Genomic DNA, 115343 nt, shown 5'->3' on the forward strand with positions numbered 1-115343 from the left:
ACGTTGAAATGTCAGTAGAATTAATCCACCCAATCGCAATGGACCCAGGTCTACGTTTTGCGATCCGTGAAGGTGGTCGTACTGTAGGTGCTGGTGTTGTTGCGAAAGTAACTGCATAATCACTTTCAGTGAAAAAAAGCGCTCTTTTTAGAGCGCTTTTTTTATACTTAATTGTCTAACAATCACTATAAAGGCTGGCCCTAACTGATATTTCAATGTCCTTATTTCCCCTTAATCCTTTTTATTAAATTTGTATGATAAGAATCAAGAAAACGAACAATAAAGTTTGAGTAACTAGGGTTACTTACTAAGGAGCTTTGGGTATGAATGCTAAAGTGAATATTACGAATCGTGCAGGTGCAAGCTTTCCAGTACGTCGTATGAATTTTGACTTTAATGATGTACCAGAATATTGGATGAATGGTTCTGCTGGACTCACACACTTTATGACTGCATTGTCAGCACTGTTTCCCGCTGGTGAGAAATTCTTTATAGATAGTGTAAGAGCAGTACGTTATCACCCAGCTATTAAAGATGATGAAGCGCTCCAAAAAGAAATTAGTGCTTTCATTGGGCAAGAAGCAATGCATACTCAAGAGCATGTAAACTTCAATGCTTCTGCTCAAAAGTTTGGTCATGATGTAGAAACGTTAGAGAAATTTACCGATACGGCAATTCAAACAGCCATTAAAACTTTTGTAAAAATTGTCAAACCTTTCGGTATGACAAAAGAAATGGTTGACTTGACTGCTACAACGGCTCTTGAGCATTTTACCGCTACTATTGCGTCGCAATTATTGGTCAATAAGCACATTCAAGAGCTTATGACAGATGAGACAATGTCAACAATGTGGTATTGGCATGCGATTGAAGAAAATGAGCATAAAGCCGTAGCTTATGACGTGTACGAAGGTGTGTTTGGTAAAGGCATAAAAGCTTATGCGTTACGAACCAGTTCTTTAGTGTTTGCTATGACTTTAATCTTTTTGATTCAGTCATCCTTTGTGCTTCGTTTATTAAAGCAAGATAACAAGTTGAATTTAGATGAACTATCAGTAATTTATAAATACGGATATAGCCCATCTAAAGGTATTATTAGTGGTATGGCTAAAGAAATGTTAGCTTACTTTAAACCTGGCTTTCATCCAAATGATCTAGATACCGTTGGTCTATTGAAAACATGGAAAGCAAAATTAGGTTTATAGATTTAATTCATGATTTATAAAGGGCCGATAGTGGCCCTTTTTTATTTTTATATAATTATTTTAAAGAGATCGTGGAGCAGATATTGCACCTTTATGTGTCTATGAATGACCTCATCTGATATTTCTCTGTCCTCATCTGCACTTAATTGGTACATTGAAAGACGTATGATTATAAATATTAAGAAAATAAATAAAGTTATATGTGAATTAGCTATTCACTTAAAAGGAGTCTGAGATGAATGCTAAGGTAAATATTTCCAATCGTGCTGGCGCTAGTTTCCCTGTGCGTCGTATGGATTTTGAATTTGCTCAGGTCCCACGTTATTGGGCAAATTATGATGCAGCATTAACACATTTTATGACAGCATTATCGGCCCTTTTTCCAGAAGGTGAGCAGTTCTTTGTAAATAGTACGCGTGCCGTTCGAAATGATCCAAAGCTCGCTGATCCAGATCTTCAAAAAGAAATTAGTGCTTTTATTGGTCAAGAAGCGATGCACTCCAAAGAGCATTTAGCATTTAATGCTTCAGCACAGGCTTATGGTTATGATGTGCGCCATATGGAAAAGCAAACAGGAAAAGTCATTAAGATGGGTACAGCTGTTGTAACCAAATTAATGAAACCTTTTGGCTATACCAAAGAAATGATTGATTTGACTGGAACCTGTGCTCTAGAGCATTTCACATCGACCATTGCAGCTGAACTTTTACAAAACCCTGAAATTCAGGCCATGTTCCAAGACGACACTATGTATCATTTGTGGATGTGGCATGCAGTTGAAGAAAATGAACATAAAGCTGTCGCATTTGATGTGTATACCAGCATGTATGGACAAGGTCCGAAAGCTTATTTTATGCGTTCAACAGCCTTGATTATTGCAATGGCATTAATCTTCGCAACTCAGTCTTATTTTACTGCTAAGTTACTTAAAACTGATGATAAATTAACTTGGAAAGATACGAAGTACATGCTTAAGTTCATGTATGGTCGTAAAGGTTTTATGACTCGTCAAATTCCAGAGTTACTTGATTTTTTAAGACCAAAATTTCATCCAAATGATTCGGATACCACAGCATTGCTAGCAACTTGGCGTGAAAAATTAGGTCTTTAAAAAATACTGAAAAAAGGGCAATTCAATTGTCCTTTTTTTCGCTCGTTTTTTCTTGGGAAGTTTTTATAATACGCACTACTTTAGAATCTTCATTGCGTTGAAACTCATGATTCGTATTATGCAAAACACTGATGTGGATATTGTCGTTCAAATTGAAAAATCAGTTCAGACCCATCCGTGGTCAAGACAGCAATTTATTGAATCTTTGAACTCTTATCAATGTACAGTGATTGAGTCACAAAACAGAGTGGTTGGGTTTTGTATTTTACAGCCTGTTTTAGATGAAGCTAATTTGTTACTCATGGCAGTTGATCCTAAAATGCAAGGGCAGGGTTTAGGATATGAGTTATTAAGTGCATCAATTGAAAAATTGGAAAATCAGCCAGTACAAATCTTTTTAGAAGTTCGTGAAAGTAATAAAGCCGCTATTGGTTTATATGAAAAAACAGGCTTTCACCAAATTGATCTGCGTCGCAATTATTATCCTACCCAAGATGGTGGTCGCGAACATGCGGTCATTATGGTAAAAACCTGTACAGATGATTTCGCATCTTTATTTAATGATTAAATTATTCCATTCAGAAGGTAACGTGGTCATAAGAGACGTACCTAGTTGTTGAATTTCCTCTGGTGATAATGATCTGTTTAAACGGCGCCAGTGCCCATCGAGCAGAAGTTCTAAAGGTGTATATTGCGATTTATAGTTCATTTTGGCTGAATGAGGCACCCAATAGCCTAAGTAGAGATATTCTAAACCGAGCGATTTCACATATTCAATTTGGTTAAGAATAGAGTAAACACCCAGTGATCTGCGATGCTCATCGGGATCAAAGAATGTATAGACAGCCGATAGTCCATCATCCATTAAATCACAAGTAGAAACGCTAATGAGCCGATTGTCTTTCCAAAGCTCAAGAAAAAAACTATCTGTGCAGCTATGTACTAAAAACTTTTCAAACTGATCTAAGCTCGGCGGAAACATATCACCATCTGCATGGCGTTCATTAATATAGCGTTCGTATAAATCATAATGAATTTGAGCTGCTTGTCGCGTAGGCAGAACAGTCATGGTGAGATCTTGATTTCGTTTCCATGCTTTTTTTTGCATGCTGTTCATTTGAAAATCGGCAACTGGAACACGACAAGACAGACATTGTCTACATAAGTGACATTCAGGGCGATAAACAAAGTCGCCACTACGGCGAAAGCCTAAACGAGAAAGTTCTGAAAGAGTGACCACATCAATTCGATGGATGGGATCTAAAAACACCATGCGTGCTGATTTATTTTCTAGATAGCTACAATCATGAGGTGGAGTAATATAATACTGCAGATCATTTAAAAGGGACTTCGGGTGATATGATTTCATGATTGGTCCCTCCTGTTATCATTCCATTAATTTTGCATCTAATGCTATTGTTTTACTTGAAAATACACGTTCTTGATACTTTTTCCAATTGATAGAGGGGTGAATAATTACATCTTGTAACGATTTTAAGTAGTCTTGACGAGAAAGTGTACTGGCTCCCAGACTAATTAAGTGACTGTTTACGAGTTGGCAGTCTATCCATGGTAGCTGATTTTCTTGTCCAATGAGCATTAATGTATAAAAAGCCATTTTTGAAACATCGGTTTCGTTGCTAAACATTGACTCACCAAAACACCCTTTACCAATCGTAACACCATATAAACCTCCTACAAGCTCCTCTTGTTGCCATACTTCAATACTGTAACCATAACCAGCATTAAACATCTCACAGTAGCCTTGAATAATATCTTCACTAATCCAGGTTTCGTCTGCATAACTTCTTGGCAAAGAGCAAGAGCGAATAACTTGTTCAAAGGCATGATTAACCGTAATTGCATAGTCATGTTTTTTCATATTTCTCAGTAATGACTTGCTAGGCTTGTAGTTTTGAGGGTAGATCACGCAACGGGGTTCTGGACTCCACCAACAAATAGGCTCATCTTCATTAAACCAAGGAAAAAGACCATGGGTGTAAGCTTCAAATAGTGTAGAAGGGGAGAGGTCTGCTCCAATACAAATTAAACCATGCCCATCTGGATCGGCCTCAATGGGATCAGGAAAAATGAATTGAGAAAGTGGAAGTGTATTCATAGAAACAAAATAAGATGAGCTTTAAGGTTATGCTATAAAAATTAATATATGTCAGCTAGTCATTATTCTAAAAAAACAGCCGTTATAAGAACGGCTGTTTTTTAAACTCTAGAAATCTATTAATTAAAGATTATCTAGATATTTTTCAGCATCTAGAGCCGCCATACAGCCAGACCCAGCAGAAGTAATCGCTTGGCGATAAATGCTGTCAGCGACATCACCAGCAGCAAAAACACCAGCTACAGAAGTCGCTGTTGCATTACCAGAGGTACCGCTTTGCACTTGGATGTAGCCATCACGTAGGTTTAACTGGCCTTCAAACATTCCAGTGTTTGGCTTGTGACCAATTGCTACGAACAGACCATGAACCTCTACGTCTTGCTTAGAATCATCTTGAGTTGATTTAAGGCGAACACTGGTTACGCCAGTATTGTCACCCAATACTTCTTCAACTTCGTGGTTCCAGATAATGCTGATTTTGCCTTCTTTTTCTTTGGCAAATAAATGATCTTGCAAAATCTTTTCAGAACGTAAAGTATCACGGCGATGTACTAACGTTACATGTGAAGCAATATTTGATAAATAAAGTGCTTCTTCAACAGCAGTGTTACCACCACCAACAACCATTACTTTTTGGTTTTTGTAGAAGAAACCATCACATGTTGCACATGCGCTTACACCTTGACCCATAAAGTTTTGTTCAGACTCTAGACCAAGATATTGAGCTGTAGCACCAGTTGCAATAATTAAAGCGTCACATGTGTACTCTTCCATGTCACCTTTTAAAACAAAAGGACGTACACTTAAGTCCACTTCGTTAATATGGTCATAGACGAGTTCTGTACCAAAGCGTTCAGCATGTGCTTGCATACGATCCATTAATGCAGGACCTGTTAAACCTTCAGGATCGCCCGGCCAGTTGTCAACTTCGGTTGTTGTTGTAAGTTGCCCACCTAGTTGTAAACCTGCAATTAAAGTAGGTTTAAGGTTTGCACGCGCTGCATATACTGCTGCACTATAGCCCGCAGGGCCAGAACCGAGAATAATTAACCGAGAATGACGAGCACTCATTGAGGGTATCCTTATTTATTTCGAGAATTTTGAAAATTATACGTGAATTTGCCGATCAATAGCGTTAAATCAATGTGGATAATATTGATCAGGTCAATCGAATTAAGTTATATAACAATATAGAAGTGCCTTATGTTAACAACAACTGTAAAGAATCATGCACCTTTTTTGTAAGAACAGGTGCATAATATAAAGTTCATTCGTTGAAGATCTAAAATATAGTTCTTCACATCTCTAAACCAATAATTAAATGGGTTACAGGACAGTATATGACTGCGGTGTCAAGTGTTTATGCACAGCGCTTATTGATGACATTATTCTTGGTTTCTTTTGGTATTTATATGTTTCTGGCAACAGTAACATATACACCATTTGACCCGGGCTGGATGCATATTTCCAGTGATACTCAGCAAGTATCCAATGCAAGTGGTATTGCTGGCGCATGGATTGCAGATTTGCTGTTTGGTTTTTTAGGATGGGCAAGTTTGCTTATTCCAATTTTCCTTTTCATTGAAGCAATTCAGGTTTGGTGGCCACGTAGTTTCCTAAACCGCCCATTTCGTTATGCTGCACAATTCTTCTTAATTTTAGTTGTATCTAGCTTACTTTATTTACACTGGAATGTGCCGGCAGATACTTTAGATAATGCAGCTGGGGGAATTATTGGTTATGAGTTAGGTCAAAGCCTATCTCAATTGTTAACAATTTACGGTGCAACCTTATTTTTACTGGTTTTCGGGGTCGTGTTGTTTACTCTTGCATTTGGGGTGCAATGGAGTAAAACATGGGTTACGCTCAAAGCGACACCAAGTTATTTACAAGATTTATTTTATAAGAACGTATCTCCGAATGAATCGGATTATGACTTAACAACTCAACCTGCCAACAAAGCAGCCGCGGTTAAAGTTGCTGACAATGTAGAAACGAATGCTAATGCTTCAGATGAGAAAGAAGCATCAGTTCAATCTGAATCAACTCAACCGCAATCTACCACAACGCGACATGATGCGGTTGCTGAGCGCTTATTTGCAGATGTGCTAGCGAAAGAGCAGAGCCGACCTGAACCTGTTGCAGATACACCAGTTGCAAATACTCAGAACTTTGAGCATACGCTTGAACAAGCCCATAAACTTGAACGAGATAGCCAACGTTTAGTTGCGACTGGCGAAGTATGGCGTGCTTTACAGCGTGATGATGCGAGTCATAAGCAAGAAATTGATGCGCTTTTAAGAGCTGCTGATGATTCGACAGAGACAGAGCAAGTTCCTACTCATGAGCAATTTCAGCAAACAATTTCTCAAGTAAATCAAAATCAACCATCATCTAAACAAGACTTACATGGTCTTGATTGGAATGATGATGAGATTTTTGATGAGTTGCTTGCCGCGGTTCCAAACAGTAAAACTGCAACAGATGTGCACACACCGTTTGTTCAAGATCACCCCGTAGAAGCCGAACCAACTTCGCAAACTGTTAATATTGCGAATGAAACATCTTCAAATATTTCAAATTTAAATCAATCACCTAAAAATTTAGCAAACGAACAAGTCTTTGAAGATTTTGATGATTTATTAATAGATGAAGACATTGCCCCAACTGAACCTGTGAGAGCAAGTAGTTATGCGCAATCTTCAGCATTTGTAAAAGCTCCTATTCAAACGACTATTCAGGCCGACAAACTTTCAAAAGAAGAGTTTATTGAAGCTTGGCAGGAGACTGCTGGAAAACCGCAGGAAAATGCTGATTTTGATGAGGACGATTTCGATTTTGATGCACCGTTAACAGATGCATCAGGCCGCCCAATGTCTCGTGCAATGCAAGTTGCTAAGAAGCGTTTGGATTTGCCAACTTTACCGGGTCTTGACCTACTCGATAAGGTCGATCCAAATAAGAAAGTCAACTTTACTGAAGAGCAACTTTCACGTTTGTCTGAATTGCTTGAAATTAAATTGCAAGAATTTAACGTAAAAGCTCAGGTGGTAGAGGCTCAACCAGGGCCAGTTGTAACTCGCTTTGAGTTAGATTTGGCACCCGGTGTTAAAGCTTCTAAGGTCACGAATATCTCACGTGACTTGGCACGTTCAATGTCGATGGCATCCGTACGTGTGGTCGAAGTTATTCCTGGTAAACCATACATTGGTATTGAAGTGCCAAACAGTGCCCGTGAAATGGTACGTTTGATTGAGTTATTGGAAACACCAACATATCGCGACCCAAGTGCATTAATTAGTATGGCGATGGGTAAAGATATTTCAGGTAATCCTGTACTCACTGATTTAGCGAAAGCACCACATATGTTGGTTGCTGGTACGACAGGTTCTGGTAAATCGGTTGCGGTCAACTCGATGATTTTATCGATGTTGCTTAAATATACGCCTGATCAATTACGTTTAATTCTAATCGATCCAAAACAGCTCGAACTTGCAAACTATAATGATATTCCACATTTATTAACTCCAGTCGTTACTGACATGAAAGATGCGGTAAGTGCTTTGAACTGGTGTGTGAATGAAATGGAACGTCGTTATAAGCTTATGTCGTTCTTAAAAATTCGTAAATTAAGTGACTACAACCGTAAAGTTGAAGAAGCGATTGCGAATGGTGAAGACTTAATTGATCCGACTTGGAAGCCAAGCGACTCGGCGACACAAGAACGTGCACCTCGTTTAACGCCATTACCATCTATTGTGATTGTTGCGGATGAGTTCGCCGACATGATTATGCAGGTGGGTAAAAAAGCAGAAGAAATGATTACCCGTTTGGCGCAAAAATCTCGTGCTGCTGGTATTCACCTATTGCTTGCGACTCAACGTCCCTCTGTTGATGTTATTACTGGTTTGATTAAAGCCAATATTCCAACGCGTGTAGCACTACGTGTAAACAGTAAAATTGACTCGCGTACTATTTTGGATGCAGGTGGTGCAGAAGACTTGTTAGGTCACGGTGATATGCTGTTCTTAGGACCAGGTAAAATTGAGCCAGAACGTGTACATGGTGCTTTCATTAGTGATGATGAAGTAAACCGTATTTGTGATGCTTGGCGTGAGCGTGGCGAGCCTGATTATATTGATGAAATCTTGACTCCATTTGATGAAGAGCCTGCATCACGTGGCTTTGAAGAGGGTGAGGGTGGTTCTGACCGAGATGCACTCTATGATCAATGTGTGTCATTCGTATTAGAAACTCGAAAAGCGTCTACATCTTCGCTACAGCGCAAATTTAGCCTTGGTTATAACCGTGCCGCTCGTATCATTGATCAAATGGAAGAGAACGGCATTGTGAGCTCAATGGGCCCTAATGGTAAGCGGGATATTCTAGTTTAATACGTATAATTTAAGCCTCTTCGGAGGCTTTTTTATAACTTAAATAAAGTGAACCTATTTATAAATGACTTAAAGATTTTATCGTCTAGTAAAAAATGCTAATGTATTTTCCCTAAATAAATAACAATGAATTAAATCAGGAGAAAGACATGCTATTAGCTCTGATTACTTTAGCCTTTATTCACTTTTGTGCGCTTATTACTCCCGGGCCTGATTTTTTCCTTGTATCGCAAACCGCCATTAGTCGTTCTCGTAAAGACGCTATGCTAGTCGTTACTGGTATAACGGCGGGTGTTATGTTTTGGGCGTGCTTGGCGCTGATGGGATTAAATCTTATATTTGAGAAAATGGCTTGGTTAAAGCAAGGATTGCTCATTGCTGGTGGTTTATATCTATGTTGGTTGGGTTATCAGATGCTACGTTCGGCTTTTTCAAAAAATCAGCAAGAGAGCAATGTTGCTGTTGAGCTCCCCAAAGCTCCTTACTTATTTTTTATTAAAGGTTTGATAACCAATCTATCAAATCCAAAAGCTGTTATTTATTTTGGTAGTGTTTTCTCTTTATTTTTAGCTAATCCTCAACTTGATCAGGTTCACTGGCTACTCTTTATTATTGTCACAGTCGAGACAATTTTATGGTTCTGCTTTGTGACTTTTATTTTCTCGTTACCAAGTTTTAGAGCAGCTTATCGTAATTTTTCAAAATGGATTGATGGTATTTCGGGTGGTATTTTTACCGTGTTTGGTATTTTCCTGATTGGTAATCGATAAGTCTAGATAAGAAAAAAGCCTCTTTTAGAGGCTTTTTATTTTAAGCAAACTTTGCTAGAACTTCTAAAAATGGTGCTGATTGACGCGGAAACTTAGCAATTACATCATGGATGCGTTGGCCTTCAGGGTCTTTGGCATTAATATCGCGTCCGTCCGCAATAAATTGCTTTAAAAGACGCTCATAGTCTGTTGGGCGCATATGTTTGAATGCATGGTAGAGCACATGAAAATCTGCATTCACACCACTTGGAGGAAGTTGGTTGAGGTAGGCAAAAACACGCTCATCGGACCATTCTTCATTGAAAGTTGCTGGCTGTGATAATGCCATGACAATCTCCTCATTTTAAAAAAGGCAAAATAACTTGCGTTATTTTGCCTTGATTCTGATTTATTGAATAGTCAGAAATAGAATTATCGTTCTTCAGGTAAATTGATATTCATTTCTAACATTTCGATATTAGCTTCAGAACGAACTTGCATTTGGATATGCTGTTCACCTACACCGCTAACATAACGACTAACCACTTGCATGATTTCTTTTTTCATCTGATCAATTTTGTCTTGGCTTAAACGGCGGCCTAAACCTTGTTCAGAAGCAACAATAACTTTCAAACGATCTTTGGCAGTTTGAGCACTTGATGGTTTTTCTTCGCTGCTAAATAATTTACTCCAGAATCCTGCCATATCTACGCTCCAAATAGTCGTGCTAACCAGCCTTTAGGTTGAGCTGTGATGTGTCGATAAGGACGGTCTTCGCCAAGGAAGCGTGCAACCAAATCATCATACCCCTGACCAGCTTTAGTTTCTGAATACAGAATAACTGGCTTACCTTCGTTTGATGCTTGTAATACACTTGGACATTCTGGAATAACACCTAATGTCGGTACGCGTAAAATATCTTTAGAAATATCATCAATTGTCAGCATTTCCTGACGGTCAGCACGTTCCGGGTTAAAACGTGTAATACATAAATGTTTACGTATACGCCCTTCGTTGTGTTCAACTTTCTTGGTTTTGCTATCTAACATACCAATAATACGGTCAGAGTCACGTACTGAAGAGATTTCAGGGTTTGTTACAATGATTGCTTCATCTGCATGATACATGGCTAAAATCGCGCCACGCTCGATCCCTGCAGGTGAGTCACAAATGATGTAATCAAACTCTTGAGATAACTCATCAATAACTCGAGCAACACCTTCGTCGCTCAACGCATCTTTATCACGTGTTTGTGAAGCCGGTAAAATATAAAGGTTTTCGATATCTTTATCGCGAATAAGGGCTTGCTGCAGACGTGCTTCATTATTAATAACATTAACAAAATCATAAACAACACGACGCTCACAACCCATAATCAAATCAAGGTTACGTAAGCCTACATCAAAATCAATCACAACAGTTTTATGACCACGAAGGGCTAAACCTGTTGCAAAAGATGCGCTCGTTGTAGTTTTACCTACACCACCTTTGCCTGATGTTACGACAACAATTTTGGCCACCGAATCCACTCCTATTATGGTCATACACCCTTAAAAGGGCTGTTTTTTGGTGATTTGCTTAATAAATTAAAGTTCTAGAGCTTCAAATTCAAGCTCTTGCTTTTCATTTAAATAAATATGTACTGGTTTTTTTACCACATGTTTAGGGATATCATCTGCGACACAATACGTTCCGGCAATGGAAACGAGCTCAGCCTCTAAAGATTGGCAAAAAATGCGTGCAGCTGCGTGCCCGCCCGCACCAGCAATGACTCTACCACGAACTGTGCCATAAATATGTATATTTCCTGAAGCGATCACCTCGGAACCACTATTCATGCCAGCCTTTAAAATAATATCGCCGTTATCTTGTACAAGGGATTGGCCTGTACGCAAAATTTCATCATGATAAGAGGTAATATGAGCGACCGCTATCTTGTTTAGTGGTTTTTTTGTTTCTGCTGAAGACGAGGCAGGAGCTGTAGCAGTTTTTTCCACAATAGCCACTTGTTCAGCTGTCGCTTTAATGCGTTGTAATGGTTGATCTGCCGGTAAAACAGGGAATTGAATAGCGCGAGCTTCATCTCCTAAAATACCGTCGATTACCGCCATTGGTTGTAAACCCAAGCTCACCAGAAGTTGAATCAATGCAATTAACTCTTGATCAACTGTACTGTCAATAATCACTAAAGTTCCTTGATAGGAACCTTCATTTAAAATATTTGATAATTGCTGGCGGATCACATCATGATCATTGGTATCGAAGGTTATCCTGCTAAAGTTAACCATTCTGCCGGTAATCCGTATATCAGCCATAAGTCTTCCTTCAAGGCGTTAAACGAGCTGTAATATCGTTAAGTTTATTGTAAATAGGGCAAATGCTAGAACAATTCGTGCCAATTCTCTAGCGTGATTCATAAAAAATTAAATAAATGCTTATTCTTTGATTCGATCATACTCCGCAAGGGTTTGTTGCCATTGTTTGACCTTGACTTGTTTACGTACAGACTCCAGTGTCTCGAACACGACAGATTCAACCAATTGCTCAAGCTGACGATTATTAATATTGATTTCACTTACTCTTTGAGAAATTAATTGATAAGTAGGGTTCGGACTATTTGGTGAGCCCTCAATTAAAGGTTCAATTAAACCTGCACTAATATTTTCACCTAATCTTTGACCAATGCTTTGAATTTGCTGTTCAATGCGGCCCCCGACTAAAGGAATTAATCGTAATAATTGAGTTAGCTCAGGCGTATCAATAATGGCTTGATCTACAATTTTGCCCACACCTTTTGTAATGGCAGGCTTTTGTTCTTTTAAAGCGGTGGCTAAAGATTCTTGTAATAATGCAGTTAGAGCAACAGTAAATTGCTCACGATGATGATTAACCAAGTCGTGAATAATCTGTTTATGGCTAGAACTGGTTTCAAGTTCATATCTAATACCATCAATCACGGTAATTACAACGCGGTCAGATAATTCTTCCATTACGACGCGATAATAAAATAGCCCAGTTTTCCGCCAGCTTTCCGGAACAACTGGATAACCCAACTCATGTAAACGGTAAGCAATAATTCCAGCACGGAATAAACGTAAAAAACGAAGTTGAGGAATAATGGCTAAAATTTCATACCAGTGAATAAAAGGGAAAAAGAACCAACGCTTATGGTGCTTGTTGATGATCGCAATAGCCCAGCGTACAAGCAGCTCAATAATTAAAAAACCAATAAACCAAGCTTCTGATGTAATCACCCAAGGATGTAGTGAAGTACGATAAAAGCTGAGTACTTGGGGCAAGTGAATATGTTCGAAGAACCATGCCCCAATACTGCTCATTAAAAAGAAATTAGTCGCAAGACAGAACAAGTTAAAAATGATAATAAACACCATAAAGATGTCGTAGACCAAAAACAGCTTAAATGAAAGGCTGTTTGGGTCTACATGATGGTATTTCGTTTTTTTCCCAGAACTGTTTTGCATAATAACGGGTGCTTTCTTAAATATTTGCAGTGGTATATTGAGACTTCATTTGCTCAATAAGTTGATCTTTTTCGGTCCAAATGTCATGAACCCATTGCTGAAAACGTTCACGATAAGCTGCGTCATCTTCATAGTTGCCGCCAAGTACCCAGTCTGGAATTTCAATTTTACGTAAGTTAACCGCAATTTTAGAAACATCCCCAAGCCAGAAATCGCTATATCCCGGTACGCCATCAGGATAGACGATGGTCATATCAACTAGGGCATCGATTTTGTCACCCAAGATGTTTAATGCAAGCGCCAAGCCACCTGCTTTGGGTTTTAGCAAATGCTTATAAGGGGATTTTTGCTGGTCATGTTTTTCTTGAGTAAAACGAGTACCTTCCAAATAATTTAATAGGGTGAAGGGCTGACTTAAAAGCTGCTCACAAGCTTTACGTGCTTCCATCATGTCACGGTCTTTAAGTTCAGGATTCTTCGCGATCTGTTCTTTAGTGTGACGCTTCATCATTGGGAAGCCTAAAATTTTAAATGCTTGCCCAACAAAAGGAATAAAGATGAGTTCCCATTTAGTAAAGAAACGGGTAAGGGGCATACGGGTTAAACCAAAATATTGATTTACAGTCGTGTCAACCCAACTTTGATGATTACAGGTCATGAGATAACGACCTTGCATATTCAGATCAAGTCCTTCATCAATGGTAATGTCCCATTTTAGATTGGGTAGAACATGGTCAATTAACCAATTATTTACCCCTAACCAGCTATTTGTAATTTGAATATTAGTTTCATCTATTTTTGATGATTTTTTTAAAAGCTTGGTCAGACCTAATACAAGAACAGGAGGACCATGAAAAAAAGTACTTCCTGTAATGACTGTACCTACAGTGAGTCCACGTGTAATTTTTTTTAGCGCAGATTGTTTATTGGGTGCAGTTGACATATAAAAGACCCCGAATGTCTCAAATCCATAGAAAAGTTGTTCAACTATAACTGTCATAATATGAAATACAACGTTATCTTAGACAACAATGAAGAAATTGTGATGAGCTAGCATCTTAAAGTGCATCAAAATATTACAAAAACATAACTAAACTGTTTATTATTAACAAAATATCAATGTTTTATACTTCCTTTTTGTTTCATTATTCATTCAGACAACAAAACACACAAAGTGAGGAGGCATGCAATGCGTGCATTAGTTATTTCAACAGTGGTAGGGGCAGCAGTAGTTCTTTCTGGTTGTCAAACAACTGGTAATAATCTTGGTGGCGTTGAATACGATAAAGCCGCATTAGGTACTTTAATTGGTGCAGCAGCTGGTTATGGTATTTCTAAATCAAATGCAAACTCTAGCCGTCAAAACAACCGTGCTGCGGCAATTGGTGCAGTTCTTGGTGCTGCTGGTGGTGTATATCTTGACCAGAAAGAGAAAAAACTTCGTCAACAAATGGCGGGTACTGGTGTAGACGTTGGCCGTAACCCAGATGGTTCTGTTCAATTGATCATGCCTGGTAGCATTACTTTTGATACAAACAAATCAAACATCAAGCCAAACTTCTACGCAACTTTGAACAAAGTGGCTCAAACTTTGGCTGAAGATAACAAGAGTGCAATTCTTGTAACAGGTTATACTGATAACACTGGTAATGACTCTATCAACATTCCATTATCACAAGCACGCGCTCAATCAGTACGTAGTTATTTAGCTAGCCAAGGTGTATCTGCTAGCCGTATCGACGCGCAAGGTTATGGTTCATCTAACCCGATCGCAGATAACTCAACTGCATCTGGCCGTGAACAAAACCGCCGTGTAGAAATCAGTATTTATGCTAAACAATAAGATCTAGTTTATTGTTTCAAAAACCACCTTCGGGTGGTTTTTTTATGGGTGCAGTACAAGAAATAATCACGACATTCTGCGGCGCATAAATTGCATTATTAGACATCATTTATACATATCCGTAGATTTACTATTGGGATTCTAAAAAAGAGATGACTATAATCATGCTCGAAAAATTAAGAGGTAATACACGATGTCATCTGCCAGTCAATTGAACAACAAGCAAGAAGAAGCCATGAAATATACTCAGGGCCCTTTATTGGTGCTTGCTGGCGCTGGTTCAGGTAAAACATCGGTAATTACGCGTAAAATTGCCTATTTGGTGCAACATTGCCGTATTCCTGCGCATCGTATAACTGCAATGACCTTCACAAACAAAGCTGCACGTGAAATGAAAGAACGTGTGACTAAACTTTTATCACGTGAAGAAGCAAAAGGTTTATCTGTTTCTACCTTCCATACTTTTGGTTTAAATCTTTTACGTTTAGAACTTAAAAATTTACCTTTAAAAGCTAATTTTTCGATTTTGGATGCAGACGACTGTAAACGTATTTTGATGGATCTCATGCATCGCGACAATTTATCGGGTGCAGAGAGTAAAGAATTAATTGCCAAGGCAATGAAGAAAATTTCAGATTGGAAAAACGATCTGATTTTGCCTGAACAAGCGCATTCGACTTGTGAAACACCAGAAGATGTCCAGTTTGCACATCTTTATCAGCTTTATGAACGTAATTTACGTGCCTACAATGCCGTCGATTTTGATGACCTTATTGTTATGCCAACACGCTTATTGCAAGAAAATGCAGAAGTACGTGACAAATGGCAAAATCGTGTCCGTTATTTATTGGTTGATGAATATCAAGATACCAACACAGCTCAGTATATTTTGGTCAAACTGTTAGTCGGGGTAATGGGGCAGTTCACCGCGGTAGGTGATGATGACCAGTCGATTTACGCATGGCGTGGTGCTAAGCCTGAAAATATGGCATTGCTTAAACAAGATTTCCCAAATCTACATATTATTAAGCTTGAACAAAATTACCGTTCGACCAGCCGTATTTTAAAAGCAGCTAACTGTGTGATTCAAAACAACCCACATATTTTTGACAAGAAATTGTGGAGTGATAAAGGGCATGGTGAAGTCATCCGAATCATTACATGTCGTAATGATGACGATGAAGCAGAACGCGTGGTCAAAGACCTACTGACCCACAAGCTCATGAACGGTAAGAACTGGAAAGATTATGCTGTGTTGTATCGCGGAAACTTTCAGGCACGTGTGTTAGAAACCCAGCTTCGTCAAATGCAAATTCCGTATAAACTCTCTGGCGGTACATCGTTCTTCGCCCGTGCAGAAATTAAAGACGTGATGAGTTACTTACGTCTTATTATTAATCCAGAAGATGACAGTGCTTTCTTACGAATTATTAATACGCCTAAACGTGCGATTGGCCCTGTTACTCTAGAGAAACTAGGTTTATTTTCACAAGAAAATAATTTGTCTTTACTCGGTGCTTCTGCTGACCAGCGTTTAAGCATGGTGCTTCCTAAAAAGGCAGAAACACAGCTTCATGAGTTTGCCGACTTTATTGCGACATTTACTCGTGAATTGTTGGAAGATGATGAGCCTGTACCTAAAGTTCGTCAAATGATGAATGAAGCGGGTTATATGGATTACGTTCGCGAACAGTCAGCAACACCTGCACAAGAGAAAAGTAAACTCGATAATATCGAGAACTTATTTACCAGTATTCAAAATCTGATTAATCGTGCTGAAGATGTTGATGAAAAGAATATTGAAAGTGTCATCCGAAAACTAGTTTTGCTCGATCTGTTAGAACAGCAGCAGGAAGAAGAAGATACAGACAAAGTTAACCTTCTTACTTTGCATGCAGCAAAAGGTCTGGAATTCCCATATGTGTACATTATGGGACTTGAAGAAGAACTATTGCCTCACAAGAACTCGATTGCAGCAGAAACCATTGAGGAAGAGCGCCGTCTCATGTACGTGGGAATTACACGTGCACGCCAAGGTTTAACGTTAACTCTAGCGGAACAGCGTAAAAATGGTGGACAGATGAAACAAATGACGCCTAGCCGTTTCCTTGATGAGCTTCCGCAAGATGAGCTTGAGTGGTTAGGGCGTAAAAAGAAAATTGCGGCTAATGTTGACCCTAAAGAACAGGCTCAACAATATCTGGCAAATTTAAAAGCTTTATTAAAGCGTTAATTTTTTTAATTTTTAGGAAATCCCATGAAAGTTCAAGTGAAATTGCTCGATCCGCGTTTAGGTAAAGAATGGCCTTTACCTTCATATGCAACAGCAGGTTCAGCGGGTTTAGATTTACGTGCCTGTTTAGATGAAGCAATTGATATTGAACCAGGACAAACTGTTTTAGTTAAAACAGGTATGGCAATTTATATTCATGATGTAAATTTTGCTGGTTTAATTTTACCGCGTTCAGGTTTAGGTCATAAACACGGTATCGTGCTTGGCAACTTGGTTGGTTTGATTGATTCGGATTATCAAGGTGAATTGATGGTTTCAGTTTGGAACCGTGGTCAAACCACATTCCGTTTAGAACCAGGTGAGCGTTTGGCACAATATGTTTTAGTACCAGTCGTACAAGCCGAATTTGAGCAAGTAGAAGAGTTTGAAGAAACTTTACGTGGCGCTGGTGGCTTTGGCCATACAGGTAAACAATAAGTTTTTTAAATATTAACGAAAATCAAACGCCTGTTGAACAGGCGTTTCTTTTTACATCTTGAATGTTACAAAGGATTATATTACAACACGCTTTACTCATATTCTTTTAACTTTTTTAGCAAACAAACCTTTCAAAAATTTTGAATAATCTATGTTTTTGCGATAGATCGAATTGATCTTTAAATAGAAGATACGCTATGAATGTAAGACACTCATTTCCAAAAAGTATTTTTCGTGCTTACGATATTAGAGGCAAACTTTCTTTCTTAACCACGGACGTTGTCCGTTCAATTGCCTACGGATTGGCACAACAATACAAACAAGCAAAACAAACTCAATTAGTGATTGGCTATGATGCCCGTCTCACAAGTCCAGCCTATGCACACTTAATTGAAGAAATTTTAATAGAACAAGGTTTAAAAGTGACCAACATTGGTTGCTGTTCATCCCCAATGATGTACTACATCGCACGAGATTTTGGTGGTAATGGCATCATGGTGACCGCAAGCCATAATCCAAAATCTGACAATGGTGTTAAGTGGATTTTAAAGGGTGAACCGCCGTCTCCAGAAATGATTCAGCAGGTGGGTGAAGAAGCTCAAACTTATGTACCATCTCATTCAATTTCTGTACTTGAGTTAACCTTACCTCAATTTAAAGCTGAATTTTGCCAACAATACCAACAAGCTATTTTTAAAGATATTCAGTTAAAACGTCGTTTAAAAGTTGTTTTAGATGGTTTGCATGGCTCAGCCGGGCATTGTTCAAAACTAATCTTAGAAAAAATGGGTTGTGAAGTCATTGCTTTACGCACCAATCCAAATGGTGAGTTTCCAGATCACGCACCAGACCCTTCACATGCGGCACATTTAACTCATTTACGTAAAGCCGTGGTCGAGCAGCAGGCGGATATTGGCATCGCTCTTGATGGCGATGGAGACCGTGTTGTTTTAGTCGATGAAAAAGCACAGATATTGACAGCAGACCGCTTATTGTCGCTTTTTGCGCAAATGTGCCTTGAGCAGCACCCAGAGCAAGAAATTGTTTTTGATGTGAAATGTTCACGTATGGTTCAAGAAACCGTCGAGAAACTCGGTGGAAAAGCAAAAATGATCCGCACGGGAAGTAGTTTCCTACGGGCTTATTTATCTCAATCGAATGGCCGTGCCATTTTTGGTGGAGAATATGCAGGTCATTATGTGTTTAATGATGGCCGTGGTTTTGGCTACGACGATGGTTTATATGCTGCATTACGAGTAATGGAGTATTTTACCCAATCTGATGCCGCTACAATTTCTGAATTATTTGCTCCATATCCAGAAAGATGTTGTACAGAAGATACCTATATTGGTACGTATCAGTCTGATCCAAAGTATGTATTACAAGATATTGAGATTTTAAGTCATCGCTTAGGGGCACGTATTAGTAAAATTGATGGCGTACGTCTTGATTTTGATGATGGTTTTGGCATTATTCGAGCATCAAATACTGGTGAATACTTTACAGTACGATTTGATGCGGATAATCCTTTACGATTAAAGGAAATCCAGCAAAAATTTGTAGATATGTTGCAAGAACACTATCCGCAAATTGCACAAGAACTTTCAGAGGCCTAAGTAAGGAGAGGCGTAATGCCACAACATCAGCATATCGGTATCGACAAAGCAAAAATCTTGATTGAAGCTTTGCCGTATATTCAACGCTTTACTGGTAAAACGCTGGTGGTGAAATACGGTGGCAACGCAATGACTGATCCGGAGCTTGAAAGTTCATTTGCCCGAGACATCGTTTTACTTAAAACTGTAGGATTAAATCCGATTGTTGTTCACGGTGGTGGGCCACAAGTGGACTCATTCTTAAAGCAGTTAGGCCGTGAATCTGACCGCATTGACGGTATGCGCGTAACTGATGCTGCAACCATGGAAGTGGTTGAAATGGTGTTGGGCGGCAGTGTAAATAAATCAATCGTTAACCTGATTAATAAACACGGTGGACGTGCGATTGGTTTAACAGGTAAAGACGGTAATTTACTTCGTGCCCGCAAATTGCTCATGGAAAAGCAAGAAGAAGATGGTTCTATCAAACATATCGACTTGGGTATGGTTGGTGAAGTGACTGGCGTTAAAACAGATGTATTGGAAATGTTCACCCAAAGTGACTTTATTCCAGTGATTGCACCGCTAGGTGTAGATGAAGAAGGCAATACTTATAATATTAACGCTGATTTAGTTGCAGGTAAGGTTGCAGAAGCTTTAGGCGCTGAGAAATTAATTTTGCTCACCAATATTAGCGGTGTGCTTGATGAAAATAAAAATCTGTTAACTGGCCTTACGACACAAGAAGTTGATCGCCTCATTGAAACAGGTGTGATCTATGGCGGTATGATTCCTAAGGTAGGCTGTGCGCTTGATGCTGTTAAAGGCGGGGTTGTGAGTGCGCATATTGTTGACGGTCGAGTGCCACATGCCACATTACTTGAGATCTTCACTGATCATGGTGTTGGAACGCTGATTTCTAACCGAACTAAAACAGCTTAAGAAATCCATTATTCTCAATAAAAAGATCACCCTAGGTGGTCTTTTTTTATACCATTTTGATTTGGTCATTTTTTTGTCATGAGCTTTGACTAGTGTAGGGGGTGTCACTAGGAGCGTTCATTATGCTGGAAAAATTTAATCAATATCGCCAAACCTGGACTTTACCTTTAAATCGTCATAAAGCAATAAATCAGACGCAATTTCGTTTTGAGTGGGTTGATAATTTAAAAGAATTACAAGATGTACAACGGTTTCGTGCACAACAATTTAGTCAACAATTCGGAATCAAGTTTGAAGATAACTTAGACCAAGATATTTACGATTTTGGTTGTGAACATGCGGTCTTGCGTGAAAAGTGGACTGGAGAAATTGTAGCGTATACGCGTCTAAAACTATTTCAAGGCCATGAAATAGCACAGAGTTATAGTGCACATGAGTTTGATATTGTTCCTCAATTATCCCATCTTCCAAATGTGTTAGAAATAGGCCGTACTTGTGTACATCCTCGCTTCCGTAATGGTAAAGCGTTATCTATGCTGTGGTTAAACCTTGCACCGAAAGTGCTATGGTCAATGCGTGCTAAATATTTAATGGGCTGTGTCAGCATTCATTTGCAAGATAATTTGGCTAGAGCGTACTACACGCATCGTCAGATTCAGCAGTTACCAGAAAGTAAAACGATTGATATCCGTTCGAAAAAAATCTATGAACCTGAATATCCTGAGTTTAGCTTTCCACAAGATGAACGTATGCCGAAGCTGTTCCAAATGTATCTGAGTATGCAATCAAAACTATCGAAACAGGCTTTTTTTGATGAAGAGTTTAACTGTTTGGATTATTTTGTATTTCTTGAGGTGAATAAAGTCGCGACCTCGTTTGTGATGAATAAAATGGTGCAGCGTTAATCATATTTTCTATTTTGTAATAGCCAGCACATATTGAGATTTGCAAGCACTTTTACTCTCATGCACAATAGAGCATATGGGGTAATTAGAAGTAGTTTAAAAAGCGATATGTGCCAGCTATTAGGAATGAATTGTGCAACACCAACGGATATTACTTTTTCCTTCCGTGGTTTTTCACAACGGGCAGGAATTACCTCAGATCATAGTGATGGATTTGGCATCGCATTTTTTGAAGATAAGGCATGCCGTTTATTCGTTGATAACCAGTCGGCAGTTGAATCTCCAATTGCCGATCTTATCCGTAATTATCCTATTAAATCACGCAATGTGATTGCACACATTCGCAAAGCTACTCAAGGCAAAATCACTTTAGAAAATTCACATCCCTTTATTCGTGAGTTGTGGGGGCGACACTGGATTTTTGCCCATAATGGCGATTTACATGACTTTAATCCGCCGTTAAGTGGACGTTTCACACCAGTAGGTAATACCGATAGCGAGCGTGCATTTTGTTATTTGCTCGATCAACTCGTTGAAGCTTTTGGTTATGAAGAACCAAGTCTTGAACAAATCTTTGAAGTATTAGAAAAGATTTCTCCGCAAATTGCGGAATACGGCACATTTAATTATTGTCTATCTAATGGCAAAGCATTATTTAGTTATGCCATTACTAAATTACATTGGCTCGTTCGTGAATATCCATTTAATCATGCTCATTTAATTGACTTAGATGTCGAAGTCGATTTTAGCCAGGTAACCACTCCAGAAGACCGTGTGGCAGTAATAACAACTGAACCTTTAACACATAATGAAAATTGGACAGCATACCAACCTGGTGAAATGATTTTATTTCAACATGGTAAACCAATTAAAAAAGCTATTACTTTTGTAGAAAGATTAAAGCGCGAACAGGAAAATCCTGAACTTAAACGTATTACGCGTGCAGATCAGTATTAATATAAAATACATTTAAAATATATGAATAAGGATGTTTATATATTTTTATCATTTAATAATAAAATAGTTTGTTCAAAAAATACTTTATTATTTTAGTTGGTTAATTTTAATTTAATATTTAAAAAACAATAACTTGAGTTAAATATAATTTTTATATGCTAAAGCCGACAAATTAGGTTTGTTTTTATTTATATTCTTTAAATATATCATGCAGTTTATGCAACGATCATTAATCATCATTGGGGAGATGTATGAAAATGAAATGGGCTTCAGAATATAATACGGGTATTGATGTTATTGATGAGCAACATAAACGAATACTTGATTATATTAATGAAATTGATGATGTAAAAGATGAAGAGGATAGACGTCGTATTAAAGATGTTCTAGACAATATTATCGATTACACGCAATCACATTTTACTTTCGAAGAAAGTTTGCAAGAGGAAGCTGATTATAAATATCGTGTACCTCATAAACGTGTACATGATTTATTTATTAAAAAAATAGAGTTATATCGTGAACGTTTTGAAATGGGGCACACGATTGAAGCAGAATTACAAGAAATTTTGGCTAAATGGTTAATTAACCATATTCAACATGATGATGCCGATTATGTAGGAGCAGTAAAAGAAAATATGATGGGAATTATTAGAGAAAAAGAAAAGAAAAAAGGGAAAAACTGGTTTGCTCGGTTTTTCTCATAACCTGAAATAAAAATAACTCATAATTTCAGTTAGCGCGGCAAACTATCGATTCGGTAGTTTGCTTTTTTTATTGAGCAAACTTTGATTTTCAAGCATGACACGGGCAAAATATCTCTAGTCTTTTTCAAGGAATGCATAATGCAGGACATACCTATGTCACGATGGTTATCGCCCCTGATGGCGTTTTGCTTATCTTTCATCATTATGGCGACATTGGCACCCACGATGGGCATCCAGATTGATCGTCAACTCGATTTCTGGTTATTGTGGTTAGGCACAATGTTGTTATTGGCACTACCAGTTTGTTATTTGGAAATTGCTTTAGCAAAACGGTCGAAGACTACAGCCTTAAATGCTTTATCAAGTTTAACTCGTGAAGCAGATAGTTCCCCAAAATGGCGTTTGGTTGGCTGGCTTGCAGTTATTTTTATTCCATTTTTAGCAGGTAATGTATTAACTACCGCTGGTAATTTACTGAATACACAACTTAATAATAGTGTTTCAGGACAACTTGTTTTTGCTGGCCTTGCTGTTGTAGCTCTCATTTTATCCTTTATTCCACGTCAAATTTTAATTTTACTGATGACGGTTGGTGTAATTGCTTCTCTTGTTTTAGCTAACACGATGGGAACGACTTTACAGCCTTGGCACTGGACCAATGTTGAGTTTAAAGAATGGGGTAATGCGACTGTACTTGCACTTGTTGCAAGTGGATTGGGCTTAGGGCTTTACTGGCAAAATAGTGTAGGTGCTGTTCAGTCGCAAGAAGGTGCAACGAAAACTGTACTTCCAATTTGGTTAGCTCAGCTCATTGCTGTGATTGCCTTTGGTTTCTTTTCTTTACAAGCACAGCTTCCTGTTTTTACTTGGATCTTTACCGCAGTAATGACAACAGCGTTATTTGTGCAATTGGCTAGAGAGCAGCTTGCTCAGCGTCAGCTTATGCCTATTTTACAGTGGGTGATTATTGTTGTAGCGATTGCTGTTTGGGCTGTGCCTGAGCTTCATAACATCTTTACGCTGATTTTGATGCTTTGGGGATTACTCATTTGCTTGATCTATGCCATTTTTGCTGGCTGGATTATGAAAATTAGCCATTTGCGTAAATCTATGAATTTTAGCAATGAGTTGTTTTATAACTTATGGCGCATTGCGGTACGTATTGTATTGCCGCTTTCAATTGTTATTGCCATGATTGCGGTGATTGGACAAATTATCTGATGGAAAAAGCTCAGCAAGTGTGGGTTGCTTATGCAGCCCCAGAGCAACAGTTTTTAGTTGCTATTCCATTTGAAGCTGGTATGACTGCATTACAAGCAGTTGAGGTGAGTGGTTTGCAGACACATGTCAGTTTGCCTGAGCCATTACAACTTGGCATCTTTGGTGCAAAAGTTGAAGCACATGCGATTTTGCAAGCTGGTGATCGAGTTGAGGTTTATCGATCTTTAACGATTAACCCTAAGGATATACGTCGTAAACGAGCCGAGAAAAACCCTGTGGGGCGATATATTAAAAGTAATCGCTTTAAGCAATAAGCCCCATAAACAAAACCCCTCAAAGTATTTCACTTGAGGGGTTTATTTTTATTAGAAAAAACGATTATAGTGGTGGTGCAGTTAAAATCGCTTCTTTAGAAGCAGGTAAACCTGGTTGCGATTCTGGAATAGTTTCTAAACCTTCAATTTTAGTTACTGTACCAGTGCCATCAAAGTAAATTTTTAAATGCTGACCATGTGCTGCGGGGATTTTTGCTTTTTTAGCATAAGTTCCCGGGATATAGTTGTAAATGTAGTCCCAACGTAGAGGATTGAGGGGATCAGTCACAGTTGGACTACCAAGCAAAAAACGCACTTGCTGGAAATTCATGCCGACTTGTACTTGAGAGGCTTGAGCTTTGGTCAATGGAGTCCCTTGAGGAATATCAACCTTATATACACCAAAGATTGAACAACCGACAAGGAGTGAAGTGACTAATAACGTCAGCACGAGTTTTTGCATTTTGCTACACTATCCCAATAAATTATGATGCATTTGATCAAAGGATAGATCATACTTCATCTAAATTCTATTGCCTATTCCAACTTGAGATTTGTTGAGAGACCTTTTTTCATGCCTATTTCCAATCAAGATTTGCGCAAAGCTGGACTTAAAGTTACCCTTCCTCGAATTAAGATTTTGGAATTATTAGAAAATTCAAAACAACATCATCTTAGCGCTGAAGATATTTACAAGACTTTGTTAGAACAAGGGGAAGATGTCGGCCTTGCGACAGTTTACCGTGTGTTAACACAATTTGAAGCTGCAGGTATCATTCAGCGCCACCATTTCGAAAATAATCATTCTGTTTTCGAAATTATGCAAGAAGATCATCACGATCATTTGGTTTGCCATAATTGCAACAAAGTTATTGAATTTACTAATGATGTTATCGAGAAAGAACAGCATGCTGTAGCTGAGCAACATGGGTTTACCTTAACGGGTCACTCATTAAACCTCTACGGTTACTGTAACGAACCTGAATGTCAGGAAGTACTGCGCAAGAAATAATCGTTTTCACACAAAGAAAACAAATAAAAAAGGAAGGTTACGTTTAACCTTCCTTTTTTTATGAAGAAATTACTGTCTGTCGAAGGTTAAATGCTGATTTGTGCCTGCAATTTGATCAGGACCTTCTTCGGCAAGCTTAATTGTTAAACGCAAATCGTTTGGTGAGTCGGCATGTTTTAATGCATCTTTGTAGGTAATTTGGCCCGACTTATAAAGATCAAACAGTGCTTGGTCAAAAGTTTGCATACCGAGTTCACGTGAGCGTTTCATTAAATCTTTAATTTCATGAATTTCGCCTTTACGAATATAGTCTGAAATTAATGGTGAGTTAATGAGAATCTCGATTGCGGCACGGCGCGAATTACCATCTGGAGTCGGAATAAGTTGCTGTGCAATCATGGCCTTTAAATTAAGCGATAAATCCATGTAGAGCTGGCTATGACGGTCACTTTCAAAGAAGTGAATAATACGGTCAAGTGCTTGGTTGGCGTTGTTCGCATGCATCGTGGCTAAGACCAAGTGACCCGTTTCGGCAAAACCAATCGCATAGTCCATGACTTCACGCGTACGGATCTCACCAATCAAGATTACATCGGGTGCTTGTCGCAAAGTATTCTTTAAAGCTACTTCAAATGAATCAGTATCGATCCCGACTTCACGTTGGGTAATGATGCAGCCCGCATGTTCATGAATAAACTCGATAGGGTCTTCAATGGTAATGATGTGACCTTTAGAGTTATGGTTACGATAGCTAATCATTGAAGCCAATGATGTCGATTTACCTGTACCTGTTGCCCCTACAAAAATAATGATGCCACGTTTGGTCATCGATAAATCTTTTAGTACAGGCGGTAATTGCAAGTCATCAATTGAAGGAATTTTGGTTTCAATTCGACGTAACACCATGCCGGGCATGTCGCGTTGCTGAAAAGCACTCACACGAAAGCGGGCAGTTTTATCACGGTTCATAATGGCAAAGTTACATTCACGAGTCTCAGCAAATTCTTTGCGTTGTTTTTCACTCATGATGGAATGTAATAGTTGCCCAATAATTTCGCCTGAAAGACTATTTTTTGAAATGGGAACAATTTGTCCGTTAATCTTCATCGATGGTGCAACGCCATCTGTAATAAAGAGGTCGGATGATTTTTTTTCAACCATGAGGTTGAGCAGGTCATTAAAATCCATATTTATTCTCTAATTATTTTTATAGGAATGATTCAGGCTGTTTAGCAGCAGTACGTGCGGTTTGTGGACTGATCACACCGCGAGACACCAAATTTTTTAAGCTTTGGTCGAGGGTGGTCATGCCATGATTTGCGCCAGTCTGAATAGCTGAATACATTTGCGCGACTTTGTTTTCACGAATTAAGTTACGAATGGCAGGAATACCAATCATGATTTCATGAGCTGCCACACGGCCGCCGCCATTCTTTTTAAGCAGGGTTTGTGAAATTACAGCCTGCAATGATTCAGAGAGCATGGCACGAACCATGTCTTTTTCTTCGGCTGGGAATACGTCAATTACACGGTCGATGGTTTTCGCAGCAGAAGTGGTATGCAGCGTGCCAAATACCAAATGTCCTGTTTCGGCAGCAGTAAGTGCTAAACGAATAGTCTCAAGGTCACGCATCTCACCGACCAAAATAATATCTGGGTCTTCACGCAGTGCTGAACGTAGTGCCTCATTAAAGCCGTGTGTATCACGATGCACTTCACGTTGGTTAATCAGGCATTTCTTTGACTGATGTACAAATTCGATAGGGTCTTCAACCGTTAAAATATGGTCATAACGGTTTTCGTTGATGTAGTCCATCATGGCTGCAAGTGTGGTCGATTTACCCGAACCTGTTGGGCCTGTCACCAGTACAATGCCGCGTGGATAGTCACAAATGTCTTTAAAGATTTGACCTAGGCCTAAATCTTCCATGGTAAGTACTTTGGACGGAATGGTACGAAACACTGCACCAGCACCACGGTTTTGGTTAAATGCGTTTACACGGAAACGAGCAACGTTGGGTACTTCAAAAGAAAAGTCGGTTTCGAGTTTTTCTTCGTAGTCACGACGCTGTTTATCATTCATGATGTCGTAGACCAGACGATGAACATCTTTATGATCTAGAGCAGGTAAGTTAATGCGACGGACTTCACCATCCACGCGAATCATTGGTGGCATACCAGCAGATAGGTGTAAATCGGACGCGCCATTTTTCACAGAGAAGGCGAGTAGCTCTGTAATATCCATAATTTCCCCAAGTAAATCAAAATATGTCATTATTTTGTAGAATAATATACGGCTTTCACCGAGGCTTACCAACACCTCGCTTTAGGTGAAAAGCAAAAAAGTTTTTTGAAAATGAGAACCTTGTCAATGAATTACCTGCAAGATGCGCGTCAGCACGTATTACAGCAAATCCAAAGTGCTTGTGAACATGCTCAACGTGCGCCTGAAACCGTACAACTTTTAGCCGTATCGAAAACACATCCAAGTGAAAGTTTGCGTGAAATGTATGCAGCAGGGCAAAGAGCATTTGGCGAAAACTATTTGCAAGAAGCTTTAGATAAAGTCGAAGCTTTACAGGATTTAGACATTGAATGGCATTTCATTGGTCATGTTCAACGCAACAAGACGAAGCATTTGGCCGAGAAATTTGATTGGGTACATGGTGTAGATCGTTTAATTATTGCCGAGCGCCTATCTAACCAGCGTGGTGATGATCAATCTGCGCTTAATATTTGTTTGCAAGTGAATATTGATGGGCAAGACAGTAAAGATGGCTGCGCACCAGAAGAAGTTGCCGAGTTGGTTGCTCAAATCAGTCAATTACCAAAAATCAAGTTACGCGGTTTAATGGTCATTCCAGCGCCTGACAATACTGCTGCTTTTGCAGATGCTAAAGCCTTGTTTGATGCTGTGAAAGACCAACATACTCATCCAGAAGATTGGGACACTTTAAGTATGGGAATGTCGAGTGATTTAGATGCAGCAATTGCTGCTGGTTCAACCATGGTTCGTGTGGGAACAGCTTTATTTGGAGCTAGAGACTATTCGCAAAAAGGCTGATGTAAGCTTTATCTTACAGAAATTGCGGCCTTTTGCGGCTATGGCAGAAAACGCTTTTTTCGTACTATGAATTCATCAGGAAACAGGATGTTTCTAAGAATAACAATAAACAGTGATGAATGGATGCATACAGGTGCGACAGGAGTTATACCAACGCAGAATCTAAAAAAGCCCCGACAGGATGTCGGGGCTTTTTAGTTTTAACCTACTACTTCTATGGTACTTGCACCCGCGCCGAGTGGTTTTACCTGAATTTGTACAGGAATACGCTCATGCATTTCTTGAATGTGTGAGATGAGAATGACTTGGCGTCCCTGATTTTGCAATTGGTCTAAAGCATTCATCACCATGTGCAAAGATGAGGCGTCTAAAGTACCAAAGCCTTCATCAATAAACAGCGATTCAATTTTCATTGAGCCCGAGGCCATATTGGCAATCGCTAAAGACAAAGCAAGGGCAGTTAAGAACGACTCGCCGCCAGATAGCGATGCGACAGAGCGAGTTTCGCCGTCCATGTCATGGTCAATAATCGCAAGGCTTAAAGACTGATCTAGACGTTTTAACGTATAACGTTGAGAAAGCATCGCCAGTTGCTGGTTGGCATGTTCCACTAAAATATCTAAGTGATATTGCTGGGCGTAGTCGCGGAACTCTTTACCTTTTGCATCACCAATCAAGCCTGAAATTTTGCTCCAGCGATGTTCTTCTTGCTGAATATTTTGAATTTGCTCAGCGTATTGTTGCTGCTTAGCCAGATTTTGCTGATGGACTTCAAGTTTAAGTTTAAGCCGATCACGTACTTCAAGCTGGGCTTTAAGCTCTGCAATATTGTCTTGAATAAGGCTAACAAGCTTTTCATGTTCAATATCTGGTTGAGTTTGTAAGTGCTCGCTCAATTGCTCTTGCATGGTTTTAAGGGCAGAAGAGGCTTCACTTAATAAACGCTCGGCATGATTAAGACGGTTACGAATATCTTGCTCTTGAGCTGAATTAATTTGCATGAGCGCCGTAAGATCAGTTGCCTGAAAATCAGTGTGGGCTTTTAACCAGTTTTGAATTTGCTCATCAATCTGCTGCTGGTGCCCCGCAGTGTGTTGATGTTGATGCTTAAGCTGATCGAGTGCTTGTTTTTGTTGTTCAAAGTGCTGTCTAGTTTGTTCGAAACGCTGTTTAGCCTCGTGATACGCGGTTTGTTGTTGCTGACGTTTAGCATCGTGTTCAATTAACCATTCATGCGGTTTAATATCAGCGCGGCCTGTCATTTGTTGAATGAGCGACACCGCTTTTTCATTATTTTGCTGACCTTTAAGCGTAATCTCTTTGAGATTTTGATCGATCTCATCAATTTGCTTAGCCATTTGTTCAAAGTTAGCAGTCAACATTTTAAGTTCTTGTTGCTGCTGTTCAAAACGATGTGAAAGTTGTTCTTGTTGCTCAAGTTGCTTAGCACGTGCGTCTAAAATCGACCAAGTCTGCTTAGCCGTTTGGCTACTCGACTGCTGCCATGCGTGCTGTTCAGCTTCCGATAAACACTCGACAATATGTTGAACTTGTTGTTGCCATTGCTGTGCTGTATTAAGCAAACTTTCATTGCGCTGAATTGATTGAACCAGTTGATTGTGCTGTTTAATCGCTTGGGTTAAACGCAAGTTTTCTGAGTCAAATGAACTTATGGCAGTTTGCGCGGCTTGTCTGAGTTCGTTCAGCGTTAGCAAAATCTGCTCAGGAGCTTGATTAAGCTCAATATGTAACTGATTGAGGTTAAACGCTTGCTCAAGTTCTTGTTGCAAGCTTGATTGTTTTGTTTGAAGTTGAGCTAGATATTTCTGAACTTGCTCAAGCTCGGCACGACACTGGGTAAGTGCATGTTGTTGGGTTTGCCACGTATTAAATTTAGTTTGCTCGAGTGCAACAGCTTGCTGCTCTTGTTGTTGCTGCAAATCGAACAAGGCCTTGGAGACTGCACTGTCATCAACACGATAGGGGTGATGTGTGCTTCCGCACACTAGACAAGCTTCGCCTTCTTTAAGATTGGCACGTAACTGCTCAATATTTTCAGTGTGTAGTAAACGCTGCTGTTGCAGGATGTGCTGTAACTTTTCACGTTCAGTTTTTGCTGTTTGGTAGTCTTGTTCAGCTAACTGACAAACGGTTTTAAGCTGCTGCTCTTGGGCTGAGGTCTGCGTTTGTTTTTCAGAGAATTGCTGAAGCTCAGCATATAGCTCATGATAAATTTTAATTTTTTGCTGAATCAGATCTAACTGAGTGATTTGAGCAAGTTTCTGATCTTTATCTTTACGCTGTTGCTCAAGTTTTAACTCAATTTGTTCAACTGTGCCGAGTGAAGCTGTGAGTTGTTCGAGTTCACTTTTAGCTTCCGATAGCTTTTGGCGAGCAAGGGTAGGATTGCCAAGCTGTTGTTCAATTGCTTCGTAATTTTGAATAAATTGCCCGAGCTGATGCAGATGCGCTGAAAGGCCTTTGTCCAATACAGCATATTGCTGAGTCTGAGTAAGCTGCTGTTGTAGGTGAATTTTGTTCTGCTCAAGCTGTGCAATGTGCTGTTGCACACTGTTTTGCTGCTGGTGCAGTGGACTGAGTTTTTGCTCAATTACGTTTCTTTTTTCTTTGCACTTTTTATATTCATCGGCAATAAAAGCACGTTCTTGAATGAACTGTCGAACTTGATTTAAAGCTTGTTGATGCTGTTGCTCAAAATCAAGCGTCTGTTTGAGCTCTTGTTCTGCGAGTTGATACTGTTTTTGTCCGGTTTCAAAAATTTGTACTAAATCATTAAAATTGGTTTGCGCTTGCTGAATTTGCGGCTCAAGTTGTTGTAGGGCTTGTAAATTTTGAGCTTGCTGAAAAACTTGTGGACGTATTTCAGAGAAAACTTCGAGTCGTTTTAATTGCTCACGCTCACCAGCCAATTGTTGATGATGATTTTGCTGTGCTTGAAACTGTTGCTGTTTAGCTTGAACTTCTTGCTCAAGTTTCGCCTTACGCTCAAACCATTGTTGCTGTTTGTCTAAGACATTTTTTTGTTGTTCTAACTTTTGATGGTTTTGTTCTGCCTGCTGATATTGTTCGGTAAATGCAGCAATTTCTTCATCAGACAAAATTTCAATGTGGCCTAAGAACTCTTCAAGCTGTTTACGCTGCTTTGCTATATCTGCGGTTTTACGAAAAGCCAGCTCACCAATTTTGGCGAAAATGCTGGAGTTGGTCAGGTACTCGAGTAACTCACCGCGTTCGCTGTCTCGTGCTTTTAAAAATACAGTGACTTCTGACTGCGCAAGTAATACGGCACGCGTAAATTGTTCAAAAGAAAGCTGGGTAATTTGTTTAACTTTTTCATCAACCGCTTTGGCTTTATCGGCAAGCACGACACCATCGGTCAGGCATTTTAAGTGGCGCTGTACGCTTTGTAATTTACCATTTGGGTTTTCACGTGCCCGCTTAATTTCCCAGCGTGCCAAATAGCGTTTTTGATCTTGTGCAATAAAGCAAAGCTCAGCAAAGCCATGTCCTGTACCACGGCGTAAGACAGTTAAAGGTGAGTTAGTGAGTAACTCAGAACCATCAACATCTTTTAATTTACCGTCACTGTCTTTCAGGCGTGGAACCCGATTAAACAAGGCCAGACACATGGCGTCTAAAATAGTCGATTTACCCGCACCAGTTTTTCCTACAATTGCAATTAAGCCTGCATGGGCGAGAGGTGCGCTTTCGAAATCAATAAAGTGTTCATCAGAAAGAGATGCCAGATTTTTTATTCGAATGGATAAAATTTTCATGACATATCCTTAAGGTGTTGCATCATTTTCAAGATGTTTTTGTGCTTCTTGTACTAGACTTAGAAAATCTTTTAAGACCGCATCATCGGCACTGTAACCTTGTTTTTCCCAGATATTTTGAAAGAGTTTTTCTGGTGTTGGTGGTTCAAGTGCGATTTGCTGAGTAGTATTTGAATCGGTGGTGTCTTTGTTCACATATTGACGTGAAATACGTACTAAACGATAGCGGTCAGGTGGTAGGGCTGCTTCAAACTGCTGACGTAAATTCGGCTGTGGCGGCGTTAAACTATAATATTCAATATCGACATATTCACGGTGGTCAATATTTTCAATCATGCCGTTTGGTAATGCTTTGAGTTGTTGCAAGACCTCATTTAATTCACCACGAATGCGGTGCAACTGTATACAACGCGGAATTTCTACAGCTTCAAATTGCAAACGACTGTCTGTGTCTTGAGTCGGGTCAATTTTGACTTCAACTACTTGGTGCTTATAGTTAATTTCACTAAAAGAAAGCGGAATGGGCGAGCCACTATAACGGATATGCGGCTGACCTACTTTTTGTGGTTTATGTAGATGCCCTAACGCGACATAGTCGACAGCATCTTCAAATAAAGTCGTTGAAAGTGCCTCTTCATTACCAATAATAATGGGGCGTTCAGAGTCGGATGTTTCTCCACCTTGCATGTGGGCATGCGACATCAAAATAAGTGCTTGGTCTGGTGTTTTACGACGTTTGGCTTCGGCAATGAGTTGCTGGTGCAAATAGGCAATCGCGTTTTTGCTATTGGTGGTATATTCGTTAAAACCCGTAATTTCGGCCGAACGTAAAAAAGGCAGGGCAAGGCACCACGCCACAATATCTTGATTTTGGTTATAGATAGGTAAAAGTAGTCGATCGAGATCTAGAGTTTTATCTTCATTCCAGCGAACCACGCCCACGGTTTTTGCGTTATATTTTTCTAAGAGTGGTTCGACCTGTTCAATACGGTAGCCTGAGTCATGGTTACCCGCAATCATGAGCGTTTGCATGTGCGGTGCAATACGATGGGCATCTGCTAAAAATTGGTAGAGTTGCTTTTGTGCTTGAGAACCTGGGTTAATGACATCAAAAATATCGCCAGCGATGAGTAGGGCATGCGGCTGTTTTTCTTGAATTTGAGTGAGTAACCAGCTTAAAAATTGTTGGTGTTCGTAGTGGCGTGAATGATTATAAAAAAACTGCCCCAAATGCCAGTCAGAAGTATGTAGAAAATGTACGGACATAGAAACAGACATCAAGCCAAAATAAACACAGATACGTTAGCATAAATTGGCAGGAGATTTTATCAAGACATTTTAAAGTGCTCGTTATTTAAGCCCATAGTAAAACTTGAATTAAATTTTTCACTTTAAACGCTGCTTTGTTACTATCAGGGCAAACCATGAACTTTGAGAACAAAATGACCATTCACGAATACGAAGTAAAAATACAGTGGGAAGGCAATACGGGTACAGGCACTTCATCTTATCGTTCTTATAAACGCGATTTTAGTATTCAGCATCCGCAAAAGACCACTATTCAAGGTTCATCAGACCCTGCTTATTTGGGCGATGTAACCAAATGGAACCCTGAAGATTTATTGGTCGCGTCAGCTTCTGCTTGTCATAAACTTTGGTATTTACACCTTTGTGCAGTCAACCATATTCATGTGCTAAGTTATGTCGACAAAGCACTTGGTTTTATGGAAGATACAGATCCGGTCAAACGTGGTCACTTTACCCAAATTATTTTAAGACCAGAGATTGTTTTAGAAAAAGGTGCTGACCAAGAGCTTGCTGCAAAACTGCATGAAGAAGCACATCACGAATGTATGATTGCCAATTCGATGAATTTTCCAATTACATGTGAAGCCAGCTTTAGCTTTGCTGAATAAACTATATGAAATAGCCACCGATAAAAAGGCGGTGGCTATACATTAAAAATAAATAAAATCTTTAAGCTGCGTTTTCATCGACTTGAAAAATACCAAAAACGTTGTGGTCTAAATCGACAAAGTAACCATGCCAAGCGCGGCCCGGAATAGCAAATTTATCCATTGCGACAATACCGCCTTGCGCTAAAATTTTTGCAGCCACTTCATCGAAGTTTTCGACCTGAACCGAACAGGTAAATGCATTGGTGCCATATTCCATTGGCGGTGTTTGAGCAGGGCGTTTTAATAGTCCACCCATAATTGAAGGTGTCTCTATGCGGTAATATTCAATCGGTAAGCTTTCATCAAGTTTAAATTGCCAGCCGAACACAGCTTGATAAAACTGCGCATCGCGGGCAGGGTTTGAAGACTGGATTTCAAAATAGGCAATAGTGTTCATATTATTTAAATCATATTTTTATGGTGTAAAAAGTATAAGCATAGCCTTTATAGCTACGAAAGCACTATTGTGTATGGTGAGCGTAAAATAAATGAAAGTGCTAGAAAATAAAAACCGACGATTCGAGTGATGAGAGAATCGTCGGTCAAAAACTTCATCAAGGGTTTTGGCTGCTAACAAAACCTAATCCGAAGGAAGGAAAGAGTCGTAATGAAAGGTCACCGAAACAATTTTGCGGATGCCGTGCAAAGGAAGTATTCGGTTGCTGCGACCTTGTTACCCTATATAACGTCAAGAGATCAGGATTGGTTGACAGAAAAATGAAAAAAAATCGAAAAAAATTTATAATTATTTTTTGAACCCATAAATTAGGCAAAAATATGACCAAATTACGTTCTTACTTTCTCTGGTTTTTTGCTTTATGCATCGTGCTCACCTTAATTGTAGGTGTGGTTGCAGCACTATTACCAGCGAGTGTAGGCGGTATTTTAACAGCCGTTCCATATTTAGGCGCAATGATTTTTGTCTTATTTAAATTTTTAAAGAAAGAACGCCGTGCCCCGACTGTACCAGAAAAAAAGAAATTTACTTTGGGTTTTACCCTGATTTTTTGGGGCTATAACTTATGTGGTGTTTTATTTGGCCTATTTTTATTTGCCAGAAAAGACCCTGAGATTTTGCAAAACTTTATGCTTTACCTAAAACAACCTCAGTTTTTAAGCATTATGGTGATTATGCTTTTAATGTTAGCTATTCCACTTTATTTAATTACCTACTGGTTTTATGGCAAACAAGCACAGCGAATGGCTGACAAAATGTTTAACGTGCAATAGATCACTACGAAAACTCATACGATTAAATATAAATGAGTCTTATACAATTAAATAAAACTTGAATCCTCAGCTTAGGAGGAAATATGAATAAGAATGTATTAATTACAGGTGCAAGTGGTTTTATCGGAACGCATTTAATTAAGTTCCTGCTACAAAAAAATTATAACGTGATTGCTGTGACACGGCAGGCTGGAAAGGCATCTGACCATCCTGCCTTGCAGTGGGTGCAAAAGTTTGAAGATATTTCGACACGTCAAATTGACTATGTGGTGAATTTGGCAGGCGCAAATATTGGTGAGAAACGTTGGACCGAGTCACGTAAAAAACAGCTCATTGAAAGCCGTGTAAATACGACCCGAAAACTGTATGCATGGCTCAAGCAGTCTGAAATTTTTCCGGAAGTAATTGTGTCTGGTTCTGCAATTGGTTATTACGGAATAGATGATCAAGAAAAGTGGGCAGAAGTGTGTACTGAACAAAGCCCGCCACAGCCTATTTTTATGTCCGAGCTTTGCCAAGAGTGGGAGCGAGCAGCTTTAGCAGATTCTCAACAAAATACTAAAATTATTCGCTTAGGTGTGGTGTTTGGGCAGGGCGGTGGCATTTTGCCTAAAATGTTACTTCCGATTCGACTCAATTTAGTCGGTCAAATTGGTCATGGTCGTCAGCCTATGGTTTGGGTACATATTGAAGACGTATTAAACGCAATTGAGTTTATATTTCAGCATCCTCAATCTGCTCAAATTCACAATGTCGTGGCGCCAGAAAATGTGACCCAAAAGGTATTTGTTGAACAAGCTGCTGTGGTACTCAATAAGAAACCACTGTTGTCAGCACCGAGCACGGTTTTCCGCTGTTTGTTGGGCGAACAGTCTCAATTGATCTTAAATGGTCAGTACGTCAAACCCGCAGCCCTGCAAGCAGAAGGATTTGAGTTTACTTATCCTCAATTAAAAATGGCTTTAGAGAATATACTCGCGTCAGGCTAAGATTTTATTTTGCAAACGCTCTGGAGAATATGCTTTGGTATCCACTAATGTCGGTTGACCCAGCATAAGCTGACGGAGCAATTGCGCAGAGCCTGCGCCCATACATAAACCATTTCTAAAGTGACCAAAGTTTGCCCAGAGATTGTCCATTTCAGGCATTTTGCCAATGTACGGAACGCCATTTGGTGAACTTGGTCTGAGGCCTGCCCAGCGCTGTACAATCGGGAAATCGGCCAGTTCAGGCACCATTTCTAAACATGCTTCTAAAATATTGTGCTGCGTAGTTTCATCGGTAGACGTGTCAAAACCACGATGTGCCATGCTAGAACCACACACAATATGACCGTCTATACGTGGAATCAGATACATCACCCGATTCATACACATGGTCGGTAGCCAGTGAGCTGGGGTTTTAAACAACAGCATTTGACCTTGAACAGGTTCGACTGGAATATCGAGTTGTAATTGTGAGTTCCAATAATGGCTCCAAGCTCCAGAAGTTATTACAAAATGATCTGCTGTATGTTTGCGGCCATCTTCGGTTTGGAGCGCTTGTATCACATCACCTTGTTGAATCAGTTTTTTAACAGCAGAGTGCTCAAAAAACTCAACATTTGGATGTTGTTTTAAATAGCTAATCAGTGACTGTAATACGCGTGGGTTGCGAATATTAGACAGTTCAGGAAAATAAATGGCTTCCTGAAACTGATTGGAAATATGCGGGTTGACTTGCTCTAGCTCATCTCGCTGTAAATATTCACAGCGCTGCATTGGTTCTTGATGTTGCTCTGCGTAGGACAAACCAACGTCAAAATCTTCTTCATCAAAAATCAGCATGCCTGTGTCATGTATTTCAAAATCAATCCCTGTAACAGGGTAGAGTTTTTGGTTCCATGCTTGATAAGAGGCTTTACCAAATTGAGCAAGTTGGTTCACTGCATGCACATAGCGCCATGGGTACATCGGAGAGAGAATGCCTCCGCCAGCCCAAGAGGCTGCTTGTCCCGCTTGTTGTTGATCAAAAATGCTGATGGTACAGCCTTGTTCAACCAACTCCAGCGCAGACATTAATCCACTTATGCCCGCGCCAATGATTGCAATATGCATGCAGTGTTATCCTTTCTCTGCGAACTTAGTTCATTTCCTTGAGTTTTTCAGCAGCGGTTTCTGCAAAGTAAGTCCAGATTCCGTCTGCACCAGCGCGGCGGCAGCACATCAGTGATTCTAAAATGACTGAATCTGATAACCAACCATTTTGAATTGCGCCAGCTAACATCGCGTATTCGCCACTCACTTGATAAATGAATGTAGGAACACCAAAGGTATCTTTTACTTCACGTACCACATCTAGATATGGCATGCCTGGTTTTACAATCACCATGTCGGCGCCTTCTTGAATATCAAGCGCGATTTCATGTAACGCTTCGGCACGGTTGGCAAAGTCCATCTGGTAGTTATATTTATTACCACCTTTTAGGTTGGATGCAGAGCCAACGGCATCACGGAACGGGCCATAGAAGCTAGATGCATATTTTGCAGAGTAGGCCATGATGTTGGTATAGATGTGACCATTGGCTTCTAAAGCCTGACGAATTGCGCCAATACGGCCATCCATCATGTCACTTGGAGCAATCACTTCGGCACCTGCTTCTGCGTGACTTAAAGCTTGTTTAATCAAGCATTCTACAGTCTCGTCGTTTAGCACATAGCCAGTTTCATCAATAATGCCGTCTTGACCATGCGTGGTGTATGGGTCGAGTGCACCATCGGTAATTAAAACCATTTCTGGTAATTCTTTTTTAAGCAGACGACATGTGGTTTGTACTAAACCATCTTCATGCCATGCAGCTTCTGCGGTAAGACTTTTATCTTCTTGTGGGGTAACTGGAAAAAGAGCCAGTTTTGATACGCCCAATTCCAGAAGTCTTTCAGCTTTTTTCAGTAACAAATCTGCCGACAAACGCTGAATGTTTGGCATACTTGGAATATCTTGGGTTTGATTTTGTCCCGGTAATACAAATACTGGATAAATCAAGTGATTGGTAGTGAGCTGTGTTTCGCTGACCATCGCACGCAACTGGTCATTTTTACGGATACGGCGCATGCGAGTGGCTGGAAATGCAGGACGATTGAACGTATAAGTCATAACAATCTCGATGTTCGGTATTACACTAGGATAGGTTGGCGGATATTCCATTACTGTCAACCGACTGCTGTATTGTAGCCCCATAATGCTGGATTTGTACAAAATTATGGGTGTTTATCATGCTTTTAAATTTAGGCAACATATGAGTGAAGAAAAGAAAAATTGGACTGGGAACATCCATTTAGGCGCAAAAACTGACCTAACTGTGGTTCTCAACCAATTATGTAAGGCGTTTAATAGCTCTCCTTTTTTTAAGCATAGTGGAATGATTATGCGTGTGGTGGACGGGCACATTGAAGGCTATATCGAGATGCAACCCAACCTGATTGGCAATTTGGCATTTCAGATTTTGCATGGCGGTGTTGCTGCAACTTTGCTCGATAGTATTGGCGGAATTGTAGCAATGGAACACCTATATCGCCGTTCAACTCCCGAAACTTTAACTGAAACCATTAAACAAGTATCGCGTTTGGCAACCGTCGACATGCGTGTAGATTATTTAGCACCGGGGCGTGGTAAATATTTTATTGCACGTGCCGAGGTACTACGTTTAGGTCGTAAAGGCTGCACCATGCGCATGACCATGGTTAATGATGAAGATAAAGCCATTGCTGCTGGCATTGCTTCATATGCCTATTAAGCAATGAATTGAACCCTTTAAAAGCGCCAAGTGCGCTTTTTTTAGTGTATAAAAAGCAGAAATTTTTACAAAAACTTTGAGATAAACATTAATTTAATTAGAACGAACGCATGAGTTATAAATTTTTATTCTCATATTATGAGGTTTTAGCGTTAAAATTAGCTCCTTTGACAATGCGGTATGTCTTGTTTATAGAAAAATAAAAACTCTATAACAAGGTGTAGTGCGAGATTGATGGCAAAGCCAACTCATCTTTAGGAACATACCATGACTGATGCACAAAGCAATGTACAAGAAACAGTGCCAACAACATCTGCCTCGGATGAAAACAATCAAAACAAGCGCAAAAAATTTCTTGGTTTTTTTGCGCTGATTTTATTGATCGCCGCTATTTTGTATGCAATCTGGGCATTATTTTTAAATAATTCCGTGAGTACGGATAATGCCTATGTCGGTGCAGAAACCGCGCAAATTACTTCAATGGTGAGCGGACAGGTCGCTCAGGTTGTCGTAAAAGATACCCAAACTGTACATCGTGGTGACGTGCTGGTTCGTATTGATGATCGTGATGCCAAAATTGCATTAGCTCAAGCTGAGGCAGAACTTGCCAAAGCAAAACGCCAATACAAACAAACTGCGGCAAACAGTAGTTCTTTAAACTCTCAAGTGGTGGTGCGTGCTGACGAAATTAACAGTGCCAAAGCACAAGTTGCACAAGCACAGGCCGACTACGACAAAGCAGCTTTAGAACTGAATCGCCGTGCGCAGCTTGCTGCCTCTGGTGCAGTGTCTAAAGAAGAACTCACAAAAGCACAAAGTGCAGTTGAAACAGCCAAAGCAGGGCTAGAGCTTGCTAAAGCTGGTTTAGCGCAAGCCTCTTCGAGCCGTAAAGCTGCTGAAAGTACCTTAGCTGCAAATGAAGCGTTAATTCAGGGTGTAAGCGAAACATCAACACCTGATGTACAAGTTGCACAAGCACATGTTGAACAAGCTCAGCTTGATTTGGAACGTACCGTGATTCGTGCACCAGTCGATGGAGTGGTTACGCGTCGTAATATTCAAGTTGGTCAACGTGTTGCACCGGGCACCAGCATGATGATGATTGTGCCGCTTAACGATTTATATGTAGATGCAAACTTCAAAGAAAGTCAGTTGAAAAAAGTCCGTCCAGGTCAGGAAGTCACGCTGACTTCAGATTTATATGGCGATGACGTTGAATATCACGGCAAAGTGATGGGCTTCTCTGGTGGTACTGGCTCTGCCTTTGCCCTAATTCCGGCTCAAAACGCAACAGGCAACTGGATTAAAGTGGTTCAACGCTTACCAGTCCGTATTGCACTTGACCCGAAAGAACTTGCTGAACACCCACTGCGTGTTGGCTTGTCGATGGAAGCAAAAGTCGACTTATCTGCGAAGTAAACGCTTATGAAAACGCAAACACCTTTTGCCGAACTAAGCGGTGGCCGTTTAATACTGGCAGCGTTTGTTATTGCCTTGTCGAACTTTATGGTCGTGCTCGATACGACCATTGCCAACGTATCTGTACCGCATATTACCGGTAACCTTGCTGTCTCAAGTACACAAGGCACATGGGTTGTTACGTCGTACGCCGTTGCAGAAGCGATTTGTGTACCTTTAACAGGTTGGCTTGCAGGTCGCTTTGGAACCGTTCGGGTTTTTATTTTTGGTCTGATTGGCTTTACCATTTTTTCTTTCTTGTGCGGCCTAGCAAACTCATTAGGGATGCTGGTGTTTTTCCGTATTGGGCAAGGTCTATGCGGTGGCCCCCTCATGCCACTCAGTCAAACATTGCTCATGCGTATTTTCCCTCAAGAAAAGCATGCACAGGCCATGGGCTTATGGGCTATGACTACCGTTGTTGGACCAATCTTAGGACCAATTTTGGGTGGTCTGATTAGTGATAACCTGTCTTGGCACTGGATCTTCTTTATTAACTTACCGGTTGGGATTATTTGTGTTTTAGCGGCAATCCGTTTGCTTAAACCAGCCGAAACAGAAACCATTTCTTTAAGAATCGACACGGTCGGTTTAGGTTTGTTAATTCTCTGGATTGGTGCGCTACAGCTCATGCTCGATTTGGGGCACGAACGCGACTGGTTTAACAGCACCAGCATTATCGTTTTAGCTTTAACTGCCGCCATAGGCTTTGTGGTATTCCTCATATGGGAACTCACCGATAAACACCCCGTCGTAGACGTGAAAGTCTTTAGGCATAGGGGCTTTGCTATTTCGGTACTGGCCTTGTCGCTTGGCTTTGGAGCATTCTTTGGCAGTATTGTACTGATTCCGCAGTGGCTGCAAATGAACCTTTCCTATACCGCCACGTGGGCCGGCTATTTAACCGCAACCATGGGCTTTGGTAGTTTGACCATGTCACCGATTGTGGCAAAGCTTTCAACCAAACATGACCCACGTGCCCTGGCGAGTTTCGGTTTAATTTTGCTGGGTGGTGTGACCTTAATGCGGGCATTCTGGACCACAGACGCCGACTTTATGGCACTGGCTTGGCCACAAATCTTGCAAGGTTTTGCGGTACCGTTCTTCTTTATTCCACTGTCGAATATTGCACTCGGTTCGGTACTCCAGCAAGAGATTGCATCTGCTGCGGGCCTCATGAACTTCTTAAGAACTATGGCAGGGGCGATTGGTGCTTCAATTGCAGTCACCGTGTGGGATGACCATGCCAAAGTTGCACGTAGTGAAATGGTGTCAAACCTAAATACTGCCGAAGTTCAAAATAACCTTGCGCAAAATGGTTTTACGGCTGACTCGACGCTTGGAATTATTTCAAACCTTGTCGATAAAGAAGCCATTACCATGTCGGCAAACCATGTGTTTTTGCTATTTGCGATGGTATTTGTCTTTGCGGGGTTGGTGATTTGGCTATGTCCAAAACCCAAACAGGTCAGCGGCATGCCTTCTCACTAAACGCAAAAAAGCATCTCTTCGGAGGTGCTTTTTTTAGGCCTACTACAAAATGAGCGAGTTTATAAATAGCAAATTTTGCCTGTATTTAAAGAAATAAAGCATGCCAGAATTGGGCAAATCAGTTATAAAAGAGTGTGATAACAAACAAGGAGACATCACACAGAGCACAAAATAAACACCCTTAATCATTTAATATTATTAAAACTTTATTTTTATCAAAGATTAAAAAACTGAAGACCTGAAAACAAAGAAGCTTGCATGGCAATTGCATGGATAGGCAGGCGTATATATTGGAGTTATCACGTGAATAAAAGATATTCATTTTTGTTCAGTAGTTTATTAGCAGTCGGTTTATTACAAGGATGTGGAGATGACTCCTCGTCAGATCAGCCCAAGGATGATTCAAATACAACCCCGCCCAATTTAATTGTAGATAACGACCCGACCAGTTGTAGTAAACTGGCACAAGACGGTTCAAGTGTGGTGGTTGGTTCAAACCAAAATGGTGACCCCGCCGCGCCAGAGGGTGCATCGGGTTATAGACTCGGTAACACGGTTAAATACGCAGATAAATATATGGTGGTGGCAAATACGCCACTTGCGGTAAAAGCAGGTTGCGATGTGTTAAAAGCAGGCGGTAGTGCAGTCGATGCAGCCGTAGCAGTACAAGCTGTGCTTGGTTTGGTCGAGCCACAGTCGAGTACCATTGCCGGTAGTGGTTTTATGATGTATTACGATGCCAAAACCAAACAAGTCACCGCTTATGATGGCCGTGAAACTGCACCAGCAGCAGCCAACGAATTTTATTTAATTCGCCAAGATATATATGACCCAAATTCACCAGCGCCTGTACCAAGTGCGCGCCGTAGTGGCCGCTCGATTGGTGTGCCGGGTGTGATGCGTTTACTTGAAGAAGCACAAAAAGAGCATGGCAAACTCAAGTGGAACCAACTTTTTGGTGAAGCGATTGGTTTGGCTGATAACGGTTTTCGTATTCCGGGGCGTTTGGCAGATGCCATTGCAAGCAATGCGAGTAATTTAGCGCTCGATGCAGATGCAATGAGAATCTATTTTCATTCAGATGGTTCACCACGCAAAGTCGGCGAGACCATGACCAATAAAGAATATGCAGATACACTTAAAGCAATAGTCTCCGAGGGTGCAAATGCATTGCATACTGGTCGGATTGCTCAAGCGATTGTTAGTGAAGCTAGCCGAACTGAAGGAGAAGACCCAGCAAAAACTCCAATTACCCCAAGTTTGATGACCTTACAGGATTTGTCGAACTATGAGGTTAAAAAACGCGACCCGATTTGTACAACGTACCGTGACCGTTACTATGTATGTACCATGCCACCTCCATCTTCGGGAGGGATTGCAGTTGCACAAACGCTAGGTATTTTAGAAAACTTTGATATGTCGCTGTACCCACCTAAAAACCCTGAAAATGAAGGCGGTGTACCTGATGTGATGGGCGTGCATTTAGTGTCTGAAGCAGAGCGTTTGGCCTATGCTGACCGTGATAAATATGTGGCAGATACCGACTTTGTGCGTTTACCAGCACAGGGTATTCCAAGTTTTATTGATAAAAATTACCTGAAACAACGTGCAGCACTGATTAACCCGAACCAAAGTATGGGCGTAGCACCAGCAGGTAACTTTAATACAGCAGCAGGTGTAGATACCACTGTTGAACATGGCACGACTCAGTTCACCATTGTAGATGCCTATGGCAATGTGGTTTCAATGACATCGACTGTTGAATCGAGCATGGGTTCATTCCACATGGTGGATGGTTTCTTGCTGTCAAATCAGTTAACTGACTTTAGCGCGAACCCTTATGACAGCACTGGGGCACCAGTTGCCAACCGTGTAGAAGGAGGCAAACGCCCACGTAGTACTATGGCACCAACCTTAGTGTTTAAAGGCACCACGCCAGATGAATTTTATATGGCAACAGGTTCACCAGGCGGCGGTACCATCATTCAATATGTGGTTAAAACTTTGGTGGGTGTATTAGACTGGAACTTAAATGCACAGCAGGCGACTTCGCTTGTTAACTTTGGCGCGACCAATAGCAAAAACACCAATGTGGATAGCTCGAATGTACAGCTTTCCTTAGTTGACCTGATTGAAGGTTTAAAAGCAAAAGGGCATGGCATCTCTAACACTGCGCAAACCAGTGGTATTTCAACGATTATGAAAGTAAATATAAATAATCAAAGTAAATACGCAGGTGGGGTAGACCCACGCCGTGAAGGGATCGTGCTAGGCAACGGAGCCTTATAGATCAAACTTTAAAAAAAGCTGTCATTTTTGGCAGCTTTTTTATGAGGGCCCTTGAAAAAAGCAAAAGGCTCTCCATTATGTAAATATGTTCATCAGTAGCAGACTGTTGATAAATTGCACAGCATTTTATTTTAGTTATGCTATGATGTTCAGACATTCATGGGGATGTTATTGGCTTCGACGCCGGTGATGAAACTCATAGATGCATGCCGAGAGCGCATTTTCTCTCGTAAATAAAATTTGCATTTTAATAGTCGCAAACGACGAAACTTACGCTCTAGCTGCCTAAGGGCAGTTTGTCCGCTTCCTAGAATACTTGTGGTTTAGGAACCCGACCGTAGCGCACGCACACAAGTCCGTATAGAGTCAAGCCTCGGGGCTTTATACCAAACTTAGAGGATCGCACCTTGTACCCTGTTCGTCGGGTCACTTGGTGTTAAAACAATAGACGATATCTAAGCATGTAGTATTCTCGAGCGTAGTGCTGGCGGACGCGGGTTCAACTCCCGCCATCTCCACCATATACTTAAATTTATATGCTGTTACATAACAGTGTATAAAACTGAAAGGCTTAAACTGTAAAGGTTTAAGCCTTTTTTCTTGCCTTTATATACTTAAATACAACTCTATATACTATTGCTTCACATGTATCCCCATATGTATCCTTTAAGAAAAATTGAAATGAAAGGGATACAAGAAAGTGAAAAGATCAGAGATAAAGCGTCGTCCTTTATCTGACACTACATTAGCCAACCTTGAGCCTGAATTAAAGGAATATCGGGAGTTAGACGGTAATGGCTTGTATTTTCGTGTTAAACCTGATGGAAATAAATCATGGCAGCTACGTTATAAAAAGCCTAATGGAAAATGGTCATGGTTAGGTATGGGAGGATATCCTGAAATTGGTGGGCAACTAGCACGAAAGAAAGCGCAGGAATTGATTGCTGATATTGGTAAGGGAGAAAACCCAATAATTACCAAGCAGGAACGAAAGCAAAAAGAGCTAGAAAATAATAATGCTACTTTTGAAGTATTGGCTAAGGAGTGGTTAAACACTAAGCAAAATAGATGGGTAGCAGCTACTATGACCCGAAATAAAGGGGCATTAGAAAAACATATATTTCCTACCTTTGGCAAACGGCTTTATACATCAATCCGTCCGATTGAATGGATGAACCATCTAAAGGGAATACAACAAGAATATAAAATTTTTGAGCAGGTACACCGAATACGTGCTATGTGTCGGGATATCTATGACTATGCCAAAGTAACGGGACGTATTGATTATAACCCCCTTGAAGGACTACATAAATTCTTGGAACAGGGCAAAAAGGAGAATATGGCGCATGTGGATGAAAAGGAGTTGCCACAATTATTAAGGGCTATAGATAACTACCCAACACTTGATAGTCGTATCGGATTAAAGCTTTTATGTATGCTTTTTTGTCGCCCTAGTGAATTAAGAGAGGCAACTTGGGATGAGTTTGATTTAGAAAACGCCGTATGGAATATTCCTGAGCAACGTATGAAAAAACGTCGTGAACACATTATTCCGTTACCAACTCAAGCAGTCCAGTTACTCCATGAATTGAAGCCTTTAAGTGGGCAATCTGAATACTTATTTCCTAGTAGGACGAATAGTCATAAACCTAAATCGGATACGGTTTTTATTATGGCTTTACGGCGTTTAGGTTATGAGGGTAGACAGACTCCCCACGGGTTTAGACACATAGCGAGTACATTGCTTAATAATAAAGGTTTTGATGAAAGACATATTGAGGCAGCACTAGCCCATGTAAAAGATGGTGTAGCAGGTGTTTATAACAAAGCTCAATATTTGAATGATCGAAAGTACATCATGCAGTGGTACGCGGATCATCTAGAGCAATTGATGGATGACCAAATTATTCAATTTAAGAGAGGATAGTATGTCCCGCACTGATTTTCTACAAAATGATGGCATTATTAAGCTTATTACATGGGATGGGGGGGTGAAGATAACAGCAGAACCAGAATGGGCTGAGTTATGCAAGAGACAGCAAGCCCTTAGATCAAATACTCAATGGCTTAAGGAAGATGAGTTCATCCCTATATGTCAGGCTTTGGATATTCTTGCTTTATATCAAGATAAAACCTTTATGGAGGTTGCACAAGATCTAAGACTTAGTGGCACACTAATACAACTTTCTGTGGTGGGTAAAACAACTGCTGATTTTTTAGAAGAAAAAATAAAGGAATTAGCAGCTGATACATCTCTATCTGATAGAGAAGCTGAGCATAAGTTGAGAGCGTTTTTAGGCCTGCGCTTGAATAGTAGTGGGTACTCTTGGAGGACAGAAGAGTTCTTTAATTGTAAGGAGGTCTTTAACTTAGGGCTATGTGAGAGAGTCCCCGAAATTGATAATAAAACCGATGTAGAGAAACGGATTGATATTATGAAATGCCATATGGTACGGGTGGCAGGGAACTCATATGAAAAATATGAACAAGTAGAGGGATTGTATTTTTCAAACCGGGTAGAAGCTCCAAAACTTTGGGATAAATTAGAAAACGATTTGTATGATGATGATACTTTTACTGGACTATGTGGAACAAAACTGGGTGAAGTAAAGAGAGATAATGCAGCGAAGGATCCAGTAAGGAATGCGATTAAAAATGATAGAGGTAAACTACGTAAAATATATAAGGATAAGAAGGGGATACCGACTAGGAAATATAATAAGTAAAAGATAATTCAGGGATTAAAAAATTATCTTTAATTATCTTTTTGTCACCAGCCTGTACTTTAGGTTTTCATAGTTCATATCAAATGATTCAGCAGTTTGTATCTGTAAGGAGCTTTATATGAATGAGTCAATCCAACCACTACGTATTTCTTTTAACGACGCATGCCAAGCTTTAGGTTTATCCAGAGATGGACTTTCTAAATTAATGAAACGTGATACAGCGCTTGCAGCCTGTGCGATGAAAGATGGTACATCTAGACAGTCTTATGTGTATTTCCATTATGCCAAATTGCAGGCATGGGCAAATGCAAAGGCTTCATCTGGTATGGAGGCTTAATATGAGTAATCAATATAAAAGCCATGATGAGGCTCTAAAGGCTTTCAATGTACAGCAGGATAGTTTTTATGAGAGATTCTCTGAAACCGTTCACTCTGGAGTACGTAAAGCTTTTGCTATTCTAACTAAACAACAGTGTCTTCCATGTGATGAGTGTAATGCAGTATTACATGACCAGATAAAATCTCGTGCTGTACGTATTGCTCCAGAGGAACAACCACTTGTTATAGCAGTTTTTGAGATGCTATTACCTGCAATACGCAATGCATGTACCAATGCTGACAAAGTTATCTATCCTATTAAGCATCTACGTATGACAGATAAGGGACAGTGTGAGCTTGCTTCTATCTATGCCGCTACTTTTGTAGAAAACTTACATGTGATTGAAGCCCGCTACCGTCCAGCGTTTATGAAAGCTTTAAATGGCGTATGCCTAGAGTGTGTTGTGCATCAGCGTATAGAGAGCTTAAAAATATCTACACGCACAACAGCCTCTGTGCATGAAGGAGGTTTGTTCTGGGAAATACTGAGAGCATCTGTGTTTGAGCATATTAAACATGATGATGAGCTTAGTATCCTACTGAACCCGCTTAATACAGATCTTCTTCTTACATACCTCGTTAATCGTTAATTTTTAATTCATAGGCAAAAGACCTGCGGTGTACTCCATAGCGGGCTAGGAGAACTCATGTCGAGTTTAAAAGAACCTCATGAACAAGATGCGGCTAGGATGCTGAGTTTCTTGCATGGCGATGATGCTCATACATTTCAGACTGTTCCTGAGGGGGGACAAAGACAAAGCGCCCAAATTTTGCATGGGCATTTAGACAAATGTATAGCCACACTGACTGAGCTAAATACATCGGGCTCGGGAGTGTTTGTCTGTGTGAATGAAACAGATTTGAAGGGACGGAAATCTGACAATATTATCCGTGTGCGGGCTTTATGTGCAGACTTCGATGCCCCAGACAGTCACCGTGTTGAATGGTTACTAAGCCTAAGTTTACCACCAAATATGATTATAGAAAGCAGTCCTGGTAAACATCATGCCTATTGGGTATTCAACGTGGGGGAAATCTCTTTGACGGAGTTTAGACCTCTACAGCAGCGAATTGCTATGGTATTGGGGAGTGATGAGAAGATCTGTGACCTCTCTCGTGTTTTGCGTGTGGCTGGATTCTGGCATCAAAAAGGGGAGCCATTCCTCACAAACATCTGTCATATTGGTGATTACTATACAACTGATCAGATAAAAGATTTTGTGTGGTCTTTAAAGTCTGGCTCACATTCTGAGTTAGATAGTCACTTTCAGACATCATCTGAAATGCTCAAATTAGGTGATATGCCCCCGCATATTAAACAGGCTAAACATATAACAACACTGTGGAATACTGTGGCTCCCTTATATTCGACCAGTATAGAGGAAATAGAAGAAGTTTTATCTTTCATTCCAGGTGATGATCGTAAAATATGGGTAGATGTAGGAATAGCTTTACGTAATTCCAATTTTGAAAATGCTTACGATATTTGGTGCAGATGGTCCGCTAAGTCGGATAAGTATGATACCTATGAGCAACAGAAAAATTGGGATACCTTTGAGGGATATAATAGAGTAACACTAGGAAAGATTTATCATCTTGCTGCTAAGCATGGGTATAAACGCTCGAGTGTGGATAGCTTAACTTGTGGACAAAATTCAGTACTGGCAGACGTACTGGATACGCCTGAGGTACCTGCCGCGCTGGATATTCATACCGTTATAGGGGAGATTAAAAAACTAGCTGAACTCACCATGATTGAATACGAACTTAAACGGGAAGGTGAGGCAAAACGTCTAGGATTGAGAGCATCAAAACTTGATGAGTTTGTGAAGCTATATCGCCGGACAGATGTTAAAGACGTTTTCTTTGAAGAGGTTAGTATGTGGCATGAGGTTGTAGATGGCACAGTTCTCCTCGAGGAGATAGAAAATACTATCAAGAAGTTCATTATTTCAGAACCTCATATAGCTACAGCAGCAGCTTTATGGATTGTATTTACATGGTGCATTGATGTAATGAAGATCGCGCCTATCGCATGTATTACAGCACCAGAGAAGCGATGTGGTAAAACACAGCTTTTACATCTAATAGGACGTTTGGTAAAGCGTCCCCAAACTGTGGTAAGTATCACAACATCAGCCTTATTCAGAATGATATCAGAATACACTCCTACTTTGCTGATTGATGAAGCTGATACCTTTATTAAAGACAATGAAGAGCTCCGAGGAATTTTAAACGGTGGGCATGACAGACAGTCATCCTACGTATATCGGACTGTAGGTGATGAACATAAGGTAGGGAGATTCAATGTATGGGGCGCGAAAGCTATAAGTGGTATTGGGCATCTCCCTGATACGCTAAGAGACCGTTCCATTCTGCTAGAGTTGCGCAGGAAGAAAAAGACGGAGGTTGTTGAGCGCTTACGTCGTGCTCCTGAGGAAAGTTTTTCTGTGCTCAGGCAAAAGCTTTGCCGATGGGCTGAGGATAATATGGACGTCCTTAAAAATTCACAGACTTCATTACCTGATGAGTTGAATGACAGAGCACAGGATAACTGGGAACCTCTTTTAGCTATTGCAGATTGTGTCGGTGGGAACTGGGGTGAGAAAGCTCGCCAATGTGCACTCATCATGAACAGTACTGATCAGGATCCGCAAAGTGTAGGTGAATCCCTTCTTACAGATATTAAAAAAGTATTTGATCAAAGGAACGTTGATCAATTGTCTACAGACGAATTAATTAAAGGTTTGTGTGAGGATGAAGCTTCACGTTGGCGGACATTCGACTACGGTAAAGCGATTAGTCCTCGGCAATTAGCGAATCGTCTAAGAACATTTCGCATCAAGCCTTGTACTGTACGTGCAAAAAGTACGACAGGGAAAGATACATGTAAAGGCTATGCTCTTAAAGATTTTAAAGATGCGTTTAGTAGTTATTTAGATATCTAGAGCTGGTAACACTCCTTTTTAGCCGTCGCAACGTCACAATGCAGTATTGATAAGGCTTTCAGAGGTTTTTGATCCGTCACATTAAATTAGTTCGTGACGGTTAGTCTTTCGTGAAAACCATTGGTATATAAGGGTTGTGACGTTGTGACGAATAACTTTCCCCTTTCTGGGACAAAGTGTGTTTTGGAAGGCTTTTTAGGAGAAACTCAATCTTTTTTCCGTTTATCGGTTTATCACAGTTTTTTTAGTTAAGAGATTTATTATGACTTTTTTATACTCTCTCATAGAGACGGAAATCAGACTACAACGTAAAGATGCTGTCAATGCACAATTTGAGCTAGAGTTAGATTTACTTATAAGGTGGATAAAAAAATACTGCAAAGAACATAAACTGAGTACCTTGCCTTATGCTACTGTACAACGTAGTTGTCCATCATCTATTCGTAAAAAGGGAGGTGAACGTATAGATTTACTCATGGATTTTCTTTTTCTGCATGACTATGTACGAGAGGTATATGTAAATAAAAGACGACATATCGAGTTATTAGAAAAATCTAGAGTTTGAATCAGCAAAACTTAAAATTATTTTCTATAATTTGCGAAGTTAATATACTTATTTCCAAACTGTTCCATTTAGTCGAATATCTATTTCAGCGGTCTCATGAATAATGTCTAAGTCAAAAATTTTTATAACAATTATATTGTTATATTGTTTTCCATACTTTCCAAAGTAGTAAACTATTAAGCAAAACTCTACACTCTTATTTTTTAATAATTCATCCCAGTAATTTTTACTTAAATAAAATTTAGTTTGATAACCGCTATCAGCTTTAATTTCATATTTTGAGTCTAATTGTTCCTTTGAGATAGGATCTATCAACTCTATATGCTTTGCATCGCCACCTTGAAAAAAAAGTTCAAAGCTAATTTGAATTATATCTTCATAAGTATCATTGCCATGCCTATCTGGGCTTGCTTCTTTATCTAATTTTATAGAATTCTTCTTTAAAAATAAAAAGGGCTGAACTGAAAAATCTCTTGCTTCAATTTCTTTCTTCTGATTATTAACTAGATTAGTAAGCTCATGTGCTTGTAACGATAAAGCTTGTGTATTTTGTTGTAATTCTTTGCTTTGTTGAATATATCCAAGATATAAAAATAGAAATGCCAGAGGTGCAAAGATACCTGCTAAAAAATCGCCTAGTTCATTAGAATTTAAAAAACGATTTTCTCCTCCAGCTTGTATTGAATACAAAGTATATATAGTAATAAAAACTACATAAGAAAGTACGATCCAGAAAATCCATCTTTTATAAAAAGGTTTATTTGCTGGAGGAGTAGGCTGATTAAACAAAAATTTCTCCATATCAATCTGATGTTTAAAATATTATTATTTTTTTAAATACTTAAATTCAGTTTTACCTGCTACTACCCAATGCTCTATATTTTGCTGTGAGGAATCTAACATTTCAATATCTTTACTGATTTCTTTACTAATTTCAGTTAAATAAGTAATAGCTGTACTAATCACTTTTTCTAGAAAGATTAGAAATCTATTAAAATCAGGTGGATATAATAAATCTGTTTCTGAATCAAAGACCTTGTGTTTACCATCTTGATCTACATAGGTATTAATGGCTGTTTCTAGTATACAAATATTGTAAAAATATATATTTTTAGCTTCATCAATTTCATTTAATAAATACCTCATTTCAGGTTTCCACTGTATGGCCACAGTAAGTAAGTCAGGTTGTATATGCCCCGCGTATTTATTTCTTAAATATTGAATAAATTCAAATTCTTTAGAGGTACTTTTATAAAGAGCCGATAAAGAATTATTATTTTTATAAATATTTCTAATGATTCTTTCAAAATCTACTAGATTCGAGATAGCCACAAATGTTTTCTTTAATAAAATAATAGTGGACATATCATGTGTATAACCATTATTTCTTAATTGTCGGTCTACTTCTACTAAATCTGCTTTAAGAATTTTAGATATTATAAATTTTTCCATAAATAAATTTTCACTTATCAAACTATGATTGACGTCTCTGCTGTCTTCTTTCTTTTGCTAGTTGAACTCGTGCAGGTTGTGTATAAACATGCTCCAAGAACTCATAGGTAAAATCAAACAAATCATCTGCTTCATATTGACCAATATTTCCATCGTGAGCACCATCATTGCCATCATCCTTAATACAACGTGATAATTCTTCAAGATTTTTATGAAGAATATTATGCTCAAAAATCCAGCTTAAACGAGTGTGAATAGATTTTTTATTATCTCTAGTGGGTTTTAAACTCTCATTTAATTCAAGAATTTTTTTAGTAACAATATCGAGACATAACCGGAACATCGCAGCTGAAGCATTAAAACAACCAATTGAAAGGCATTTAGATGCTTCAATAAAGATATCTTCAATATCTTTAGGTAAATGATCAGGTGGTGTCAAATATGTTTTTAAAATCGGTTGATATCTAAAATTACTGAAATGATCATTTAGGTGAGCATCTTTTTGGTCGATAAAATTCCTTAATTTATCTCCTACATAAATATATCTATCCTCGTAAGATAGAGCTTCAGCTGCAAGCCCCTGATGAACACTACTGTCAACGTCAGCTTTAATAATCATTACAGAGGTACAAGATCTACATATTGAAAAAAACTCCCATTCCCAAAAATCATTTGCTAAATTTGAATAATAACCTTTAACATCAAAAGTACTATGCTTCGCTGAGCAATTAGGACAGTCGAAAATAAGTGTACCCATAATTTCACCCCATATTATTTGAAATTTTTACATGTTTATTAGGTATAAGTAACTAATATTTAAGAAAAGTGAGTAGGTCTACTTTATCAAGGATATACTCTCTAAACAATTAGCTTATTAAAAGTAAAATCATGCTTTTATATGTATAACTAAACTAAACTATTTTACTAATTGCATCAGTTAGATTGGTATATATTAATAAAAATATATTTTAATAATACCTAACATACCCCCCATCCAGTAAAGCAGAAAAAGAGCTTCGGTTTCCCATCAGGGGGCGGGGTATAACAATATGAATCTGAAAAATTTTTTTCCTTAAGCTTGAGCCAGCAGGGCCTGCTGTAGATGTAAAATATAAAAAAATACGCTATCAATTATAGATTCGATAAGAGGACATAGCATCAACACTACGTGATAGTAGATTCCTATAATCTAATAACTATTTATTTCTTAAATTATTATCAAAAAAACATTCTATAGGGATATCTAAAGTATCTGCAATTTTATAAATATTTAATAAGGAAATATTTCTTTGACCTCTTTCTACACCGCTTAAGTAACTCCGAGCTAAGCCACTCTCAAGGGCGAGCTTTTCTTGAGAAATACCATTTTGCTTTCGGAGCTCGGCTAAACGTATACCGAACTCTTGGAGGCGATAAGAGTCTTTATCCATATACTACTTTTACAAATAAAAAGAATCCTATCTTTTACACTTCTATAAGGACACGCTTTATAAGTTCACGCTATATAAGTACACTCACTATAAGTGACATTTTGGGGAATTTGATCTATTCTTAAACATTAATTCAGTACTAATGGGGCTGTAGATGAATAGAGAGAAAAATGAAAAAACCGTAATGGGTGGCGTATTGTTAATTGTAGTTTTTGCTATTTATGTTTTTGGAATTGTGCATACAGCAACTTACTATTCTAGCGATAAGGCTTTCACCACTTTTTTAATACCTCCCTATGGTGTTTATATGGGAATAAAAGGAATGTTTGGAATTAAGCAAGAGCCTCAATTTCAACAGACTAATAGAAGATTCGAGGAAAAAAAAATTATTGATGGGACAAACAATTCTTCAGATGAAAATAAGCAAGTGTATGAAACTAATAGTAAAATTAATAATCGCGAGTCAATGGAAAGTGCTATTAAAAGAATGAATGAGGGATTGCCAAGATCAGATGGTCTATATCGTTTAGACAAGGTAGAAGTCGTAAATGACTATACATATGGCTATCATGGAACATTATTAAATATTCCTACATATACTAATGAGTTTGAAAATTATCCTTTACAATTAAAACAACTAGCTGTGAACAGTACCTGTTCAGATCCACAGGGACAAATAGCAGCTAAGTCAGGTTCACATGCTATATATTACAATTATGCTTTAGATGGTTCATTCCTTTTTAGTGTTGAAGTGACACCAGCTGATTGTGGTTATTAGAAAAAATGATCTAGTAATTTTTCTTTGTTTAGATTACTAGATCATAATATTATTAAAAACTAATATTGCTTACTTCGGGTAGAGGGTCATTTTTACCTTCCTCTAACCATTGTTTGATGATAATAGATTCTGAAAAAATTGTTTTTGAAATTGTATAAGCTAATTTATAACAATTTAACCTAATGATAGGGACATGCTCAGGATCTTTCTGTTTTACTTTATAGTCTGTTTCTATGAGTAAGTATTCTAATCCTTCAAGAACATATTTGGATATTATATTTTGTTGATCTTGAGAGCCATTTTTAAATATAGAGGTAGCTGCTAGTAATGCTTGTGGAAGATTATTTCTGCGACGAGTAGATATAGCTAGTCCAATCTCTCTTATTAAATCTTCAACAGGGAATTCAATATTATTTACTATATCTTTAAATGACATCTCTATCCATAGATATAAACCATACATAGCATATTTGGCTTGTTCTTCATTATCAGATATTAGCCCTTTTCTTATAAAACTATGAAGCTCATTTTTTTGAATTTTAGAATCTTTTAATAAAAAACCAATTAAATGATAACAGTAAATTCCAGAATTACATAAAGTGTACATATTAGTAAAAATTTTCTTGATTAATTCTTTTGAAGGATGAATATTCATTAATATATATCTTAATGAAATAAATATATCTTGAAATTCTTTAGTCGGATCATAGAATTGATACATGATTTCATTTGGATCATATTCATCTAGAGTCTTAATAACAATGTCTATCCAACTTATCAAATTTATATTAAATATTTCTTGATCCTCATCAGTAATTTCTAAAACTTGTATGGAATTGGAAATTTCAAAAATAAAATTGGTGATATCTTTTTTGTTTTCAAAAATTTTAAAATAACGTTTTTTAAATATATCTATTGCTAAATCTTTATCTATTAATGGTGAGATAATATAGTTGTAATCAAAAAGATTCGTGTCTAAAGGAAAGTGTTCGTCTGTTAAGATATCATTTTTCCATAAATATTCAGAAATAAGAGATTTTTGATTTTTAGTAAGAATTTCTGAAATTAAAATATAGCGAAGACAAGCCTCCCATCTTGGTCTTCCTGTTTGTTTTAAACCAGAAACTATTATATTAATTATTTTGTGAATTTTATCTTTATGTGTTTTATTGGTTTTTAATATGATAGTTGTTTTATTATCATAAATAATATTATATAAGTTGAACAATAGATCACTTTGACTATCTATTGGAAGTTCTAATAAAGAATAAATTCTTTCTGACCTAATTTCTTGTGAACTAGCTTCCCAACATCTTTTTAAATAGTTATATAGTGGTTTTTTTAACCATAGATGTTTAAACAAATTTATATTATTTATTAAAGCTATACATTGATCTAGATGGTCATCAAGTTCTCTATTACGTAATCTAATTACTAAGCGAGAAAGAATTTCTAAACAGCTTCTAATATAACTTATCCAAAATAAATCTGGTGTTTGATTATACTTTTGAACTACATAATTTAATAAATTATTAACCTGATTAATTAAATTATCTAGTTCATCTTTTTCTAGACAAGCTATACTTACTCTTGAGTAAATATTATTTATTAACTTATCATCGTCAAGAGGTTGAAGCCTTATTACTAAACGCATTGCAAGCTTAAGATTTATAAGTTCATAATTGCTAATAACTGATCCAATTAAATCTATACCTACTTTAAAGTTATTTAATCTAAGAGGGAGTCCTGCTACTTCAGTTAAAAGAATACACTGATATGCACTACAAATTGATTGGTATTTATAATTATTAATTCTTAAAGTTTCTCCTCTTTTTTTATATAAGTCAAAGTTAGGGTTAGATATTTTTTCATTATCTTCTCTTCTTTTGTTTAAATTATTAATAAATTTTGAAATTTGATCATTTGTATTACAATAAGATAATGCCAATTGATCTTGTCTCTCAGAGAGGTTGAACTTTTTTATTTTTAATAAATCATATACTTCCTGGTTATTAAAGTTTAATGCTGGGATACTTAAGAGGGCCCATCCTTCACGGGAAGAATTAGTATATTTATTAGATTTATCAGGATTTTTCTTTAAAATAGTAAAGCCTTTGATAATTAAGTTTCTAGCATAATAGGTTAAGTTAAGTTCAAGAAGAAGAGATGCTTTTCTAAACATCCATATAGGGTCACTGTTTTCTACATTCCAAATTTCTAAATTTTTTTCGAGATTTATAAAATCTAGATTAATTAATTGCCATTGACATCTTTCATGAATTAAGTAATTTTTTATTTCAATTGAATAGCTTTCAAATAAATTGATATCTAATAGCTTATTATTAAAAGCTTCATCATCTAGTGCTAGACGACTGGTAGTTAAAGAGTACAACGAGTTATTAATATACCCTAACTGTATTTTGCTCCATTCACTAGTTTTTGAAACACCATTAATTGTTTTCTCTGTAAAGTTAATTTTTTTTGCAAAAGTACACCATTTTTTATCAATCTCCTGAGGAAGAGGCACTAATTTGATCTGATAGAGCCATATGATTTCGGTTAAAAATTTAAATTTCTCATCATCAGAAAGGTCATCATATTTAAATAAAAACTCATTTTCCCAATATTGTATTGATAAATCTAAAATAGGATGCTTCTCAATTGGTAGTACAATCCAGTCTGGATATATACTTCTATTGTGTTCCCATATCTCTAGAATTTCCCGAAATTTTTCTAAAGATATCGGATCTGAAAGACCTATTCTAGAATCACTTTTAGGCGTATTTTGTATATTTTTTTCGATTGGATATAAATAATCATTTATAACAGAATCAGTATAGTTATGAGTAGATGGCCAATACTTACTTTTATATGATTGACCATATTGTAAGGTTTTAATAATCCATTCTGTAGCATATTGATGACGCAAATGTTCTGGCCATTCATGAGCTTTGGGATGATTAGCTATGTCTATTGGCACAACATTATTATTTTCTAGCATTCTTCTTCTATGCGGGGAGAGGCCTAACCAACCTGCTAAATAAATCTTAGGTGCTGAATCACCTAAATTATCACGGACCCAACCTGACCATTGTAAGAAGTTAGGATCATCCCCAGAAAATCCTAATAATAGTACTGTTGATTCCATCATAATTTGCTGAACGGTATTAACAAATGGAGCAAATTTTTTAGGATATGTTCTATAGTCTTCTTCTGTAAAAATAAATGGTATATGTGAAGGTACAGTTCCATGTAACTTTATTATACGAGGAGAAGGGGTACAAGATAATTCATCCACTGTACGAACAATACTATAAGATCTTTCTGGTATTTCTAATTGCGTTCTCTCAAGTAGCGTATCCCAATTTGTTGTTAAAACTTCTCTCCATGGTAGCTCTAATAATTGATAATGGAGTTCGGATGGTTGATGTTCTAAGTCTGGTACAGATTCTTGAATGAAGTTATGAAGACTTCCTCTTCCGAAAGCAATTTCATACTCTTGAGCTAATCTTAAAAAACCACTTGTGCCTGAAGCTTCTGATAAAGCCTGCTTTAATCTAGTTTGTTCTGAAGGAGGATAGAGTTTAGAGCATAAGTTTTTAGCTACCTGAGACCAAAGAGGGAACTTCTTTGCGGATGGACTAATAGGGTTAGCATTTAAGCTGAAACCTGCCCCTATCATCACTGATGCACCACCACAACTAGTATCCCATAATAAATCTCTTATATGATTAATATGACTTTGGTCAGGAATACTCATAGACTATCACTCATCTTCAATTATTTAATAAATTTATAATTTTAAAGTTTATTGTTCAATAGTTACCTGAAAATTAAGAAAAAAATAAAGTCTATTTATACTCCTTTTATGAATAACATTGGCTGGGGTATTAGAGAGTAATAAAAAGATTTTTGTATCCCAATTTGTATCCCTCAAAATTAAATATTTTTTTAGTTTTTATAAATCAATATAATATGATTTGAGTTCAATTGTCGCCATCCCACCAAAATTCGTGAAAAGCCCCAAATATTAATTATTTGGGGCTTTTTATTATCTAAAAAATATAGCTTCTATTGAGCTTATTGATGTAAAAAATAAAACTACTTCTACTATACCAATAAGGAATTTAACGAAGGTAATAAGGAATCTTTATGGAGTCGAATGTGTCAAATTGGCAGTTTATTACTAATTAGAATTAATTATTTCATTAAAATCATTAACGCTTTTTAGGAAGGGAGTTTTTATCATATTAGCTTTTAGTCCTTTTTCTTTTGCAAGATTTCCTATACCGTAATCTTGACCTATATAGTCTTCTTTTTCATTGATAAGAGAGAGAATATAATCTTTTGCTTGATTAACTTGCTTAAATTGGAATATGTCTTTCATTTCAAAAAAAATCTTATTTAATGAATTAATAAGCTCATTTAATATTGTAAAAATACAAAATGTCTCTTCCTTTAATAATAAATTTTCTTTAACTTTTTTCCCCCAGCCATCATAGTTTTTAAGTAGATCATCTCTGTTGAAATGAAATTTTGAAGTAACTTGTGGTGACTTTGATTCATCACGGATGTATTGTAGAGAGAACTCAAATTTTGGAATACTGCAATGTTGAATATAGTTTCTTAATTTATAGCAAAAAGAATATGAAAAATTATTATCAAATTCCTCTGCTTGAACTTTTTTAAAAAAAATAAATTCATTAGATTTCTGACCAAAATCTCTTTTTATACTAGTTTCGAGATGTTCAAGCATAGTTTTAAATGCTGCTAATATATTTATTAATCCTTTTCCAAATATTCTATTAATTTTTATAAAATCGATACTTGCAATGTGTGATTTCTCAGTGCTTAAACTATTTGTATATAATGAAAATTCATTGCTAAATGAATTGCAGTTTTCATGAATACAATAAAGTAAAAAAAATCTTTCATCAAATTTTTCTAGAATGTTTTCAAATTTTTTGATGGATTTGATAGTTTCTAAATCTAGTTCCTTAATTTCAGAAATATCATTTTTTTTAAAACTAATTAATTTTAAAGCCTGACTCATAATTAACCTGATGTTTTAAGTGAATTTAACCTAATTATTTATTATAGGTAAGTTTATTCTATTATAGAAAGTATATTTTACTATTTTTATAGTTATGATTATTAAGATAAATGAATCATTTTTTAAAACAAGCTTTAAGAGGAATTGGAACGTCAATTTATGTCGTTATTGTAGTTTTATGATAAAATTTTACTTAAAAAAAATGAATAAATATGCCAAAGTAACTGCCATTCTAAAATGATGATTTTGGTTACTTTTTAACATGACTCAAGTACAGCTCCAAGAACTGCAAAAACAACTTTGGAATATTGCCAACACCTTACGTGGCAAAATGGGTGCAGATGAATTTCGTGACTATATTTTAGGTCTCATTTTCTATAAATATTTGTCTGAAAAAGTGTTAAATAGTGCTAATGCCGAGCTTGCTGATGAAGGAGTTGAATTTCCAGATTTAGATGCTAGTAATGAAGAGCATCAAGAATTCTTAGAAGCCCTTAAACAAGAAAGTTTAGAAAATATGGGCTACTTTCTTGAGCCAAATCAGTTGTTTCATAGTATCGCTGAGCGTGCAAAGAAAGAAGAATTTATTCTAGATGACCTAATTCAGACATTAAAAAGTATTGAACAAAGCACGCAAGATGCTGAATCGGCAGATGACTTTGCTCATTTATTCGAAGACCTCGATTTAACTTCTACTAAGTTAGGTAACAACGCCAACGACCGTAATGAGTTGATTGCCAAAGTAATCATTCATTTAGACGCCATTGATTTTGATATTTCTAATACAGAATCGGATGTATTGGGTGATGCTTACGAATATTTAATTGGTGAGTTTGCTTCTGGTGCGGGTAAGAAAGCAGGGGAGTTTTATACTCCACAAATGGTTTCGACCTTACTTGCTCGTATTGTCACACAAGGCAAAGAACGCCTACGTAGTGTGTATGACCCAACATGTGGTTCAGGTTCTTTATTGTTACGTGTAAAGCGTGAAGTCGGAAATCATGTCGATGCGATCTATGGTCAAGAGATGAACCGTACCACGTACAACTTGGCACGTATGAACATGATTTTGCATGATGTTCATTTTTCTAAGTTTGATATTCGCCAAGAAGATACTTTAAAAAAACCTCAGCACTTAGATAAAAAATTCGATGCAATTGTGGCGAATCCTCCATTTTCAGCGAAGTGGTCAGCAGATCCGTTGTTTATGAATGATGAGCGCTTCAAGTCTTATGGCAAACTTGCGCCAAGTTCTAAAGCAGATATGGCTTTTGTTCAGCACATGCTGTACCAGTTGGATGAGCAAGGCACAATGGCAGTGGTACTTCCACATGGTGTGTTGTTCCGTGGTTCAAGTGAGGGCCATATTCGTCAGTTCATGATTGAGCAGATGAATGTGATTGATACTATTATTGGTTTACCTGCCAATATTTTCTACGGTACATCTATTCCGACCTGTATTTTGGTACTCAAGAAAAACCGAGAGCATACAGACAATATTTTGTTTATTGATGCCAGCAATGAGTTTGAGAAAAAGAAAAATCAAAACAAATTATTGCCTGAGCATTTAGACAATATTATTGGAGCATATGAAAATCGCCAAAATATTGATAAATACGCGCATGTGGCAAGCTTACAAGAAGTTAAAGATAATGACTTTAACCTGAATATTCCACGTTATGTTGACACTTTTGAAGCTGATGATGAGATTGATCTAGATGCGATTGCGCAAGCTCTGCAAGCTTTAGAAGTAGAAAGCCAAAAAACTGATGTAGTGATTAATGATTTCTGTAAAGAACTGGGGATTGCTTCGCCATTTACGGAGGTGGTGAAGTAATGGTTACTCCGAAGTTACGTTTTAAAGAATTTGCTGGGAATTGGTGTATATCACCTTTAAAAAATCTTTGTAAAATTAATCAAGGATTGCAAATTGCGATTGAGGATCGTTTTCTAGAAGATGGTGAAAATAGGTTTTTTTACATTACAAATGAATTTCTCAGAGAGGGTGCTAAAAAAAGCTATTTTATAGAGAATCCACCTATCTCAGTAAGATGCAAATTAGAAGATATTTTGATGACTAGAACAGGAAATACTGGTCAGGTAGTTACTAATGTTGAAGGTGCATTTCACAATAACTTTTTTAAAATTGATTTTGATAGAGAGCAGATTGATAAAAACTTTTTTGTTGAGTTTTTAAGAAAAAATACAACTCAGCATTTGATTCTGAAATATGCAGGTGCATCTACGATCCCCGATCTTAATCACTCAGATTTTTATCGTATTCAGATGCCTATAACTTCAATAGAAGAACAAACCAAAATCGCTTCTTTTCTTTCCGCCGTGGATGAAAAGATTAGCCAATTGACTCAAAAACATGAACTGCTGAGCCAATATAAACAGGGCATGATGCAAAAGCTGTTTAGTCAGCAGATTCGTTTTAAGGCAGATGATGGAAGTGAGTTTGATGAGTGGGAAGAGTTGCCACTTTCTCAGCTTTCTGAAAAAGCGATGTATGGGATGAATGCCTCAGCTACAGAGTATGATGGTCTAAATAAATATCTGAGAATTACTGATATCTGTGAGCGATCTAATAAGTTCAAATTTGATAATCTCACATCACCGAATGCAATTTTAGAAGAAAAATATAAATTGAATTATGGTGATTTGTTATTTGCTCGAACAGGTGCAAGTGTAGGGAAAAGCTATTTATATAGTGTTAAAGATGGAGATACATATTTTGCTGGATTCTTAATCAAATTTTCTTTGAAACTACAAGTAGTGCATCCATATTTCATTTTTGTTCAAACATTAACTAAAGACTTTGATAAATGGATTGTTACTAATTCTATGAGATCAGGACAGCCTGGTATAAATGCAGAAGAGTATTCAGGTTATATTTTTCAAGTGCCTTGTCTCGAAGAACAAACTAAAATCGCAAATTTCCTTTCCTCGATTGACCAAAAAATTGAAGTTGTAGCACAACAAATTGAACAAGCCAAACAGTGGAAAAAGGGTTTGTTGCAGCAGATGTTTGTGTAAATATAAAAGGTAGAGATCATGAAAAAACTATTGAGAAAAGTAACTTTGCTTTCAACACTTCTTTTTATGAGTAATTTAAGTTTTGCCGATACATTTAACTTTGAAAAAATAGATATTAATCAAATTACTCTCAATGAGATCATGAAAAATGTCTATAAGATGAAAGATAGTGAATATCAAATTTCCAATAAGCCTAACCAAGTCATAGTGAAAGGTAATCCACAAGTTTTATTGACGATGTGGCCTACAACGGAGTATCAAAATATTCAGGGTAAAATACGCTATGAGGTGGTTTTAGAAATTGATGAGTTGGTGAATGGAAAGCCTAAAAAATACGAAGAATGTGCCCAAAATGTCGATGCTTTTACTTTTGCAAAAGATATAGATAAGGGTAAATATACTTTAGTGGGAATGTCATTACAAAGTTCAGTCTGTACGTTTAAAGATAATTAAGTATTAAGATATAGAGCTTTTCAAATATAAAATTAATAGATTTATGAGCGAACTAAATAAATGCAGATTTATCGTACCCAAGACCAAAAGCTTGTTGAGTTAACAGAAGCTCCTTTTCGCTTAGAAAAAGAGATTCAAACAGTTTTTGAGAACAACCTTTACGAGTTTACAGGTCTAGAGTTTATTAAATCTGAGTTCACGATTAAAAGTAATCGTATTGATACGCTCGCTTTTGACCCTGAAAGTAAAGCATTTGTAATTATTGAATACAAACGTGACCGTAACTATAGCGTGATAGATCAAGGTATTTCTTACTTAAATCTAATGCTTGAATATAAAGCAGATTTTATTGTCGAATATAACGAAAGTCAGGCTAAAAATTTAAAGAGACAAGATGTTGATTGGTCGCAAAGTCGAATTATTTTTGTTTCACCAAGCTTTACTGACTTTCAAAAACAATCGACTAACTTTAAAAATTTAGGTATCGAGCTTTGGGAAATTAAACGTTATGAAGGGGGAATTATTTCAATTAACCCGATGCAAAAAACCAAATCTGCGCCATCAATTAAACAAGTTCAAACAGAAAGCTCTAAAGAGATAAAAACGATTTCAAAAGAAATTAAACAATATGATGAAGATTATCATCTAGCAGATAAATCAGATGATATTAAAGAACTTTATGAGCAGTTCAGAGATTCAATTTTAGGCTTAACTACAGATTTAGATGTTTACCCTAAAAAAATGTATATCGCATTCCGTAAAGGAAAACGAAACTATGTTTATATGAGTATAGGCACAAAACAAATCCGTATTTGGTTAAATATGCCTTTTGAATCATTAGATGACCCGAAGAAGATTGCAAGAGATGTAAGCAATATCGGGCATTGGGGAAATGGAGACTGTGAAATCGTTGTTTCAAATACTGAAAATCTAGAATATATTTTGAGCCTTATTAAGCAACTCTTAAAGTAGAAAACTTTATCTTAAAAACTATTTTATATTTTTGTCTTATGGAACAGCAGTTTAATAAATGCTATTTTATTATAGGGTAATCGGTATAAATCAGTAATTAATAAACAAAGTTAAGAGATTGAATAGTGTCTACACAAAAAGAGCTGGAATTAGAAGCTTTACTTATACAACAACTAGAAACTTTAGGTTATGAACGTGTCCAGCTTCGTAATGAAACAACGCTATTAGAAAATCTTAAAAGAAAAATTCAGCAACTTAATAAAATTGAAAAACCATTTTCAGATTCAGAGTGGAAGCAAATCTGGCATTACTTGAGTAATGAAACCACAGTATTTAAAAAAGCAGAGCTATTACGCAATCGCTGCCCAGTCAAATTCGACGATGGATCTGTAAGACATGTACATTTTATTAGTGAAGATGTTCAAGAAAATAGTTTTCAGGTATCGAACCAAGTTGTAGCGGATCACCGAGATTTAAACGGACGTACTAGCCGTTTTGATGTTACGTTGTTGATTAATGGCTTTCCATTAGTACAAATTGAGATTAAAAAATCTGGTGTAGAACTTAAAAAGGCCTTTGAGCAAACATTAGAGTATGCCAAAACAGCCTATAAATCAGGCGAAGGTTTATTTGGCTTTATTCAATTTTTTGTGATTAGCAATGGTGTAAATTGCTTGTACTATGCAAATGGTACACAAAGTATTGAGTTTGCTTTCCCATGGACAGATGAAAAAAATAAAAAAGTTAATGATTTAGGTAAATTCACTAATACTTTTTTAGACCCGCAACATCTGACCAAAATGTTGATGCAATATATTGTTATGCATCAGTCGACTCAAAGTTTAATGATCTTACGTCCATATCAGATTTATGCCGTAGAAAAGATTATTGAACATGTTAAAACTTCACCAGACAATGCTTATATTTGGCATACCACAGGTTCGGGCAAAACACTGACTTCCTTTAAAGCCAGTCAGTTACTCATTAAACAGCCAGAAATACAGCGAGTTATCTTTGTAGTCGACCGTAAAGATTTAGACGGTCAAACCGCAGAAGAGTTTAATAAGTTTCGTGAAAACAGTGTAGACAGTACAACCAATACAGCAAACTTAGTTAAACAACTGCGTTCTTTAGATAATCGTTTGGTCGTGACAACCATTCAGAAATTGAACAATGCAATTTCAAATGACCGTTATGAAGATGAAATGGCTTTTCTAAAAGATCAAAAAGTTATTTTTATTTTTGATGAATGTCATCGTAGCCAGTTTGGTGAAACGCATCAAAAAATTAAAAAGTTCTTTAAAAATGCGCAAATGTTTGGTTTTACAGGAACACCAATTTTTGAAAAAAATGGCCACACCATAAGTGGGGAAAAATTTACCACTGAATATTTATTTCCAAAGCTATTACATAAATATGTGATTGTAGATGCCATTAACGATGGCAATGTCTTACCGTTTAACATCGATTATTTAGGACGTTTCGTACATAAAAATCCAGAAGCACAAGAAGAAAAAATAGAATCAATTGATAAAAGAGAACTTTTTGAAAATGAACGCCGAATTGAAAAAATTGTACGTGAAGTAATTGCAACACATGCTAGCAAAACCAATCAGCGTGAATTTAATGCAATGTTTTGTGTATCTTCAGTTCCAGCACTCATTCAATATTACGATAAATTTGAAAAAATGCAGGCTGAGCTACTAGAAAAAGCGCAACAAAATAATGAGCTTTATCAACCTCTCAATATCGCAACCATATTTTCTTATGCACAATCTTCAGCACAGCAACCTAGTGAAGTTGATGATGATTTTATTGCAGAGGAAGAAGTTGATGCGCCGAAACAAGTTGATGAGTTTGCAGAGAAGAAATTAACCCAATATATCGCAAATTATAATCAAACTTTTAATACTAACTATAGTCTTGGTTCAGGATTTTACGATTATTATCAAAATATTAGTAGTCGAGTTAAGGCCTACGGTACAGATAAAAATAAAGGTAAAGAAATTGATATTTTACTTGTCGTAAACATGTTTTTGACGGGGTTTGATTCAAAACGACTTAATACTCTTTATGTTGATAAAAATTTAAAACATCATGGTTTAATTCAAGCTTTTTCACGTACCAATCGAGTCTATGGTCAGACAAAGCCTTTTGGAAATATCGTGTGCTTCCGTAATCTTAAGCAAGCGACTGATGATGCATTGATTATGTTTTCTGATAAAGAAGCAAAGAATGTTGTCGTTGTTAGCCCTTATGAGCAAGTAATACAACTCTATGAATCAGCAGTAAATAATTTATTAAACATTACACCGACATGCCAGTCTGTTGATGACTTATATGGAGAAAGTGAAAAAGAATCGTTTGTGTATGCCTTCCGTGATGTAATGAGGCTAAACAATCGTTTAAAAATGTATTCAGAATACGATCAAGATGCTACTTCTTTCACAAAACAAGATTTTGAAAACTATTCATCAAAATATAAAGATCTAGCATTTAACTACCAAATGAGGCCGAACTTAGCTGAAAAAACTTCAGTACTAGATGAAGTCGATTTCCAGCTCGATTTATTGTTTAGTGATCGAGTTAATGTAGATTACATTTTAAAATTACTTAAACTTATTATTAATTCTAAAAATCAGGAACAGAAGGACAGTAGAGTCAAACAGCTTAAGGATTTATTGAATAATAATATTTCTTTATACGATAAGCGTGATTTGATTGAAAAATTTATCAATGAGCAAATTCCTAAAATGGTAACAGGGGAAACTGTACAAGAAGCCTTTGCCGCATTTTGGGATATGGAAAAACATCGTGCCTATGATATTTTCTGTAATGAAGAGCAGCTAAAGAAAGATGAGTTCAATAAAGTTGCAGATAATTTTGAATTTACAGAGCGTTTACCACTCATTCATGAAATTAAAGAACTACCGATAAAAAAACCGCCATTAGGAAGAAAGCGAGCAATATATTATGCGGACTTACATACCAAGACGAATGGATTGTTAAGTCGCTTTGATTTGAAAATATAAATCTTTCTACTCGCTTGTAGCGGTTACGAAAATTCTAAATATAGCAGTGAACGATTAATATTTTAGATTTCGCTCATCCTTTTGGGGAAGATGGTGAATGGAATCATTGGGGATTAAGTTAGGTAGTTTTAAAAATTGCTACTTTTCTTTATTAATCAAGTGGCTTTTTTATTGACTCATTATTTACGGCAATCATCAGGTCCTAACTCATCTTTGGTATATGTAGAATTTATTTTTTTTAACCAGACTTGCTCTTTTGAGTTAAGCCAATCATAAATATCTTTATAGTGATCTTGTTCTTTGGGTGAGATTACATCTTTAGTTTCACGTACAAATTTCGCCATCCAGCAGATTTCATTCAACTTACGAGTATTCAAACTTTCTTCAATAATGTAACCATTTCCAGCTCCTTCCTCAAAAGCTTTTAATATATTTGCATTTGTTAATGTTGCATAAACTAATGATTTAGTGACATCACTATTTTTTTCTTGAAGAGCATATCTATATACTCTGTAATTTGTAATTATTATGTTGACTGCGCCACGTCCTGCATTAACTAAAGCTTCTCTATCACTATTTATCTGGGAATTTGCACAACCATTCATAAAAAGCATAAACAGAAGAGCACAGATAAATTTAACATAAGTTCTGTTTACTAACATTGTGTGGATCTCCGAGGGGTTCTCTGAGTTATTTTTATTATTTGAATCAGTTGGGGTAATTTACGTTAATTCACTTTAGAAAAAGCCTTCAACATTCAGGGCCTTTCCTCGCTTAGATTAATTTTTTACATTCAATATCATTTAACGGTGAATCAGTTTTCATGATGATTTTTTCAATTTTGGGTTGAAGTATCAAAGCCTCTTTTGAAAGTTCTTTCGCTTTAGCTGATATCCCACTTCCGCTTTTTTCTTTAAGTTTTATATATTTTTCGATGTATTTATTACTTACACATAATGAATCTAAAGCATCAATTGACATCTTACTTTTTTGACCCGAAGCCATTAAATCTAGATCATCATTAAGCTTTAAATTTAAAGAATCGTATGTTGTATTGACTGCATACATTAAAAAAGTGGCATAACTTAGCAACTGATCATTAGTTTGAGTTACCTTGTTAACTTCATTGTATGCTGCTTTATATAAGGATTTTGTGTAATAAAGCTGATTAAACTGGGCATAGAGTGATGCTTCATATGCTTGGGTTATATCAGCTTCAGTAATTCCATGTTTTTGAGAGCGGACTTGGCTACATGCTACCGTTAAAAGAGACAATAAAATAATACAAAGTTTAGATTTCACAATTAATTAACCATTTCTTATTCAGGCAGGGAATAACTAGATTTAGCTATAACTAATTTATAAAATTAGCTATTAAAAGTTCCTTTTAATTGGAGCTTTATATAGTAATATTTAATTAATATTTTCAACTATTTACAAACTTGCTGAAAAGTTGCTAAAGACTTGTCTTTGCTATCTCTTAGCTTGATAATTTCATTTCTTGCTTCGTATAGTTGCCTAACACTTTTCTTGGTGTCTTCGGTGATATTGGCTTTATATCGCTCATCCATATTATTTATATAGTTTTGCATGTAGACGGTCAGCCAACAGACATCGTTGAGGTCGGTATAATCAAACTTGTTCTTATCTAAGCCAGTTAACCAATTACCATACTCATCATTCAGTAGACTTTGTGCAGTTCTTACCTTTACAAAAGTATTTTTGAAAATAATCTCTTTTAGAGCAGGCTCTTGTTTCACGTCTTTATTGGCTTCCAAAATCAACTTTCTATTATCAGTAACGTAATTCTTAAAGTCCTTTTGAATAAATGTATCTACATCCTCTTTTTCAGATGCTTTACATCCATTGAAGCCAACCAAAAGAAGCGGTGCTAAAAATATTAATATCGTTTTCTTCATATTATTACTCGTGACTAGAAACTACTGAGCGGCGGTGTATATTGATATTGTCGTATAAACTGCGATACAGTAGCACTATCATACGGATAATTAAATACTTTTTTATACATCCTCATTAATAGGTATGGTCGATTATTAACATGAATAGGCTAAACTAATTAAAAGATATCTCTTAAAAGAGGAGTCTTTCATAAAGAAATCTTCTATTGACATAAAGATGACTTACTCTGAAATTTTAAATAATTTTCTAAGATACTAATCCTATATGGTTACATATAACTTATTTTTTAGTTTAAGTAAGTTTTGATATTATTGTATTGAAAATTAGAGCAGGAACTATAATGACAAGTCCTATTTTTTTACAAGACCTTCCTATTGAACAATTAGAAAAGCTTTCAAAAAATGATATTCAAAAGATTTCTAATGCTGAAACACTCTATTGGAATAATAAACCTCATATTATTTACTACGTGGCTGTGCATGGTGCTAAAACTCAGAACAATGGTTTAGTTAATGTATCTTCTACTAATACGAAAATTAAAGGATTATCTATTGCCCGTGTTGGAGATGAAGTTATTTATGCAGATGGCACAACCTCCAAAATCATCTCTGGTGCTGGTACAGCATGTATTGTTGATGGATCACCAGTAGCTCTAGTAGGCAGTCGATTAGATAATGGGGATGAAATTATTGAGAGTCCTAATACTACTATTGCGATCAGAATTTACAAAGACCAGCCCTTACCTCAAAACTTTTTGAGTCATGACTAATTTTTAAGGTATAGGCTATGGCTAAAGGTTTTGCGATTCACAATGCTATTACTGATCATGGTGGAGTTGTTCCATCTACGCAATCGAGAAGTTCTCAAATGGGGAATTTGTTTGTTAGAGCTGGTGATGGTCATATGTGCCCTAAATGCAGGTGTTGGTCAGTAGTTATTAAAAGTCATGACCATGTGATTTTTGATGGTAAACCAGTAGCATATGTGGGTGATAAATTATCATGTGGTGCAACGATTCAACCACAACAGTCTCATGTTGTAGGGGAAAGTGGTAGTCCTTATTCTGGAAAGGATAGTAATCCTCAAAGCCAAAAATATGATGAACAATTGAAAATTACTTTTAATGATGAAACAGATGAATTACTTAAATACTTTGATTGTCGAGTCAAAATTGGCGAAAATTTCAGAAATGCAAACTTAGATATCACTGGTAAAACAAATAGGTTTTACACTGAAGGAAAAGAACCTATTACTGAAATTGAGTTAACACTAAAAGATAATATTATTTACTTTGATGAACTGTAGGAGGGTTTATGGGATTATATGAACAAAAGAAAACATTATCTGATATTTTTACAAATACAAAAAAAGGAAGTATTCAAGAAGTAAAACTCAGCTTACCCAATCGTCCCCTTACTTCTGGTGAGGTGAAACTTGTACAATCAGTATATAAAAATAGTATTGATTGCTCTAAAATTAAAATATATTTAGGTAGTTATTTTCCGTTTGATGCACAAGATGTTGATACTTTAGTGACACCTAATGGTAATGTTTATGTAATGCAAAAATTATATAAAAGTGATTATAGTACTGAAACAGATGATTTTAAAAAAATTTTTCTTCATGAAATGGGTCATGTTTGGCAACACCAAAAAAAGTTAAAAGTATTAATTCATGCGGGAGCAGTTCAAGCATGTGCCAGATTAAAGAGTACCAATCCTAATGATTACAATATCTTCGAAACAAAAAAATATCCTTCGAAAATAATGCCTAACTTAGTTGAGACACTTCCGAAAAAATTTGTTGATTATAACTTAGAACAGCAAGCTGAAATGGTCTCCGATTATTGGGCTATTCAGCATGGTGGAATGGGTTTATTAAGCAAGAATAATAAAGCTAACATTAAAAACCATAATTTAACGCAAGTTATAGAGCTTTATAAAACAAAAATTGAGGAAGCTTTAAGCTAGGATATAAATATGGATATTATAAATAGTATTAAGTTGATTTTTATTTCATCTTTAATTTTACTCAGCTCAGGATGTTCTATCTTAAAAAGTGAACCTCAACTAACTGGTTCAATTGAGTCAAAAAATCTACTATTCAGTTTCAAAAATAAAGATATAGTTATTTTAGCCTATCAAGTTAATAGTTTAGAAGAGTTTGAGAAAGATGGTTTAACTTATAAAAATATTCTTAAATATCAAAATTATGAAGGTTTTAAGGAAATCTCAATTGAAGATTATAAAAAGAAAAATATTCTAGATAATCATGCCTATTATTTAATAGTGACAAAAGAAGGAACAGTCTTACAAACCTTTGGGTTTTGTATTAAAGATAAAACTGTCTATCTTCAAGAGGACAAAAAGGATGATCAAGGTTTTACAAACAAATGCCACAATTTATAAAGATATTTTCTAGTTCATCAAATACTCTTTTATCTTTTTTGAAGATTCTAAGTTTCAGTATTTTTAAAATTTATTTTCTATCATTTCAAGAGAAGTAAGTAAGAATGACATTGATATAATATATTGATTTTTTTAGATATTGTTTGGATAGTTTTAAATATAAATAATATAACTTTCCAAGGCCCCCGTGCCACAACAGAACTTTAATTTTTTGCGCTGATTTAAAGTCATCCACCATTGCGACACAGAGATAAGGGAGCTAAGCCAAAAGTTTAGCCCATGTCTTCTTTATCGCACCGCCGCATCACACTAAAAAAAGTAGGGGCAAAGTCCTGTGGGAGAGCAGGACTTTGCAAACTGACATGTTCTAGGCGTTGCATGAGCTTAGGTGAATACACTTGTTCAAGCCGTTGGTAAATACAGTCGCAACTGGCTGGGGTGTGCCCACCAGACAGGCAAATTTCTTCAAAATCCTGCTGAGTGTGGAGGTCACAACCCGAAACGCTGTAATCACCGATCACTAGGCCTAAAACCAAAATAGTTTTATAAAATTTCATATTATTCTCGTAATGATTGGAGATATATCAATGAGAAAAAAATAAACCGCTATATTTAAAGTATTAAAATCATTTAAAAAGGGAATAGTTAACCCGCCTGAAATGCAGGAAAATAAAATGATTAAAATTTTAAAATAAAATTATTTATAAATTTAAAATATTTTAGGTGAGAGAAATCCTAAATTTTAAATAAATAAAATTACGAGAGAGGATAGGGGATTAATATAAAAAATGTCATGGTCAACTCCTAGAATGTATGGAGCTCTACCACCAAAGATCACCGTCAATTGATTATGGTGGTAGAACGAAAGGGGGTTAGCAGACTGGGATCCAAGGAACCAGCACGCGCGAGCGCGTCCCCCTCCCGTCCTACCGCAAAGAAAAGGGACGCAAGGGTCTAACGACTTATAGTGGAACTATAACCCGCCATGGATCTACGGTCTGCTAAAACCGACTGGCAATGTAGGCCAGCGGGACCATAATAATCATAAGTTTTTAACAGGTCAATTCAATTTAAATAAAATATTATAAAAATTTTAAATATAAATTTATATTTTAATTAAACTCAAAAGTTAATATATTTAAAGCCGTAAATTAATAAAAATAATAAAGCTAAACTAAACGTTTAGCCTGCTCTTAAAATGTATAACGGTAATTAATAAATACACGGTGCTGGTCCCAATCTTTCCGAGACATACCATTTATTTTTTCACCTAGGTTTGCATTTTCAAACTTTGACTCATAATGTAAAAATGAATAACGCACATCTAAGTTTTTCACCCACGGCAAGGCATAACTCACCGTAAAGTCAAAGTAACGCTCTTTACCTTCAATATCACTGCTGATATTACTTTGGTGAGCACCAAAGCCATAAATGTACTTCGCCTCGGTTTTCAAACCTTTCACGTAGTCTTTCCAGTTATATTTCAAGCGAAGGGCAACAGCGGTTTCATCGTTATTGGTAAAGTCAGGGCCAATGGTCGCAGAGGTCGGAAATGGGTTGGTGCCGTGGTCTTGCGTTAAAACCGAGTTGCGGGCGGAGTGCACGGCAAAGTTATCTTCAATCCAAAAACCATCAAACTTTGAAACGGCAATGCCACCTTCGAGATTATTCTTAGCCACATTTACATCGACAAAATAACCATTCCCACGGTTGTTAATGTCTTGACCTTTGACACAGTCTAGCTCGGTTTCGGCACCGCATTTAAACAGCTTGCCATCGTCACGTGAGAAAAAAGCACCTGTGTTAAATGTCCACACCAAGCCATGCAAAGGCAATTTATATTGAGCAATCGCCCCGTACTTTTTTAAATAATCTTTGCTGTTTAAATATTCGGCATTTACGCTCCAGTTTTTGTACTGATACTTGGCACCGAGCAAACCGACATAATCAATGCGCTCGTCATTTTCAGTCACCAGTTTTTCAAAAGAGTCCATGCTGCGCGGTTTCCAGCGGTCATAGTAAGCAATGTAAGTCTGTAGCTGATCATTTAGTTGAAACTGCCCACTCGCACCCGAAAAAGTATCGGGCACCGCGCGATTATTGGTGCTTTTAAGTAATAGCGAGTCTTGAAACTGGCGGCCTAATTTAATTTCGCCTTTGTCGCCGAGTTTTGCTTTGATGTAGAGCTGACCTAAAGTTGCAAAGTTTTGATCAAGCTTGCCGTTATTTTCAACTTCTAAAAGCTGAGCGCTAGGCTTGCCAGAGTCAAATAACTTGGTGACTGCATAGAGTGAGCCATCTACCCCAAGCCAGTCCCCAAAGTAAGGGGACTGATAATTTAACTCAAGCCCTAAAGCGCTTTGTTCATATTCACTCGACGAAGGCGAAGGGTTGGCAAGCGTAGGGTGGGCAGTGCCTTCATCGTTCCAGTAACGGGTGTTGAGTTTTAATTCTAACTTGCCAAATTCTTGAGGAAACTCTGCATATGCATTGCTCACACTGCCTAAACCAATACAGCCCCATAGCAAATATTTATTCATTTTAAATTCCTTTTTTAAGCATGAATAAGCCCTTTGCCTAACGCTTAGGTTAGGCAAGCTTTTTATGAAATGGATGAATTAAGGAGAGAGTTTTTCGAGCACTTGGCCTTTGGTTTCAATGGCAAACAAGAAGGTCACTAGACCACCAATGAGTGCCACAACGGCAAGCACACTAAACACATATTGAATGCCATAACCCCCAACTACGAGGCCCACCATAACAGGCCCAATTGCAGAGCCGGCACGTAACCAAGCGGTACTAAAACCAATGCCCATGGCACGTAGGCGAGTAGGATAAAGTTCGGCAGCGTAAAGGTATAAAGAGAATGAAATGGTCTGCAAAATGGCATAGCTAATCGTTGCGAAAATTACAACTTCCATGGCCGATTTTGCGCCTAAAACCGAGAGGCTCATGAGTGGAATAATCGCTAAGAAAAACGCTGCACTGTACCAAGGGCGGCGGCCAACTTTATCAATCATTAAGGCACAGATAATAGAGGCAATCACACCCACGCCCGAAGTAATCCAGCCATAACCTAAACTGGTTTGAAGCGACAAGCCAAAGTGTTGTTTGTAAAGAGATGGCAGCCAAGTCACCATGGCATTGTTCACCATATACACACAAAACCACATGCCCCACAGGGTAAAGGTACGTTTGCGGTAGATGCCACGGAACAGCTCGCGCCAGTCGGTTTTTGCCATGCCTTGCGGATTAATTTCTTTAACTACTGGTTCAGGCAAAGTTTTACCGCTTTTGATGGCACCGTCTTCAAAGCTTTTGACCACTTGATCGGCTTCTTTAAAGCGGCCTTTTGAAGCAAGCCAGCGTGGTGACTCAGGCAAGAAAAACCGTAAAGGAATGACCAGTAATGATGGAACGAGCCCCACAATAAACATGACTTTCCAGCCGTAAATGGGCATCAGGAAAAATGCTGCCATGCCTGCAAACATAAGACCAAGTGGGAATAAAACTTCATAGAGCAAGAAAAACTTACCGCGCTTTTCTGCACCAATAAACTCGTTAATATAGGCACTCGCAACAGGCACTTCGCCACCTGTGCCAACACCTTGTAAGAAACGGAAAATTAACAGCGACATTCCGCTCCACGCAAACAGACAGGAAATGTCCATTGCCACAAACAGTAAAATGGTAAAAGACAGCACTTTTAAACGACCGACTTTTTCGGCAAGAGAACCAAAGAAGATTGCACCGACCAGTTGCCCGACATAGCCTGCGGCAATAATCGCACCGACATAGGCAGGCGTCAGGTGCCATTCGGTAATGAGTTGGGGTAAAGCAAAGGCAATCGCAAGAACAGTATAAGCGTCAAAAAAGGTCGCTATACCAATGGTTATACGCATAAATTGCAATCGACCAGTGACAGGTAGCCGTTCGAGTCTTGCAATAATTTCCGCATTTTTTTGATGATGACTAATTTGTTCTACATCCGCTAGATTTGTCATCTTCTATCTCCTTATTACTACATTCCTCGTAGTTTTTTTGTTCTATTTCGCACTACCTGTTCACCACAGTTTGCATGCTTTTTATTATTGTTTTTAAGAGACATGCCCGATGTTTGGCCTCAGGCAGCGTACAGGAAAAAAAGGCTAGCGTACATGCTAGCCCGAATGGAATTTAAGCAACGGCTTGGGTTAAATCGACCTTGCCAATTCCGGCTTGACGCATCGCATCATGAATTTCTTGCTCAGCACCATCTGCAAGTGGAAGCAGTGGCGAACGCACAGTGGCATGGTCCAAAATTCCGCGAGCAACCAGTGCATGTTTAAGCGCGACCGTACCTTCCATGTGTGAACCACGGTGATAAACATTACGAGTCACTGGTAATAATTGGTCGTGAATAGCACGTGCTTTGGCATAATCTTTGGCTTTACCTGCTTTAATCATTTCAATTAACAGTTCAGGGGCAATGTTGCCATAGCCAACCAAAGCGCCGTCTACATCAAACATGGTGTGAAGCAAATATTCATCGTGGCAAGTCAACACCTGTAAGTCTGGACGTTCACGGCGAATAATCGGAATTTCAACGTCCCAGCGGCGCATATTACGCACACCATTTTTCATGGCAAATACGCCTGGCTGTGCAGAAATATCGAGTAGAGTCTCTAGGTCGTAAGTGGCCTTCGTTGCGTCTGGATATTGGAATAAAATAGATGGCAAACCACTTTCTTCATAAATCGCTTTATAGCGGTCTTGTGGTGCGCCTTTTTGATAGCCAAAACGCAACCAGCCGTGTGAAGGGTAAATCAAACCTGCCGAAGCACCTGCGCTGACTGCACGTTTTGCTTCTTCTGCTGCAACCGAAGTACCTTCGAGTGTAATCCCCGCGATTACCGGAATTTTGTCATCTACCGATTTAACAAAGCTTTCGATGACCTGCATTTGTTCTTTTTGCGACAAGAATGTTCCTTCACCTGCATGCCCAAGAACAACCAAGCCTTTCACACCATCAATACTGCCTAACCATGAACCTAAACGTTGAATTGCATTATGGTCTACTTGTCCGTCACGGGTAAAAGGAGTCACAGGTGCTGGGGTTAATCCACGTAAATCTAAACTCATAATCGTACTTCCTATACAGTGTAATTAAATATTCTCTGGTTCTTAATCTGACTTAAATCGTGTTGTAGAGAACATGATTGGAGTATAGAAATAGGTGAGCTATGTAGGAATTACCAATTCTTGAATTTCAGTTATACTGAAAATGTATGGCTCAAAATGCTGCCTATTTACGATTTAGGAAGAATCGATGAATTATGAATTATGGAAAATATTTTTAGACGCGGTGGAACTCGGTAGCTTAAGCAAAGTCGCCATGCTGCATAACACCAATCAACCGCAAATCAGTCGGCAAATGAACGAGCTTGAAGCGCAATGTGGCGGTCGTTTGTTTAACCGAACTGGCCGCGGCGTAGAACTCACCGACTTAGGTCAGCATTTACTTCCTAAAATTCGTTCATGGCTGAACGTGACCGATCAACTGAATAATGAAATTTTGCATTCGACCGATACCCCGATCGGGACGGTTCGTATTGCCAGTTTGCCGTCTACTGCACATCCGTTGTTATCGACTCTCTATAAAGTTCTTCAAGAGAAATATCCCCTAATTAAGCTGTCGGTGCGTGAAGGGCAAGGGGTGCATTTAGAAAAATGGCTCGAAGATGGCAGCGTCGATTTAGCCATACTCTATCGGTTTAACCCAACGCCTAAACAGGGTGATGTTTACCTTACCCAAGCCGATACCTATTTGGTCGGCTGCGAAGGAGATGCGCTCACTCAGGCCAATGAAGTCGACTTTAAAGAGGTAAGTCAGTTACCACTGGTCACGTTTTGCAGGCCAAGTAACTGGCGTAATTTTTTAGACCACATGTCTTATGAAAATGGGGTAGACCTGAATATTGTGTTTGAAGCCGACTCGATTAGTTTACAAACGCATTTGGTTTCCGAATCTCGCATGTACACCATGCTGGGGCCGCAAGCTTTAAAAAAGGCTAGTCAATACACCTCAATTCAAGCCGCAAAAATTATTAACCCAGCACTCAAGCGCTATATTTCTTTGTCTATTTCTAAACATGGCTATTTAACGCCTGCGTGTAAGGCGGTGATGGAAGAAATTAGGAATTTGGCCGATTTGCTTTAAGAGAAGTGCAGCAAATCGAACGGGCAATTAATTCAATTTATTAAACAGTGATTTAAGTTTTACTTGAATTATTGCTTGACTTATTTAAATGATAATTATTATCATTTGTAGGTTCCTTGTTTTGAGTCCAATTGCTGTGAACAAAACTTCTTTGCTTGTAGATCAGTTATATAGAAGTCACCAAGGCTGGCTTCACCAATGGTTGAGACAAAAATTAGGTAATACTGATCAGGCCGCAGATCTGGTTCAAGACACATTTATTAAACTGCTACAAACGCGAGACGAGCTATTCGGCATTAAGGAACCGCGTGCTTATTTAACCTCGATTGCTAAAAACCTGCTCATTGACCAAGTGCGCCGTAAACGCATTGAACAAGCCTATTTAGATGGCTTGAGTCAAATGGAATATATGCTTGACGCGGTGGCTTCACCCGAAGACCAAATGCAAATTATTCAAGCGATTAACCAGCTTTGTAAAGCACTCGAAGGGGTTTCTGAAAAAGCGCAGCAAGCTTTTATTTTGCATTATCTCGAAGGCTATACCCATAAAGAAATTGCCGAGCGATTAAATGTATCGACCAAAATGATTCAAAAATATTTGGCGAGCTGTTTAATTCAGTGCTACCAAAACCGACAAGACATGGACACTTGCATTTAAATGGCCATGGATAAAAGCAAACATCACCAATTGGTTGAAGAAGCCGCGCATTGGATTGTTCAACTGAGTTCGGATGATGAAAGCTCACGGAAAACCGCCAAACAAAAATTTGAAGAGTGGAAAAAAATCAGTGAGCAACACCGCCAAGTGGCTGCCGACATTGAGCAATGTATTGGTTCAATTCAAAAACTTTCGCAAACCAGCGGACATAAAAAAGTCACTAAAGTTGCCCTTAAAGCTGGCCTAAACTCAGGCAAAGCTTATAAACATTTACGTGCAGGAACAGCTTTTGCTGTCGTGTTTGTTGCCATGAGTGGGGCGTTATTTTATTTAACTGACACCACTGTGGCCTATGTTACTGCCGATATTCAAGGGCAATCAGGGCAGTGGACCACGCAAACCTTACCAGATGGTTCACGTTTAATTTTACGTGGTAAAAGTGCAGTCAATCTTGATTTTAAAACCAACCAGCGAGTGGTTGAGCTGGTGCAGGGTCAAATTTACGTCGATGTTGCCAAAGATGAGACTAGACCATTTTTGGTCAAAACTAGTCATGGGCAAATTCAGGCACTCGGCACAGCTTTTAGCGTCAGTTATGACCCTTCAGCAACCGAACTCAACATGTTGCACTCAAAGGTAAAAGTAGAAGCGACGCAGGTTAAAACGACTCAATTGCATGCGACTCGTCAGGCCATTGTTGAAGCAGGGCAAGCCATTAAAATGGACAAAAATGGCGTCCAAAAACTGCCTGCACTGAATGTGTATAACGAACAACAAAAATGGCAAAAGCATCAGCTTATGGTAGAAAACCTGCCGCTGAATCAAGTGCTGCAAGAGCTAGACCGCAACTACAAAGGCAAAATTATTTTTAATGATGCGGCATTGCAACATGTACGGGTCAATGCTGTGTTGTCTTTAGACCAAACTACAGAATCGCTTAAGCTTTTGGCTACGGTTTTTCCAGACCTGAAAATTAAGCAAATCACGCCGTTTGTAGTCATGGTTTCTTTAAAATAATAAAAAATTAAATTTATTTTCAATTTTAGGTTCCACTTTTTTGAAAGTCGTTCGTCATAGTAAGTAGAAGCAATAAATATGGATCATTTTAATTAGTTGTATTGAATGATTCTTATTACGATTTACTGGGGCGGGCAAATGAAAAAAGCGGGAACGGGGCAAAAGCGGAATCGGTCGATTTTTCGATTCTCAACACTGGCGTTTGCCATACATGCTGTGTCGATGGGTGGGCTTGTTGTGCTGCCTATGCAGCAGGCCTATGCACAAACAGTCGGAGTTAAAAGCTATAACATTCCTGCTGGCCGTCTTGCTAACGTACTCAACCAGTTTGCCGAACAATCGGGTACTTCAATTGCAATGGATGCCCAGCAACTCCAAGGGTTACACAGCCTAGGCTTAAAAGGCAGCTTTGCCGTCGAGCAAGGTTTTGAGCAGCTTTTAAAAGCAACTGAATTTAATGCCTTAAAAGTTGGGCAGGGCTACACACTCAGCAAAAAATCTATGCCGCGCGTCACTTCATCTAAGGTTCAGGCCGCTAGCCTGCCACTAAGTGGTGCCGTAATTGAAGAAGATGCATCGGTACGACTTACCCCAATAGTGGTGTACGGCAAAGAAGGCCGTGACACGGAAGGCTATAACAAAGTTTATGACGCAAACCGTTCTTCGGTCTATGCGGGCAAAGACTATGTCGAGCGCTTTAAGGGAACCAACCCAGCCGATGTTTTACAAGGCATGGTGGGAGTCTATAGCGGCGATGCCCGTAACAGTGGCGCACTCGACCCAAGTGTACGTGGTGTGCAGGGCGTTGGCCGTGTGCCTTTAACCATTGATGGCACTGAACAGTCAATTGCCGTATGGCGTGGTTACAACGGGGTAAACAACCGCAACTATATCGATCCGAATTTAATTGCGGGCATTGAAGTCATTAAAGGCCCATCTTTAGAGCGCAATACCACAACTTCTGTTGGCGGTGGTGTGGTGGTCAAAACGCTAGAGGCCGATGACATTGTTCGTCCGGGTAAGTCTTTTGGTGCAGAGTTAAAAGTAGAAGGCTCAACCAACTCAATTGATCCGTCTTTGCCAGACATGAGCAAAGTGGGCCAAAACTACGATAACACCACGCCTTGGATCGACATGAATGGGTCAAAGTATGACCCCGATATTTATAAAAAGAACCGTACCAGAAGTGATAACTCTCATTTTTCGGGCGATGACTTAGCGGGGCGACTGGCAATTGCCACCAAGCAAGATAAATTTGATTTACTGGCAGTCTATGCAGTACGTGAGCGCGGCAATTATTTTTCGGGGACACATGGCGCGGGCTACTATAAACGAGCGACACCGGACAGTAGTCTTGATTTTATTCCTTACTTTGCCTATGCCTATCAACCGGGCGATGAAGTTCCTAACACTTCAAGTCATATGGAGTCGTGGTTGTTAAAAGGGACCTATCGCCCAACCGATAACCAGACTCTTAAACTGACCTACCGAGATACCAAAAATATTTTTGGTGAAATTATGCCATCTCGAATTGTTTGGGGCATTACGCCTGACTTGGGTGTTCCGCAGTGGCCTTTAAGCAATATTCACTCTAAAGCTTATAGCTTCGAATATAAGTTTAAGCCTGAGAATAATCGCTGGATTGATTTCTACGCTAACATTTGGCAAACCGACACCGAAAGCCAGACCTACACACGTGGTGGATGGCCAACCACAATCGATTTTCGAGATAACACCATTATTAACACGGCGATAAGCCATTCTGACAATACGCGTAAAGGCATTACGGTCAGCAATAAAACCCGTTTGTTAGACCAGCTTGATTTGACGCTCGGTGGAAGTTTCTTAAAAGAAAAGCTGACGTCTGACGATATATATGGCGAATTTGGCCCTAGTTATTCGCTTTATCAGGCGCTGCCACGAGCAGGGCGCCGTGAGGAAAAAACGTTCGACTTTAATTTTAATTATCGACCGCTGTCTTGGTTAAGTTTTGATGCGGGCATGCGTTATCGCTCGTATTGGGCAGTTGATGACTTTTTAAATAAGTCTTTGCAGAGCGAGATTGACCCGAGTTTAAATCCGCTGTTTACCAAAAAAAGTAGGCTTAAAGAATATACCTTTGAATATCAGACCATGCCTGAGAGTTACACCTCGACTCAGCAGCGTTTAATCAATGTTTTAAAACAGCGCTATGCCACAAAAAATCCTGAGTGGGATGGGCAGCTCGACACTGTGCCAGCATCAGAGAGCACGTTGTATAACATGATCTGGTCACAGAAAAATACGCTGAGCTGGAAAGCAGATGCGAATGGGCAATTGTCGCTTGCCGATAATCCTTTAAACCAGCTCAATGCCTCTGGCCAAAAGTACGTCGTAACTGGCGGGAACTTTATGTCGGTGGTAGACCAAGTTCCAGTTGAGTCTGCCGACAAAGTTAAAGATAACGGCTGGGCACCGCAGTTAGGTGCCTCAATTCACCTCACGCCAAACAGCAGAATTTATGCACGCTATGCAGAGGAATATCGCTTACCAAGTTTGTTTGAAAGCACTGTCGGTTTTTCTGCCATGTTGCCATATCAAACAATCAAACCTGAACACGCTTTTAACTACGAAGTGGGCTATGTCTATGACATGCGTGATTGGTTTAGCACAGCGCGCAATGCCGACATTAAGCTCGCCTATTACTACAACAAAACCAAAAATGTGATTGAGCGTGATCAAAACCTTATTTTTACCAATATGGATGAGCAAAAGCTATCAGGTCTAGAGTTACAAAGCCGTTTTGATAATGGTGGTTTCTTCACAGACTTGAGCGTGGCCTATAACTTAAAAAATGAAGTGTGTGATACCAATAGCGCCATTAACAAAATGATTTTAGGCGGCACGGTTCAAACCGAGCAGGGCCTTGAGTTCCGTGAGCCGTATCAGCGTTGTGTCGATGACGGTTTCCCAAATGGCTACTTGGTGACCATGGCTACACCTGAACTGAGTTTTCACGGGTTGCTTGGCGCACGCTTTTTTGATGAAAAGTTAGAGCTCGGTGCACGTGCAACATTCTATAAAGCTTATGAAAGCCCGCTACGCAAAAACAATGATGCTAGCGTCAATAAAGGCTATTACCTCAATGTGCCTTTGGCGTGGGATGACACGTGGATTTTTGATGCCTATGCGCGTTATCAGGTTGATAACTACAACACAGTTGAGTTTGTCGGCAGTAATCTTTCTAACCAGTTTTATATCGATCCTTTAACTCGTAGTGCCATGGCCGCACCCGGCCGAACGATGAAAATTAGTTGGACCACTAAATTTTAAACAGAATTTGATTCCCTCTACACATACATAAAAAGGGAGTCAGGTAACGGTAAATAATAATATTGAATGATTATTATTTACAAAAAAAACGAGTAGGTTTGCAGCTGGGCCTACTCAATAAACTAAAAATAGCGAAATCGTTATTTTAAATTAAACAATAACTTAGTTTTAAAAAAGATGGAGTAACAACAAATGAAAATCTCTCAATTGTTCTTGGGTCTTGTTGCTTGTTCAACTGCATTTGCTTATGCAGGAATTGATGGTATTTCGAGTAATGAAAGTAACATCAAAATCGGTGCCGCTGCCAATGCAAGCCATCCGGGTGGTGTAGCAGCGGTGTCGGTTCAAGCTGCGGGTGCGCCATATAACGCTTTTACAGGTTTTAGTTCGTTAAAAGGTTTGGCTCAGGCTTTTGCTGCTCAGGGAACGAGTAACACCAATGTAACGGTTGGCAGCAAAACCTTTAATATTTCACATATTCCAGTGTCTGCAATGCCACCTTCACACAGTGCATTAGGTAATTTCAACTTTGGTCAGGTGGGCACACAGGAAGTCTATTTTGGTGAATGGTGGAAAGCGGGCGACACGCCGGCAAGCGCGAGCCATACCGTTTACTACGCGGGTGATAACACCAATACCACTGTTCCAACCGCGGGTACTGCAACTTATACCGTTGCAGGGATTAATGGTTCTGGAAGCAATCTGTTAAGTGGTACGTTCACGGCAAATTATGGCGCGGGTACACTTGAAGGAACGCTTACCGGAACAGGTACGGCTGTTTCATCATTAAGCCTAGATGGTGTGGCATTTAACCCGGGTACTGCTGCGTTTGCAGGTTTGGCAACGGCTAACGGTACGGCTGGTGTCGACAACTCTGGTGTGGTGCAAGGTCAATTCTTTGGTGCAAATGCTTCGGCTTTAGCGGGTATTGCCCAGTTTGATAACGTGTCTTACAACACTGCATTTGGCGGTGCTAAAAATTAATGAATGCAAAAGGAATCTACATACGTAGGTTCCTTTTGTTTTTTTGGCTTTTGCTTGGTTGCTTCAGGTTTATTGTTTTATGAAACGAACGCTTTTGTGCTGTCTGACATTGTTGAGTTGTCCATTTTTATATGCCGACGAAGACACACAGCTTCGTCTCAATCAAAGCTTGGACCAAACACTTTTACAAGAACAGCGCCAGTTTCACGAGCAGGGAACCATTCGTAGTACCGAGCAATTACCAAAACTTCAAATTAATGGACAAGAATATAGTGTTGAGCAAAACCCGAATGATCTTGCCAAGGCGTTATATCTGGCAGTCATGCAAAAACAGTGGCTCAAAGCCACGGTTTATTTAGAACATTATAAGAAATATGTTGGCTACGATCGGGCTTTAACCGACTTTGCCGAAGGGGCAGTTGCACGTTCTCAGGGTCAACTGAAATTGGCTGAACAAAAATTTCAAAGCAGCCTAAAACAACAACCTCATAATTTAATTTGTGAACTTGAGTTAGCGCGCGTGCTGTTTGAACAACAGAAGAATAAGGAAGCAGCACGCCTTTTTATTTCCATTCAAGACCAACTGAAACAAAGTGATCCTGCGGTAATTCCTTCTGGGGTTTTAACAACAGTGAATACCTTTGTTCAGGCATTAAAAAAACGAGACTCTTGGCAAGGCTCGGTTTCAGCGGGTTATACCTATGTCAGTAATTTAAATAGTGCCTCTAAACAGACTAAAACTTGGATGTCTTATCAGACAGATAATAAAGGTAATATTATTGGGGGGCAAAAAATTACTAGTGAAAAGCAAAAAGCTGAGTCAGCAACGGGTTTAGATTACGAAGCCAGTCTGATTAAACGCTATGCGATTGAAGGCCATCATGGCGTGGCTTTACGTGCGCTGGCGTTTGGACAGTCCTATAACGACCACGCGGCATTTAATGAATCTACCATTAACATTAATGCAGGCTACAGCTACTTTGACTTAAAAAATCAAATTGGGGTGAGTCCGCTTTTTGAACATAAACGTTATGGCAATGATGGTCTTTACAATGCCTGGGGCGCGCGTGCCGAATGGATGCATTTTATCTCGGCAGATAAAGCCTTCAAGCTTGAAGCTGAGAGTAAAGATTTTAATTATCAGAAATATAAAAGCTTTGATGGTATAGAAAATTCAGCTTTTGCCACCTTCTGGAAAATTTTTCCAGACCAGTGGACTGTTTTTGGTGGTCTAGATGTAGTCGATCATTCTGCAAAAGAAAAATATGTAGCTGCCTATGAACAGCAAGGTGCGCGGTTAGGTGTAACCAAAAATTGGAGTACTGGTTTTAACACTACGTTATTGAGTTCTTTCCGTTGGCGTCAGTTTGATAAATATGCTGTAGGTTATTTGGCTCGTCGTCATGATTTTGAACAAAACTATACCTTTGTTGTGCAAATGCCGCGCTTTGAGTTTTATGGCATGACGCCTAATTTAACCTATCGCTATAACCAAAATAAAAGCAATGTCGATTGGCTGTATTCCTACGATAAACACAACATTAGTCTCAAGCTTGAGCATCGTTTTTAGGGAATAAGTCATGAAATCAAAATCTTTATTCCCTACGCATAAGCCGATAGTTATGTTGCCTTTACCACAAGGACCGAAGCATTTTTATAAGTGCTTAACCGTAGTCATGGTGATTGGTCTGCATGTGTTTGTTGTCTGGATGCTGAGTCATTTAATTGAACCTTATACTTTTCAAGCATCGCCAAAAGTAGATGCATTAAAAGTAAGTTTTCTGTCATTGGCGCCCGCTAAAAAGCTATCGGCTGAAAAGACTGAAAGCCAACCTAAAAAAAGTGTAACGCCTCAATCTACATTAAACAGTTCAGTATCTCATGCGCCCGATCAGCTAAAAAACTCGCTTACAAATGTTCAAACATTAGCGTCAAAAACTGCTTCTAAAGAAGTTGTGCAAAATAATTTAAATAACAAACAGCAAGCACAATCAAAAACGACTTTAAATAATTCAACTTCACTCCAACCAGCGCAGCGTACAGAAAGGCTGGTGACTCATACCGATAAAAAACTAAGTTCGACAGACTTTGAACAAACGCAAACTGAGCAGTTGACACAAAACGCCAATAGTGAAACTAAAAGTGGTGGGGTCAAAACACCCGCAATGCAGCAAGAATATTCCAAAGCCCCTAGCACTCAAGTTGAACACGATGACGTTGTTCAGGTGAGTAGCGTGGATGTGCTGAGTTTTGGCGGGCTTGACTATGATGACCGCGAGTTAAAACAACAAAATCGTTTGGTTGAGCTTCGTATTCGCATTAATGAAAAAGGGCAGCCAATCAACATTCAATTACGTCAAAGTTCGGGCATTCAAAGCCTTGATGAACGGGTCATACAAGCTGTACGTAAATCTAGATTTAAACCCCACAAAATTAACGGTCGAGCCGTGACCATTGTTGTGGATTTTCCAGTCCAACTCAAACTCAATCGGAGCCGCTAACCGATGAGTAATATCCATTTTGCAGGAGAAAGATGATGAATTCATCTACAGAACAAATCATTAGCAACAGTTTGTCTTTACGTTTGAAACAAGAAACTGCTGCTGAACACGAACGTATGCATCAATTAATGTCAGAGGCAAAGGTGTTTTCAAGTAAAGAAAAATACGCGCAATTTACTTTGTCTCAATATTACTTTCAGCGTGAAATTGAACATCTTTTTGAGAAAGAGGGTGTAGCTGGACTGATTCCGGACTTAGACATTCGTGGCCGCTCAAAACAAGCACTTGCCGATTTAAATGATTTAGGTATTCAACCCAACGGGCAGCAATTACAGAGTGACAACGTACAACTACCCGAAGCTTTAGGCTGGATTTATGTGTCCGAAGGTTCAACCTTAGGAGCTGCATTTTTATTTAAAGAAGCTCAAAAGCATTTGGGTTTTTCTGAAACGTTTGCTGCACGTAATTTAGCGGCCTATCCCGAAGGGCGCGCTAAAGTCTGGAAACGTTTTGTACAAGCACTGGATGAAGCAGGCTTTGACCAAACCCAGCAAGACCGAGTCGTTCAAGGAGCTTTAGATGCCTTTGGATATTTTGGTCAAGCGCTTGATCAGCTTGATGAATTGAAATAGTAAAAGTGGATAAAGGGAATACCCGATATGGACAAACTTAATCAACTCAATGTTATGGTAAAACATGAGCAGTCGTTAGCACCCGCTCAACCAGTCAGTAAACTTGCCCGTTCTATGTGGGTGCGTTGGGTGTTTATTGGTTTGGCTTGGTTGTGTATTGCGCTTGGCATATTGGGTATTTTTATTCCGGGTTTACCCACTGTCGACTTTATGATTTTGGCGGTTTTCTTTGCGGCTCGAGGTTCTGAAAAACTTCATCAATGGTTTCGAAATCATCGCTATATCGGCCCACTCATTCGTGAGTGGCAAGAACATCGTCGTATTCCCAAAAAGGCGAAATACATCTCGACCTTAAGTATGAGTCTGGCTGCGGGGCTTATGATTTGGACCATTCAGCATCCGTGGTTTGTCTATCCGGCAATTTTATGTATGGCTGGGGTATTGGCGTGGATGTGGCTTAAAAAATAAAATTATGACTGGCATTTTTGCATGGTACGCATCATGGATTTTACAAAATCACGCGGTATTTCTGGGCTTTGTAAACTTAAACTTCCAAGTTTATGCATGAGCTTAGGGGAGTATTGGCGTTCTAAACGATGATAAATACATGTACAGCTTGCACGGCTATGACCAGCCGCAATACATTTCAGATAGAAATCACGATGAGGACTGTTTTTTTGACCCGCGAAGGCAACAGATACAAATAATAATCCCCCTAAAAAAACTGAAAAATTATAAAGTGACATATATCTACTCGTGATTGTTGTTATTGATTATCCATATTTTGGCATAACTTTTTCAGGTCCAAAACCAGTTGATGTCAACTAGCGGCTTCATCATAGTTAGAACAGTTTTAGAGGTCAAATTGATTTAAGGATGAGAACAGTTTAGTGTTTTAAAAATAGTCAATTTTGATTGTTGCCATTTTAAAGACAGTGTTACGACATTACGCACCCTATTTTTTTACATGATTTTTTGCTTTCATAAACGCTTTAGTATTATTCATTTTTAAATCATTTATATACAACTTAATTGCTTTAAGATTTTAATTTAACAGGATATTTTATATGACAGATACCCCAATTAAAAAAGACACAGAAAGTACATGGGCAATATGTCGAGATCCTGTTTTACTCACCATGGTGGGTGGGGCAATTGATACTATTGGTTTTATTGCATTGTTTGGTTTTTTTACCGCGCATGTGACGGGAAACTTAGTGTTAGCAGGGGCAGCATGGGTTAAAGGTGGCTCTGGTTTATGGATCAAGCTCGCAGCAATTCCATTATTTATTTTGACTGTTGTCATTACCAAACTGTTGATTGACCGCAGTCAGGTCAAGCACAAAACGCTGTCTTATTTATTTTTATTTGAAGCTATTTTTCTATGTGCCTTTATGATGGCAGGGCTTTACTTTGAGCCATTTAAAGATCCAGATGCATTAACAGTTGCAGTAACAGGTGGGCTAGGCTTAATTGCTTTGGCTATTCGTAATACTTCAAGCAAAACCCTTATTAAAAATATTAGCCCAAGCACCATGATGACAGGTAACACTACCCAGCTTGGGATTGATATTGCCAACTTACTTAAAAACAATAATGCAGCCAATCGGGCAAGTTTTCTAAAAAGTGCCAGTATTGTAATTGGTTTTGTGATTGGTGCTTTTTTAGGGGCGATCCTTTATGTCTATTTTGATTTCTGGAGTGTAGCGCCGTTTATCTTACCAATTTTGTATTTCTCTTATTTAGCTTCACAGCAAAAGTTCAACCAAGCTTGATTTAAAAAAATAACAAATTAGCCTGAATTAAAATGAGTTCAGGCTTTTTTCTTAATAAAGGAAAACGGAAGCGGACTCGAAATTGTTCGTTCACTGCTTTACAGGCATAATGACCAGATGGGGAATACATTCGATTAAGGAATGCACAATGACAAAGTCTTATCATTATTCAATCATAACAATAATGGCTTTGCTCAGTGGCTGTCAGGTTATTCATTTAAAAGAAAGTAATTTAAGTAACGCTTTAAAAAGTAAGAATGAAAGTATTCTGACCGACGGCACCTTAAGTCATCAAACTCAAAACTTGCTGTATTTGGTCAAAGAAGATGAAAAAACTTGCCTACAAAATTTTGATGATTGTTTAAATAAGGTTCAGAGCCTGTCCGAAAATAGCAGCCGAGAAGAACGCTATGCTGCGCTGAGTGAAATTTACTTGGCAAAAGCTTTAGATGTCGGGCGTAGCAGCCAGTGTAACGTCATTAATAAAAGTAACATTTGCGTTGAGCAAGAGTTAGCGCTGTTCGATAAAAGCTTGCGCTATAGTTATGTCTATTTATTTGACTCTGAAGAGTCGCCTTTCGATCGGGTGTTTGATCATCGCCAAAATCAGGTACGTATTTTTTATAACGTCGCCTTGTCAAAGCTCATGACCACGTATTTTAATCATTTAAATACACATCGCTTTCCACCATTGCTGAAAGCAGATGGGCATGAGTATCACGTCAATTTTGACCACGCGTTAGATGTACAAAAAATTGAAGTCGATACTTTTCGCTCCAGCTATAACATGAACTTTTCCGGTTTTAATACCGTTAACCGTAAGGATGGTTTGGGGGCAGAATTTATTGTTGGGCGTAAAGAAAATGATGTGAACCACGGCTTCATTTTAGACCCCGATAATTTTTATGCTCACCAAGCCAACCCTAATATTCATTTACCACGCTTCTTTCCAGCCACTGCCATTGCATACCCAAAACAAAAAGCCACAGCCGATCAGGTCATTGCTGGGGCAGAGTTAGAAATTTCAATATTCGATCCATATCGACAAGAGCGTGTAAAAATCGAAGGTGTGGACTATCCACTTACTGCAAATTATTCGGCACCTTATGGACTGTGGCTATCGAAATATAATTTAGGCGCAGCAGGTTATTGGTCTTTAATTAATAAAGAAGCCAATTTAATCATGCCGCATTTATATATGCTGGAGCCCTTTAACCCGAATAAGAAAATTATTGTGTTTATTCATGGTTTAGCAAGTAGCCCAGAGGCGTGGGTGAGCCTAACCAATGACATTATGGGCGATGCCGAATTAAGGAAAAACTATCAGGTTTGGCAGGTGTTTTATTCAACTAACATGCCGATTTTTGAAAGTCGTTTTCAGATTTATTCTTTACTGAATCAGGCTTTTCAAAACGTTGCTAAAGACAGTTATGCCGCACACGATGCCGTATTGGTTGGGCATAGTATGGGCGGAGTGATTAGCCGCTTGCTAGTAAGCGATGCAGATGTTTCAGAGCAAGCCATGCAAAAAATGAATGAAGCACAGTTAAAGCGTTTAAAAGAAAATCCGGTTATTCGAGAGCGTTTTCAGTTCAAAGATTTGCCCTATTTTAAGCGGGTTGTTTTTGTTTCGGCGCCGCATCATGGTACTGACTATGCTGACCGATGGTTTACCCAAATTGCTCGCCGTATTATTCGCTTACCTGCCGACTTTTTTATTGCCGTTGAAATGAGAGATGAGAAAAATACCAAACTCAGAAAAGGCTTAATTGAAAATGGGGCGAGTAATTTAAGTCGTTCTTCTAGCTTTATGCAGTTGACTCAAGCTATTCAGCCATCGCCACAAGTGGTCTATCACTCGATTATGGGCAATATTAATGGGACAACTGATAAGTTAAAAAGCAGTGATGGAATTGTGCCTTATCAAAGTTCGCATTTGGGTGGGGAGCAGTCGGAATTGATCATTAAAGGTGGCCATTCGATTCAAACTAGCCCTGAGGCAATTTTAGAATTACGCCGTATTTTACGATTGCAATTAAAGCAGTCGCAGTCTTCAAAGTAGAGAGTTTTATTCTTAGAAAACCACTGCTGAACTGGGTCAACAGTGGTTGAAATAATTAATTTAGCTGATTTTGTTTGAGCGATTTTTTATGCTCAAAGTAGCTGATTGAAAAAATAATCAAGCCGACCAAATACAACACACCAGACAAGAGTAGTAAGTCTAGTCCTGCGGCATAGAGCAACCAAAGCGCATAGATTGAAGCGACGCTTGCAATCGCAATATGAGGCGTGCGTTTATGGCGAATGGATTCTTTAAGGTAAAAAGCCGACACCAGAAAATAGGGTAGCAAAATCATGACCGATGAAATCAATAAAAGCTGAGTGTAGTTTTTATTGAAAAAATACACGGCAATGAGTGAGCCTTGTACCACAAGCGTCGTCAGCCAAAGTGATGAGATTGGTACATTATTTTGATTATTCTTTAAAAATAATTTCGGGAAAGCACCATTTTTTGCAGCCAGAAATGGAATTTCAGTGGCAAATAAAGTCCAACTTAAATAAGACGATGCAACTGAAATAATGAGTCCAATGGTAATAATGATAGTGCCCGGTAAGCCGATCAGTTGCTGTAAAATGGTCGCCATAGATGGGTTATGCATGCCTGCAAGGGCTTCACGACTCGCCACACCATAAGCCAATACGGTCACCATCACGTAAAAACTTAATGCCAGCAAAACACCTAAAATAGTTGCTTTACCAATATCATGACGTTTTTTTGCACGCGATGATAAAACTACAGCACCTTCAATACCGGTAAATACCCAAAGGGTAATCAACATCAGGTCTTTCACTTGCTGCCAAAGTGGAACTTGCAAAGAAAAGTCATGTAAGTTGAGTTTGAATAGATCAAACTTAAAGGCAATGAAGGTAAAGAAGATGAAAACCACCATTGGAATGATTTTGGCAATGGTTGCCAGTAAATTCACAATCGCAGCTTCTTTAATGCCTCGACTCACTAACCAGTGTACCAGCCATACAAAAATGCTTGAGCCAATCAGTGAATAGAGCGTATTACCTTCACCAAAAATAATATGGTCTTTGCTGTCGGTAAACATGCCGACGCCTGAAAAGGCAATCACCACATAACCAACAATACCAATGGTAGTACACAACCAATAGCCCCACGCTGAGCAAAACCCGATCAGGTCCCCAAAGCCTTCTCGGGCATAGTTATAAATACCGCCGTCAAGATCTGGTCGTTGACGCGTTAAATGCAACAATGAGAGGGCCAAGAAAATAATACCGACCCCAGTAATGAGCCATGCGACTAGAAGGGCAGAGCCGTTGGCGACTTGAGCCATGTTTTGGGGAAGGCTAAAAACGCCTGACCCCACCATAGAACTAAAGACCAGCGCTGTAAGAGACAATAATCCGATTTTGGCAGCAGACATGGTATTTATTCTTTAAAAAATTTTGAAAGTTCAGCAATGTGTTCTGGTCCAATACCGCAGCAACCGCCCACTAAACTTGCACCTGCTTGTTGCCATTGCTTGGCAAAACCTAGATAAGCTGGAGCATCTAAGTCTTTACGAATTTCATCCAGACCATCGTTGGCAGTAGCGCTTTCATCTTGTGGTGGGAAAGCATTGGCATAAGCACCAATCTGCACAGACTCTGGAATAAGTCCTTTAATTTCATTAATTGCTTGCAAGATCACTTCAGGTTGGCAGCAGTTAAACAACACTGCTTTGGCATTTGATTGTTTGATGAACTCAGCCACTTGCTGCATATTTTCACCAGAACGAAGGAGTGCTTGTTCTTGTTTAATCTCATCTTGCAGCGTAAATGACACCCAATAGTCCTTACCATCTTGTGGTAATAGCGCATGAACTGTTTCGACTTCTTTTAAGCAAGATTGGGTTTCAGCGAGCCAGAAATCTACTTCTGGTGCCAATGTGTTAATGATCGGCTCAGCAAGGCTTTTAGCTTGTTCAGGTTGGAACAGGTCAGCACGATAAGAACCAAATAATGGGGGTAAGCAGCCTGCGATTTTGACATTTTTGCCGCTTTCTTTTACTGCATTTTTTGCCTGTTCAATTGCAACTTTAATTAAACGCACACCGTCGGTTTCAAAGCGTTCTTGTCCAATATGAAATGGCACAACAGCATAGTTATTAGTCGTAATGACTTCTGAACCAGCATTGATAAAATCAAGATGTACTTCTTTTACTGTTTCTGGTGCTTCAATGAGTGCAAGCGCAGACCACTCTGGTTGACGAAACGGAGCGCCACGACGGGCCAATTCACGGCCTAAACCGCCATCTAAAATCTTCATAAATTACAACATAAAGGGAGAAAAATAATTGAGTTAATCTAGCGTGTAGATGGATTGTGTTCAATCGCGAATATGCTCGATATATTTCTAAATAAATTAGATTGTTATGAATATTTTTTCTTAAGAGGATTTCTGTAGACGATGTTCAGTTTTACTGATGAACTTCACGTGAAAAAGATGAGATATTTATTTGAACACATTGAATAAAAAATGATCTTATAACGCGCCAAATTGCTGCCAACTTTCACCAGTATGCTGCGTTTTATAATACGCTTTAAGTTGTTCAAGTTGCATAAAATGTATGCCTGACCAAATCAATAAACTAATGAATAATAAAACCTTAGATAAGCTGCGAACTTTTTCTAGGCGAGCAAAAGCTAACAGTACAAAAAATAAGGCAGGTAAAAATATAAAGAATTGAGCAGGGGAGAAAAATAAATGAGCAGTACTGAAATATAACGCCGCTGCACTGATGAGCAGATTTAAAACAGAACATAGCTTTTGATATTTACCGAGCTTAAATGCATAAGCGGTGATGGCAAGTAGTACGGCTGAGCTGATGTAAATTGCTGTACCACCAATCATCCATATATAAAAACCGCTTAGCAAAAGATAAGCCAGCAGCAAAAAAAGCACGAGCTTAAAACCAAATGATAAGAGGTGAGAAGATGAGTTTAAATGGGTCATAGCGAATCTAAATATCTCAGCTGAGGGCTTAAAAAACAAAAGGACGAATCGAAATTCATCCTTTTGGAATTTATTTATACATCGTCAAACTTAGTTTGCTTTTGCAACTGGGGCAGCAGCAGTTTCATCGTTTGCAGCTTTGAACGGAGATGTATAGTTCAAGCCAAGTGTAGAACTTGTGTACTGACGAACTTTGTCGAGTAACACAGGATCTTTGCTTAAGTCTTGTTTATAAGACACTACAATTTCATGAAGCTTCTGGTTCCACTTACCTTCAGTTTGCTGAGGGAAAGCTTTTTCAAGCAAGTTAAGCATGATGTATGGAGAAGTCGAAGCACCCGGAGACGCACCTAACAATGCAGTTACAGCACCATCTTTAGACGCAAAGATTTCTGTACCGAATTGAAGTGTTGCAGGTTTGCCTGGTTCTTTTTTGATGATCTGAACACGTTGACCACCTTGGCTTAAACGCCAGTCTTCAGCTTTCGCATCTGGGTAGTATTTACGAAGTTCATTTAGACGATCTTCATCTGACATCATGACTTGGCTGACCAAGTATTTAACAAGATCAAGGTTTTCCAAGCCAACAGTCGTCATTGGTAAAACGTTGTTTTTGTTGGTAGATGCAAGTAAATCAAGCTGAGAACCATTTTTCAGGAACTTATTTGAATACGTTGCAAATGGTCCAAACAATACATATTTTTTACCGTCGATATAACGTGTATCAATATGTGGTACAGACATTGGAGGTGCACCAAGTTCAGCACGGCCATATACTTTCGCTGTGTGTTCAGCAGTAATTTTTGGATTGTCAGTAATTAAGAACTCACCACCAACAGGGAAGCCAGCATATTGTTTCGCCTCTGGTAAACCAGTAAGTTGCAATAATTTAACTGCTGCACCGCCTGCACCGATAAATACAAAACGTGTTTTAACGTGATCTACTTTACCAGTTTTCAAATTTTTGAAAGACACAGTCCAAGTTTTGTCATCATTTTGGCTGATGCCAGTCACTTCAGTCGATGTCTGTAATTTGAAATTCGGGTTTTGATTTAAATGACCCACTAATTGTTTAGTGATTGAACCATAGTTTACGTCAGAGCCAACATCCATACGGGTCGCGGCAACTTTTTGACTTGGATCACGGTCATTCATGACTAAAGGTGCCCATTGTTTAATAACAGCAGGGTCTTCAGTAAATTTCATACCTTTGAACAACGGGCTTTGAATCATGGCAGCATAACGTTTTTCTAAGAATTGAACGTTATCGCCCCAAACGAAAGCAATATGCGGAACTGGATTAATGAATGATTTCGGTTCAGCTAAAACGCCTTGTTTTACCTGATATGACCAGAACTGTTTAGCAACTTCAAATTGAGAAGCAACTTTTTCAGCTTTGGCAATTTCCATTTTACCGTTTTTCTCTTCGGTATAGTTCATTTCCATAAAGCCAGAGTGGCCTGTTCCGGCATTGTTAAAGCCGTTTGAACTTTCTTGAGCAACTTGATCAAGACGCTCAAACATACGAATTTGCCAGTTTGGTTCAAGCTCAGTGAAATAAGTACCAAGAGTGGCACTCATGATGCCGCCGCCAACAAGAACAGCATCAACTACTGGCTCATCTTTTGCAGTTTGAACTTGTTTTGACGTTGTAGGTCTAAACAAGAATGCAATACCTGCAATTAAAATAAGAATGATTAATACCAGAAGGTATTTCAAAAACTTTTTCATGTAAGGGGGACCTTAAAATAAGTTATTTGAGTCACTTAAGGTGTGAGGAAACCTAGACAGCGTATCCAGACAAAACGGATATAAATGCGAAAGTAAATTCTCAAAATTAGAGAACTTCGAAAAAAATAAAAATTACTTGGGATTATCGCAAACACTCTATATTTTAGACTAATTTTGCATTGACAAGACAATTTTTATAATAAATGGGGTTCATCAAAATCATAAATATGATTTATATTTAACCAAACTGAGCTTTAAAAAGATAATTTAAGCTCATTGTTTTTATTTAAACATTTGAAATTAAATTAATAATTTTAATTTGATTAAAGTTAAATCATTTGAAGAATATTTGCCTATAAAAATCGATTAATTTTTATTTCATACCATATTTATGTAAATAAGCTGCTCGTAAGTGCTTATTTTCTGTCATACATTGTTCTTATTAATATTGGTTCTATAAAGATTAAATTAAGGGCATATCTCTGCATAAGAAATATGCCCTTTCAGATTTTATGATGCTACATAGAACGGTGCAGTTGAACGTGGTAACGCTTCGCGTCCACGAATTTGGTCTGCAATTTTCTCGGCAATCATAATGGTAGTTGCGTTTAAGTTACCGGTAATAATGAGTGGCATGATAGAGGCATCAACTACACGTAAACCCTTCATACCGTGTACACGACCTTGACCATCTACAACAGCCATTTCATCTTCACCCATCTTGCAGCTACAAGATGGATGGTAAGCTGTTTCTGCATGGTTACGAACAAAGTCATCAAGCTCTGCATCAGTTTGCAAATGTTTACCCGGGCTAATTTCATCACCACGATATGGATCAAGCGCAGGTTGCTGCATGATTTCACGAGTAATACGAATTGCATCGCGGAACTCGCGCCAGTCTTGCTCAGTCGACATGTAGTTAAACAAGATACTTGGATGCTCAAATGGATCTTTCGATTTAAGTTTGATACGGCCGCGTGAAGGCGAACGCATTGAACCGACGTGAGCTTGGAAACCATGTTCTTTCACTGCATTACTACCGTTGTAGTTAATGGCAACTGGCAAGAAATGATACTGAATATTTGGCCATGTAAACTCATCCGAACTACGGATAAATCCGCCTGCTTCAAACTGGTTACTTGCACCAATACCTGTACCGTTAAATAACCACTCGGCACCAATCGCAGGTTGGTTATACCATTTCAAGGCAGGGTATAAAGAAACGGGTTGTTTACATTTATATTGTAAGTACATTTCTAGATGGTCTTGCAGGTTTTCACCTACGCCCGGCAAATCATGAACCACATCGATATCCATTGATTTTAAGAAGGTACTTTGACCCACACCTGAGCGCTGTAAAATTTGCGGTGACGCAATTGCACCTGCGCACAGTAATACTTCGCGTTTAACCAATGCACGTTGTAAGTTGTTTTGGTCAGCGCCAATAATATATTCAACACCAATTGCTTGTTTTTGATTAAACAAGATTTTGTTGGTCGTCGCATGAGTCAAAATAGTCAGGTTTGGACGACCTTTTGCCATATCTAAATAGCCACGTGCAGTGCTTGAACGCCGACCTTTAGGCGTAACCGTGCGGTCCATTGGACCAAAGCCTTCTTGTTGGTAACCATTTAAGTCATCAGTACGAGGGTAACCGGCTTGTACACCAGCTTCAACCATGGCATGGAACAACACATTGTTGCCATTTTTAGGAGTAGCAACGGACACAGGACCATTGCCGCCATGGTAGTCATTTTCACCAATGTCACGGGTTTCGGCTTTTTTGTAGTATGGCAAACAGTCGGCATAAGACCAGTTTTCAAGGCCTTTATGTGTTGCCCATTGTTCTAAATCCATTGCATTACCGCGGATATAGCACATGCCGTTAATTAAAGATGAACCACCTAAACCTTTACCACGACCACATTCCATACGGCGGTTATTCATGTGTGGCTCAGGATCGGTTAAATAAGCCCAGTTATAGCGACGGCCTTGAAGAGGGTAGGCCAAAGCTGCCGGCATTTGTGTACGGAAATCCAAGCGATAATCTGGTCCACCCGCTTCTAATAATAAAACGGTGGTATCTTTGTCTTCAGTAAGACGCGCAGCGAGTACATTTCCGGCAGATCCTGCGCCAATAATAATGTAATCATATTCTTTAATATTCATAACTATCCTTTTTTTACTAACAGTTTGCCTGAGCAATCTATAAAGACTGCTCGGCATATGTGATTTAGGTTGAAGTGTTTAGAGCAATTGAGGCATTAAAAAATGCTTTGATAATCGCCAAGTTCAACTTGAATAGATTTGATACGGGTATAGTGCCCAAGCGTAGTTAAGCCATTTTCGCGGCCTACACCAGATTGTTTATAGCCACCCACTGGCATCTCGGCAGGCGATTCGCCCCAAGTATTAATCCAGCAAATACCGGCTTCAATCTGGTGAATAATGCGATGAGCACGGCTGATGTCTTGAGTAACAACGCCAGCAGCTAAACCAAAGGTGGTGTCGTTAGCACGACGGATGACTTCTTCTTCGGTTTCATAGCTTAAAATGCTCATGACAGGTCCAAAAATTTCTTCTTGAACAATCGCCATCTGGTCGGTGCAGTCGCTAAATACTGTTGGAAGTACATAAGCACCTTTTGCAAGCTCGCCTTCTGTTGCACGGCCACCACCAATTAACACTTTAGCGCCTTGTTGTTTGCCTGACTCAATGAAAGACAACACTTTTTCCATGTGCGGGAAACTAGTGAGTGGTCCGAAGTTTGTGTCTTCAGCCATTGGGTCGCCAATGCGAATACGTTTTACTCGTTCTACAACCGCTTTTTCAAAGTCGGCTAGAAGTGATTTTGGAACAAATACACGCGTACCGTTGGTACATACCTGACCTGAGCTAAAGAAGTTCGCCATGACTGCAATATCTGCTGCACGGTTCAGGTCGGCATCTTCACAAATAATGAGTGGAGATTTACCACCAAGTTCCATGGTCACTTCTTTTAGCGTAGAGCCAGCAGCACTTGCCATGACTTTTTTGCCAGTTTCCACACCACCAGTGAATGAGATTTTTTCAATCACAGGATGTTCAGTCAGCCACTGACCGATTTCACGACCAGCACCTTGCACCACGTTAAATACGCCATCTGGTAAGCCAGCTTCTGTATAGATTTCTGCAAGTTTAAATGCTGTGAGTGGAGTGGTTTCGCTTGGTTTGAAAATCATGGCATTGCCGGCAGCAAGGGCAGGGGCAGATTTCCATAAAGCGATTTGAATTGGATAGTTCCAAGCCCCAATACCAGCAACCACGCCTAAAGGTTCACGGCGTGTATAAAAGAAACTTGATTCGCGAAGTGGAACTTGTTCACCTTGAATGGCTGTTGCAAGTCCTGCGTAGTATTCGAGTACATCTGCGCCAGTCACAATATCGACTGTAGATGTTTCACTAAAAGCTTTACCTGTGTCGAGTGTTTCAAGACGGGCAAGCTCATCATTACGTTCACGAAGAATGTCGACAGCACGACGTAAAATACGTGAACGTTCCATGGCAGTCATGGCAGCCCAGATTTTTTGTCCTTGTTGGGCACTTTGTACAGCAGCTTCAATATCTTGTTCAGAAGCTTGCTGAAGAGTCGCGATTGTCTCGCCGTTGGCAGGGTTAATACTATTAAATGTTTTACCACTGGTTGCTTTAACGTAGCGTCCATGGATATACAATTGATGAACTTGTACATCACTCATTTTGTCTCTCCTGCAAAGGCTTGTTCGCAAATTGCAATTGCGTTTGTACATAATCGTAAGCAATGGAACGAGCAAGATTGCTGTCAAATTCGTTATGACGGCTTAAACTGCCTCGTAACCATAATCCATCAATCAATGCTGCCAAACCTCTAGCGGCAACACTGGCCTGTTGTTCATCCATTAACTTAAGAAAATAAAACTTTAAGTTGGAGTACAGGCGTTGATCATTAATCTTTTGTAAGCGGCTTAAGTCTGGTACATGCATACTTGCTGACCAAAAGTCCAACCAGACCCGCATTGCTTTTTCATTGACCTGACTAATGTCAAAGTTAGAGTCGATAATGGCCTTAATCTGGCTCTCTGGATGCGAATCTGCTTCTGCTCTGTACTGTTCGGTTTTACGACGCAGAACATTTAACATTTCTTGCATGCAGGTATTTATCAACCCTTGTTTGTCGCCAAAATAATGGCTAACAATGCCGGTCGACAGCTCGGCTTTTTTTGCAATTTGTGCAATGGTGGTATTAGATAACCCCACTTCATAAATTACGTCGAGTGCAGCGTTCATGATTTCTTCACGTCGCACATGTTCTGGTTTTACTCTGCGTTTTGTCATGGTTGTCCACATCAGCACTTTTAGTGGTGCTTAAAATTCAACATGTTAACTTGCAGAGCATCATAGCACTTTTTTATCATACTTGTTATTGATTGAACGTTCAATCAATAACAAGTATGATATGTAAAAATCAATGAATTTTTGAATAAGCTTCTAAAAATAAAGAGGTGAAATCAAAGGTTCTTAAGGATAGGATGATGCGCATAAGTACATTACTTATCACGTTATTTTGAGAAAAATACACCGATTGCAAGGAGCAATAAGATGGTGTTGAAAAGTGATGGATATTCTTCAGACCATATTCGGTTAAATCGTTTCGTATTTTGGAGTTCAGCAATCAGTATCGGTATTTTTGGCCTACTTTTTGTGCTGTTTCCAGAAAAAAGTCAGTTTTGGCTGACCTATGTACAAGAGCAAGTAAATCACTTTTTTGGGTGGTATTACATGCTGGTTATTGTGCTGTGTCTGGGTTTTGTTGGTTGGCTCGCTTTTTCAAAAGTAGGGCAGATTCCTTTGGGAAAAGATGACGACAAACCAGAGTTTAGTTATTTGGCTTGGACTTCAATGCTGTTTTCGGCAGGGATTGGTATTGCGCTACTTTATTATGGTGTGGCCGAACCGGTTGACCATTTTTTAAGACCGCCAGAAGGTGAGGCAGGAACGATTCAGGCAGCCCGTAATGCGATGACTTATAGCTTTTTGCATTGGGGGATTCATGGCTGGGTGCTCTATGCATTGCTCGGAGTTACTTTAGGCTACTTTGCTTTTAGACAAAACTTGCCATTAGCACTGCGTTCAGCGCTTTACCCAATTTTTGGAGAGCGAGTGCATGGCTTGGTGGGTGATTTTGTCGATGGCTTTGGAATTTTAGCGACGGTCATTTCTTTGGTCACCAACTTGGGAATCGGAGCGTTAGTGCTGGTATCGGGCATTTGTTACTTACTGCCGCAAATTCCGGATAACTCTGCGACCTTAATTACTGCCGTGCTCATCATGATGTTCGTTGCCACGATTACGACCGTGGTGGGTATTGAAAAAGGTTTGGCGTGGTTGTCGCGTATTAATTTACGTCTGCTATATGCCTTACTTTTATTTGTATTTTTAACGGGTCCGACAAACCATTTATTAAATGGTCTGGTACAAAATACGGGCGATTATCTCAATAATTTTATTGGTAAAAGTTTTGATATGTATTTGTACAATCAAAAAGCCAGTGGCTGGTTGGGTTCGTGGACTGTATTTTATTGGGCTTGGTGGATTGCATGGGCGCCTTTTGTCGGTATGTTTATTGCCCGCATTTCAAAAGGACGTACCATTCGTGAAGTAGTATTAGGTGTATGCCTGATTCCACTCGGCTTTACACTGGCTTGGATTTCGGTTTTTGGAAACACTGCAATTTATTTTATCTTGCAGCAAAAACAGAAAGTATTAGGCGATATGGTTTTAACTGATCCAGCATTATCTTTATTTAAATTACTCGAATATCTGCCGTTTAATCCTTACGTTGCAGGTATTGTTGTTGTAATTTGTTTCGTTTTATTTTTGACACCAGTTGGCTCTGGTACACTAATGATCGCTAATTTGTCCTCAAAAGGGGGCACCAATGATAGTGATTCACCGATCTGGTTACGCGTCTTTTGGTCTGTGGTAATTACCATTGTAAGTATTGGCTTGCTTTTAGCCGGTAGTTTTAACTCCATGCAAAGTGCTGTGGTGTTATGTGGTTTACCATTTTCAGTCATTATTTTGCTCTATATGTTTGGTTTAGCTAAAGCATTAAAGCAAGATGATTTTGACCCTCAATTAGTGAAAAAACAGTTAGCTGTTTCAAAAGACATTTCAGTCCCATCGAATTGTGACCAGAATAAAGTGACCGAGGTTTTATAACCTCAATCGATCACATCTATATATTATTTTTTGCGTTTAAAGTCGTCTTTTCATTGTTTTAAATAAGAGTGAAAAGACGAAATTAAATATTTTGTTTTTATTTTATTCCTTGAGGATTGTATGGCAACAGATAATCCAAGAGCAGTTGATGATTTAACATTATCTAAATCTAAAAAAGACCCGCTCAACCGTGTGGTTTTTTATTTTTCAGCTGTACTTATTTTAATTTTTTCTCTCGTCACGTTTTTGTTCAACGATTTTGCAAATCGAGTCATGAATGCTGTGCTTCAGTGGGTAACTTCAACCTTTGGTTGGTACTATCTGCTGGCTGCAACACTATATATGGCCTTCGTGATTTTTATTGCCTGCTCAAGATATGGCAGTATCAAATTAGGACCTAAGCATTCAAAGCCTGAGTTTAGTTTACTGAGTTGGTCTGCCATGCTGTTCTCTGCTGGTATTGGTATCGACCTCATGTTCTTCTCGGTCGCTGAACCACTATCTCATTATATGCAACCTCCGGTCGGAGCAGGTCAAACCTATGAAGCAGCACGCCAAAGTATGGTTTGGACATTGTTTCACTATGGTTTAACAGGCTGGTGTATGTATGCCTTGATTGGTATGTCATTGGGATATTTCAGCTATCGTTATAATTTGCCGCTTACCATTCGTTCTGCACTTTATCCAATTTTCGGGAACAGAATTAATGGTGCGATTGGGCATAGTGTTGATACAGCTGCCGTGATCGGGACAATTTTTGGTATTGCGACGACCTGCGGGATTGGAGTAGTACAGCTGAATTATGGCCTACATGTGTTATTGGGATTACCAGAAAATATCTGGATGCAATTTATCCTGATTGCTGTTGCGGTCGGTATTAGTATTATTTCGGTGACATCTGGGGTCAATAAAGGCTTACGGATTTTATCTGAAATCAATATTTATGTTTCGGTCGGGTTATTACTGTTTATTTTATTCTTGGGAAATACCGAGTTTTTACTTAATGCCCTGGTCCAAAATATTGGTGACTATTTAACTCGTTTCCCTGCTTTAGCATTACAAAGTTTTGCTTTTGAACAGCCTAAAGAGTGGATGAGTAGTTGGACTTTCTTCTTCTGGGCATGGTGGATTGCTTGGTCTCCATTTGTAGGACTCTTTTTGGCACGTATCTCAAGAGGACGTACCATTCGTGAGTTTGTATGCGGTACCTTAATTATTCCACTTCTATTTACACTTACGTGGTTATCTATTTTTGGTAATAGTGCACTGCACAGCGTTATTTTTGAAGGCAACCAAACCTTAGCAGCGACTGTGTTAGCAAATCCGGCTCATGGTTTTTATGACCTGTTAGCGCAATATCCGGGCTTTACCTTTATTGCTTCAATTGCCACTGTGACAGGACTTTTGTTTTATGTCACTTCTGCCGATTCGGGAGCGCTGGTTTTAGGTAACTTCACCACTAAACTGACTAATATCGATAATGATGCTCCACGTTGGTTAAGCGTGTTTTGGGCAGTGGCGATTGGTTTGCTCACGCTCGCTATGCTCATGACCAACGGCATTACCGCCTTGCAAAACGCAACTATTATTATGGGTTTGCCGTTTAGTTTTGTGATGTTCCTTGTGATGGCAGGGCTTTATAAGTCGCTCAGACTTGAAGATTACAGGCATGCTAGTCTCAGTATGAATGCAGCGCCAGTGGTAGGGAACGTTGATATTCTGAACTGGAAACAGCGTTTAACTCGAGTCATGCATCATCCGGGAACCACTGAAACACAGCGCATGCTAGATACGGTGTGTTTGCCAGCTGTTCAGGCTGTTGCTGATGAGTTGATTAAGCAGGGTATGAATGTGGATGTACAGCAAACCCCGCTTGAAGATGAAGATACGCTTTACCATTTAGATCTGACTATCCATTTGGAAGAAGAGCAAAACTTTGTTTATCAGATCTGGCCTGTACGCTATAGCGCGCCGAACTTCAGTCAGCGTGTAAAACGAGGCAAACAGTTCTATTTCCGACTTGAAACCTATCTTTATGACGGCTCGCAAGATAACGATCTGGTCGGTTACAGTAAAGAACAGGTCATTAACGATATTTTAGATAAATATGAAAGACATATGACGTTCTTACATATTAATCGTATTAGTCCCGGGAATCGTCCATTGTTCCCAGATCCACAAGCTTAAGAGGAAAATGCATGGCTTCTCCTTATCTACATTCTTTTGCTTTATTTTTCTCGTTGCTCAATCCATTTTTAATGAGCATTTATATGATTGGCCTGATCCGCCATTCAGAAGCCAAGGTGTTTAATAAAGCACTGATTCAGGGAAGTTTGATTGCTTTTGTCGTATTCATGCTATTTGCATGGGGCGGCGAAACAATTTTTAGTAAATATCTGAATGTACGTTTTGAAGCCTTTCAGATTTTTGGAGGCCTTATCTTTTTGGTGATTGGCTACCGCTATGTGTTTCAGGGTGCCGACACCATTGGAGAAATGCGTGGTGCTCCAGAACATCTGGCTGGCACCATTGCCATGCCGTTTATGATCGGTCCAGGGACTATTAGCGCTGCGGTAGTCACAGGAATTGAAATGTCAATTGGTGAGGCAGCGCTAGTGATTGCTTTCACCTTGTTTTTAACTTGCAGTATTTTGATTTTGATGAAATTTTCACATGATCATTTACGCTATAAACATGCCAAACATATTGACCGCTATTTTGATATTGTCGGGCGTTTATCTGCTTTATTAATTGGTACGATCGCCATTGATATGATCATTAATGGTGTGACAGGCGTCATTAATAAAGTTTAGCAAGTCACTCATAAGAACCTGCTATGCCATTGAACATGGAATAAAATGGCATAGCATCTTCTAAAAAATTCTAAGATAAATAAAACAGCTTTAAAAATAACTTTAAAAATAGTGTCTTAAAAAATTAAATTTTAAAAAACAATCAAAGATATTAAAAAATACAATGCTATGTTGTGGATTTAAGCATGTTTTTTTTGTGAATTATCAACCATAATGTTGACTGAGCTTGTTTTAAGACAGAGTTGAGCTATGCCTACATTAGATGAAATGACCACAGCAACTGATGATCAGTCTGAATTGACGATGTCAGTTTTGATGACGCCTGATATGGCAAATTTTTCAGGTAATGTTCATGGTGGTACGATTCTAAAACTACTAGACCAAGTCGCTTATGCTTGCGCAAGTCGTTATTCGGGTGGCTACGTGGTGACTTTATCTGTAGATAAAGTAAATTTTAAAGAACCTATTTATGTAGGTGAGTTGGTAACCTTCTTGGCAAGTGTTAACCATGTAGGCCGTACTTCAATGGAAGTCGGAATCCGTGTTGAAGCGCAAAATATCCAGAAACGGACAGTGCGCCATACCAATAGTTGTTATTTCACGATGGTTGCTGTTGATGAACAGGGTAAGCCATGTGAAGTACCTCAATTAAATCTCAATACAGAATGGAAGCGTTGCCGCTTTGAAGCTGCTGAGCATCGTAAGGTTTTACGTCTTCAAGAAAACCACAATCCATCTTGTAGCATGTATAAGAAAACTTCTTAAAAAAAATAGATCGAATTAAAAAAAGGATCGAACCGCAGCATGGTTCGATCCTTTTTCTTCTTTACCAAAATTCAGCGTCCATTTTTCATTTCAGTAAAATTATCTCTGAGCTTGGAGGAGAATGCTGAGAGAATTAACGAGTTGCAGGAGCAGCTTCAGAAGCAGAACCTACAGCATCAGATGCAGCATTTGCAGTGTTTGCTTGTTCTTGAGTTGAAACAACAACTTTTTCTTCACCAGCAGTGTTATGTGCTTGGTCGTGCTTAGAAGCAGCAAAAGTTGAAGCAGCAGTTAAAGCAAGTGTAGTAGCGAGTAAAGTTTTAGCTAATTTCATTTTATGGCATCCTTAAATTTCATTTAAAAATAAATTAAACCTAATCGTTCATACATACCTGAAACCTGTATGGCTGAATGACTAAGCTAGGACACATGCTAAGCCGAGGTTGGTATTACATCAATTAACTTAACAATCTATTACGGCTATCTTAACAATATGAAATATACGGGTCATTTATGTGAGCAATCTGTAAAATAAAGGGACTTAAATACACCTTAAAATGTGAAAAAATATTTCTTATCGAGTAAAAAAAAGCCAACTCTGTTACGTAAACCTAACACTCTGGCATGAATTGTGAATGTGCTTGAATAGGATATTTCGTTTGAGTTTTAGATGTTAAAAGCTAATTTAGATAATTGATGAGATGCCTGTCACAAATTGAGAGCTTTAGCCTGATAATTGAAAAGTATATCTTCAAAGTTAAAAATCATTTTCATGCTACTTAAACAGTGATATACCTTTCTTAGTTTTTTAAACCTTGTTGATTTGAGCCGCTTGTGAAACTGATTGCCCCAAAAACTGTTCCTACCCATATTATTTCCGGTTTTTTAGGGGCAGGAAAAACCACATTATTACAGCATTTATTAAGCCAAAAGCCTAAAGATGAGGTTTGGGCTGTATTAATGAATGAGTTTGGACAAATTGGAGTAGACCAACAACTCTTACCTCAAGATGAAGGATATGCAGTCAAAGAACTATTAGGCGGTTGTTTATGTTGTAGCAGTCAATTGCCGATGCATATTGCTTTAGCACGTCTTTTGAGTGAACAAAAGCCAGACAGGCTGTTTATTGAGCCGACTGGACTTGGGCATCCTTCTCAGTTATTTGACCAACTGACTGAGCCTCATTGGCAAAGTAGTTTAGCCATGCGAGCACTGATTACTGTGGTAGATGGTAGCCGTTTGCATGATACTAATTGGGTTAAACAAAACCTTTATGAAGATCAGTTAAAAGCTGCCCAAATTGTGGTGGTGTCACATACCGATGTGATGACTTTTGAAGATGATCAGGCGCTTGAGTTATTAAAAGATGAATATCAGCCTTATCACCAAGAGTGGGTTAAAATTGAACATGGTCAGTTAGCTTTAAATAAAATTGATATAGCAGCTCGTTTAACTGAGCGATCTATACAACCTTTACTTAAACTTCAAAAGCAAATGAGTGAAAGCGAAGTCGTAAAGGAAATTAATCAATTACCATATCATTATGTCGAGTCGGCACAAGGTTATATTGTGGCTGGTTGGAAGTTGCCTAAACGCTGGAAATTCGAGTTTTATGCTTTGCTAGATTTATTATGTGCACAGCAAGACTGGCTCCGAATTAAGGGAATTTTTAACACAGATCAAGGGTGGAAAGTTTTTAACTTTAATCCTGATCAGTTTAATTATAAGTCGGGCGAAGAGGGTATTGATAACCGTATTGAAATCATTAGCGAACATAACCATGATTGGTTGGCTTTTGAAACAGCATTACTTGCTTGTCAGCTTGAAGAATAGAGAACATTAAACCAAAAGTAATTCAATGTTCTCTGAAGAGTGGGATTAAGGTTTGCTATCTAAGACAGCTTTAGCTTGCGCATGGTCAATATCTTTTTCCCAGTGAGCAATCACTACGGTCGCGACACAGTTACCAATTAAGTTGGTACAGGCACGAATAATTCCAATAAACCAGTCGACTGAAAGTAGCAGCACTAAGCCAATTGCAGGGAGACTTGGTATCACTGAAAGTGTGGCTGCAAGAATAACTAAAGCCGACCCGGGAATACCGTGTGCACCTTTAGAAGTAATGAGCGAAACCAGCAAAATAGCCAGTAAGTCATGCATAGACAAATCAATATTGCAGGCCTGTGCAATAAAAATTACACCTAACGTTAAGTAAATTGAAAAGCCATCTAAATTAAATGAATAGCCAGTTGGAATAACCAAACCGACAGTTGAATCTTTAATTCCCAAATTTTTGAGTTTTTTCATAATTTGAGGAAGAACAGAGTCAGAAGAAGCGGTACCTAAAACAATAGCGAGTTCATCTTTAAAATAGCTCACAAATTTGAAAATGTTGAGACCGGCAAGTTTTAAAATCGAACCTAAAACAATAACGACAAATAAAATGCAGGTTGCATAAAACAGTAAAACTAAATAACCCAATTGTAAGAGTGAATCTAAACCAAATTTAGCAGTGGTATAGGCCACTGAACCGAATACACCAATTGGAGCTAAACGAATAATAAGTCCCATAATTTTAAAGAAGACTTCTGAAAAAGCTTCAAGTGCTTGACGTACCAGCTCTGCTAAATGTTTTGGAATTAAAAGTAGGGAAACACCAAATAAAATAGCGATCAATAAAACCTGTAAAATATCGCCGTTTGCAAAAGCGGCAGTGAAGGTTTTTGGAATAATATTGAGTAGAAATTCCGAACCCGTATGCATTTCATGGGCACGTTCGGTATAGGTACTTAAATCTTTTGCATCTAAATGGCTAATATCGATATTCATACCGACGCCCGGTTTAAATACATAGGCCACAATAATGCCTAAAATTAAGGCAATACTGGTGACGACTTCAAAGTAGAGAATCGTTTTTGCACCGACTTTGCCCATTTTTTTAATGTCGTTTGCACCATAGATTCCCAGTACAACAACACAAAATACAATTGGTGCAATTAGCATCTTAATTAAAGAAATAAAACCATCACCTAATGGCTTTAAAGATAGGGAGAAATCATGAAAGCCGATTCCAACTGCAACCCCAAGAAAGAGAGCACAAAGAACCTGTAAAAATAAACTACGCTTGAGCTTTAGCCACATAAGTCATCAATTTTAGCAAGAGGAAAATATCTCTCTCTAAAGCAAAAAGCCGGCCAACTATAAAATAAGCTGAGCGTTTTGGAAGAATATGCAAATTTCACATGACTATGCTTTGCATTGTTCAGTTTTTTTATAATTTTTTACCTAAAATCGAGTATCCTTAGCGCCAAATTTTTGGACATATTAATCATGGCGCTTAAAGCAACAATTTATAAGGCAGACTTGAATATTGCCAATATGGATGACCATATTTATGGTGATTATCAACTGACGCTTGCCTTGCATCCTTCGGAAACTTTAGAACGCTTAATGGTTCGTTTGATGGCTTTTGCCCGTTTCGCAAGTGATGAGCTTGAGTTTACTAAAGACCTTTTTGAAACTGATGAGCCAGCATTATGGCAAAAAGATTTAACGGGTCAGTTAGAAACATGGATTGAAGTTGGCTTACCGTCTGAAGATAAAGTCAAAAAAGCCAGTGCGCGATGTAAAACAGTTGCGCTTGTTGTGTATGGCACACAAGTCGAAGACTGGTGGAAACGAAACAGTAAAATTAAAACGTTAAGTAATGTTCAAGTGTGGCAAATTGCCCCTCAAAGTACAGCAGAGCTTGAACAACTTTGTGAACGTACGATGCAGCTTCAATTAAATGTCATGGACAACGAGTGGACGCTTTTAGGTGAAAAGGGTCAGGCAAGTGTTGTGTGGACACAGTTACAGTAACCTAGAAAAGCGCAACAAATTCTACAGATTCAGTTGGTACACTAAGTACCAGTTGCGATTAAGAGCTTTAGATTAAGGGGTAAACCATGTCAAATGAATTAGAAATTATTGATTTAAAAGTAGGTGAGGGCAAAGAGGCGGTTAAAGGTGCTTTGATTACAACTCACTACACAGGTTGGTTAGAAGACGGCACAAAATTTGATTCTTCAATTGATCGCGGTAATTATTTTGAATGTGTGATTGGTACAGGCCGTGTAATTAAAGGCTGGGACCAAGGCATTATGGGAATGAAAGTTGGCGGCAAGCGTAAGTTAATCGTGCCTGCTCATTTAGCTTATGGTGAGCGTAAAATAGGTAAGATTATTCCAGCGAATTCTAATTTAATTTTTGAAATTGAATTATTCGATGTCAAAACTCGTGACTAGTGAAAATTTAAAGCCCTTTAGAGGGCTTTCTTGTTTATATGAGCTTTAAATATAAATACATTATTAATTTATATTTTAGCTTTTTAAATATTTAAGATTATTTTCAGATTATTTGATTATAAATGCTGACTGAGAAACTGTTCATTTATGGGCAGGCTGACATTGAGACCAAATTCCAAAAAGTTTGCGTCTTAAAATCAAACTTCGCATAAATAATCTATATTGTTATTGAGACGCTATTTCATGATTATCCGCTTTGCATCTCCTTTGTTGAACATATCACTTGGCTTAGCTTTGGCAGGCTTGTCAGGCATGGCATTAGCCAAACCACCTAAACTGGACGCGTCAACACTTACGGTGATTGGTTATCATGAAATTACCGATACTAAAAATGCATTAATTCCTCAATATGCAGTGACGACTCAACAATTTACACAGCATGTTGAATGGCTGCAAAAAAACGGATTCCATTTTATTACGGTTGATCAGTTGATCCGTGCTCATCAAGGTAAATTTCAACTACCTACAAAACCTGTTCTATTAACTGTAGACGATGGTTATCAATCTTTTTATCAAAATGCTTATCCTGTCATTAAAGCTAAAAAAATCCCTGTAGTACTCGCAGTAGTAGGTTCATGGTTAGAGCCAAAAGCAGGACAGAAAGTTGATTTTTCGGGGGAAGAAATTCCACGCGATAAAATCTTAAGCTGGCCTGAGCTGAAAGAAATGCAAGATAGTGGCTTTGTTGAAATCGCCAACCATAGCTATCATTTGCACCGCGGTATTACAGGCAACCCGCAAGGGAACTCTGAACCTGCTGCAACAACTCGTTTTTATGATGTAAAAACTCAAACTTACGAGAACGATGCACAATATCAGTCACGTATTTATAACGACTTAAAGAAAAATAACGAACTACTTAAAGCACACGGCTTACGTTCACCACGTATTATGGTATGGCCTTATGGTCGCTATAATATGCAAACTGTTCAAATTGCTAAAAAGCTGGGTATGCCAATTACCATTACACTTGATGATGGGGCAGACCACGCAAAACAATCTCTCCAAAATATGAGTCGTATTTTGGTAGAAGGCGATATGACGACTGATGATTTGGCTCAAGAAATTAAAAATCGTGAATTGAATTTAACGGATAACAACCGCCCGCAAAAAATTATGCATGTCGATCTGGACTATATTTATGATCCAGACCCGAAACAGCAAGAACGTAATTTAGGTCACTTGTTAGACCGAATTAATGCGATGGGTGTAAATACTGTCTATTTACAAGCATTTTCAGATCCAGATGCGAATGGCTCTGCTGATATGGTGTATTTCCCAAACCGTCATATTCCAATGCGTGCCGACTTGTTTAACCGTGTAGCATGGCAAATTCAAACGCGTACGCCTGTAAGTCGTATTTACGCGTGGATGCCTTTATTGGCATGGGAACTACCAAAAACTGATCCTGTTTCTAAGGATTTGGTGGTGACAGAGCAAGCAAAAACAGGTGAACACCTCAACATGGGGTATATCCGTTTAAGTCCGTTCTCAGCAGACGCACGCCAAACTATTCGTGAGATTTATCAAGATTTGGCTAAGTCATCTTCATTTAACGGAATTTTATTCCATGACGACGTCACCTTATCTGACTATGAAGATGCAAGCCCAGATGCCTTAAAAGCTTATGCGAAACAAGGTTTACCTACAGATTTGGTAAAAATTCGCGATAACGATCAAGATTTGCAAAAATGGACGGCATATAAGACAAAATATCTAGATGATTTTGCAATGCAACTCGTTGATGACGTGCGACAATATGAACCGTTCTTGCTCACCGCACGTAACTTATATGCGCAAGTTGCTTTAAAACCATATGCAGAAAACTGGTATTCACAATCGCTTGAAGAGTCGTTAAAACGCTATGACTTTACGGCTATTATGGCAATGCCTTATATGGAACAGGTCGATAATGCTGATCAGTTCTATAAAGATATGGTTGATCGCGTGAAACAATATCCAAATGGTATTAAGAAAACTGTTTTTGAGTTACAGGCAACCGACTGGCGTAAAAACGAAAAGGTACCTTCAACTGAAATGGCCGCAACAATTCATTCTCTTTATCAGCAAGGTGTAATGCATGTCGGATATTACCCAGATGATCCAATTAAAGATCATCCGGATGTGGACACTATGCATAAAGCATTTGCTGAAAAATCATCTCGTCTTGTGCCGTAGTTGAGGCTAAAACATGACAATCTTTGCTGCAATATGGTCGCATGCCTTAAAATTCGTTTTCTATTATCCATTATTCATGTCGTATTTATGGATGATTGGCGCGATCATTTTCTATTGGAAAGAACGTCAGGCTCCGCCTTACGATCAACCTACTCCGTTAGAGAGTTATCCAAAAGTCGCTGTGTTAATTCCTTGTTTTAATGAAGGGGATAATGCAGAAGAAACCATTAGCCATGCATTAAAACTGGACTATCCTCATTTTGAAGTGATTGCGATTAATGATGGTAGCTCGGACAATACAGGAGAGGTACTCGACCGTTTAGCAGCACAACATGAAAAACTACGTGTTGTTCATTTGGCGCAAAACCAAGGTAAAGCAATGGGGTTGCAAGCCGGAAGCTTAATGACCGATGCCGAGTTTTTAATTGGTATTGATGGCGATGCTTTACTTGATCCTCATGCAGCAAAGTGGATGATTCGTCATTTTCAGGAAAATCCAACAGTTGCAGCTGTGACGGGTAACCCGCGTATCCGTACTCGCTCAACTTTGCTAGGGCGTATTCAGGTCGGTGAGTTTTCTTCGATTGTCGGCATGATTAAACGTGCACAACGTACCTTTGGACGCTTATTTACCGTATCGGGTGTAATTACCGCTTTTCGTAAGAGCGCTGTTCACCAAGTGGATTATTGGTCACCCAATATGTTGACTGAAGATATCGATATTACTTGGAAATTGCAGCGTGCAGGTTGGGACATTCGTTTTGAACCGAATGCCTTAGTCTGGATTTTAATGCCTGAAACTTTAAACGGTTTGTGGAAACAACGTTTACGTTGGGCTATGGGTGGGGCACAGGTATTAATTAAAAATATTGATGTCTTCACCAAGCCAAAATTAAATTTTTTATGGCCTTTAATGTTTGAGCTTTGCTTAACCTTAGTTTGGTCATATTTAATGCTGGCGATGGCTTTATTATGGTTGGTACATTTTATTTTACCGGTCCCTGCTTTAGCCGTTGTGAGCTCTCCATTTTTACCGTATGGTAGCGGTATTTTATTGGGGGCAACCTGTCTCATTCAGTTTGCTTTAAGCAAATGGATGGATAGTCGTTATGAACCACATCTGGGAAAAAACTATTTCTGGATGATCTGGTATCCATTGGTCTTTTGGCTAATCACCATCTCGGCAACTATTGTGGCATTTCCAAAAGTTTTAAAACGTGGAGATGAGAAACGTGCGCGTTGGGTGAGCCCGGATCGGGGCATTCGTGGATGAAATGCAAGAGTCATGAGATTTTAAATATCGTGCTGTATTGATGTCTGGGGAAAACCACAGCACTTCGTTAGGTAAAGAGAGAAATGAAGACAAATTCGTTGATTATTGATTTACGCCGTCAATTACCATGGCATAAGCGCTATGCTTCTACAACAAGCACAGCCATGATGTGGGCGGTTTGGTTGTTGCTGTGGCGTCCATTTGTACTGATCTGGGTTTTGGCTGAGCTCCAAAAAACACATTTGGTTCACCGTTTGTTTAGTGCCTTTGGTTTAGGTATTGAACATGGTATTACTGCGTTAATTGCCTGTGCAATTTGCTTATTGTTGTGGAGTCATGTGCTGCCTGAGCATCGTGTTGGTGGTAATGCGCTTAAAGCAAAACAGACAGATGATTATGCGCGCTATTTTGATTTACCTGAACATGAAATTGAGCAGGGACGTAGTCAGAAAATTACAGTCGTTCACCATGATGAATTAGGTAAAATCGTTAGAGTTGAATAAAGCCAATTAATAAAAAAAGCCCGCATCATGTGGGCTTTTTTTCACGCTAATTTCAGTATATCCATAAGTTTTAAGCTGTAGAGTGCAGTGCTTGTGCAGGTATTATTTACCTTTGAAAACAGGAGGCCTTTTTTGCAACATGGCAAAAACACCTTCTTGAACATCTTCTGTTGTGAGCAATGGTTGAAGATGAGTTTGCAGTTGCTTAAAGGCAACCCCGTAACCTTCGTTAATAGCTTCACGCGCAGAGGCGAGAGTCGCTTTTACAGCAAGAGGAGCAGCTTGCGAAACATGTTCAGCAAGTTCTATGGCACGGCTGAGCTGAGAGCCTTCTGGGCATATTTCGGTAATCAGGTTCATGTCAAATGCTGCTTTTGCATCGAAAGAGTCACCAGTGAGTAAATAATGCATGGCTTTGGCCCAACCCGCGGCTTGAGTAAAACGTGCAGTAGCTCCGCCAAAAGGTAAGATGCCACGTTGAACTTCCATTTGAGCAAATTGTGTATTTTCACTCGCAATCGTAATATCTGCGTTGAGAAATAGTTCTATACCAGCGGTATAACAATAACCTTGTACTGCCACAATCAAAGGCTTACTGAGCTTTCGGCCTATTGTGCCCCAAGGATTAATTTCATTTTCACTAAAATCAAAAACACCTGTAGCGAGTTTAGGTTGTAACTCAACTAGGTCTAAACCAGCTGTAAAATGCTCGCCATGAGCAAAGATAACCGCGCAGCGCAGGGCATCATTATTTTCATATTCGGTGAGCGCTAGTGATAAGTCTTTGATCATGTGACTATCAAAAGCATTACGTTTTGCTGCCCGATCTAGACCAATTAAAAAAATATGTCCACGAGTTTCACGGCTGACTTTTCCTGCTTGATTTGACATATTGTCACGCTCTTTATTTGTCTTTAATCATGTTTTAAACAATCGTTTAAAAACTAGCAAATATAATTTGTTCGCGACTCGATCGGTATTTCTTTTATCTGTGCATTGAAATAAATCGATGACATTAGAAAAGAATAAAACCTCAGACAATGCCAATTTGCATCATTTATTTAAATTAGCAGTTTGCTTCGCTTTATATTTTTCTCATAATACCTCGTCAAATTGATCTCAATAAGCAGCTGTTTTATGTCACCTCTAGAAATCTTTGCGGTCTTGATTAGCCTGATTGGAGTCGGATTAACGGTAATCCGTAATATGTGGTGTTGGCTGTTTAATTTCTTTGCCTTTGTTTTATATGCCTATTTGTTTTACGAATTTAAGCTATATGGCGAAACGATTTTGCAGTTCTTTTTTATGGTCGTAAATTTTTATGGCTTTTACTACTGGCTCAAAGGAAAGCAGCAAGATCACGATATTCGAATTGAGCCGATAGTAGTTCAAACCGCTATCATCCAAATGATTATTGCCGCGGTAGGTGGCTTGCTTTTTGGCTTAATTCTTAAAAATTTTACCGATGCAGCAGTTCCTATGCTCGATTCCCAACTTGCAGCATTTAGTTTGCTCGCAACTTACTGGACGAGTCGAAAGCATATTGCGACCTGGATACTTTGGGTATTTGTCGATATTATTTATGTCGGTATGTTCATCTATAAAGATTTATTTTTAACAGCCGCTTTGTATGCAGCATTTGTTTTGATGGCAGCTTATGGTTGGTATCAATGGGAAAAGGTTAAAAAGAAACAGCTTTTAGCCTCAAACCAGCTTTAATTTGGAGAGCGATCATGTTGTTGAGCTTAGAGGTTTATAAACAGCAACAGTTTGATCAAATGGCTGCAAAAATAATGGCCAAGCCAAAAGAATATTGTGAATTTAATTCTGTATCTGATTTTTATAACGCTGCATGGCTCAACGGTTTTCCACATGGTAGCCAGATTTCTGCTACGGGTTTAGATGATGGAG

At 38.6% G+C, this 115343-nt stretch carries 102 protein-coding genes, 1 other RNA gene and 3 pseudogenes (1 of these 106 running past the window's edge); 65 read left to right on the plus strand and 41 right to left on the minus strand.

Annotated elements, in window-relative coordinates; translation table 11 throughout:
* The 4 genes and pseudogenes from ACTJJH_RS09495 to rimI form a co-directional block, all read left to right on the plus strand.
* A pseudogene (locus ACTJJH_RS09495) lies at positions 1–119 on the plus strand (hypothetical protein); the annotation flags it as partial.
* Positions 120–323: 204 nt separating this feature from the next.
* Positions 324–1205 (plus strand): metal-dependent hydrolase, encoded by an 882-nt coding sequence (locus ACTJJH_RS09500; RefSeq protein WP_002121792.1) that lies wholly within the window; start codon positions 324–326, stop codon positions 1203–1205.
* Between the two features lie 235 nt (positions 1206–1440).
* The gene (locus ACTJJH_RS09505) at positions 1441–2316 is read left to right on the plus strand and encodes a metal-dependent hydrolase (RefSeq protein ID WP_002121736.1); all 876 of its coding nucleotides are present in this window, start codon (positions 1441–1443) and stop codon (positions 2314–2316) included.
* Positions 2317–2422: 106 nt separating this feature from the next.
* The gene (gene rimI / locus ACTJJH_RS09510) at positions 2423–2884 is read left to right on the plus strand and encodes a ribosomal protein S18-alanine N-acetyltransferase (protein WP_002121701.1); all 462 of its coding nucleotides are present in this window, start codon (positions 2423–2425) and stop codon (positions 2882–2884) included.
* Here rimI and ACTJJH_RS09515 read toward each other — a convergent pair.
* The 3 genes from ACTJJH_RS09515 to trxB all read right to left on the minus strand — a co-directional run bounded on the left by ACTJJH_RS09515 (position 2870) and on the right by trxB (position 5506).
* Entirely contained in the window at positions 2870–3685 is an 816-nt protein-coding gene (locus ACTJJH_RS09515; RefSeq protein ID WP_017386721.1) for an arginyltransferase, read from the minus strand. The two genes, rimI and ACTJJH_RS09515, sit on opposite strands and share 15 nt — an antisense overlap.
* Before the next feature lie 18 nt (positions 3686–3703).
* Positions 3704–4435 (minus strand): leucyl/phenylalanyl-tRNA--protein transferase, encoded by a 732-nt coding sequence (aat, locus tag ACTJJH_RS09520; RefSeq protein ID WP_068930716.1) that lies wholly within the window; start codon positions 4433–4435, stop codon positions 3704–3706.
* A gap of 123 nt (positions 4436–4558) precedes the next feature.
* Positions 4559–5506: a thioredoxin-disulfide reductase gene (trxB, locus tag ACTJJH_RS09525; RefSeq protein WP_005803159.1), complete on the minus strand. Its 948-nt coding sequence runs from the start codon at positions 5504–5506 to the stop codon at positions 4559–4561.
* Between the two features lie 269 nt (positions 5507–5775).
* On the opposite strand from trxB, the gene ACTJJH_RS09530 reads away from it, so the two are divergent.
* A complete protein-coding gene (locus ACTJJH_RS09530) occupies positions 5776–8829 on the plus strand; it encodes a DNA translocase FtsK (RefSeq protein ID WP_119686010.1) in 3054 nt (1017 codons plus the stop codon).
* Between the two features lie 149 nt (positions 8830–8978).
* Positions 8979–9599 carry a threonine export protein RhtC gene (gene rhtC, locus ACTJJH_RS09535; RefSeq protein ID WP_440601050.1) on the plus strand — a complete coding sequence of 207 codons (621 nt, stop codon included), beginning with the start codon at positions 8979–8981 and terminating at the stop codon, positions 9597–9599.
* A gap of 40 nt (positions 9600–9639) precedes the next feature.
* Here the strand turns inward: rhtC and ACTJJH_RS09540 are convergent, their stop codons facing one another.
* The 6 genes from ACTJJH_RS09540 to ACTJJH_RS09565 form a co-directional block, all read right to left on the minus strand.
* Positions 9640–9927, minus strand: coding sequence for a PA4642 family protein (locus tag ACTJJH_RS09540; protein ID WP_005070896.1), 288 nt, complete (start codon positions 9925–9927; stop codon positions 9640–9642).
* 83 nt (positions 9928–10010) lie between these two features.
* Positions 10011–10283, minus strand: a complete 273-nt coding sequence (minE, locus tag ACTJJH_RS09545) for a cell division topological specificity factor MinE (RefSeq protein ID WP_000896934.1) — start codon at positions 10281–10283, stop codon at positions 10011–10013.
* Between the two features lie 2 nt (positions 10284–10285).
* Positions 10286–11098, minus strand: coding sequence for a septum site-determining protein MinD (gene minD, locus ACTJJH_RS09550; protein WP_002121719.1), 813 nt, complete (start codon positions 11096–11098; stop codon positions 10286–10288).
* Positions 11099–11164: 66 nt separating this feature from the next.
* Positions 11165–11893, minus strand: a complete 729-nt coding sequence (minC, locus tag ACTJJH_RS09555; RefSeq protein ID WP_440601051.1) for a septum site-determining protein MinC — start codon at positions 11891–11893, stop codon at positions 11165–11167.
* Positions 11894–12013: 120 nt separating this feature from the next.
* On the minus strand, positions 12014–13060 hold the full coding sequence (locus tag ACTJJH_RS09560) for a hypothetical protein (protein ID WP_039756890.1): 1047 nt from the start codon (positions 13058–13060) through the stop codon (positions 12014–12016).
* A gap of 16 nt (positions 13061–13076) precedes the next feature.
* Positions 13077–14003, minus strand: a complete 927-nt coding sequence (locus ACTJJH_RS09565; protein ID WP_032037400.1) for an acyltransferase — start codon at positions 14001–14003, stop codon at positions 13077–13079.
* A 246-nt stretch (positions 14004–14249) separates the two neighbouring features.
* On the opposite strand from ACTJJH_RS09565, the gene ACTJJH_RS09570 reads away from it, so the two are divergent.
* The 10 genes from ACTJJH_RS09570 to ACTJJH_RS09615 all read left to right on the plus strand — a co-directional run bounded on the left by ACTJJH_RS09570 (position 14250) and on the right by ACTJJH_RS09615 (position 24254).
* Positions 14250–14903, plus strand: a complete 654-nt coding sequence (locus tag ACTJJH_RS09570; protein WP_005070886.1) for an OmpA family lipoprotein — start codon at positions 14250–14252, stop codon at positions 14901–14903.
* A 193-nt stretch (positions 14904–15096) separates the two neighbouring features.
* Positions 15097–17136 (plus strand): UvrD-helicase domain-containing protein, encoded by a 2040-nt coding sequence (locus ACTJJH_RS09575; RefSeq protein WP_005070868.1) that lies wholly within the window; start codon positions 15097–15099, stop codon positions 17134–17136.
* A gap of 24 nt (positions 17137–17160) precedes the next feature.
* Positions 17161–17613 carry a dUTP diphosphatase gene (dut, locus tag ACTJJH_RS09580; RefSeq protein WP_002121799.1) on the plus strand — a complete coding sequence of 151 codons (453 nt, stop codon included), beginning with the start codon at positions 17161–17163 and terminating at the stop codon, positions 17611–17613.
* Between the two features lie 197 nt (positions 17614–17810).
* Positions 17811–19229, plus strand: a complete 1419-nt coding sequence (locus ACTJJH_RS09585) for a phosphomannomutase/phosphoglucomutase (RefSeq protein WP_440601052.1) — start codon at positions 17811–17813, stop codon at positions 19227–19229.
* Positions 19230–19244: 15 nt separating this feature from the next.
* Complete coding sequence (gene argB, locus ACTJJH_RS09590) at positions 19245–20150, plus strand: acetylglutamate kinase (protein ID WP_311082563.1); 906 nt, start codon at positions 19245–19247, stop codon at positions 20148–20150.
* A gap of 122 nt (positions 20151–20272) precedes the next feature.
* Positions 20273–21055, plus strand: coding sequence for a GNAT family N-acetyltransferase (locus ACTJJH_RS09595; protein WP_002121744.1), 783 nt, complete (start codon positions 20273–20275; stop codon positions 21053–21055).
* Between the two features lie 108 nt (positions 21056–21163).
* Positions 21164–22012, plus strand: coding sequence for a class II glutamine amidotransferase (locus tag ACTJJH_RS09600; RefSeq protein WP_017398883.1), 849 nt, complete (start codon positions 21164–21166; stop codon positions 22010–22012).
* A 251-nt stretch (positions 22013–22263) separates the two neighbouring features.
* Positions 22264–22719, plus strand: a complete 456-nt coding sequence (locus ACTJJH_RS09605) for a bacteriohemerythrin (RefSeq protein WP_002121698.1) — start codon at positions 22264–22266, stop codon at positions 22717–22719.
* 153 nt (positions 22720–22872) lie between these two features.
* Complete coding sequence (locus ACTJJH_RS09610) at positions 22873–23940, plus strand: hypothetical protein (protein WP_440601053.1); 1068 nt, start codon at positions 22873–22875, stop codon at positions 23938–23940.
* Positions 23940–24254 (plus strand): RnfH family protein, encoded by a 315-nt coding sequence (locus ACTJJH_RS09615; RefSeq protein WP_069035911.1) that lies wholly within the window; start codon positions 23940–23942, stop codon positions 24252–24254. The genes ACTJJH_RS09610 and ACTJJH_RS09615 overlap by 1 nt, the downstream gene beginning before the upstream one ends.
* Positions 24255–24318: 64 nt before the next feature.
* Here ACTJJH_RS09615 and ACTJJH_RS09620 read toward each other — a convergent pair whose 3' ends face one another.
* Positions 24319–24717: an outer membrane protein assembly factor BamE gene (locus ACTJJH_RS09620; RefSeq protein WP_069035910.1), complete on the minus strand. Its 399-nt coding sequence runs from the start codon at positions 24715–24717 to the stop codon at positions 24319–24321.
* Positions 24718–24828: 111 nt separating this feature from the next.
* On the opposite strand from ACTJJH_RS09620, the gene fur reads away from it, so the two are divergent.
* Positions 24829–25266: a ferric iron uptake transcriptional regulator gene (gene fur / locus ACTJJH_RS09625; RefSeq protein ID WP_002121758.1), complete on the plus strand. Its 438-nt coding sequence runs from the start codon at positions 24829–24831 to the stop codon at positions 25264–25266.
* 69 nt (positions 25267–25335) lie between these two features.
* Here the strand turns inward: fur and ACTJJH_RS09630 are convergent, their stop codons facing one another.
* Both ACTJJH_RS09630 and ACTJJH_RS09635 read right to left on the minus strand, forming a co-directional pair.
* The gene (locus tag ACTJJH_RS09630; protein WP_032055148.1) at positions 25336–26454 is read right to left on the minus strand and encodes a PilT/PilU family type 4a pilus ATPase; all 1119 of its coding nucleotides are present in this window, start codon (positions 26452–26454) and stop codon (positions 25336–25338) included.
* 19 nt (positions 26455–26473) lie between these two features.
* Entirely contained in the window at positions 26474–27511 is a 1038-nt protein-coding gene (locus ACTJJH_RS09635) for a type IV pilus twitching motility protein PilT (protein WP_002121749.1), read from the minus strand.
* A 126-nt stretch (positions 27512–27637) separates the two neighbouring features.
* Here ACTJJH_RS09635 and ACTJJH_RS09640 point away from each other — a divergent pair, with 126 nt between their 5' ends.
* Positions 27638–28330 carry a YggS family pyridoxal phosphate-dependent enzyme gene (locus ACTJJH_RS09640; RefSeq protein WP_002121742.1) on the plus strand — a complete coding sequence of 231 codons (693 nt, stop codon included), beginning with the start codon at positions 27638–27640 and terminating at the stop codon, positions 28328–28330.
* 200 nt (positions 28331–28530) lie between these two features.
* On the opposite strand, the gene ACTJJH_RS09645 is transcribed toward ACTJJH_RS09640, so the two are convergent.
* Both ACTJJH_RS09645 and ACTJJH_RS09650 read right to left on the minus strand, forming a co-directional pair.
* The gene (locus ACTJJH_RS09645) at positions 28531–32127 is read right to left on the minus strand and encodes an AAA family ATPase (RefSeq protein WP_440601054.1); all 3597 of its coding nucleotides are present in this window, start codon (positions 32125–32127) and stop codon (positions 28531–28533) included.
* Positions 32128–32136: 9 nt separating this feature from the next.
* On the minus strand, positions 32137–33405 hold the full coding sequence (locus ACTJJH_RS09650; RefSeq protein WP_218660235.1) for an exonuclease SbcCD subunit D: 1269 nt from the start codon (positions 33403–33405) through the stop codon (positions 32137–32139).
* A 164-nt stretch (positions 33406–33569) separates the two neighbouring features.
* Between ACTJJH_RS09650 and ACTJJH_RS09655 the strand changes: the two genes are divergently transcribed.
* Positions 33570–34043 (plus strand): OsmC family protein, encoded by a 474-nt coding sequence (locus tag ACTJJH_RS09655; RefSeq protein ID WP_032004219.1) that lies wholly within the window; start codon positions 33570–33572, stop codon positions 34041–34043.
* A 61-nt stretch (positions 34044–34104) separates the two neighbouring features.
* On the opposite strand, the gene ACTJJH_RS09660 is transcribed toward ACTJJH_RS09655, so the two are convergent.
* Positions 34105–34482 carry a VOC family protein gene (locus ACTJJH_RS09660; RefSeq protein ID WP_001091952.1) on the minus strand — a complete coding sequence of 126 codons (378 nt, stop codon included), beginning with the start codon at positions 34480–34482 and terminating at the stop codon, positions 34105–34107.
* A 380-nt stretch (positions 34483–34862) separates the two neighbouring features.
* On the opposite strand from ACTJJH_RS09660, the gene ACTJJH_RS09665 reads away from it, so the two are divergent.
* Both ACTJJH_RS09665 and ACTJJH_RS09670 read left to right on the plus strand, forming a co-directional pair.
* A complete protein-coding gene (locus tag ACTJJH_RS09665; protein ID WP_032004218.1) occupies positions 34863–35315 on the plus strand; it encodes an ABZJ_00895 family protein in 453 nt (150 codons plus the stop codon).
* An 83-nt stretch (positions 35316–35398) separates the two neighbouring features.
* Positions 35399–36304, plus strand: coding sequence for a TIGR01777 family oxidoreductase (locus ACTJJH_RS09670; protein WP_032004217.1), 906 nt, complete (start codon positions 35399–35401; stop codon positions 36302–36304).
* Here ACTJJH_RS09670 and ACTJJH_RS09675 read toward each other — a convergent pair.
* Complete coding sequence (locus ACTJJH_RS09675) at positions 36296–37411, minus strand: NAD(P)/FAD-dependent oxidoreductase (RefSeq protein ID WP_440601055.1); 1116 nt, start codon at positions 37409–37411, stop codon at positions 36296–36298. The two genes, ACTJJH_RS09670 and ACTJJH_RS09675, sit on opposite strands and share 9 nt — an antisense overlap.
* A gap of 25 nt (positions 37412–37436) precedes the next feature.
* Positions 37437–38450: a porphobilinogen synthase gene (hemB, locus tag ACTJJH_RS09680; RefSeq protein ID WP_004794101.1), complete on the minus strand. Its 1014-nt coding sequence runs from the start codon at positions 38448–38450 to the stop codon at positions 37437–37439.
* Positions 38451–38592: 142 nt separating this feature from the next.
* Between hemB and ACTJJH_RS09685 the strand changes: the two genes are divergently transcribed.
* From ACTJJH_RS09685 to ACTJJH_RS09730, 10 genes are all read left to right on the plus strand, one after another.
* Entirely contained in the window at positions 38593–39090 is a 498-nt protein-coding gene (locus ACTJJH_RS09685) for a thioesterase family protein (protein WP_002121786.1), read from the plus strand.
* A gap of 267 nt (positions 39091–39357) precedes the next feature.
* Positions 39358–40509 carry an EmrA/EmrK family multidrug efflux transporter periplasmic adaptor subunit gene (locus ACTJJH_RS09690; RefSeq protein WP_005070833.1) on the plus strand — a complete coding sequence of 384 codons (1152 nt, stop codon included), beginning with the start codon at positions 39358–39360 and terminating at the stop codon, positions 40507–40509.
* Positions 40510–40515: 6 nt separating this feature from the next.
* A complete protein-coding gene (locus ACTJJH_RS09695; RefSeq protein ID WP_440601056.1) occupies positions 40516–42039 on the plus strand; it encodes a DHA2 family efflux MFS transporter permease subunit in 1524 nt (507 codons plus the stop codon).
* Positions 42040–42342: 303 nt separating this feature from the next.
* Positions 42343–44328, plus strand: a complete 1986-nt coding sequence (gene ggt / locus ACTJJH_RS09700) for a gamma-glutamyltransferase (RefSeq protein ID WP_440601057.1) — start codon at positions 42343–42345, stop codon at positions 44326–44328.
* Positions 44329–44489: 161 nt separating this feature from the next.
* Positions 44490–44849, plus strand: a transfer-messenger RNA (tmRNA) gene (ssrA, locus tag ACTJJH_RS09705).
* Between the two features lie 179 nt (positions 44850–45028).
* Positions 45029–46255 carry a tyrosine-type recombinase/integrase gene (locus ACTJJH_RS09710; RefSeq protein WP_057078159.1) on the plus strand — a complete coding sequence of 409 codons (1227 nt, stop codon included), beginning with the start codon at positions 45029–45031 and terminating at the stop codon, positions 46253–46255.
* 1 nt (position 46256) lies between these two features.
* The gene (locus ACTJJH_RS09715) at positions 46257–47054 is read left to right on the plus strand and encodes a hypothetical protein (protein ID WP_281831452.1); all 798 of its coding nucleotides are present in this window, start codon (positions 46257–46259) and stop codon (positions 47052–47054) included.
* A 118-nt stretch (positions 47055–47172) separates the two neighbouring features.
* Positions 47173–47391: a hypothetical protein gene (locus ACTJJH_RS09720; RefSeq protein ID WP_057078157.1), complete on the plus strand. Its 219-nt coding sequence runs from the start codon at positions 47173–47175 to the stop codon at positions 47389–47391.
* Position 47392: 1 nt separating this feature from the next.
* Positions 47393–48022 carry a hypothetical protein gene (locus tag ACTJJH_RS09725; RefSeq protein ID WP_057078156.1) on the plus strand — a complete coding sequence of 210 codons (630 nt, stop codon included), beginning with the start codon at positions 47393–47395 and terminating at the stop codon, positions 48020–48022.
* A gap of 57 nt (positions 48023–48079) precedes the next feature.
* Positions 48080–50380 carry a DUF3631 domain-containing protein gene (locus tag ACTJJH_RS09730; RefSeq protein ID WP_281831450.1) on the plus strand — a complete coding sequence of 767 codons (2301 nt, stop codon included), beginning with the start codon at positions 48080–48082 and terminating at the stop codon, positions 50378–50380.
* Positions 50381–50993: 613 nt separating this feature from the next.
* Here ACTJJH_RS09730 and ACTJJH_RS09735 read toward each other — a convergent pair.
* The 4 genes from ACTJJH_RS09735 to ACTJJH_RS09750 form a co-directional block, all read right to left on the minus strand.
* Complete coding sequence (locus ACTJJH_RS09735; RefSeq protein WP_057078153.1) at positions 50994–51734, minus strand: hypothetical protein; 741 nt, start codon at positions 51732–51734, stop codon at positions 50994–50996.
* Between the two features lie 36 nt (positions 51735–51770).
* Positions 51771–52397 carry a hypothetical protein gene (locus tag ACTJJH_RS09740; protein ID WP_281831448.1) on the minus strand — a complete coding sequence of 209 codons (627 nt, stop codon included), beginning with the start codon at positions 52395–52397 and terminating at the stop codon, positions 51771–51773.
* Positions 52398–52419: 22 nt separating this feature from the next.
* Positions 52420–53154, minus strand: a complete 735-nt coding sequence (locus ACTJJH_RS09745; RefSeq protein ID WP_071543232.1) for a DUF4145 domain-containing protein — start codon at positions 53152–53154, stop codon at positions 52420–52422.
* A gap of 439 nt (positions 53155–53593) precedes the next feature.
* Positions 53594–53827: a helix-turn-helix domain-containing protein gene (locus ACTJJH_RS09750; protein WP_440601058.1), complete on the minus strand. Its 234-nt coding sequence runs from the start codon at positions 53825–53827 to the stop codon at positions 53594–53596.
* Positions 53828–53981: 154 nt separating this feature from the next.
* On the opposite strand from ACTJJH_RS09750, the gene ACTJJH_RS09755 reads away from it, so the two are divergent.
* Complete coding sequence (locus tag ACTJJH_RS09755) at positions 53982–54605, plus strand: hypothetical protein (protein WP_440601059.1); 624 nt, start codon at positions 53982–53984, stop codon at positions 54603–54605.
* Positions 54606–54657: 52 nt separating this feature from the next.
* On the opposite strand, the gene ACTJJH_RS09760 is transcribed toward ACTJJH_RS09755, so the two are convergent.
* Both ACTJJH_RS09760 and ACTJJH_RS09765 read right to left on the minus strand, forming a co-directional pair.
* Positions 54658–58365, minus strand: a complete 3708-nt coding sequence (locus ACTJJH_RS09760) for an SIR2 family NAD-dependent protein deacylase (RefSeq protein WP_440601060.1) — start codon at positions 58363–58365, stop codon at positions 54658–54660.
* A 426-nt stretch (positions 58366–58791) separates the two neighbouring features.
* The gene (locus ACTJJH_RS09765; RefSeq protein WP_440601061.1) at positions 58792–59658 is read right to left on the minus strand and encodes a hypothetical protein; all 867 of its coding nucleotides are present in this window, start codon (positions 59656–59658) and stop codon (positions 58792–58794) included.
* Positions 59659–59920: 262 nt separating this feature from the next.
* On the opposite strand from ACTJJH_RS09765, the gene ACTJJH_RS09770 reads away from it, so the two are divergent.
* From ACTJJH_RS09770 to ACTJJH_RS09795, 6 genes and pseudogenes are all read left to right on the plus strand, one after another.
* Positions 59921–61495, plus strand: a complete 1575-nt coding sequence (locus ACTJJH_RS09770) for a type I restriction-modification system subunit M (protein ID WP_440601062.1) — start codon at positions 59921–59923, stop codon at positions 61493–61495.
* A pseudogene (locus tag ACTJJH_RS09775) lies at positions 61495–61971 on the plus strand (restriction endonuclease subunit S); the annotation flags it as partial. The gene ACTJJH_RS09770 and the pseudogene ACTJJH_RS09775, both read left to right, overlap by 1 nt.
* Positions 61963–62697: pseudogene (locus tag ACTJJH_RS09780) on the plus strand (restriction endonuclease subunit S); the annotation flags it as partial. The pseudogenes ACTJJH_RS09775 and ACTJJH_RS09780, both read left to right, overlap by 9 nt.
* Before the next feature lie 18 nt (positions 62698–62715).
* Positions 62716–63150 (plus strand): hypothetical protein, encoded by a 435-nt coding sequence (locus ACTJJH_RS09785; protein ID WP_440601063.1) that lies wholly within the window; start codon positions 62716–62718, stop codon positions 63148–63150.
* A 60-nt stretch (positions 63151–63210) separates the two neighbouring features.
* Positions 63211–64122: a DUF5655 domain-containing protein gene (locus ACTJJH_RS09790; RefSeq protein ID WP_440601064.1), complete on the plus strand. Its 912-nt coding sequence runs from the start codon at positions 63211–63213 to the stop codon at positions 64120–64122.
* Positions 64123–64247: 125 nt separating this feature from the next.
* A complete protein-coding gene (locus ACTJJH_RS09795) occupies positions 64248–67154 on the plus strand; it encodes a type I restriction endonuclease subunit R (protein ID WP_440601065.1) in 2907 nt (968 codons plus the stop codon).
* Positions 67155–67333: 179 nt separating this feature from the next.
* Here the strand turns inward: ACTJJH_RS09795 and ACTJJH_RS09800 are convergent, their stop codons facing one another.
* The 3 genes from ACTJJH_RS09800 to ACTJJH_RS09810 all read right to left on the minus strand — a co-directional run bounded on the left by ACTJJH_RS09800 (position 67334) and on the right by ACTJJH_RS09810 (position 69073).
* Positions 67334–67816: a hypothetical protein gene (locus ACTJJH_RS09800; RefSeq protein ID WP_440601066.1), complete on the minus strand. Its 483-nt coding sequence runs from the start codon at positions 67814–67816 to the stop codon at positions 67334–67336.
* Positions 67817–67928: 112 nt separating this feature from the next.
* A complete protein-coding gene (locus ACTJJH_RS09805; RefSeq protein WP_440601067.1) occupies positions 67929–68456 on the minus strand; it encodes a hypothetical protein in 528 nt (175 codons plus the stop codon).
* Positions 68457–68584: 128 nt separating this feature from the next.
* Positions 68585–69073, minus strand: a complete 489-nt coding sequence (locus ACTJJH_RS09810; protein WP_130173831.1) for a hypothetical protein — start codon at positions 69071–69073, stop codon at positions 68585–68587.
* Between the two features lie 341 nt (positions 69074–69414).
* On the opposite strand from ACTJJH_RS09810, the gene ACTJJH_RS09815 reads away from it, so the two are divergent.
* From ACTJJH_RS09815 to ACTJJH_RS09830, 4 genes are read left to right on the plus strand one after another with little or no spacing between them, the layout of a single operon-like run.
* Positions 69415–69843 carry a PAAR domain-containing protein gene (locus ACTJJH_RS09815; RefSeq protein ID WP_130173829.1) on the plus strand — a complete coding sequence of 143 codons (429 nt, stop codon included), beginning with the start codon at positions 69415–69417 and terminating at the stop codon, positions 69841–69843.
* Between the two features lie 17 nt (positions 69844–69860).
* Positions 69861–70379, plus strand: coding sequence for a PAAR domain-containing protein (locus ACTJJH_RS09820; RefSeq protein ID WP_044101119.1), 519 nt, complete (start codon positions 69861–69863; stop codon positions 70377–70379).
* Between the two features lie 8 nt (positions 70380–70387).
* Positions 70388–71044 carry a hypothetical protein gene (locus tag ACTJJH_RS09825; RefSeq protein ID WP_044101118.1) on the plus strand — a complete coding sequence of 219 codons (657 nt, stop codon included), beginning with the start codon at positions 70388–70390 and terminating at the stop codon, positions 71042–71044.
* A 9-nt stretch (positions 71045–71053) separates the two neighbouring features.
* Complete coding sequence (locus tag ACTJJH_RS09830; RefSeq protein ID WP_044101117.1) at positions 71054–71482, plus strand: hypothetical protein; 429 nt, start codon at positions 71054–71056, stop codon at positions 71480–71482.
* Positions 71483–71754: 272 nt separating this feature from the next.
* Here the strand turns inward: ACTJJH_RS09830 and ACTJJH_RS09835 are convergent, their stop codons facing one another.
* The 4 genes from ACTJJH_RS09835 to ACTJJH_RS09850 form a co-directional block, all read right to left on the minus strand.
* Complete coding sequence (locus ACTJJH_RS09835; RefSeq protein ID WP_130173827.1) at positions 71755–72039, minus strand: hypothetical protein; 285 nt, start codon at positions 72037–72039, stop codon at positions 71755–71757.
* Between the two features lie 636 nt (positions 72040–72675).
* Positions 72676–74022 (minus strand): OprD family outer membrane porin, encoded by a 1347-nt coding sequence (locus ACTJJH_RS09840; protein WP_440601068.1) that lies wholly within the window; start codon positions 74020–74022, stop codon positions 72676–72678.
* Positions 74023–74100: 78 nt separating this feature from the next.
* Entirely contained in the window at positions 74101–75486 is a 1386-nt protein-coding gene (locus ACTJJH_RS09845) for an MFS transporter (RefSeq protein ID WP_191899657.1), read from the minus strand.
* Positions 75487–75658: 172 nt separating this feature from the next.
* A complete protein-coding gene (locus ACTJJH_RS09850; RefSeq protein WP_000050879.1) occupies positions 75659–76603 on the minus strand; it encodes a dihydrodipicolinate synthase family protein in 945 nt (314 codons plus the stop codon).
* A 187-nt stretch (positions 76604–76790) separates the two neighbouring features.
* Between ACTJJH_RS09850 and ACTJJH_RS09855 the strand changes: the two genes are divergently transcribed.
* The 9 genes from ACTJJH_RS09855 (at position 76791) to ACTJJH_RS09895 (ending at position 87253) form a co-directional block, all read left to right on the plus strand.
* Complete coding sequence (locus tag ACTJJH_RS09855; protein WP_440601069.1) at positions 76791–77681, plus strand: LysR family transcriptional regulator; 891 nt, start codon at positions 76791–76793, stop codon at positions 77679–77681.
* Between the two features lie 136 nt (positions 77682–77817).
* The gene (locus ACTJJH_RS09860) at positions 77818–78339 is read left to right on the plus strand and encodes a sigma-70 family RNA polymerase sigma factor (RefSeq protein WP_440601115.1); all 522 of its coding nucleotides are present in this window, start codon (positions 77818–77820) and stop codon (positions 78337–78339) included.
* Positions 78340–79356, plus strand: coding sequence for a FecR family protein (locus ACTJJH_RS09865; protein WP_440601070.1), 1017 nt, complete (start codon positions 78340–78342; stop codon positions 79354–79356). It begins immediately after the preceding gene.
* 138 nt (positions 79357–79494) lie between these two features.
* On the plus strand, positions 79495–82668 hold the full coding sequence (locus ACTJJH_RS09870; protein WP_440601071.1) for a TonB-dependent receptor domain-containing protein: 3174 nt from the start codon (positions 79495–79497) through the stop codon (positions 82666–82668).
* A gap of 192 nt (positions 82669–82860) precedes the next feature.
* Complete coding sequence (locus ACTJJH_RS09875) at positions 82861–83652, plus strand: Slam-dependent surface lipoprotein (protein WP_002041986.1); 792 nt, start codon at positions 82861–82863, stop codon at positions 83650–83652.
* 79 nt (positions 83653–83731) lie between these two features.
* Positions 83732–85222, plus strand: a complete 1491-nt coding sequence (locus tag ACTJJH_RS09880) for a surface lipoprotein assembly modifier (protein WP_440601072.1) — start codon at positions 83732–83734, stop codon at positions 85220–85222.
* A 10-nt stretch (positions 85223–85232) separates the two neighbouring features.
* Positions 85233–86153 (plus strand): energy transducer TonB, encoded by a 921-nt coding sequence (locus ACTJJH_RS09885; RefSeq protein ID WP_440601073.1) that lies wholly within the window; start codon positions 85233–85235, stop codon positions 86151–86153.
* Positions 86154–86185: 32 nt separating this feature from the next.
* A complete protein-coding gene (locus ACTJJH_RS09890) occupies positions 86186–86785 on the plus strand; it encodes a biliverdin-producing heme oxygenase (protein WP_151302757.1) in 600 nt (199 codons plus the stop codon).
* A 27-nt stretch (positions 86786–86812) separates the two neighbouring features.
* A complete protein-coding gene (locus ACTJJH_RS09895) occupies positions 86813–87253 on the plus strand; it encodes a YbaN family protein (protein WP_440601074.1) in 441 nt (146 codons plus the stop codon).
* Between the two features lie 2 nt (positions 87254–87255).
* On the opposite strand, the gene ACTJJH_RS09900 is transcribed toward ACTJJH_RS09895, so the two are convergent.
* Positions 87256–87531: a hypothetical protein gene (locus ACTJJH_RS09900; protein WP_000061143.1), complete on the minus strand. Its 276-nt coding sequence runs from the start codon at positions 87529–87531 to the stop codon at positions 87256–87258.
* 321 nt (positions 87532–87852) lie between these two features.
* Between ACTJJH_RS09900 and ACTJJH_RS09905 the strand changes: the two genes are divergently transcribed.
* Both ACTJJH_RS09905 and ACTJJH_RS09910 read left to right on the plus strand, forming a co-directional pair.
* Complete coding sequence (locus ACTJJH_RS09905; RefSeq protein ID WP_322976940.1) at positions 87853–88560, plus strand: YoaK family protein; 708 nt, start codon at positions 87853–87855, stop codon at positions 88558–88560.
* Between the two features lie 148 nt (positions 88561–88708).
* On the plus strand, positions 88709–90622 hold the full coding sequence (locus ACTJJH_RS09910) for an esterase/lipase family protein (protein WP_440601075.1): 1914 nt from the start codon (positions 88709–88711) through the stop codon (positions 90620–90622).
* A 55-nt stretch (positions 90623–90677) separates the two neighbouring features.
* Here the strand turns inward: ACTJJH_RS09910 and ACTJJH_RS09915 are convergent, their stop codons facing one another.
* From ACTJJH_RS09915 to betI, 7 genes are all read right to left on the minus strand, one after another.
* Complete coding sequence (locus ACTJJH_RS09915; RefSeq protein WP_001271327.1) at positions 90678–92012, minus strand: basic amino acid/polyamine antiporter; 1335 nt, start codon at positions 92010–92012, stop codon at positions 90678–90680.
* Between the two features lie 5 nt (positions 92013–92017).
* Complete coding sequence (locus tag ACTJJH_RS09920; RefSeq protein ID WP_130118744.1) at positions 92018–92896, minus strand: homocysteine S-methyltransferase family protein; 879 nt, start codon at positions 92894–92896, stop codon at positions 92018–92020.
* A gap of 216 nt (positions 92897–93112) precedes the next feature.
* Positions 93113–93583, minus strand: a complete 471-nt coding sequence (locus tag ACTJJH_RS09925; RefSeq protein WP_440601076.1) for a hypothetical protein — start codon at positions 93581–93583, stop codon at positions 93113–93115.
* Positions 93584–93673: 90 nt separating this feature from the next.
* Positions 93674–95314 carry a malate dehydrogenase (quinone) gene (gene mqo, locus ACTJJH_RS09930; protein WP_440601077.1) on the minus strand — a complete coding sequence of 547 codons (1641 nt, stop codon included), beginning with the start codon at positions 95312–95314 and terminating at the stop codon, positions 93674–93676.
* Between the two features lie 510 nt (positions 95315–95824).
* The gene (gene betA, locus ACTJJH_RS09935; protein ID WP_284091333.1) at positions 95825–97483 is read right to left on the minus strand and encodes a choline dehydrogenase; all 1659 of its coding nucleotides are present in this window, start codon (positions 97481–97483) and stop codon (positions 95825–95827) included.
* 95 nt (positions 97484–97578) lie between these two features.
* Positions 97579–99051: a betaine-aldehyde dehydrogenase gene (gene betB / locus ACTJJH_RS09940; protein ID WP_104075126.1), complete on the minus strand. Its 1473-nt coding sequence runs from the start codon at positions 99049–99051 to the stop codon at positions 97579–97581.
* Positions 99044–99667, minus strand: coding sequence for a transcriptional regulator BetI (betI, locus tag ACTJJH_RS09945; protein ID WP_005070763.1), 624 nt, complete (start codon positions 99665–99667; stop codon positions 99044–99046). Before betI ends, betB begins: the two co-directional genes overlap by 8 nt.
* 264 nt (positions 99668–99931) lie before the next feature.
* Between betI and ACTJJH_RS09950 the strand changes: the two genes are divergently transcribed.
* The 4 genes from ACTJJH_RS09950 (at position 99932) to ACTJJH_RS09965 (ending at position 105132) form a co-directional block, all read left to right on the plus strand.
* Positions 99932–101554 (plus strand): BCCT family transporter, encoded by a 1623-nt coding sequence (locus ACTJJH_RS09950; RefSeq protein WP_002117782.1) that lies wholly within the window; start codon positions 99932–99934, stop codon positions 101552–101554.
* A gap of 120 nt (positions 101555–101674) precedes the next feature.
* Positions 101675–103741, plus strand: coding sequence for a choline transporter (locus tag ACTJJH_RS09955; protein WP_044101096.1), 2067 nt, complete (start codon positions 101675–101677; stop codon positions 103739–103741).
* An 11-nt stretch (positions 103742–103752) separates the two neighbouring features.
* A complete protein-coding gene (locus ACTJJH_RS09960; protein WP_002117499.1) occupies positions 103753–104367 on the plus strand; it encodes a MarC family protein in 615 nt (204 codons plus the stop codon).
* Positions 104368–104616: 249 nt separating this feature from the next.
* Complete coding sequence (locus ACTJJH_RS09965) at positions 104617–105132, plus strand: acyl-CoA thioesterase (RefSeq protein WP_005070756.1); 516 nt, start codon at positions 104617–104619, stop codon at positions 105130–105132.
* Positions 105133–105265: 133 nt separating this feature from the next.
* Here the strand turns inward: ACTJJH_RS09965 and ACTJJH_RS09970 are convergent, their stop codons facing one another.
* Positions 105266–105466 (minus strand): hypothetical protein, encoded by a 201-nt coding sequence (locus ACTJJH_RS09970; RefSeq protein WP_000761577.1) that lies wholly within the window; start codon positions 105464–105466, stop codon positions 105266–105268.
* Positions 105467–105966: 500 nt separating this feature from the next.
* On the opposite strand from ACTJJH_RS09970, the gene ACTJJH_RS09975 reads away from it, so the two are divergent.
* A complete protein-coding gene (locus ACTJJH_RS09975) occupies positions 105967–106965 on the plus strand; it encodes a CobW family GTP-binding protein (protein WP_440601078.1) in 999 nt (332 codons plus the stop codon).
* Positions 106966–107010: 45 nt separating this feature from the next.
* On the opposite strand, the gene dctA is transcribed toward ACTJJH_RS09975, so the two are convergent.
* Entirely contained in the window at positions 107011–108273 is a 1263-nt protein-coding gene (dctA, locus tag ACTJJH_RS09980; RefSeq protein ID WP_440601079.1) for a C4-dicarboxylate transporter DctA, read from the minus strand.
* 189 nt (positions 108274–108462) lie between these two features.
* On the opposite strand from dctA, the gene ACTJJH_RS09985 reads away from it, so the two are divergent.
* From ACTJJH_RS09985 to pgaD, 5 genes are all read left to right on the plus strand, one after another.
* Positions 108463–108993 carry a YaeQ family protein gene (locus tag ACTJJH_RS09985; protein WP_005075397.1) on the plus strand — a complete coding sequence of 177 codons (531 nt, stop codon included), beginning with the start codon at positions 108463–108465 and terminating at the stop codon, positions 108991–108993.
* A gap of 86 nt (positions 108994–109079) precedes the next feature.
* Complete coding sequence (locus tag ACTJJH_RS09990) at positions 109080–109418, plus strand: FKBP-type peptidyl-prolyl cis-trans isomerase (protein ID WP_440601080.1); 339 nt, start codon at positions 109080–109082, stop codon at positions 109416–109418.
* Positions 109419–109661: 243 nt separating this feature from the next.
* Positions 109662–111656: a poly-beta-1,6-N-acetyl-D-glucosamine N-deacetylase PgaB gene (pgaB, locus tag ACTJJH_RS09995; protein ID WP_440601081.1), complete on the plus strand. Its 1995-nt coding sequence runs from the start codon at positions 109662–109664 to the stop codon at positions 111654–111656.
* Between the two features lie 13 nt (positions 111657–111669).
* On the plus strand, positions 111670–112929 hold the full coding sequence (gene pgaC / locus ACTJJH_RS10000; RefSeq protein ID WP_440601082.1) for a poly-beta-1,6-N-acetyl-D-glucosamine synthase: 1260 nt from the start codon (positions 111670–111672) through the stop codon (positions 112927–112929).
* An 83-nt stretch (positions 112930–113012) separates the two neighbouring features.
* Positions 113013–113432 carry a poly-beta-1,6-N-acetyl-D-glucosamine biosynthesis protein PgaD gene (pgaD, locus tag ACTJJH_RS10005; protein WP_002117522.1) on the plus strand — a complete coding sequence of 140 codons (420 nt, stop codon included), beginning with the start codon at positions 113013–113015 and terminating at the stop codon, positions 113430–113432.
* 102 nt (positions 113433–113534) lie between these two features.
* Here the strand turns inward: pgaD and ACTJJH_RS10010 are convergent, their stop codons facing one another.
* On the minus strand, positions 113535–114323 hold the full coding sequence (locus tag ACTJJH_RS10010; protein WP_440601083.1) for a crotonase/enoyl-CoA hydratase family protein: 789 nt from the start codon (positions 114321–114323) through the stop codon (positions 113535–113537).
* A gap of 246 nt (positions 114324–114569) precedes the next feature.
* On the opposite strand from ACTJJH_RS10010, the gene pnuC reads away from it, so the two are divergent.
* Together pnuC and ACTJJH_RS10020 are read left to right on the plus strand one after the other, a co-directional pair.
* Positions 114570–115151: a nicotinamide riboside transporter PnuC gene (gene pnuC / locus ACTJJH_RS10015; protein ID WP_086400183.1), complete on the plus strand. Its 582-nt coding sequence runs from the start codon at positions 114570–114572 to the stop codon at positions 115149–115151.
* Positions 115152–115165: 14 nt separating this feature from the next.
* A protein-coding gene (locus ACTJJH_RS10020) for a hypothetical protein (protein WP_238516805.1) crosses the window boundary here: on the plus strand, positions 115166–115343 show its 5' portion. It continues 122 nt past the right edge of the window; the window shows 178 of its 300 coding nt (coding positions 1–178); its start codon is at positions 115166–115168; its stop codon lies off the right edge, out of view.

This window comes from Acinetobacter sp. 22301, from assembly GCF_052045285.1.
In the GTDB taxonomy this organism is placed as follows: domain Bacteria; phylum Pseudomonadota; class Gammaproteobacteria; order Pseudomonadales; family Moraxellaceae; genus Acinetobacter; species Acinetobacter pittii.

Coding starts and splice junctions, on each gene's coding strand:
- ACTJJH_RS09925 (WP_440601076.1), bottom strand. CDS start 93,583: ATGACCCATTTAAACTCATCTTCTCACCTCTTATCATTTGGTTTTAAG.
- ACTJJH_RS09500 (WP_002121792.1), top strand. CDS start 324: ATGAATGCTAAAGTGAATATTACGAATCGTGCAGGTGCAAGCTTTCCA.
- pnuC (WP_086400183.1), top strand. CDS start 114,570: ATGTCACCTCTAGAAATCTTTGCGGTCTTGATTAGCCTGATTGGAGTC.
- ACTJJH_RS09650 (WP_218660235.1), bottom strand. CDS start 33,405: ATGTCTGTTTCTATGTCCGTACATTTTCTACATACTTCTGACTGGCAT.
- ACTJJH_RS09845 (WP_191899657.1), bottom strand. CDS start 75,486: ATGACAAATCTAGCGGATGTAGAACAAATTAGTCATCATCAAAAAAAT.
- ACTJJH_RS09585 (WP_440601052.1), top strand. CDS start 17,811: ATGAATGTAAGACACTCATTTCCAAAAAGTATTTTTCGTGCTTACGAT.
- ACTJJH_RS09760 (WP_440601060.1), bottom strand. CDS start 58,365: ATGAGTATTCCTGACCAAAGTCATATTAATCATATAAGAGATTTATTA.
- ACTJJH_RS09895 (WP_440601074.1), top strand. CDS start 86,813: ATGGACAAACTTAATCAACTCAATGTTATGGTAAAACATGAGCAGTCG.
- ACTJJH_RS09745 (WP_071543232.1), bottom strand. CDS start 53,154: ATGGGTACACTTATTTTCGACTGTCCTAATTGCTCAGCGAAGCATAGT.
- betB (WP_104075126.1), bottom strand. CDS start 99,051: ATGAGTGATGTACAAGTTCATCAATTGTATATCCATGGACGCTACGTT.
- ACTJJH_RS09820 (WP_044101119.1), top strand. CDS start 69,861: ATGGCTAAAGGTTTTGCGATTCACAATGCTATTACTGATCATGGTGGA.
- ACTJJH_RS09570 (WP_005070886.1), top strand. CDS start 14,250: ATGCGTGCATTAGTTATTTCAACAGTGGTAGGGGCAGCAGTAGTTCTT.
- ACTJJH_RS09515 (WP_017386721.1), bottom strand. CDS start 3,685: ATGAAATCATATCACCCGAAGTCCCTTTTAAATGATCTGCAGTATTAT.
- trxB (WP_005803159.1), bottom strand. CDS start 5,506: ATGAGTGCTCGTCATTCTCGGTTAATTATTCTCGGTTCTGGCCCTGCG.
- ACTJJH_RS09505 (WP_002121736.1), top strand. CDS start 1,441: ATGAATGCTAAGGTAAATATTTCCAATCGTGCTGGCGCTAGTTTCCCT.
- pgaC (WP_440601082.1), top strand. CDS start 111,670: ATGACAATCTTTGCTGCAATATGGTCGCATGCCTTAAAATTCGTTTTC.
- ACTJJH_RS09770 (WP_440601062.1), top strand. CDS start 59,921: ATGACTCAAGTACAGCTCCAAGAACTGCAAAAACAACTTTGGAATATT.
- ACTJJH_RS09765 (WP_440601061.1), bottom strand. CDS start 59,658: ATGAGTCAGGCTTTAAAATTAATTAGTTTTAAAAAAAATGATATTTCT.
- ACTJJH_RS09600 (WP_017398883.1), top strand. CDS start 21,164: ATGTGCCAGCTATTAGGAATGAATTGTGCAACACCAACGGATATTACT.
- ACTJJH_RS09720 (WP_057078157.1), top strand. CDS start 47,173: ATGAATGAGTCAATCCAACCACTACGTATTTCTTTTAACGACGCATGC.
- ACTJJH_RS09910 (WP_440601075.1), top strand. CDS start 88,709: ATGACAAAGTCTTATCATTATTCAATCATAACAATAATGGCTTTGCTC.
- dctA (WP_440601079.1), bottom strand. CDS start 108,273: ATGTGGCTAAAGCTCAAGCGTAGTTTATTTTTACAGGTTCTTTGTGCT.
- ACTJJH_RS09660 (WP_001091952.1), bottom strand. CDS start 34,482: ATGAACACTATTGCCTATTTTGAAATCCAGTCTTCAAACCCTGCCCGC.
- ACTJJH_RS09855 (WP_440601069.1), top strand. CDS start 76,791: ATGAATTATGAATTATGGAAAATATTTTTAGACGCGGTGGAACTCGGT.
- ACTJJH_RS09655 (WP_032004219.1), top strand. CDS start 33,570: ATGACCATTCACGAATACGAAGTAAAAATACAGTGGGAAGGCAATACG.
- ACTJJH_RS09730 (WP_281831450.1), top strand. CDS start 48,080: ATGTCGAGTTTAAAAGAACCTCATGAACAAGATGCGGCTAGGATGCTG.
- betA (WP_284091333.1), bottom strand. CDS start 97,483: ATGAATATTAAAGAATATGATTACATTATTATTGGCGCAGGATCTGCC.
- ACTJJH_RS09970 (WP_000761577.1), bottom strand. CDS start 105,466: ATGAAATTAGCTAAAACTTTACTCGCTACTACACTTGCTTTAACTGCT.
- ACTJJH_RS09595 (WP_002121744.1), top strand. CDS start 20,273: ATGCTGGAAAAATTTAATCAATATCGCCAAACCTGGACTTTACCTTTA.
- ACTJJH_RS09880 (WP_440601072.1), top strand. CDS start 83,732: ATGAAACGAACGCTTTTGTGCTGTCTGACATTGTTGAGTTGTCCATTT.
- ACTJJH_RS09695 (WP_440601056.1), top strand. CDS start 40,516: ATGAAAACGCAAACACCTTTTGCCGAACTAAGCGGTGGCCGTTTAATA.
- fur (WP_002121758.1), top strand. CDS start 24,829: ATGCCTATTTCCAATCAAGATTTGCGCAAAGCTGGACTTAAAGTTACC.
- ACTJJH_RS09685 (WP_002121786.1), top strand. CDS start 38,593: ATGAGTGAAGAAAAGAAAAATTGGACTGGGAACATCCATTTAGGCGCA.
- ACTJJH_RS09875 (WP_002041986.1), top strand. CDS start 82,861: ATGAAAATCTCTCAATTGTTCTTGGGTCTTGTTGCTTGTTCAACTGCA.
- ACTJJH_RS09990 (WP_440601080.1), top strand. CDS start 109,080: ATGTCAAATGAATTAGAAATTATTGATTTAAAAGTAGGTGAGGGCAAA.
- ACTJJH_RS09610 (WP_440601053.1), top strand. CDS start 22,873: ATGTCACGATGGTTATCGCCCCTGATGGCGTTTTGCTTATCTTTCATC.
- ACTJJH_RS09815 (WP_130173829.1), top strand. CDS start 69,415: ATGACAAGTCCTATTTTTTTACAAGACCTTCCTATTGAACAATTAGAA.
- ACTJJH_RS09635 (WP_002121749.1), bottom strand. CDS start 27,511: ATGGATATTACAGAGCTACTCGCCTTCTCTGTGAAAAATGGCGCGTCC.
- minE (WP_000896934.1), bottom strand. CDS start 10,283: ATGGCAGGATTCTGGAGTAAATTATTTAGCAGCGAAGAAAAACCATCA.
- dut (WP_002121799.1), top strand. CDS start 17,161: ATGAAAGTTCAAGTGAAATTGCTCGATCCGCGTTTAGGTAAAGAATGG.
- ACTJJH_RS09800 (WP_440601066.1), bottom strand. CDS start 67,816: ATGTTAGTAAACAGAACTTATGTTAAATTTATCTGTGCTCTTCTGTTT.
- ACTJJH_RS09565 (WP_032037400.1), bottom strand. CDS start 14,003: ATGTCAACTGCACCCAATAAACAATCTGCGCTAAAAAAAATTACACGT.
- pgaB (WP_440601081.1), top strand. CDS start 109,662: ATGATTATCCGCTTTGCATCTCCTTTGTTGAACATATCACTTGGCTTA.
- hemB (WP_004794101.1), bottom strand. CDS start 38,450: ATGACTTATACGTTCAATCGTCCTGCATTTCCAGCCACTCGCATGCGC.
- ACTJJH_RS09530 (WP_119686010.1), top strand. CDS start 5,776: ATGACTGCGGTGTCAAGTGTTTATGCACAGCGCTTATTGATGACATTA.
- ACTJJH_RS09960 (WP_002117499.1), top strand. CDS start 103,753: ATGGCTTCTCCTTATCTACATTCTTTTGCTTTATTTTTCTCGTTGCTC.
- ACTJJH_RS09645 (WP_440601054.1), bottom strand. CDS start 32,127: ATGAAAATTTTATCCATTCGAATAAAAAATCTGGCATCTCTTTCTGAT.
- pgaD (WP_002117522.1), top strand. CDS start 113,013: ATGAAGACAAATTCGTTGATTATTGATTTACGCCGTCAATTACCATGG.
- rimI (WP_002121701.1), top strand. CDS start 2,423: ATGATTCGTATTATGCAAAACACTGATGTGGATATTGTCGTTCAAATT.
- ACTJJH_RS09900 (WP_000061143.1), bottom strand. CDS start 87,531: ATGTCACTTTATAATTTTTCAGTTTTTTTAGGGGGATTATTATTTGTA.
- minC (WP_440601051.1), bottom strand. CDS start 11,893: ATGGCTGATATACGGATTACCGGCAGAATGGTTAACTTTAGCAGGATA.
- argB (WP_311082563.1), top strand. CDS start 19,245: ATGCCACAACATCAGCATATCGGTATCGACAAAGCAAAAATCTTGATT.
- ACTJJH_RS09785 (WP_440601063.1), top strand. CDS start 62,716: ATGAAAAAACTATTGAGAAAAGTAACTTTGCTTTCAACACTTCTTTTT.
- mqo (WP_440601077.1), bottom strand. CDS start 95,314: ATGAAAAAGTTTTTGAAATACCTTCTGGTATTAATCATTCTTATTTTA.
- ACTJJH_RS09865 (WP_440601070.1), top strand. CDS start 78,340: ATGGCCATGGATAAAAGCAAACATCACCAATTGGTTGAAGAAGCCGCG.
- ACTJJH_RS09665 (WP_032004218.1), top strand. CDS start 34,863: ATGACCAAATTACGTTCTTACTTTCTCTGGTTTTTTGCTTTATGCATC.
- ACTJJH_RS09950 (WP_002117782.1), top strand. CDS start 99,932: ATGGTGTTGAAAAGTGATGGATATTCTTCAGACCATATTCGGTTAAAT.
- betI (WP_005070763.1), bottom strand. CDS start 99,667: ATGACAAAACGCAGAGTAAAACCAGAACATGTGCGACGTGAAGAAATC.
- ACTJJH_RS09540 (WP_005070896.1), bottom strand. CDS start 9,927: ATGGCATTATCACAGCCAGCAACTTTCAATGAAGAATGGTCCGATGAG.
- ACTJJH_RS09640 (WP_002121742.1), top strand. CDS start 27,638: ATGAATTACCTGCAAGATGCGCGTCAGCACGTATTACAGCAAATCCAA.
- ACTJJH_RS09885 (WP_440601073.1), top strand. CDS start 85,233: ATGAAATCAAAATCTTTATTCCCTACGCATAAGCCGATAGTTATGTTG.
- ACTJJH_RS09575 (WP_005070868.1), top strand. CDS start 15,097: ATGTCATCTGCCAGTCAATTGAACAACAAGCAAGAAGAAGCCATGAAA.
- ACTJJH_RS09670 (WP_032004217.1), top strand. CDS start 35,399: ATGAATAAGAATGTATTAATTACAGGTGCAAGTGGTTTTATCGGAACG.
- ACTJJH_RS09620 (WP_069035910.1), bottom strand. CDS start 24,717: ATGCAAAAACTCGTGCTGACGTTATTAGTCACTTCACTCCTTGTCGGT.
- ACTJJH_RS09915 (WP_001271327.1), bottom strand. CDS start 92,012: ATGTCTGCTGCCAAAATCGGATTATTGTCTCTTACAGCGCTGGTCTTT.
- ACTJJH_RS09740 (WP_281831448.1), bottom strand. CDS start 52,397: ATGGAAAAATTTATAATATCTAAAATTCTTAAAGCAGATTTAGTAGAA.
- ACTJJH_RS09825 (WP_044101118.1), top strand. CDS start 70,388: ATGGGATTATATGAACAAAAGAAAACATTATCTGATATTTTTACAAAT.
- ACTJJH_RS09965 (WP_005070756.1), top strand. CDS start 104,617: ATGCCTACATTAGATGAAATGACCACAGCAACTGATGATCAGTCTGAA.
- ACTJJH_RS09905 (WP_322976940.1), top strand. CDS start 87,853: ATGACAGATACCCCAATTAAAAAAGACACAGAAAGTACATGGGCAATA.
- ACTJJH_RS09835 (WP_130173827.1), bottom strand. CDS start 72,039: ATGAAATTTTATAAAACTATTTTGGTTTTAGGCCTAGTGATCGGTGAT.
- aat (WP_068930716.1), bottom strand. CDS start 4,435: ATGAATACACTTCCACTTTCTCAATTCATTTTTCCTGATCCCATTGAG.
- ACTJJH_RS09985 (WP_005075397.1), top strand. CDS start 108,463: ATGGCGCTTAAAGCAACAATTTATAAGGCAGACTTGAATATTGCCAAT.
- ACTJJH_RS09605 (WP_002121698.1), top strand. CDS start 22,264: ATGAAAATGAAATGGGCTTCAGAATATAATACGGGTATTGATGTTATT.
- ACTJJH_RS09690 (WP_005070833.1), top strand. CDS start 39,358: ATGACTGATGCACAAAGCAATGTACAAGAAACAGTGCCAACAACATCT.
- ACTJJH_RS09755 (WP_440601059.1), top strand. CDS start 53,982: ATGAATAGAGAGAAAAATGAAAAAACCGTAATGGGTGGCGTATTGTTA.
- ACTJJH_RS09560 (WP_039756890.1), bottom strand. CDS start 13,060: ATGCAAAACAGTTCTGGGAAAAAAACGAAATACCATCATGTAGACCCA.
- ACTJJH_RS09810 (WP_130173831.1), bottom strand. CDS start 69,073: ATGAAGAAAACGATATTAATATTTTTAGCACCGCTTCTTTTGGTTGGC.
- ACTJJH_RS09890 (WP_151302757.1), top strand. CDS start 86,186: ATGATGAATTCATCTACAGAACAAATCATTAGCAACAGTTTGTCTTTA.
- ACTJJH_RS09715 (WP_281831452.1), top strand. CDS start 46,257: ATGTCCCGCACTGATTTTCTACAAAATGATGGCATTATTAAGCTTATT.
- ACTJJH_RS09790 (WP_440601064.1), top strand. CDS start 63,211: ATGCAGATTTATCGTACCCAAGACCAAAAGCTTGTTGAGTTAACAGAA.
- ACTJJH_RS09850 (WP_000050879.1), bottom strand. CDS start 76,603: ATGAGTTTAGATTTACGTGGATTAACCCCAGCACCTGTGACTCCTTTT.
- ACTJJH_RS09750 (WP_440601058.1), bottom strand. CDS start 53,827: ATGGATAAAGACTCTTATCGCCTCCAAGAGTTCGGTATACGTTTAGCC.
- ACTJJH_RS09630 (WP_032055148.1), bottom strand. CDS start 26,454: ATGGATTTTAATGACCTGCTCAACCTCATGGTTGAAAAAAAATCATCC.
- ACTJJH_RS09920 (WP_130118744.1), bottom strand. CDS start 92,896: ATGAAGATTTTAGATGGCGGTTTAGGCCGTGAATTGGCCCGTCGTGGC.
- ACTJJH_RS09830 (WP_044101117.1), top strand. CDS start 71,054: ATGGATATTATAAATAGTATTAAGTTGATTTTTATTTCATCTTTAATT.
- ACTJJH_RS09675 (WP_440601055.1), bottom strand. CDS start 37,411: ATGCATATTGCAATCATTGGCGCGGGCATAAGTGGATTAATGTCTGCG.
- ACTJJH_RS09840 (WP_440601068.1), bottom strand. CDS start 74,022: ATGAATAAATATTTGCTATGGGGCTGTATTGGTTTAGGCAGTGTGAGC.
- ACTJJH_RS09955 (WP_044101096.1), top strand. CDS start 101,675: ATGGCAACAGATAATCCAAGAGCAGTTGATGATTTAACATTATCTAAA.
- ACTJJH_RS09725 (WP_057078156.1), top strand. CDS start 47,393: ATGAGTAATCAATATAAAAGCCATGATGAGGCTCTAAAGGCTTTCAAT.
- ACTJJH_RS09615 (WP_069035911.1), top strand. CDS start 23,940: ATGGAAAAAGCTCAGCAAGTGTGGGTTGCTTATGCAGCCCCAGAGCAA.
- rhtC (WP_440601050.1), top strand. CDS start 8,979: ATGCTATTAGCTCTGATTACTTTAGCCTTTATTCACTTTTGTGCGCTT.
- ACTJJH_RS10010 (WP_440601083.1), bottom strand. CDS start 114,323: ATGTCAAATCAAGCAGGAAAAGTCAGCCGTGAAACTCGTGGACATATT.
- ACTJJH_RS09870 (WP_440601071.1), top strand. CDS start 79,495: ATGAAAAAAGCGGGAACGGGGCAAAAGCGGAATCGGTCGATTTTTCGA.